Annotated in this window: 80 protein-coding genes and 3 pseudogenes; 33 read left to right on the forward strand and 50 right to left on the reverse strand. The window is 68.8% G+C overall.

The window, feature by feature from the left end:
* Nucleotides 1-540 precede the first annotated feature (540 nt).
* The 3 genes and pseudogenes from ASF25_RS23870 to ASF25_RS05775 form a co-directional block, all read left to right on the forward strand.
* Nucleotides 541-708: pseudogene (locus ASF25_RS23870) on the forward strand (alpha/beta fold hydrolase); the annotation flags it as partial.
* 17 nt (nucleotides 709-725) lie between these two features.
* On the forward strand, nucleotides 726-1,100 hold the full coding sequence (locus ASF25_RS23520) for an alpha/beta hydrolase (RefSeq protein ID WP_280137328.1): 375 nt from the start codon (nucleotides 726-728) through the stop codon (nucleotides 1,098-1,100).
* A 593-nt stretch (nucleotides 1,101-1,693) separates the two neighbouring features.
* Nucleotides 1,694-2,032, forward strand: a pseudogene (locus tag ASF25_RS05775) (transposase); the annotation flags it as partial.
* Between the two features lie 257 nt (nucleotides 2,033-2,289).
* Here ASF25_RS05775 and ASF25_RS05780 read toward each other — a convergent pair.
* Complete coding sequence (locus ASF25_RS05780) at nucleotides 2,290-3,201, reverse strand: IS110 family transposase (protein WP_056303845.1); 912 nt, start codon at nucleotides 3,199-3,201, stop codon at nucleotides 2,290-2,292.
* Nucleotides 3,202-3,270: 69 nt separating this feature from the next.
* Here ASF25_RS05780 and ASF25_RS05785 point away from each other — a divergent pair.
* A pseudogene (locus ASF25_RS05785) lies at nucleotides 3,271-3,894 on the forward strand (IS630 family transposase); the annotation flags it as partial.
* 295 nt (nucleotides 3,895-4,189) lie between these two features.
* Here the strand turns inward: ASF25_RS05785 and ASF25_RS05790 are convergent.
* Nucleotides 4,190-5,635, reverse strand: a complete 1,446-nt coding sequence (locus tag ASF25_RS05790; protein ID WP_056167382.1) for a saccharopine dehydrogenase NADP-binding domain-containing protein — start codon at nucleotides 5,633-5,635, stop codon at nucleotides 4,190-4,192.
* A gap of 282 nt (nucleotides 5,636-5,917) precedes the next feature.
* On the opposite strand from ASF25_RS05790, the gene ASF25_RS23190 reads away from it, so the two are divergent.
* Nucleotides 5,918-6,088, forward strand: coding sequence for a hypothetical protein (locus ASF25_RS23190; RefSeq protein ID WP_200918694.1), 171 nt, complete (start codon nucleotides 5,918-5,920; stop codon nucleotides 6,086-6,088).
* Nucleotides 6,089-6,105: 17 nt separating this feature from the next.
* On the opposite strand, the gene ASF25_RS05795 is transcribed toward ASF25_RS23190, so the two are convergent.
* Nucleotides 6,106-6,669: an N-acetyltransferase gene (locus ASF25_RS05795; protein ID WP_056303915.1), complete on the reverse strand. Its 564-nt coding sequence runs from the start codon at nucleotides 6,667-6,669 to the stop codon at nucleotides 6,106-6,108.
* Nucleotides 6,670-6,793: 124 nt separating this feature from the next.
* Nucleotides 6,794-7,960: a type III PLP-dependent enzyme gene (locus ASF25_RS05800; protein WP_056167385.1), complete on the reverse strand. Its 1,167-nt coding sequence runs from the start codon at nucleotides 7,958-7,960 to the stop codon at nucleotides 6,794-6,796.
* Between the two features lie 668 nt (nucleotides 7,961-8,628).
* On the opposite strand from ASF25_RS05800, the gene ASF25_RS05805 reads away from it, so the two are divergent.
* Nucleotides 8,629-10,206 carry a glucan biosynthesis protein G gene (locus ASF25_RS05805; RefSeq protein WP_056303847.1) on the forward strand — a complete coding sequence of 526 codons (1,578 nt, stop codon included), beginning with the start codon at nucleotides 8,629-8,631 and terminating at the stop codon, nucleotides 10,204-10,206.
* Nucleotides 10,203-10,697 (forward strand): N-acetyltransferase, encoded by a 495-nt coding sequence (locus ASF25_RS05810; RefSeq protein WP_200918695.1) that lies wholly within the window; start codon nucleotides 10,203-10,205, stop codon nucleotides 10,695-10,697. The genes ASF25_RS05805 and ASF25_RS05810 overlap by 4 nt, the downstream gene beginning before the upstream one ends.
* A 91-nt stretch (nucleotides 10,698-10,788) precedes the next feature.
* On the opposite strand, the gene ASF25_RS05815 is transcribed toward ASF25_RS05810, so the two are convergent.
* The 3 genes from ASF25_RS05815 to ASF25_RS05825 all read right to left on the reverse strand — a co-directional run bounded on the left by ASF25_RS05815 (nucleotide 10,789) and on the right by ASF25_RS05825 (nucleotide 14,323).
* Nucleotides 10,789-11,028, reverse strand: coding sequence for a hypothetical protein (locus ASF25_RS05815; protein WP_056167736.1), 240 nt, complete (start codon nucleotides 11,026-11,028; stop codon nucleotides 10,789-10,791).
* Between the two features lie 124 nt (nucleotides 11,029-11,152).
* Entirely contained in the window at nucleotides 11,153-13,276 is a 2,124-nt protein-coding gene (gene glyS, locus ASF25_RS05820; protein WP_056303848.1) for a glycine--tRNA ligase subunit beta, read from the reverse strand.
* A 99-nt stretch (nucleotides 13,277-13,375) separates the two neighbouring features.
* Nucleotides 13,376-14,323, reverse strand: a complete 948-nt coding sequence (locus ASF25_RS05825; protein ID WP_056167394.1) for a glycine--tRNA ligase subunit alpha — start codon at nucleotides 14,321-14,323, stop codon at nucleotides 13,376-13,378.
* Nucleotides 14,324-14,524: 201 nt separating this feature from the next.
* Between ASF25_RS05825 and ASF25_RS05830 the strand changes: the two genes are divergently transcribed.
* Nucleotides 14,525-14,764 (forward strand): hypothetical protein, encoded by a 240-nt coding sequence (locus ASF25_RS05830; protein ID WP_056167396.1) that lies wholly within the window; start codon nucleotides 14,525-14,527, stop codon nucleotides 14,762-14,764.
* 18 nt (nucleotides 14,765-14,782) lie between these two features.
* On the opposite strand, the gene ASF25_RS05835 is transcribed toward ASF25_RS05830, so the two are convergent.
* The 3 genes from ASF25_RS05835 to ASF25_RS05845 form a co-directional block, all read right to left on the reverse strand.
* Complete coding sequence (locus tag ASF25_RS05835) at nucleotides 14,783-15,658, reverse strand: S49 family peptidase (RefSeq protein WP_056303850.1); 876 nt, start codon at nucleotides 15,656-15,658, stop codon at nucleotides 14,783-14,785.
* A gap of 113 nt (nucleotides 15,659-15,771) precedes the next feature.
* Nucleotides 15,772-16,557 carry a methyltransferase gene (locus tag ASF25_RS05840; protein ID WP_056303852.1) on the reverse strand — a complete coding sequence of 262 codons (786 nt, stop codon included), beginning with the start codon at nucleotides 16,555-16,557 and terminating at the stop codon, nucleotides 15,772-15,774.
* Nucleotides 16,538-16,762: a DUF2007 domain-containing protein gene (locus tag ASF25_RS05845; RefSeq protein WP_056261169.1), complete on the reverse strand. Its 225-nt coding sequence runs from the start codon at nucleotides 16,760-16,762 to the stop codon at nucleotides 16,538-16,540. Before ASF25_RS05845 ends, ASF25_RS05840 begins: the two co-directional genes overlap by 20 nt.
* 195 nt (nucleotides 16,763-16,957) lie before the next feature.
* On the opposite strand from ASF25_RS05845, the gene ASF25_RS05850 reads away from it, so the two are divergent.
* Complete coding sequence (locus tag ASF25_RS05850) at nucleotides 16,958-17,977, forward strand: polyprenyl synthetase family protein (RefSeq protein ID WP_056167409.1); 1,020 nt, start codon at nucleotides 16,958-16,960, stop codon at nucleotides 17,975-17,977.
* 22 nt (nucleotides 17,978-17,999) lie between these two features.
* On the opposite strand, the gene ASF25_RS05855 is transcribed toward ASF25_RS05850, so the two are convergent.
* The 4 genes from ASF25_RS05855 to ASF25_RS05870 all read right to left on the reverse strand — a co-directional run bounded on the left by ASF25_RS05855 (nucleotide 18,000) and on the right by ASF25_RS05870 (nucleotide 24,349).
* Complete coding sequence (locus ASF25_RS05855) at nucleotides 18,000-19,601, reverse strand: EAL domain-containing protein (protein ID WP_056303854.1); 1,602 nt, start codon at nucleotides 19,599-19,601, stop codon at nucleotides 18,000-18,002.
* A 121-nt stretch (nucleotides 19,602-19,722) separates the two neighbouring features.
* Complete coding sequence (locus tag ASF25_RS05860; protein ID WP_056303855.1) at nucleotides 19,723-20,598, reverse strand: 4-(cytidine 5'-diphospho)-2-C-methyl-D-erythritol kinase; 876 nt, start codon at nucleotides 20,596-20,598, stop codon at nucleotides 19,723-19,725.
* An 88-nt stretch (nucleotides 20,599-20,686) separates the two neighbouring features.
* Nucleotides 20,687-22,528: a tetratricopeptide repeat protein gene (locus ASF25_RS05865; protein WP_056167419.1), complete on the reverse strand. Its 1,842-nt coding sequence runs from the start codon at nucleotides 22,526-22,528 to the stop codon at nucleotides 20,687-20,689.
* Between the two features lie 159 nt (nucleotides 22,529-22,687).
* Nucleotides 22,688-24,349, reverse strand: coding sequence for an electron transfer flavoprotein-ubiquinone oxidoreductase (locus ASF25_RS05870; protein WP_056303857.1), 1,662 nt, complete (start codon nucleotides 24,347-24,349; stop codon nucleotides 22,688-22,690).
* A gap of 211 nt (nucleotides 24,350-24,560) precedes the next feature.
* Between ASF25_RS05870 and ASF25_RS05875 the strand changes: the two genes are divergently transcribed.
* The 3 genes from ASF25_RS05875 (at nucleotide 24,561) to moaB (ending at nucleotide 27,038) form a co-directional block, all read left to right on the forward strand.
* Complete coding sequence (locus ASF25_RS05875) at nucleotides 24,561-25,451, forward strand: uracil-DNA glycosylase (RefSeq protein WP_056303860.1); 891 nt, start codon at nucleotides 24,561-24,563, stop codon at nucleotides 25,449-25,451.
* Between the two features lie 99 nt (nucleotides 25,452-25,550).
* Nucleotides 25,551-26,456, forward strand: coding sequence for a neutral zinc metallopeptidase (locus tag ASF25_RS05880; protein ID WP_056167429.1), 906 nt, complete (start codon nucleotides 25,551-25,553; stop codon nucleotides 26,454-26,456).
* Between the two features lie 24 nt (nucleotides 26,457-26,480).
* Nucleotides 26,481-27,038 (forward strand): molybdenum cofactor biosynthesis protein B, encoded by a 558-nt coding sequence (moaB, locus tag ASF25_RS05885; RefSeq protein WP_056167739.1) that lies wholly within the window; start codon nucleotides 26,481-26,483, stop codon nucleotides 27,036-27,038.
* Nucleotides 27,039-27,089: 51 nt separating this feature from the next.
* On the opposite strand, the gene ASF25_RS05890 is transcribed toward moaB, so the two are convergent.
* The gene (locus ASF25_RS05890; RefSeq protein ID WP_056303861.1) at nucleotides 27,090-29,294 is read right to left on the reverse strand and encodes a 3-hydroxyacyl-CoA dehydrogenase NAD-binding domain-containing protein; all 2,205 of its coding nucleotides are present in this window, start codon (nucleotides 29,292-29,294) and stop codon (nucleotides 27,090-27,092) included.
* A 112-nt stretch (nucleotides 29,295-29,406) separates the two neighbouring features.
* Between ASF25_RS05890 and ASF25_RS05895 the strand changes: the two genes are divergently transcribed.
* A complete protein-coding gene (locus tag ASF25_RS05895; protein WP_056303863.1) occupies nucleotides 29,407-30,231 on the forward strand; it encodes an EAL domain-containing protein in 825 nt (274 codons plus the stop codon).
* 93 nt (nucleotides 30,232-30,324) lie between these two features.
* Here ASF25_RS05895 and ASF25_RS05900 read toward each other — a convergent pair whose 3' ends face one another.
* The 3 genes from ASF25_RS05900 to ASF25_RS05910 all read right to left on the reverse strand — a co-directional run bounded on the left by ASF25_RS05900 (nucleotide 30,325) and on the right by ASF25_RS05910 (nucleotide 34,080).
* Nucleotides 30,325-30,807: a hypothetical protein gene (locus ASF25_RS05900; protein WP_056167438.1), complete on the reverse strand. Its 483-nt coding sequence runs from the start codon at nucleotides 30,805-30,807 to the stop codon at nucleotides 30,325-30,327.
* A 113-nt stretch (nucleotides 30,808-30,920) separates the two neighbouring features.
* Nucleotides 30,921-32,129 (reverse strand): acetyl-CoA C-acetyltransferase, encoded by a 1,209-nt coding sequence (locus ASF25_RS05905; protein ID WP_056261147.1) that lies wholly within the window; start codon nucleotides 32,127-32,129, stop codon nucleotides 30,921-30,923.
* 163 nt (nucleotides 32,130-32,292) lie between these two features.
* A complete protein-coding gene (locus tag ASF25_RS05910) occupies nucleotides 32,293-34,080 on the reverse strand; it encodes an acyl-CoA dehydrogenase C-terminal domain-containing protein (protein WP_056303865.1) in 1,788 nt (595 codons plus the stop codon).
* 291 nt (nucleotides 34,081-34,371) lie between these two features.
* On the opposite strand from ASF25_RS05910, the gene ASF25_RS05915 reads away from it, so the two are divergent.
* Both ASF25_RS05915 and ASF25_RS05920 read left to right on the forward strand, forming a co-directional pair.
* A complete protein-coding gene (locus ASF25_RS05915; protein WP_056303866.1) occupies nucleotides 34,372-37,647 on the forward strand; it encodes a tetratricopeptide repeat protein in 3,276 nt (1,091 codons plus the stop codon).
* A 129-nt stretch (nucleotides 37,648-37,776) separates the two neighbouring features.
* Nucleotides 37,777-38,229, forward strand: coding sequence for a DUF3429 domain-containing protein (locus ASF25_RS05920; protein WP_056167449.1), 453 nt, complete (start codon nucleotides 37,777-37,779; stop codon nucleotides 38,227-38,229).
* A gap of 76 nt (nucleotides 38,230-38,305) precedes the next feature.
* On the opposite strand, the gene pdeM is transcribed toward ASF25_RS05920, so the two are convergent.
* The 3 genes from pdeM to ASF25_RS05935 are packed head-to-tail and all read right to left on the reverse strand — an operon-like array spanning nucleotide 38,306 to nucleotide 42,613.
* Nucleotides 38,306-39,019 (reverse strand): ligase-associated DNA damage response endonuclease PdeM, encoded by a 714-nt coding sequence (gene pdeM, locus ASF25_RS05925; RefSeq protein ID WP_056167453.1) that lies wholly within the window; start codon nucleotides 39,017-39,019, stop codon nucleotides 38,306-38,308.
* 37 nt (nucleotides 39,020-39,056) lie between these two features.
* Nucleotides 39,057-41,627, reverse strand: a complete 2,571-nt coding sequence (locus tag ASF25_RS05930) for a ligase-associated DNA damage response DEXH box helicase (RefSeq protein ID WP_056303918.1) — start codon at nucleotides 41,625-41,627, stop codon at nucleotides 39,057-39,059.
* A gap of 23 nt (nucleotides 41,628-41,650) precedes the next feature.
* Nucleotides 41,651-42,613, reverse strand: coding sequence for an alpha/beta hydrolase (locus ASF25_RS05935; RefSeq protein ID WP_056167456.1), 963 nt, complete (start codon nucleotides 42,611-42,613; stop codon nucleotides 41,651-41,653).
* Nucleotides 42,614-42,818: 205 nt separating this feature from the next.
* Between ASF25_RS05935 and ASF25_RS05940 the strand changes: the two genes are divergently transcribed.
* On the forward strand, nucleotides 42,819-43,163 hold the full coding sequence (locus ASF25_RS05940; RefSeq protein WP_056303867.1) for a DUF6460 domain-containing protein: 345 nt from the start codon (nucleotides 42,819-42,821) through the stop codon (nucleotides 43,161-43,163).
* Between the two features lie 68 nt (nucleotides 43,164-43,231).
* On the opposite strand, the gene ASF25_RS05945 is transcribed toward ASF25_RS05940, so the two are convergent.
* The 6 genes from ASF25_RS05945 to ASF25_RS05970 form a co-directional block, all read right to left on the reverse strand.
* Nucleotides 43,232-43,900: a L,D-transpeptidase gene (locus tag ASF25_RS05945; RefSeq protein WP_056167464.1), complete on the reverse strand. Its 669-nt coding sequence runs from the start codon at nucleotides 43,898-43,900 to the stop codon at nucleotides 43,232-43,234.
* A 199-nt stretch (nucleotides 43,901-44,099) separates the two neighbouring features.
* On the reverse strand, nucleotides 44,100-44,963 hold the full coding sequence (gene nadC, locus ASF25_RS05950; RefSeq protein WP_056303868.1) for a carboxylating nicotinate-nucleotide diphosphorylase: 864 nt from the start codon (nucleotides 44,961-44,963) through the stop codon (nucleotides 44,100-44,102).
* Nucleotides 44,964-45,000: 37 nt separating this feature from the next.
* Nucleotides 45,001-46,527: an L-aspartate oxidase gene (locus ASF25_RS05955; RefSeq protein WP_056303870.1), complete on the reverse strand. Its 1,527-nt coding sequence runs from the start codon at nucleotides 46,525-46,527 to the stop codon at nucleotides 45,001-45,003.
* The gene (gene nadA, locus ASF25_RS05960) at nucleotides 46,524-47,546 is read right to left on the reverse strand and encodes a quinolinate synthase NadA (protein ID WP_056261131.1); all 1,023 of its coding nucleotides are present in this window, start codon (nucleotides 47,544-47,546) and stop codon (nucleotides 46,524-46,526) included. Before nadA ends, ASF25_RS05955 begins: the two co-directional genes overlap by 4 nt.
* A 132-nt stretch (nucleotides 47,547-47,678) precedes the next feature.
* Nucleotides 47,679-48,692, reverse strand: coding sequence for a hypothetical protein (locus tag ASF25_RS05965; protein ID WP_244472915.1), 1,014 nt, complete (start codon nucleotides 48,690-48,692; stop codon nucleotides 47,679-47,681).
* A gap of 89 nt (nucleotides 48,693-48,781) precedes the next feature.
* On the reverse strand, nucleotides 48,782-49,348 hold the full coding sequence (locus ASF25_RS05970; protein ID WP_056303872.1) for a sugar O-acetyltransferase: 567 nt from the start codon (nucleotides 49,346-49,348) through the stop codon (nucleotides 48,782-48,784).
* A 136-nt stretch (nucleotides 49,349-49,484) separates the two neighbouring features.
* On the opposite strand from ASF25_RS05970, the gene thiE reads away from it, so the two are divergent.
* The 3 genes from thiE (at nucleotide 49,485) to ASF25_RS05985 (ending at nucleotide 51,752) form a co-directional block, all read left to right on the forward strand.
* Nucleotides 49,485-50,195 (forward strand): thiamine phosphate synthase, encoded by a 711-nt coding sequence (thiE, locus tag ASF25_RS05975; protein ID WP_056303874.1) that lies wholly within the window; start codon nucleotides 49,485-49,487, stop codon nucleotides 50,193-50,195.
* A 27-nt stretch (nucleotides 50,196-50,222) separates the two neighbouring features.
* Nucleotides 50,223-51,029 (forward strand): bifunctional hydroxymethylpyrimidine kinase/phosphomethylpyrimidine kinase, encoded by an 807-nt coding sequence (gene thiD, locus ASF25_RS05980; protein WP_056303876.1) that lies wholly within the window; start codon nucleotides 50,223-50,225, stop codon nucleotides 51,027-51,029.
* A gap of 93 nt (nucleotides 51,030-51,122) precedes the next feature.
* Nucleotides 51,123-51,752 (forward strand): XRE family transcriptional regulator, encoded by a 630-nt coding sequence (locus tag ASF25_RS05985; RefSeq protein WP_056167485.1) that lies wholly within the window; start codon nucleotides 51,123-51,125, stop codon nucleotides 51,750-51,752.
* Nucleotides 51,753-51,820: 68 nt separating this feature from the next.
* Here ASF25_RS05985 and ASF25_RS05990 read toward each other — a convergent pair whose 3' ends face one another.
* The 5 genes from ASF25_RS05990 to ASF25_RS06010 form a co-directional block, all read right to left on the reverse strand.
* A complete protein-coding gene (locus ASF25_RS05990; RefSeq protein ID WP_056167489.1) occupies nucleotides 51,821-52,405 on the reverse strand; it encodes an ABC-type transport auxiliary lipoprotein family protein in 585 nt (194 codons plus the stop codon).
* A 103-nt stretch (nucleotides 52,406-52,508) separates the two neighbouring features.
* A complete protein-coding gene (locus ASF25_RS05995; RefSeq protein WP_056167491.1) occupies nucleotides 52,509-53,591 on the reverse strand; it encodes an MlaD family protein in 1,083 nt (360 codons plus the stop codon).
* A gap of 62 nt (nucleotides 53,592-53,653) precedes the next feature.
* Nucleotides 53,654-54,376 carry an ABC transporter ATP-binding protein gene (locus ASF25_RS06000; RefSeq protein WP_244474187.1) on the reverse strand — a complete coding sequence of 241 codons (723 nt, stop codon included), beginning with the start codon at nucleotides 54,374-54,376 and terminating at the stop codon, nucleotides 53,654-53,656.
* Between the two features lie 121 nt (nucleotides 54,377-54,497).
* Complete coding sequence (locus tag ASF25_RS06005) at nucleotides 54,498-55,622, reverse strand: MlaE family lipid ABC transporter permease subunit (RefSeq protein WP_244472916.1); 1,125 nt, start codon at nucleotides 55,620-55,622, stop codon at nucleotides 54,498-54,500.
* A gap of 65 nt (nucleotides 55,623-55,687) precedes the next feature.
* Nucleotides 55,688-56,914 (reverse strand): MFS transporter, encoded by a 1,227-nt coding sequence (locus ASF25_RS06010; protein ID WP_056303877.1) that lies wholly within the window; start codon nucleotides 56,912-56,914, stop codon nucleotides 55,688-55,690.
* 139 nt (nucleotides 56,915-57,053) lie between these two features.
* Between ASF25_RS06010 and ASF25_RS06015 the strand changes: the two genes are divergently transcribed.
* Nucleotides 57,054-58,040: a hypothetical protein gene (locus ASF25_RS06015; protein WP_056303880.1), complete on the forward strand. Its 987-nt coding sequence runs from the start codon at nucleotides 57,054-57,056 to the stop codon at nucleotides 58,038-58,040.
* Between the two features lie 78 nt (nucleotides 58,041-58,118).
* The gene (locus ASF25_RS06020) at nucleotides 58,119-58,559 is read left to right on the forward strand and encodes a DUF1489 domain-containing protein (protein ID WP_056303881.1); all 441 of its coding nucleotides are present in this window, start codon (nucleotides 58,119-58,121) and stop codon (nucleotides 58,557-58,559) included.
* A gap of 57 nt (nucleotides 58,560-58,616) precedes the next feature.
* On the opposite strand, the gene ASF25_RS06025 is transcribed toward ASF25_RS06020, so the two are convergent.
* A complete protein-coding gene (locus ASF25_RS06025; RefSeq protein WP_056303884.1) occupies nucleotides 58,617-66,605 on the reverse strand; it encodes a hypothetical protein in 7,989 nt (2,662 codons plus the stop codon).
* 286 nt (nucleotides 66,606-66,891) lie between these two features.
* On the opposite strand from ASF25_RS06025, the gene ASF25_RS06030 reads away from it, so the two are divergent.
* Both ASF25_RS06030 and ASF25_RS06035 read left to right on the forward strand, forming a co-directional pair.
* Nucleotides 66,892-67,203, forward strand: a complete 312-nt coding sequence (locus tag ASF25_RS06030; protein ID WP_056303886.1) for an Hpt domain-containing protein — start codon at nucleotides 66,892-66,894, stop codon at nucleotides 67,201-67,203.
* A 196-nt stretch (nucleotides 67,204-67,399) separates the two neighbouring features.
* Nucleotides 67,400-67,720 (forward strand): 2Fe-2S iron-sulfur cluster-binding protein, encoded by a 321-nt coding sequence (locus tag ASF25_RS06035; protein ID WP_056167511.1) that lies wholly within the window; start codon nucleotides 67,400-67,402, stop codon nucleotides 67,718-67,720.
* On the opposite strand, the gene ASF25_RS06040 is transcribed toward ASF25_RS06035, so the two are convergent.
* Both ASF25_RS06040 and ASF25_RS06045 read right to left on the reverse strand, forming a co-directional pair.
* Nucleotides 67,689-68,162 (reverse strand): VOC family protein, encoded by a 474-nt coding sequence (locus ASF25_RS06040; RefSeq protein WP_082502512.1) that lies wholly within the window; start codon nucleotides 68,160-68,162, stop codon nucleotides 67,689-67,691. The genes ASF25_RS06035 and ASF25_RS06040 overlap by 32 nt on opposite strands.
* A complete protein-coding gene (locus tag ASF25_RS06045; RefSeq protein ID WP_056303888.1) occupies nucleotides 68,159-69,334 on the reverse strand; it encodes a VWA domain-containing protein in 1,176 nt (391 codons plus the stop codon). The genes ASF25_RS06040 and ASF25_RS06045 overlap by 4 nt, the downstream gene beginning before the upstream one ends.
* Nucleotides 69,335-69,589: 255 nt before the next feature.
* Between ASF25_RS06045 and ASF25_RS06050 the strand changes: the two genes are divergently transcribed.
* Entirely contained in the window at nucleotides 69,590-70,024 is a 435-nt protein-coding gene (locus tag ASF25_RS06050; protein ID WP_056167519.1) for a hypothetical protein, read from the forward strand.
* A 4-nt stretch (nucleotides 70,025-70,028) separates the two neighbouring features.
* Here the strand turns inward: ASF25_RS06050 and ASF25_RS06055 are convergent, their stop codons facing one another.
* Complete coding sequence (locus ASF25_RS06055; protein ID WP_056303922.1) at nucleotides 70,029-72,143, reverse strand: TonB-dependent receptor; 2,115 nt, start codon at nucleotides 72,141-72,143, stop codon at nucleotides 70,029-70,031.
* Between the two features lie 363 nt (nucleotides 72,144-72,506).
* On the opposite strand from ASF25_RS06055, the gene ASF25_RS06060 reads away from it, so the two are divergent.
* The 4 genes from ASF25_RS06060 (at nucleotide 72,507) to ASF25_RS06075 (ending at nucleotide 76,005) form a co-directional block, all read left to right on the forward strand.
* Complete coding sequence (locus tag ASF25_RS06060; protein ID WP_244472917.1) at nucleotides 72,507-72,713, forward strand: ferredoxin; 207 nt, start codon at nucleotides 72,507-72,509, stop codon at nucleotides 72,711-72,713.
* Nucleotides 72,710-73,990: an FAD/NAD(P)-binding oxidoreductase gene (locus ASF25_RS06065; protein WP_056303890.1), complete on the forward strand. Its 1,281-nt coding sequence runs from the start codon at nucleotides 72,710-72,712 to the stop codon at nucleotides 73,988-73,990. Before ASF25_RS06060 ends, ASF25_RS06065 begins: the two co-directional genes overlap by 4 nt.
* Entirely contained in the window at nucleotides 73,987-75,234 is a 1,248-nt protein-coding gene (locus ASF25_RS06070; RefSeq protein ID WP_056303892.1) for a cytochrome P450, read from the forward strand. The genes ASF25_RS06065 and ASF25_RS06070 overlap by 4 nt, the downstream gene beginning before the upstream one ends.
* 168 nt (nucleotides 75,235-75,402) lie before the next feature.
* Nucleotides 75,403-76,005: an AprI/Inh family metalloprotease inhibitor gene (locus ASF25_RS06075; protein ID WP_056167758.1), complete on the forward strand. Its 603-nt coding sequence runs from the start codon at nucleotides 75,403-75,405 to the stop codon at nucleotides 76,003-76,005.
* A gap of 10 nt (nucleotides 76,006-76,015) precedes the next feature.
* Here the strand turns inward: ASF25_RS06075 and ASF25_RS06080 are convergent, their stop codons facing one another.
* Nucleotides 76,016-77,737 carry an outer membrane beta-barrel protein gene (locus ASF25_RS06080; protein ID WP_056303894.1) on the reverse strand — a complete coding sequence of 574 codons (1,722 nt, stop codon included), beginning with the start codon at nucleotides 77,735-77,737 and terminating at the stop codon, nucleotides 76,016-76,018.
* A gap of 329 nt (nucleotides 77,738-78,066) precedes the next feature.
* Between ASF25_RS06080 and ASF25_RS06085 the strand changes: the two genes are divergently transcribed.
* On the forward strand, nucleotides 78,067-79,023 hold the full coding sequence (locus ASF25_RS06085; RefSeq protein WP_244472918.1) for a KpsF/GutQ family sugar-phosphate isomerase: 957 nt from the start codon (nucleotides 78,067-78,069) through the stop codon (nucleotides 79,021-79,023).
* A gap of 101 nt (nucleotides 79,024-79,124) precedes the next feature.
* Here the strand turns inward: ASF25_RS06085 and ASF25_RS06090 are convergent, their stop codons facing one another.
* Nucleotides 79,125-80,186, reverse strand: coding sequence for a glycosyltransferase family 61 protein (locus tag ASF25_RS06090; RefSeq protein ID WP_210168822.1), 1,062 nt, complete (start codon nucleotides 80,184-80,186; stop codon nucleotides 79,125-79,127).
* Nucleotides 80,187-80,293: 107 nt separating this feature from the next.
* On the opposite strand from ASF25_RS06090, the gene mutL reads away from it, so the two are divergent.
* Nucleotides 80,294-82,273 carry a DNA mismatch repair endonuclease MutL gene (gene mutL / locus ASF25_RS06095; RefSeq protein WP_056303897.1) on the forward strand — a complete coding sequence of 660 codons (1,980 nt, stop codon included), beginning with the start codon at nucleotides 80,294-80,296 and terminating at the stop codon, nucleotides 82,271-82,273.
* A gap of 54 nt (nucleotides 82,274-82,327) precedes the next feature.
* Here mutL and rsmD read toward each other — a convergent pair whose 3' ends face one another.
* The 3 genes from rsmD to ASF25_RS06110 all read right to left on the reverse strand — a co-directional run bounded on the left by rsmD (nucleotide 82,328) and on the right by ASF25_RS06110 (nucleotide 85,493).
* Entirely contained in the window at nucleotides 82,328-82,885 is a 558-nt protein-coding gene (gene rsmD / locus ASF25_RS06100) for a 16S rRNA (guanine(966)-N(2))-methyltransferase RsmD (RefSeq protein WP_056261080.1), read from the reverse strand.
* Nucleotides 82,882-85,128, reverse strand: a complete 2,247-nt coding sequence (locus ASF25_RS06105) for a pseudouridine synthase (protein WP_056303899.1) — start codon at nucleotides 85,126-85,128, stop codon at nucleotides 82,882-82,884. The genes rsmD and ASF25_RS06105 overlap by 4 nt, the downstream gene beginning before the upstream one ends.
* Nucleotides 85,129-85,289: 161 nt before the next feature.
* Nucleotides 85,290-85,493: a CsbD family protein gene (locus ASF25_RS06110; RefSeq protein ID WP_056167761.1), complete on the reverse strand. Its 204-nt coding sequence runs from the start codon at nucleotides 85,491-85,493 to the stop codon at nucleotides 85,290-85,292.
* 156 nt (nucleotides 85,494-85,649) lie between these two features.
* Here ASF25_RS06110 and ASF25_RS06115 point away from each other — a divergent pair, with 156 nt between their 5' ends.
* Nucleotides 85,650-86,126 carry a nucleoside deaminase gene (locus ASF25_RS06115; RefSeq protein WP_056303901.1) on the forward strand — a complete coding sequence of 159 codons (477 nt, stop codon included), beginning with the start codon at nucleotides 85,650-85,652 and terminating at the stop codon, nucleotides 86,124-86,126.
* Between the two features lie 2 nt (nucleotides 86,127-86,128).
* Here ASF25_RS06115 and ASF25_RS06120 read toward each other — a convergent pair whose 3' ends face one another.
* Entirely contained in the window at nucleotides 86,129-86,431 is a 303-nt protein-coding gene (locus tag ASF25_RS06120) for a hypothetical protein (protein WP_056261073.1), read from the reverse strand.
* 90 nt (nucleotides 86,432-86,521) lie between these two features.
* A complete protein-coding gene (locus ASF25_RS06125; RefSeq protein ID WP_056167557.1) occupies nucleotides 86,522-87,997 on the reverse strand; it encodes an MFS transporter in 1,476 nt (491 codons plus the stop codon).
* Between the two features lie 123 nt (nucleotides 87,998-88,120).
* On the opposite strand from ASF25_RS06125, the gene ASF25_RS06130 reads away from it, so the two are divergent.
* Nucleotides 88,121-88,378: a hypothetical protein gene (locus tag ASF25_RS06130; protein WP_056303903.1), complete on the forward strand. Its 258-nt coding sequence runs from the start codon at nucleotides 88,121-88,123 to the stop codon at nucleotides 88,376-88,378.
* Here the strand turns inward: ASF25_RS06130 and ASF25_RS06135 are convergent.
* The 7 genes from ASF25_RS06135 to ASF25_RS06165 form a co-directional block, all read right to left on the reverse strand.
* Nucleotides 88,362-89,453, reverse strand: a complete 1,092-nt coding sequence (locus ASF25_RS06135; protein ID WP_056303904.1) for an ABC transporter permease — start codon at nucleotides 89,451-89,453, stop codon at nucleotides 88,362-88,364. The genes ASF25_RS06130 and ASF25_RS06135 overlap by 17 nt on opposite strands.
* On the reverse strand, nucleotides 89,450-90,373 hold the full coding sequence (locus ASF25_RS06140; protein WP_056303906.1) for an ABC transporter permease subunit: 924 nt from the start codon (nucleotides 90,371-90,373) through the stop codon (nucleotides 89,450-89,452). Before ASF25_RS06140 ends, ASF25_RS06135 begins: the two co-directional genes overlap by 4 nt.
* Nucleotides 90,370-91,965, reverse strand: coding sequence for a peptide ABC transporter substrate-binding protein (locus ASF25_RS06145; protein ID WP_056303908.1), 1,596 nt, complete (start codon nucleotides 91,963-91,965; stop codon nucleotides 90,370-90,372). Before ASF25_RS06145 ends, ASF25_RS06140 begins: the two co-directional genes overlap by 4 nt.
* A gap of 340 nt (nucleotides 91,966-92,305) precedes the next feature.
* Nucleotides 92,306-92,740 carry a heme-binding protein gene (locus ASF25_RS06150; RefSeq protein WP_056167568.1) on the reverse strand — a complete coding sequence of 145 codons (435 nt, stop codon included), beginning with the start codon at nucleotides 92,738-92,740 and terminating at the stop codon, nucleotides 92,306-92,308.
* A gap of 18 nt (nucleotides 92,741-92,758) precedes the next feature.
* Nucleotides 92,759-93,880, reverse strand: coding sequence for a 5-(carboxyamino)imidazole ribonucleotide synthase (locus ASF25_RS06155; RefSeq protein WP_056303925.1), 1,122 nt, complete (start codon nucleotides 93,878-93,880; stop codon nucleotides 92,759-92,761).
* 44 nt (nucleotides 93,881-93,924) lie between these two features.
* Nucleotides 93,925-94,422 carry a 5-(carboxyamino)imidazole ribonucleotide mutase gene (gene purE / locus ASF25_RS06160; RefSeq protein WP_056167572.1) on the reverse strand — a complete coding sequence of 166 codons (498 nt, stop codon included), beginning with the start codon at nucleotides 94,420-94,422 and terminating at the stop codon, nucleotides 93,925-93,927.
* 268 nt (nucleotides 94,423-94,690) lie between these two features.
* Complete coding sequence (locus tag ASF25_RS06165) at nucleotides 94,691-95,284, reverse strand: PAS domain-containing protein (protein WP_056261058.1); 594 nt, start codon at nucleotides 95,282-95,284, stop codon at nucleotides 94,691-94,693.
* A gap of 216 nt (nucleotides 95,285-95,500) precedes the next feature.
* On the opposite strand from ASF25_RS06165, the gene ASF25_RS06170 reads away from it, so the two are divergent.
* A complete protein-coding gene (locus ASF25_RS06170; RefSeq protein WP_056303913.1) occupies nucleotides 95,501-95,857 on the forward strand; it encodes a hypothetical protein in 357 nt (118 codons plus the stop codon).
* The last annotated feature ends 291 nt before the right edge of the window (nucleotides 95,858-96,148 follow it).

Raw genomic sequence — 96,148 nt, forward strand, 5'->3', positions numbered from 1 at the left:
CCGCCCAGGCCGGGCGACGCTCAATCAGCGCAGGGCGCTCGTCTCAATCCGAAACCCTCGAAGCTGCCACCCATCCCGCGCAAGCGGGTTCGTTCATCCACCCAAAGCAGCCTTCGCCCTATGCCTAAACTGCCTGGAAGCGGACCGTTCCAGGGCCAGCAATAGGTTGGTGGAGAAAAATTAAATGAGTATATATCCTCGTTGAAAACAACAAACAAAGCGCGTACTCAGGCAATTTACTACAACAATGTAGATTTATTATTGCGGCAGCGTCGATGTTATTTATGAATATCTTCCAATAATATCAATCGCCATGGCTTCATTGCTGGGCGAATAAAATATAAATTGGTTTTACGGACGATAAAAAATGGCTTAAACGAAGATATGTGTGTGCTTCTGAGGCTCGGATTTGTACGAGTTGGCAGGACCCTGGCCGGTCTTGCTGTGCTCAAATCTCTGGCTTGGCAGTGCACCGGCCGCCGGCCCAGAGCACGACTGGGCCTGCTCGCAGCGAGACATATCCGCGTCGACGGTAGAACGATGCACACCCGGATCTCGGTCGCCGCCGTACCGGATGACCGCCTGCCCGTGATCCTCGTCCACGGACTTGGGATGTCGAGCCGCTATATGGTCCCGCTCGCAAGGCATCTGGCCCCACACTTCCGGGTTTATGCACCCGATCTTCCCGGCTTCGGCTTAAGCGATAAGCCCGCCAGGCGCTCACGGTGCGCGAACTTGCCGATGCGCTGGCGGCCTGGACGAACGCAAACGGGGTGGGGCGAGCGGCCTTCGTCGCCAATTCGCTCGGCTGCGAGATCCTGGTCGAACTGGCTCTCCGACATCCGCAGCTCGTCGACCGGCTCGTTCTGCAGGGGCCCACGCCTGACCCGGAGGCACGCAACCTGATCCGGCAAGCTGTCGGGTTCTTCGCCATCGCGCCGTTTGAGCGCTGGTCGCTCGCCTGGGTGGCGCTCACCGACTATGCCCGTGGCGGGATCGGACGCTACGCGCTGACCTTGCGCAGCATGGTCGACAATCGGATCGGGGAGAAGGTGTTTTGGGTGACGCAGCCGACGCTCGTGGTTTGGGGGCACGCGTGACTACATCGTCCCCCATGCATTCGTCGTGAGCCTCGCCGACTCCCTGCCTGATGGCTGTCTTGCCGTCATCGAGGGAGCAGCCCACGGGATCAACTACTCGCATCCAGAGGCGTTCACCGCCATCCTTCTTCCGTTCCTCCTCGCCGCGGGCTGCCCGGCGGTGACGCGCATCGTAGCGCATCAGTGATGGGGCCCTGCTCGATAGGCCCGCTTTCATGCACCCTGCCTGAAAACGGGCCGGCATAAATCTCCCCTTCTCGTTCAGGATAGCTGCAGTCCGCCAGCCAGCCGGAGGGGGGCCCAAACACGAGCAGGTCATCGTCCTGATGCAGGGAAGGCAAGAAGGGTGGTATTGCTTAGCTCAAGGGACGCCGCCTGCGGCGAGGCTTCAAACGAGAGGATGAAGCTGCCGATGCCCAGGCAGCCCGCAGCCGAGGATCAGGCCAGCGCAGCGCGCATCGTCGCGCTGCGGAAATCCCGAGGCTTGAGCCAATCCACCCTAGAGCGTTTTCGGGCTGCGCTGAATCGGGCGGGTGGGGTTCACGCGAAGCTGTTGGGCTGATTCACTGATCGCTCTGGAGGAGGAGCGACAGATGGGACGAGCCTACAGCCAGGATCTGCGCGAGCGGGTGGTGGCAGCCGCGGCAACGACCTCGCGCCGGCAGGCGGCGGCGCGGTTTGGAGTCGGCATCGCGACCTCGATCCGCTGGATGGCCGCGCTCACGACGACCGGGACGGTGGCCGCTCGTCCGCAAGGGCGGGCGCGCCGCTCGAAGCTCGATCCGCACGAGGCATTCCTGCGCAACCTGATCGATACGAAGGTCGACATCACTCTGGAGGAGATGCGTGCCCGCTTGAAGGCAGAGCGCGGCCTGACGGTGGGGCTGGGCACGCTGTGGCGCTTCCTCGACGCACGCGATCTCACCTACAAAAACGTATGGCCCGCCCCATCTGCAAGCGGCATGTGCGAGGTGATCTGACCTGTCTGCGCCAACGTATCCGGTCTCGGGGGCGTGCCCCGGCCAAGATGGAGTTCCGTACACCCTGGTCCTCATAAAAGACACGGCGTCGAGCGCCATATTTTGTGTCAGGATCACAGGGTGCCGGTTCAACCGTCAGGCCATCTCGCTTCCACCGCCCGCAGACATCGTCGATCGCCGGGCCGGGCCGCCCTGGCGATCGATCTCGTTTAGGCCGCCACAGGCTGGCTGACCCTGGCCGCGTAGCCCTCGCCGGAGCGGAGTACCGCCCATGCGATCCTGGCCAACTTGCCGGCGAGCGCCACGACGACCTTGTTCTTGTGAGCACGGCCGACGAGGCCACGCAGCCAATCGCCGATCAGGGTCTGGCCTGCCGAGAGCGACGGCAGAGCCGCCCGCGCCCCGTGGATCAGGAGCGTGCGCAGGTAAGTGTTGCCCCGCTTCGTGATGCCGAGGAGCCTTGGTTTGCCGCCAGTCGTCGCTTGCCGCGGTACCAAGCCCAGCCAAGCCGCGAGATCACGACCGGATCGGAATGTCTCGCCCGTGCCGATTGCGGCAACCAATGCGGTCGCGTTCAGCGCCCCGAACCCTGGAATGCTGACGAGGCGCCGTGCAGCCTGGTCCTCGCGGGCCCTGGCTACGAACTCGGTCGTCAGCGCAGCAACACGGCGATCCAGCTCGCCCCGTTCCAGGAGCACGGCGCGCAGCTGGTTGATCAATGCCGTCCGCTGTCCAACGAGGCGCGTCCGGGCACGATGAAGGATCTGCGCGTCCAGCTGCGCCTCGCTCTTCAACTCGACGAAGCGCATTGTCGGCCGGGTCGCGGCCTCTGCGATCGCTTCCGCATCCCGCTCGTCGTTCTTCTGCGCTTTGACGTAGGGCTGGACGTACTCCGGCGACATGAGTCGGACCTCGTGGCCCTGCTCCCGCAGGACGTGGCCAAGGTGGTGAGCGCCGCAGCACGCCTCCATCGCCATCGTGCAAGCCGGCAGTTTGGCGCCCAGCCGGACAACGCCGTCTCGCGTGAGTCTCCGCCGAAGGACGACACGGCCCGTCTCGTCGAAACCCGCGACGCTGCAGCTATTCTTACCGAGATCGATACCCAACACGGTGATCGCCATCGCTCTCTCCTCTCCCCAGACCACGCCAGCTTAGCGCCGACGCCGAAGGAGGGGCGGGCCATCCCATAAAAGACAGCTCACGCCGCCGAGCAGGATCGCCCGGACGTGAAGGCCGCGCGTGAGGCGTGGTTCGAGGGCCAACTCGATCTCGACCCTGCGCGCCTCGTGTTCCTCGACGAGACCTGGACGGCTACCAACATGGCTCGCACCCGCGGACGGTCGCCCCGTGGCGAACGGCTGCGCTCACCCGTGCCGCACGGCCATTGGAAGACCACGACCCTGGTGGCGGGCCTGCGCCTGTCCGGGATCGCTGCACCGTTCGTGCTCGACGGGCCGATCAACCGCGACACCTTCCAGGCTTACGTCGATCAGGTCTTGGTGCCTGAGCTTACCCCCGGCGACATCGTCGTCATGGACAACCTCGGCAGCCACAAGGGCCCGGAAGTGCGGGCGGCGATCGAGGCGGCAGGCGCGCGGCTGTTGTTCCTGCCGCCCTACTCGCCCCACTTCAACCCGATCGGGGGCTACCCCGACCGACGAGTCGGTTGGGGACCCCTCAGATGGCGTTCTCGAAGCTCAAAGCACTGCTCCGCAAGGCGGCCGAACGGGTCCGCCATCGGGCGATTGATCGACGCCGTCAGACCCGACGAGTGCATCAACTTCTTCGCCGCAGCAGGATACGAACCAGATTAAACCGAAAACGCTCAAGAGCGCTACGCAATCTTCAGTGGGAAAGGGAACGCTCCCCGTCGCGCATCGTGACGCTCGTCGCCTCAACCGCGCGCCCGGCCGAAGTCGGAAGACCACGCGGTCATCGACATCTCCGACTGCCGGGGATCCGTCGCGTTCGGACAAAGCGACGACTTCGTCGGATCGAAACGTTGCGAGGTCGATCGGTCGCCCTCACGGCTCCGGACCTCGATCCCGGACAGACCGTGAAGCACTGCGAACGCCGCCCGCAATCACGGGCGGCGTCGATCAGCGTTCGTCAGCCCTGGACCAGCACGTTCCGGAACTGCCACGGGTCGGTCTCGTCGATGTTCTCCGGGAACAGGCCCGGGCGGCCGGTCAGCGGGGTCCAGTCCGTGTAGACGCCGACCACTGGGCCGAGATACGGCATCTGCACTTCGAGGCAGCGGCGGAAGTCCATCTCGTCGGCCTCGACGATGCCGGACTCAGGGTTCTCGAGGGCCCAGACCATGCCGGCGAGGACGGCCGAGGTCACCTGAAGGCCCGTGGCGTTCTGGTAGGGGGCGATGCGGCGGGTCTCCTCGATGGAGAGCTGCGAGCCGAACCAGTAGGCGTTCTTCTCGTGACCGTAGAGCAGCACGCCGAGTTCATCGATGCCGTCGACGATCTCGGTCTCGTCGAGGATGTGGTGCTTCTCCTGGACGACGGCGGCCTTGCCGAACATCTCGTGCAGGGACAGCACGGCGTCGTCGGCCGGATGGTAGGCGTAGTGGCAGGTCGGCCGATAGGCGGCGCGCTCACCCTCCAGCACCGTATAGTAATCCGAGATCGACACCGCCTCGTTGTGGGTCACGAGGAAGCCGAACTGCGCCTGGGCCGTCGGCGTCCACGAGCGCACGCGGGTGTCGGCGCCGGGCTGGAGCAGGTAGATGGCGCAGCGCGACCCCTTCTCCTGATCGCGAGCGTTGTCCGGACGCCACGTCTCGTGGGTGCCCCAGCCGAGTTCGGCCGGCTGGTTGCCCTCGGAGACGAAGCCTTCGACCGACCAGGTGTTGACGAAGACACCCCGGGGCTTCGGGTTCTTGGCGCGCTGGGTATCCCGCTCGGCGATGTGGATTCCCTTGACGCCGACTTCCTGCATGAGCTTCGCCCAGCCGGTCCGATCCGTCGGCTCCGCGGTCTTGAGGCCGATGTCGTTGGCGATGTTCAGAAGCGCCTGCTTGACGAACCACGACACCATGCCGGGATTGGCGCCGCAGCACGACACGGCGGTGGTGCCGCCGGGGCTGGCGGTGCGGGCATCGAGGATGTCCTGGCGCAGGGCGTAATTTGTGCGGTCACCCTGACTCTTCGACTTGTCGAAGTAGAATCCGGGCCAGGGCTCGGCGACGGTGTCGATATAGAAGGCGCCGAGCTCGCGGCACAGTTCCATGATGGCGCGGGACGAGGTGTCCACCGAGACGTTCACGCAGAAGCCCTGTCCTTCGCCCTCCGTGAGGAGCGGCGTCAGGATCGCGCGATAATTCTCCTTGGTCAGCGCCACCTGCTCGAAGCGCAGGCCATGCTGGTCGGCGAGCGCCTTGTGGGCATCGGACGGCTCGACGACGGTGAATCGGCTCTTGTCGTACGCGAAGTGGCGCTCGATCAGCGGCAGGGTGCCGCGTCCGATGGAGCCGAAGCCGATCATCACGATGGGTCCGGTGATGCGGCCGTGGACGGGCCAGGCGGTGGCGGCTTCGGTCATGGGCAGGCACTCCTAACAACTTGCTCGGGCGTCGCGATGCGCGCGGGTGGCCGACGCACCTAGCCGGCACAGATGACGCGCACGCGACGGGCTCAGTGGCGGCTGGCGTCCGGCGGGTCAACCACGTCCAGCTCGGTTCCTAAGAGAGCGTGAACCCGTCCATGCTCTCACCGCAGCCTTGCATCCCACTCGGCGGGATTGCGAGCCTCGGGACGTGAGCCGATATTGCACTGCAACAAAGCCGGAGGACGCGCCGCCCCATCGAACCCAAGGACCCCAGCCATGCTCGCAATCCTCACCGCAAACCTGCCCGCCCAGGCGGAAGAGCCCATCGACCGCGATCCCGGCATCATCACCCTGACCGCCGCTCTCCTGCGCGCCCTCAGCCGCCAGCGGGATGCCGCCTTCCGCCGCCGCTGCGATCTCGCCGGACAGACCAATCCCAATCGTTAGGACGAACCACCCCGACGTCAGGCTACCCGTCGTCGCGACGCCGCACCGGCGTCGCCGAAGGCCGGGGGCGGAGCGTCCGCATCGCCCCATGCGCCGGTCGCGCGCACGATGCCCTGGGCACCATCGAGGCCGCCCTGGCGGAGATTGAGCCCGAGGAAGCGCTCGCGCTCGAACGGACCCGGCATCGATAAGCCCGCCACGAGTTCCGGCGTGAAGCCGAAGCGCGCGTAGTACGGCGCGTCGCCGACCAGCAGCACGGCGCCGTGGCCGAGAATCGTCGCCCGTGTGAGCGCATGGCTCATCAACGTCGCACCGAGGCCATGGCCCTGAATTTCGGGATCGACCGCGAGGGGCCCGAGCAGGAGGGCCGGCCGGCGAAATCCGGCCTCGACGTGCCAGAGACGGACGGTGCCGCAGACATGACCGTTATACTCGGCCGTGAACGCGAGTCCCTCGGCCGGAAGCCGGCCTTCGCGCAACCGCTCGGAGGTCTTCAGGCGTCGGGCAGCGCCGAAGCACAGGTCGAGGAGATGCTCACGGGCGAGAACATCGCCCGAACGTTCATGGCGGATCTGAAACAAGGCCACACCCTTTCCCGAAATCTGGGCGGGGGACGAACGATCCTCGCGTCGGGCACGGGCCCTCGGTTCGGGATGAGAACGCGGACGATCGAAGGTCGACCGTCCGCGATGCTGGTAGTCCGAATCAGATGACGAATTGCTGAAGGGGCGGGAAGCCGTTGAACGCCACAGCCGCGTACGTGGTCGTGTAGGCGCCAGCGCCCTCGATCAGCACCTTGTCGCCGATGGAAAGCGAGACGGGCAGGGGATACGGCACCTTCTCGTAGAGCACGTCGGCCGAATCGCAGGTCGGTCCGGCCAGCACGCATGGGCTCGTGCGATCCCCATCGTGATCCGTGCGGATCGCGTAGCGGATCGACTCGTCCATGGTCTCGGCCAACCCACCGAACTTGCCGATGTCGAGGTAGACCCAGCGAATCTCGTCCTCGGCTTGCGACTTCTTCGAGACCAGCACGACTTCGGCCTCGATCATCCCGGCATTGCCGACCATGCCGCGGCCCGGCTCGATGATGGTTTCGGGCAGGTGGTTGCCGAAGTGCTTGGTGAGCGCGCGGAAGATCGCGTCGCCGTAGGATTCCACGCCCGGCACCGCCTTGAGGTACTTGGTGGGGAAGCCGCCGCCGAGGTTGACCATCGACAGGGTGATGCCCCGGTCGGCGCACTCGCGGAAGATCGTGGAAGCGGAGGCCAGCGCTCCGTCCCAGGCTTCGGTGTTGCCCTGCTGCGAGCCGACGTGGAACGACACACCGTAGGCGTGCAGGCCCTGGCGGCAGGCATGCTCCAGCACGTCCACGGCCATCTCGGGCACGCATCCGAACTTTCGCGATAAGGGCCATTCCGCGCCTGCACCGTCGCAGAGGATCCGGCAGAACACCTGCACGTCCGCGGCCTCGACACCGGCGGCCTCGGCGGCCCGGGCGATCTTCTCGACCTCGACTTGGCAATCGACGGCGAACAGGCGCACGCCGAGCTTGAGGGCGCGGCCGATGCAGCGTTCCTTCTTGATGGTGTTGCCGAAGGAAATCCGGTCGGCGGTCGCGCCTGCGGCGAGCGCCATCTCCACTTCGACCACCGAAGCCGTATCGAAGCACGAGCCCATCTCGGCGAGCAGCCGCAGCACTTCCGGCGCCGGATTCGCCTTCACGGCGTAGAACACCCGGGTGTCGGGAAGCGCGCGGGCGAAAGCGGTGTAGTTGTCGCGCACGACATCGAGGTCGAGAACCATCACGGGACCTTCGTCCTGGCCCATGTCACGGCGCGCGCGAAGGAAGTCGCGGATGCGATCGGTCATGCTGTTTCCAACCCACAGGTTCGCAAGCGCCCTCGCGTGGGGCGCGCTGTCGAATGTCAGGACGACGTGAGTCGTCCGGCGTCTGGGATCGATGCGACGCGGCGCGCGGCGTGCTTTGGAGACACGCTGTCGAGCGCGGGCGCAAACGCTCCCGGAAGCTGCCTTGGATTGGAAGGGAGATCCCCACCGCACGCCGGGCAAAGAGAAACAAGCCTCTTCGGTGCCGGCCTTTGGAGGGCCGACGAGACCAAAAAAGCCCGTTCGTCGTTGCTTTAAGCTGCGTCCCCCGTGGAGAGCGGGGTTCGCCGGTTTCGCCTCCGGCTGCCGGTTGTTGTCGGGGTCCGGTGTCGCCACCTGGATGCCGGCCGTAGGGAATCCACCCTATCGACCATCGATCCTTTAAGACCCCTGGCGGCTGTCCGGCAGTTGGCCGGATGCCCACCAACCGACACGCGGCCACAGGCACGTGCGAAATTGGGCAAGGGCGATATACGAGCATCGCGTTCCGGCGACAAGAAAAAACGCGGATCTTTTCGACGCGACAGGGTCGCGGACCGCGAATGTTGCACAAACGCCGCGTCGGCCTCCACGGCCTCTTTCCAAGCCCGGGCTGACGCGCCATCAAGCGGTCCATTCACCCTTCGACGGCCGTATCAGGGCGCAGGATCATGACAGAACCGAACCGCCGCGCCGTCATCACCGGTTTGAGCGTCACGAGTCTGGCCGCCACCGGGCTGCTCTCCGGTGCCGCGTCGGCGCAACCGGGCGTGCCGCAGCCCTTTGGTTTTGCCGACGTGGAGCGGCGGGCCCGCGACTTGTCGAAAGTACCCCACGCCGCGAAAGCGCCGAACCTGCCACCTGCCATCGCCAGGCTCGACTACGATGCCTGGCGCGATATCCGCTTCAAACCCGACAAGGCGTTCCTGGGCGCCGAGGGCAGCCCGTTCCGGCTGCAATTGTTCCACCTCGGCTTCCTGTACGATCGGCCCGTCACGGTGAACCTCGTGCGGGGCGGCGTCGCCACTCCCATCGCCTATCAGGCGAGCCTGTTCGACATGGGCCGGACCAAGGTCGACAAGCCCTTGCCGGTGGATCTTGGATTCGCCGGCCTACGCATCCACTCCTTCCTCAACAGCCCGAGCCTCCTCGATGAGCTCATCGTCTTCCTCGGCGCCAGCTACTATCGCTTCCTCGGCCGCGATGAACGCTACGGCCTGTCGGCGCGCGGGCTCGCGGTGAACGTCGAAGGCGAGGGCGGACCGGAGGAGTTTCCGGTGTTTCGGGAGTTCTGGGTAAGCATGCCGGAAGCGAACGCCGATGCCCTCGTCGTCGATGCGCTCCTCGACGGCCCCGGCCTTACCGGTGCGTTCCGGTTCACTGTGCATCCGGGGGACGAAACCACGGTGGCGGTGCAGACTACGCTCTATCCCCGCACGGACCTCACCACCCTCGGGCTGGCGCCGCTGACCTCGATGTTCTTCATCGGCGAGAACGACCGGCGCCATTCCGACGATTATCGGCCCGAACTCCACGATTCCGACGGTCTTCAGATCGCAGCCGGCAGCGGCGAGTGGCTGTGGCGCCCCCTCGACAACCCGAAGGAGCGGCGCATTTCGAGCTTCTTCGACACAGACCCGAAGGGTTTCGGCCTGCTCCAGCGCGACCGGCGCTTCGAGAGCTATCAGGATCTGGAAGCGGCCTACCATCGCCGGCCCGGTTACTTCGTCGAGCCCGACGGGGCCTGGGGGGAGGGGGCGGTGATGCTCATGGAACTGCCCACAGATACGGAGACCAACGACAACATCGTCGCCTGCTGGCGCCCACGCCAGCCCTACGCGGCCGGCGAGGCGGTGCGCTTGTCGTACCGCGTGCGCAGCGTCGGCGGCGACCCCCTCCATCCCGGGGCCTGCGTGGTCAACACCTTCGGGGCGGCGGCGATTGCCAGCGGCACCGCCAAGGCGGACGAGGTCAAGGGTGCGCTGAGCCGCCGCTTTCTCGTCGATTTCGCCGGCGGCGATCTCGCCTACTACGGCGCCGATCCGAGCCGGGTCGAGGTGATCGCCAGCGCATCGAACGCCAAGGTGACGGCGACCTCCCTCGTCGCCAATCCGCATACGGGTGGCCTGCGCGCGGCCATCGACGTCACGGTTTCCACCCCGGGTCAGGAAACGGATCTGCGGGCCTTTCTGCGGGCGGGGGGACGGACGCTCTCGGAAACCTGGGTCTATCCCTGGATCGCCGCGTGAGCGCGGCCTTGCCGTTGCTCGATACCACGCCCGCCATCGCGATCCGCCCGGCGCGGATCGAGGATCTCGATGCGCTCGTCGCCCTCGAACATGCCGCTTTCTCCAGCGACCGCGCGGAGCGTCGGGCGATCCGTCACGCCATCCGCTCGCCCAGCATGACGGTTCTCGTGGCCTTGGCCGATGACGGGGAGGGGCCCGCGATGCTGGTGGGCGCCGCGACCCTGGAGCGCCGACGGGGCAGCCGCAACGCGCGGCTCTCCTCCATCGCCGTCTCGCCCGCGCGCGCCGGACTCGGGCTCGGCGGTCTCGTCCTCGATGCGGCGGAGGCGGACGCACGCGCCCATGGCTGCACGCACCTGCGCCTTGAAGTCCGCGCAGACAACGGCGCCGGCATCCGGCTTTACGAGCGCAGGGGCTACACGCGCTTTGCCGTGATCGAAGACTATTACGAGGACGGCATGGAGGCCTGGCGCTACGTCAAGGCGCTGTAGGCCGACGCGAAACGTAAAAACCCGCCCTGACGAAAGCCAGGACGGGTGTTGTGGACTTGTCATGCCCCGGCATCGCGCCGGAGCGGACGGATCAATCGCAGACTTCCTTCGTGACCGTCTTGCGGTCGCCGACGTCGTTTTCCTTCGTCACGGTCTTGGTGGCGCAGCCGTCGGCGCTCTCGCGGGTCTCGACGGTCTTGCGCTCGCTCGCGGGCCGCTCGACGACCACGTCCGGCGCATCGCGGCGGATGATTGTGGTCTCGGCCTGGGCCAGGGCCGGAGCACCGACGAGGAGCGCTAGGGTGGTGGCGGCGAAGAGGGTGTTGCGCATGGGGACCTCCGTGTCGAAAACGTCGGCATCCAACGACGAACCAAGCGGGACCGTTCCCCGATCCGCGCCTGTTCTTGCGCAATTCTCCCGTTCTGACGCAGGTCTCCCGAATTTTTGGCGCGCTTCAACCTTCGATGCGCGAGAAATCCGCGACTTCTCGCGTCGCCGCCCGCAAGGCGTTGAGAAGGGCGAGGCGGTTTTCGCGCAAGGCCGGATCGTCCGAATTCACCGTCACCTTCTCGAAGAACGCGTCCACGGGGGCGCGGAGCGTCGACAATGCCTGCATGGCGCCGGCGAAATCTTCCTGCTCGACCGCCGCCGAGGCGGCTGACCGCGCCGCCACGAGGGCTTCGGACAGGGCGCGCTCCTCGAGCTCGCCCCGTGCGGCGAGCGCCGCATCGGGCACGGCCTCGTAGGGCCGCCCGTCCTTCTTCTCCTCGATCCGCAGGATGTTGGCCGCGCGCTTGTAGCCGGCGAGCAGGTTTTTTCCGTCGTCGGTCTCCAGGAACTTGCCGAGGGCCTCGACGCGGCGAACCACCATCAGGAGGTTGTCTTGTCCCGGCAGGGCGAAGACGGCGTCGATGAGATCGTGGCGGGCGCCCTGGTCACGGAGGTAGACTTTCAGGCGGTCGGCGAAGAAGGCGAGGAGATCAGGAAGATACTGATCTTCCAGCTTCTCAGGAGCAGAAACACTCTTCTGGGAAAATCCGAAATCGGCGGTGTCGAAGTATTTCCGCAGCGGCAGTTTGACCTGGCGTTCATTGATAAGCCGAATGACACCCAGCGCGGCACGACGCAAAGCATAAGGGTCTTTGCTGCCGGTCGGCTTTTCGTCGATGGCCCAAAAGCCGACGAGCGTATCGAGCTTATCGGCGAGAGCCACTGCGACGGCGACCGGATCGGTCGGCACGCGATCGGACGGGCCGACCGGCTTGTAATGGTCCTCGACCGCCGCCGCGACGCTCGGGTTCTCGCCCTGCAAAGCCGCGTATTTCCGGCCCATGAGGCCTTGAAGCTCAGGAAACTCACCGACCATCTCGGTGACGAGGTCGGCCTTGGCGAGGCGGGCGGCGCGCTCGGCGAGGTCGGGATCGGCGCCGACCAGGGGTGCCAGTTCGCGCGCGAGCGCCGCGATCCGCTTGACCCGCTCGCCCTGCGTGCCGAGCTTTTCATGAAACACGATCGAATCGAGCTTCGGCAGCCGATCCTCCAGCTTGATCGCCTTGTCGGTCTCCCAGAAAAACTTGGCATCCGACAGCCGCGCCCGCACTACCCGCTCGTTGCCGGCCGTGATGGCGAGCCCCCCGTCGCTGGCGACTAGGTTCGAGGTCAGGATGAAGGCCGGGGCCAGGCGTTCGGCGCCGGGCTCGCGCAAGACGAAACACTTCTGGTTGGCCTTGATGGTGGCGCGAATGGCCTCGGCCGGAATGTCGAGGAAGGCGGGGTCGAAGGTGCCGAGCAGCACCACGGGCCATTCCACGAGGCCCGCGACCTCTTCGAGCAGGCCCTCGTCCTCCACGAGTTCGAGGCCGCGCGCGAAGGCGAGATCGCGGGCGTCGTGCAGGATGATGTCTTTGCGCCGATCGGCGTCGAGCACGACCTTGGCGCGCTCCAGGGCGGCGACGTAATCGTCGAAGCGGCGCACCTCGATGGCGTCCGGTGCGAGGAAGCGATGACCGTAGGTGGTCGTCCCGGCCACGATCCCGTCGACGTCGAACGGCACCACGTCGGGCGTCTCGGTCTCCGGCCCGAAGGTGGCGACGATGGACTGCAGCGGGCGCACCCAGCGTAAACTGCCGGGCTGAGCCGAAGCCTTGCCCCAGCGCATGGATTTCGGCCACGGAAAGCTGCGGACGATCTGGGGCAGGATCTCGGCCAGCACGTCGAGGGTTTCGCGGCCGGGCTTCTCGATGATGGCGACGTAGAATTCGCCCTTCTTCGGGTCGGAGACGATGATCGCCTGGTCGAGGCTGGCGAGGCCCGCACTCTTGAGGAAGCCCTGGACCGCTCCGTCCGGCGCGCCGACGCGGGGGCCCTTGCGCTCCTCGCGCACGTCTTTGCCGCGGGGCGGCAGGCCGGCGACGTGAAGGGCGAGGCGGCGCGGCGTCGCGAAAGCCTTGGCGCCATCGTAGAGAAAGCCGCGCTCGACGAGGGCATCGGTGACGAGCTTGCGCAAGTCGTCGGCCGCGCGCCGCTGCATGCGGGCGGGGATCTCTTCGGAGCGCAGTTCGAGGAGGAGGTCGGGCATGGGATCAGGCGGCGTCCGAGATGATTTTTCGAGGGTGTCGCTGGCGCGGCGGGAGCCGCCATCGACGTCGAGAGGCCAAGTCGCGGTGCGGCCCTCGGATCAGGCCGCGCCACCCCCGGCCGTCTTCAGATACGCGGCCCCGCAGGCCTTGGCGAGTTCGCGCACCCGCAGGATGTAGCTCTGCCGCTCGGTCACCGAAATCACGCCGCGGGCGTCGAGGAGGTTGAAGACGTGGCTCGCCTTGATGCACTGGTCGTAGGCCGGCTGCGCCATCCGGTGCAGCCCGGCCTCGCCCTCGGGGGCCCCGGCGTCGAGGTAGGTCCGGCAGGCCTTCTCCGCATCGGTGAACTGCCGGAACAGCATGGCGGTGTCGGCGGCCTGGAAATTGTGGCGCGAATATTCCTGCTCCGATTGCAGGAAGACGTCGCCGTAGGTGACCTTGTCGTCGCCGATGCCGCCGTTGAAATTGAGGTCGTAGACGTTCTCGACACCCTGGACGTACATGGCCAGGCGTTCGAGCCCATAGGTGAGCTCTCCCGCGACCGGAGAGCATTCGACGCCGGCCACCTGCTGGAAGTAGGTGAACTGGCTCACCTCCATGCCGTCGCACCAACATTCCCAGCCCAGCCCCCAGGCACCGAGCGTCGGACTTTCCCAATCGTCCTCGACGAAGCGGATGTCATGGAGCTTGAGATCGACGCCGATGGCGTCGAGGGAGGCGAGATAGAGCTCCTGCAGGTTCGGGGGATTCGGCTTCAGGATCACCTGGAACTGGTAATAGTGCTGGAGCCGGTTCGGGTTCTCGCCATAGCGCCCGTCCTTCGGCCGGCGCGACGGCTGGACGTAGGCCGCCTTCCAGGGCTTCGGCCCCAGCGCCCGCAATGTCGTGGCCGGATGGAAGGTGCCCGCGCCCACCTCCATGTCGTAGGGCTGCAGGATCACGCAGCCCTGAGCGGCCCAGAACCGCTGCAGCGTCAGGATCAAGCCCTGGAACGAGGTCTGGGGCGCGAGATCGACGGCGCTCGACAGGTGGCTGGCGCTCGACATGGGCAATCCGGTCCGTGAAGGGGCGGCCAGCGTTTAAGAGGCGGGTCGGGGGTGTCAAGCGATGCCGGTGCGCGGGCGCACGCAATTTCGCCCCAATTCCGTCGGGTAGCCGGAACTGTCACGCTCACTGCCAAGTTGAGGCAACAATCAGGCAGTCTTCGCCGTCGCAGACCGACGGGCGACCATTTGGATCAACGCGCCATGCGCTCGTCTTTCGCAGTCTTCGCCGCCATCGCCGCCGCTTCGCTGGCTGCCACGCCCCTCGTGATGGGTGCCTCGAACGCCTTCGCGACGCAGGACTCCACCAACGTCGTCGCGATGCCGGCCCTCGTCACGCCCATCGACGTCGTCACCGTGCCGGCGCCGGTCCAGGCCGAGACCTGCACCCGCAAGGTTCGGGTGGTCTATGCGGGTTACGGTTCCGAGGGCTGCGCCCGCTAAAACCGCTGCAACGGCCGATCAGAGACCGTAGCGCGCCCATGCGGCGCGCTCCTCGATGACCGCCAGAGCCTCGGCGGCAAGACCGTCTGCCGCCAGACCGGCGGTGCTTCCGGGGTTCGCGCGCCGCAGCAGGCGGGCGATGAGTGAGCCGCGCTTCTCGGCCACCATGACGAGTTGGACATCCTCGCCGAAGCGCGCCCGAAGGGTCGAACGCGCATCCCCCAACCCGTCGACGAGGCCGAGGCGCAGGGCCTGACGTCCGGTCCAGACGGCGCCGGTGAACAGGTTCTCGCCATTGAAATCGAGGCTCGGGCGCCGGCCCCGCACCAGGGTGGTGAACAGGTCCTGCACATCGGCCTGGATCTGCTTCAGTCTGACGATATCGTCGGGATTTTCCGGCCGGAACGGATCCAGCATCGCCTTGGCCTCGCCCTGGGTGTGGACGCGGCGCTCGACCCCGAGGCGTTCGATGAGGCGATCGAAGCCGAACCCCGCCGAGACAACCCCGATTGATCCAATGAGGGACGTCGGATCGGCGACGATCTCGTCGGCTGCGCAAGCGATCATGTAGCCGCCGGACGCGGCGATGTCCTCGACGAAGGCGTAGACCGGCAAGCCCTTCTCCGCCGCGAGCGCCCGGATGCGCTGGTGGATGAGGTGTGACTGCGCCGGCGACCCGCCTGGCGAATTGATGACCAGCGCCACCGCCGCGACGTGCGGCATGGAAAAGGCCTGTTCCAGGGGACCGGCGAGCCCGGCAATGGAGAGCCCCGCCCGGAACGGCGAGGCGGCCCCGATGGCGCCGTTGAGGCGGACCACCGCCACCCGTGGCTTGCGCTTGCGCCAGCGCGCCGGAAGGAAGGCCCGCAGACCGGTCGGAATCGTGAGCGCCATCGTGTCTCGCTGGGATTTCGGGGAACCGGGCGCCGGATAGTCCCGTGCCGTTCCCGCAGAGATGGTGCGCCGATCGGGCTTCGCCAACGCGGCTTAGCAACGGCGACCCGTCGTCAATCCTGGCTCGGCCGCGTGCCGATCCAGGCCTTACCGGCGTTGAGTGCGGCCAGGATCGGCGTGAACGCGCCGTCGGCATCGTGCAGCACGAGGGGCGTCAGCAGGCTGAACGGCGCGCGGCTTCCCTTCACGGCGGTGATCAGGACCCGGATCGCCGGCTCCCCGGCCCGCGCCTGGACCGGCCGGACGCCGATGCCGCCGAAGCGTCCCCGCAGGGCGTCGAGGCAGTCCGGCAGAGCATCGGCCCGGTGGATCAGACCGAGATGCCCCCGGGGACGAAGGATCTCGACGCAGGTTCGCAGCCATCCGTCGAGTGAGCCCATCGGGAAAGTATGGGCGGCGGCCTTGTCGGCGATGGGAGAGATGCGGTGTCGGCCAGCCTCGAAATAGGGGGGGTTGGTGAGAACGAGATCGCAGCATTCCGGGACGAGGCCGGCGGCGCGGCGCGCACCACCTTTGGCCAGGACGTCCGCCGCGACCACATCGACCCGACCGTCGAGACCGTTGAGCGTCGCGTTGAGGCGAGCGAGGTCCGCGAGGGCAGGATCACGCTCGACGAGGAGCATGCGGCAGGTCGGAGCACGCAACGCGACGGCGAGCCCCACCGCCCCCGTCGCCGCGCCGACATCGCAACACGTGGCACCCGGTGCGGGTCTGAGGAGCGCTGCCAGCAGCACCGCATCCGTGCCGGCCCGATGAGCGCCGCGGTCGGGCTGATACAACTGGAGGCGGCCGCCGAGCCACGCATCGGGGGAGCGCGGCTCAGGCGTCGCGCAGTTCATGGGCAAGACCCGCCTCCGTCAGCAGGCGGCGAGCCTGGGCAGCGTGATCCGCCGGCACGAGGAGCCGGCGTGCGAAGGCCCCGATGGAGCCTTCCAGACCGCTCATGTGACCGTCGGCGACGAAGGCCGGAATCTCGGCGCTCGCGAGAAGGGATTCGGCGAAACCGATCAGGACGATGTCGTTGCTGCGGATGAGTTCGGTCATCGCGGTTCCTGGAGAGGGAGAACGGTTCGTCCCCGTTCCTTCCGGCCCTTGCGGCATGGTGCATGTTGCAGCGCCTCCGAGCCCATGCGATGGGGTGCCGCACGGAAGTCGGTCGCGCAAGACGGGGTTTGGTGTTCGGGTCGGCCGGTTGCGGCGCGCCCGCATCGAGCCTGTCGGGTTGGGAGGCAGCGGGGATTGGGCGTCGTAATACCCTTAGAGGACACTCGTCCCGATCCGGAGGCGAGCCTGACGGACCTCGTGGCCCTCGTCGCCGCGGGGATGGAGCGCGTCAACGCGACCATCCTGTCGCGCACCGGATCGTCCGTGCAGATGATCCCGGAAGTCGCCAATCACCTGATCGCGTCCGGCGGCAAACGCCTGCGTCCGATTCTGACCCTCGCGACGGCGGACCTGTGCGCCTACGCGGGCGACGGGGCGGTCAAGCTCGCGGCCAGCGTCGAGTTCATGCACACGGCGACCCTGCTGCACGACGATGTGGTGGACGAAAGCGACATGCGTCGCGGCACCGTCGCGGCCCGGATCAAGTGGGGCAACGAGGCCAGCGTGCTGGTCGGTGACTTCCTCCTCGGCCAGGCGTTCCGGATGATGGTCGAGGTCGGCTCGCTGAAAGCCCTCGACATTCTGTCGGCCGCCGCCACGGTGATCGCCGAGGGCGAGGTGATGCAGCTCGCCGCCGCCAAGAATACCGAGACGACGGAGGACGAGTACCTCGCCGTCATCCGCGCCAAGACCGCCGAACTGTTCGCCGCCGCCTGCGAGGTCGGGCCAGTCATCGCCGAACGTCCCCGGGCCGAGCAGGCTGCGTGCCGCGCCTACGGCATGAACCTCGGCATCGCCTTCCAGCTCGTGGACGACGTGCTGGATTACGGCGGCACCAGCGCCAGCCTCGGCAAGAATGTCGGCGACGACTTTCGCGAGGGCAAGATCACCCTGCCGATCGTGCTGGCCTTCCGCCGCGGTACGGACGCGGAGCGGGTGTTCTGGAAGCGTGCGCTGGAAGACGGCGACGTCTCGGACGACGATCTCGCCACCGCGCTCGCGATCCTGCGCCGGCACCGCGCCCTCGAGGACACCATCGAGCGAGCCCGGCATTACGGCGCCATGGCCCGCGACGCTCTCGGGCTTTTCCCGAAAAGCCCGATGAAGCAGGCTTTGCTGCAGGTCGTGGATTTCTGCATCGCCCGCGCGCACTGAGCGCGGAGGCGGTGCGGAGCTTTCAGGCGGCGACCGCTTTCGGCAGCGTGAGTTGGTCCTTGCCGGTCTCCGCGATGACGATGTTGCCGGCAGCGTCAGACCATTGGGTCAGCAGGCCGTCCGTCGTCGCCTTGTTCATCGGTTTGCCGAACAGGTAGCCCTGCCCGTAGGTGCAGCCCTGATCCGCGAGCCAGCCGACGCTCGACGCGGTCTCGATGCCCTCGGCCGTGGTCGAGAGGCCGAGGCTCGATCCGAGGGCGATGATGGCATCCACGAGCTTGGCCCGATCCTCGCCGAGGGGAATCGAGGCCACGTAGCTGCGGTCGATCTTCAGCTTGTCGAACTGCAACTCGCGCAGGTGGTAGAGGCTCGAATAACCCGTGCCGAAATCGTCGAGGGCGATACGCACGCCGAAGTTCTGGAGGGATTTCAGGGCCACCCGCGCGGATTCCAGATCGTTGACCAGGGCGGTCTCCGTGATCTCGATCTCGAGACGGCCCGGGGCGAAGCCGGTCTCCGTCAGGATCGCGAGGATACGCTCCGGCAGCTGCTTGTCCTGAAGTTGCAGCGGCGAGATGTTGACGGCGAGTTGCAGGTGGCCGGGCCACGACCGGGCGTCGGTGCAGGCCTTGCGCATGAGTGCCCAGCTCAGGTCGGCGATCATGCCGGTCTCTTCGGCCAGCGAGATGAACTCCGCCGGTCCCAGAAGGCCCTGCTCGGGATGGCGCCATCGCGCAAGCACCTCGAATCCAATCAGCTCGCGGCCGGGGAGTTGCACCACGGGCTGGTAGAACGGCTCGATCTCGCCGCGCTCGATGCCGAGGCGCAGATCTGCCTCCATGCGGGCCCGAACCTTCAGGGCGTGGCCCATGTCGAGATGGAAGAACCGGAAGTTGCCGCGGCCTTCGCGCTTGCCCTGATACATGGCGACATCGGCGGCATGCAGGAGCGAGACGGCATCGGAGCCGCTCTCCGAGGCGAGGGCGATGCCGATGGTGGCACCGACCTCGACCCGGCTCTGCTCCCAGACGACCGGCTTCGACAGGGCGGAGATGATCTGCTGGGCGAACCGGGGAACGGCTTCGCTGTCCTCACCGTAGTCGATCATGACGACGAATTCGTCGCCGCCGAGACGCGCGATCAATCCGCCTTGCGGAACCAGGGCGCGCATCCGATCGGCGACGGCGCAGAGAACGGCATCACCCGCAGCATGGCCATGGACGTCGTTCACGGGTTTGAAGCGGTCGAGATCGATCAAGAGAACGGCGATGGCAGCCGGGCCGGGCCTCGACAGCCGAACGTCCAGGGTCTCCTTGAAGAACCGCCGGTTGGCGAGGCCTGTCAGCGCATCGTGCCGAGCCGCGGATTCCGCGCGATCGCGGGCGAAATCCCTGGCCATCATGGCCTGACGAAGCTTGAACGACTTGCGGATCGAGGCGACCACCAGGCCGAAACACATGCAGATCGCGAGCATGAGAAGGTCGTGGAGGTGATGAAAGGTCGTGAAATGCAGGAGGTAGTCGAACATCCCGAGCTGGGTGCCGGCAATCCAGATGCAGACGCCGATCATCATGAGGCACAGGGCCTCACGCAATTCCCCTTCGCCCCATGAGGCTTGCTTCATCTGACCCTCTGCCAATTCCTCAGAGTGACAGTGCCGACAAGACCCTTTCGTCTCGGTAAAAGACCGACTGTTCTGCGGACTTTGACCAATATTTCGTGGGCGATGGAACCGCTCTGCTAGCCTACCGTAGCAAGGACGGCTTCACCCACCATTGCGGATGACGGTCACGGATACGGCGCGCGGCCCGTACCGCGGCGGAGCGATCGACAAAGAGGCCGAACACCGTCGCACCCGACCCGGACATCCGCGCCAGTCGGCAACCGGCCTCGACCGACAGGGCCTGGAGCGCCTCACCGATCACCGGGGCGAGACCGAGGGCCGGCGCCTCGAGATCGTTGCGGGCCGGGCCGATCGACGCCACCACCGCCTCGGCATCCACGCCCTCGGCGATCTCCGGATGCGTCCCCGGTCGATACCGCTCACCCACCATCAACCCCAAGGCGCGGAAAACCGGTGCCGTCTCGACGGGGATGCCGGGGTTGATGAGGATCGCCGGGAGGGGAGCGATCCCAAGGGCGGCCCCAATGGTCTCGCCAGCCCCTCGCATCATCCGGGCCCGGGGATCGAGACAGACGGGAACGTCGGCGCCCGTTGCGCGCGCTGCGTCCAGAAGATCGGGATCCGTGGGGTCGAGGCCGTTGCTGCGGCCGAGCAGCCGCAGGGCAGCGGCCGCATCCGACGAGCCGCCGCCGATGCCCGCCGCCACGGGGAGGCGCTTGACGAGATGGAACGTCCCGAGTCGAAGACCGGGCCGGCGCCTAGAGAGATGACGGGCGGCCCGGATCACCAGGTTGTCGTCGAGGGGGCCGGCCGGACCCGCCGTCGGCCCCGACACTTCGAGGGCGAGCGCTTCGCCCGGATGAAGCGACAGAGTATCGCCGGCGCCGGTGAACGCAACGAGGCTTTCGAGCTCGTGGTAACCGTCCCCGGCGCGGCGCCCGAGAACGTGCAGGGTGAGATTGATCTTCGCCGGAGCGCGGGTGACGAGGATTGGCACGGGCTCTCGACGGCTGTTCAGGGGATCGGGGCGCCGGTCTGGCCCTGCGCCCCTGCCCACGTCAAGTCCGATGCCGTGACGGACTCGATCAGCCGCCGCTCTTCTTGTCAGCCGCGCCCGGAGGCTCGCTCGGAGCCGGAGCGCCTTTAGGCAGTTCGGGATTGGCTTTCCCCTCGGGCGGATTCTCGGCCGTGGCGGCCGGCTTGTCGAGTTCCGGGAGGCCGTCCTTGAGCTTGGCGTTGATCTTCTCGAGTTCCTCCGGTTCGGGGTTCAGGTCCTTGGCGTGCTGCCACTGGAACTTGCCCTCCAGACGGCGGCCGGCGCGCCAATAGGCATCGCCGAGGTGGTCGTTGATCGTCGGGTCGCCGGGCTTGAGCTCGATGGCCTTCTCCAACTCGCGCATGGCTTCATCCCAACGCCCGAGGCGGAAATAGGCCCAACCGAGACTGTCGATGATCATCCCATCGCGCGGGCTGGCGTCCACGGCCTGCTTCAGCATGGTGAAGGCTTCGTCGATGTTGATGTTCTGGTCGACCCACGAATAGGCGAGGTAGTTCAGGACCTGGGCGCGGGCACCCGGCTGCGAGGCCGGCACGAGTTCCAGAGCCTTCTTCAGGTCGGCCTCGGCCTTGCTCCACTGCTTGGCCCGCTCGTAGGCGGTGCCGCGGAAGTAGAACGTCGTCCAGTAGTTCGCCGCCGGCTGGTCGCCGATGAGAGCGATGGCGCGGCTGTAGGTCTCGGCCGCCTCCTCGTACTTCTTGCGCGAGCGCTGAACGTTGCCGAGCGCCGTGATGACGTCGATGTCGTTGGGATGAGCCTTCATGGCCGCATCGAGGTGCTGGATCGCCTCGTCGCCCTTGCCCATCTGCTCGAGGTTGAGCCCGATCTGCACGTCGGCATTGAGGCGCAGCGGCGAGTTCGCCGGGATCTGGGCATAGGCCTCGTTGGCGCGCTCCGGCTGCTTCATCCGGTCGAGGATGTCGGCCAGGGTCAGGCGAGCCAGGGCGTGCTCGGGTGCGAGATAGAGGGCGAGGCGCAGATAGACCACCGCCGGCAGTTCGTCGCCCTGCGTCGAGCCCGCCGAACCGAGCCCATAGAGCACCTCGCCGGCTCCCTCCTGCGCCGTATTGACGAGGCGGGTGAGGGGCTTGCCCTCCTTCAGCTTGGTAAGCGCATCGCGAACGACGGGATGGCGTGGCAACAGCTTGTCGAACTCGGTGTAGGCCTGGATCGCCAGATCCGTGCGCCCCGCCTGCGCCTCGAACCGCGCATAGGCGTCGACCACCCGGAGGGTGTTGCGGTCGCCGTCGTAGGCCGCCTTAAGACGGCGCTCCGCCTCGGCCTGGTCACCGGTCAGCGCCGCGATCAGGCCAGCGTGGTAATCCCGGAACGTGTTGTAGGTTCGCTCGCCCTTGAGCTTGTTGATGGTCTCCTGGGCGCGCTTGCCGTCACCGGCCCCGGCGAAGGCCCAGGCCGTGAGGAGGGTGCCGGTGAGATCGGCGGCGGCACCCCGGCCGCTGCGGGCGAAGTTCTGACGGGCCTGGGCGAACTGACCGGCCTTGATCTGCCGGACGCCGAGCGCGAGCTGAGCGAGACCGTTGGCACCGTCGCGGGTCGTCAGGCGCTCTGCGGCGCGGAACGCGTCCGGTAGGGACCCGTCGGCCAGGAGCGACACGAAGGCGCGCTCCAGCAGCTCGGCGTTGCGCGGGTCGGCCTTCACGGCCTCGCGGTAGAAGCTCGCCGCCGCCGCCGTGTCCTTCGAGGCACCGGCGATGTAGGCCGCGAGGAAGTTGCCTTCCAGGGATTCCGCGGGCTCGAACTCCGGCAGCGGCGTCGATTCACGGGGTTGCGCCGCGTGCGTCGGCACAGTCGCCGCGAGGCAGAAAGCGAGGGCCGACAGGGCTCGGCGAGTCGCGGCGTTTCCGTTCATGGGCACCGTTCAGGGCTTCTGCGCACCGGCTCGATCGGGGCCGGCGCTCGATCGGGCGGGACACTGAACTCTTCCCATCATCCCTGCAAGGCATAAGGATGCCGCCCCGAGCGCGGGGAGGGCGACCCCAAGGCCTCACCCATCCCTCCCGCGCGGCGATCACATATTCGGGTAGTTCGGACCGCCCGGGCCCTCCGGCGTCACCCAGTTGATGTTCTGGTTCGGGTCCTTGATATCGCAGGTCTTGCAGTGGACGCAGTTCTGCGCGTTGATCTGGTAGCGCACGCCGTCGCTCTGGGCCGCATCCGCCACCCACTCGTAGACGCCGGCCGGGCAATAGCGCGCCGACGGTCCGCCGTAGACATCGTGCTCGGATGCCTTCTGCAGGTCGAGGTTCTTCACGTTGAGGTGGGGCGGCTGATCCTCCTCGTGGTTGGTGTTGGACAGGTACACCGACGAGAGGCGGTCGAAAGTCAGCTTGCCGTCCGGCTTCGGGTAGACGATGGGCGTCACCTCGGCGAGCGGCTTGGTACAGGCGTGATCCGGCTTGCCGTGCTTGAGCGTGCCGAACAGGGACGTCCCGAGCAGGGTGTTGGCCCACATGTCGGCGCCGCCGAGGCCGACACCCACCAGGGTGCCGTACTTCGACCAGAGCGGCTTGACGTTGCGCACGCGCTTGAGGTCCTGGCCGATGGCGCTGTCGCGCCAGCCGTTCTCGTAGGCGGTGAGTTCGTCCCCCTGGCGGCCGGATTCGAGGGCCTGCGCGATGGCCTGCGCCGCCTGCATGCCCGAGAGCACGGCGTTGTGCGATCCCTTGATGCGCGGCACGTTCACGAAGCCGGCGGAATCGCCGACGAGGCAGCCGCCGGGGAACACGAGCTTCGGCACCGACTGCCAACCACCCTCCATGATGGCCCGCGCGCCGTAGCCGATGCGCTTGGCCCCCTCGAAGTTCTCGGCGATCATCGGGTGCGTCTTGAAGCGCTGGAACTCGTCGAACGGCGATAGGGTCGGGTTCTCGTAGTTCAGGTGCGTGACGAACCCCACCGAAAGCAGGTGGTCGTCGAAATGGTAGAGCCACGAGCCGCCGCCGGCCTTGTTCGGCAGGGGCCATCCCATGGTGTGCTGGACGAGGCCGGCCTGGAACTTGTCTGGGCTCAGCTGCCACAACTCCTTGACGCCGAGACCGTACTTCTGGTGGTCGCTGTCGGCGTTGAGCTTGAATCGGTCGATGAGCGTCTTCGTCAGGGAGCCGCGGGCGCCCTCTCCGAAGATCGTGTACTTGCCGCGCAGCTCCATGCCGCGGGTGTAGTCGTCCCGTGGCTCGCCCGAGCGGCCGATGCCGAGATCGCCCGTGGCGATGCCGACCACCACGCCCCGGTCGTCGTAGAGCACCTCGGAGGCCGGAAAGCCCGGGTAGATCTCGACGCCGAGCGCCTCGGCCTGGGCGCCGAGATACTTCGTCACGTTCGACAGCGAGCCGACGAAGTTGCCATGGTTGGACATGAATTTCGGGAAGAACAGGTTCGGCATGGTCACGCCGCTGTTCTTCGTCAGGAACATGAACTCGTCGCGCTCGACCGCGGTCTTCAAAGGCCGGTCTGGATCGGTGCGCCACGCGGGCAGGAGGTCGTCGAGGCCCGCCGGATCGACGACGGCGCCCGACAGGATGTGTGCGCCGACCTCGGACCCCTTCTCGACCACCACGATGCTGACGTCGGCGGACAACTGCTTGAGGCGGATGGCGGCGGCGAGGCCCGCCGGCCCGGCGCCGACGATCACCACGTCGAAATCCATCCCCTCGCGTTCGGGCAGCGCCATTCCGTCATCCTCCTGTCACGCCCGCCGTCCGGCGGGTCCCGTGAATTGGTTCAGATCACTCTCAACCGATTCCAAGATGGGAACGCAAGCGGCCTGCGCTCCCTGCGCGGTGTCGTGATGAAGAGTCGCGCCGTGCGAAAGCGGAGGATCGGGTCGCCGGGACGCCGCGCCCCCGTTGTCCACAGGCGACGAACACGCCACATCTCACCTCATGACTGCGAGCGACGAACGCCAGCGTGATCTCATCGCCGCCCTCGACTTCCATGTCGCGGCGGGGGTCGATCTCATGCTCGACGAGCACCCCCACGACCGCTTCTCGGAAGCGGATGCCCCGGCACGTCCCATGGTGTCGACGCCGGAGCCGGAACACGGGGCGCTCCCGGAGCATCCTGCGCGGCGGGAGCCCGCCACGACGGCGCTCCGTCGCGAATCGCCGCCACGCGGCGAGGCGCCTCCCCAAGCCGGGACCTACGGCCAATCCGCCGCCGCCCGTCCTGGCGAAGCGGCCGGCGATGCGCGGGCGCGGGCAAAGGACGTCACGTCCCTCGAGGAACTGGAAGCGCTTCTCGGCGGCTTCGACGGCTGTCCGCTCAAGTTCACGGCAAAGAACCTCGTCTTCGCCGACGGCAATCCGGCAGCGAAGCTCATGTTCATCGGCGAAGCGCCGGGCGCCGACGAGGACCGGGTCGGTAAGCCGTTCATGGGCCGCTCGGGCAAGCTGTTGGATCGGATGATGGCGGCGATCGGCCTCGACCGGACGAGCGCCTACGTGACCAACATCGTGCCGTGGCGCCCGCCCGGCAACCGCAACCCGACGCCCCAGGAGGTTGCAATCTGCAGGCCGTTCATCGAGCGGCAGATCGAACTCGCGGCGCCCGACCTCATCGTCTGCCTCGGCAGTCCCTCCACCCAGGCGATCACCGGCACCAAGGACGGGATCCTCAAGGCGCGGGGCCGGTTCTTCCCCTACCGGGTCGGGGATCGCGAGATCCGCGTTCTGGCGACCCTCCATCCGGCTTACCTGCTGCGCCAGCCGCTGCAGAAGCGACTGGCCTGGCGAGATTTTCGCACCCTTCGTGCCGCCCTCGACGGCAAGGCCTAACCTCGGTACGGAGACCCCAAGCGGAACTGTATGTGACAGGCGGAGATTACTTCGCAGGGGTGGCGTCCGTCCGCGGTCCGGAACGAGTGGTGAGAGCACATGCGCTGGGAAGATTTCCGTAGTTCGGACAACGTCGAGGACCGTCGCGGCGAAGGTGGCGGCGGGGGCGGCTTCCCGGGCGGCGGCGCCGGCGGACTCGGCATCGGAACCATCGTCATCCTGTGCATCATCGGCTGGGTCACGGGCATCAATCCGGCGGTCCTCATCGGCGGGGCCGAGCAGATGACCGGGGGCGGGCGGCCGCGGCAGGAGCAGGTCGACCCTCAGACGCAGGCGCAGCGCAAGACCAAGCCAACGGACGAGAGCGGGCGCTTCGCCGCCGCGATCCTCGGCAACACCGAGGATGTCTGGCGTGAGATCCTTCCCAATCAGACCGGCAAGCAGTACCGGCCGACCGGCATGGTGCTGTACACCGGTGGCACCCGCAGCGGCTGCGGCTCGGCCCAGGCCGCCATGGGGCCGTTCTACTGCCCGCTCGACAAGAAGGTTTATCTCGACACGTCCTTCTTCAAGGAAATGGAGCAGAAGTTCGGCGTGAAGGGCGACTTCGCCTACGCCTACGTCATCGCTCACGAGGTCGGGCACCACGTCCAGGACGAGCTCGGCATCCTCGGCAAGGTCCAGGGCCGCCAGCAGGCCGCATCGAGCAAGGTCGAGTCGAACCAACTCTCCGTGCGTGTCGAGCTCATGGCCGATTGTCTCGCCGGCGTATGGGCCAAGAATTCCAACGACAAGTACAATTCCCTGGAGCCGGGCGACATCGAGGAGGCGATGAACGCCGCCAGCGCCATCGGCGACGACAGGCTGCAGAAGCAGTCGCAGGGCTACGCCGTGCCGGACTCGTTCACACACGGGTCGTCGGCGCAGCGCCAGCGCTGGTTCATGACCGGCTACAAGAGCGGCCAGACAAAATCCTGCGATACGTTCCGGGCCGCCCGGAACTGAATGCCCTCGGAGGTCACGAACGCCATGGTCGCATCCGACAAGACCCGCAGCTTCGTTCCCCTCGCCATCGCGGTGCTCACCGTATCGGACACGCGTTCCCTGGACGAGGATCGCTCCGGCGACACCCTGCGCGACCGCCTCACCGCGGCCGGTCACACCCTCGCGGCCCGTGCCGTGGTACCGGATGAGGTCGAACGGATCCGCGGGCAGGTCGATGCCTGGTCACGGGATCCGGCGGTGGACGTGATCCTCACCACGGGCGGGACGGGCTTCACCGGGCGCGACGTGACGCCGGAGGCCATCGAGCCGCTGTTCGAGAAACGGATGGACGGATTCTCGGCGGTGTTCCATCGGATCTCGTATGACAAGATCGGCACCTCGACCCTCCAGTCGCGGGCGACGGCGGGCGTCGTGAACGCCACTTACGTGTTCGTGCTGCCGGGCTCGCCCGGCGCATGCCGGGATGCCTGGGACGGCATCCTGGCCGCCCAACTCGATTACCGGCACCGGCCCTGCAACTTCGTCGAGATCATGCCGAGGCTGGACGAACATCTCCGGCGCGGAGCATCCATCACGGTCTGAGACGGGGCCTTAAGGAAGGGCGTGCATGGAGATGCACGCCCTTCCGCGTTTTCAGGCTGCTTTGCGGGCGGCCGCGTCGCCGTAGAACGTCCCGCCCCGCTCGGCCATGGCGAGGAGATTGTGCGGCACGGCGAAGCGTGGTCCGTGCTTGGCCTCCAGCCCCTGCGCCAGGGCCACGAAGGCCTTGGCGCCCATGAAATCGATGTACGACAGGGCGCCGCCGGTGAACGGGGCGAAACCGAAGCCGAGGATCGAGCCGACATCGGCCTCGCGCGGATCGGTGACGACGCCTTCGCCGACGGTGCGGGCCGCCTCCAACGCCTGGACCACGAGGAGGCGCTGCTTCAGTTCCGTGAAGTCGACGGCCTCCGCATCGACATGGGTCGCCTGTAGATCCTTGAGGCCGGGCCACAGGCGCTTCGGTGCCCCGTCCGGATAATCGTAGAAGCCACGCTTGTTCTTGCGCCCGAGGCGGCCCTCGCCCTCGACCAAGGTGGTGAGGAGCGCCTTCTGCGCCGGATCGATGGACCCGGCGCCGAGTTGCGCCTCCGTCGCCTTGACGATCTTCAAGGCCAGATCGACCGCCACCTCGTCCGTGAGCGACAGCGGTCCGACCGGCATCCCGGCCTGCCGTCCGGCATTCTCGATCATCGCCGCCGGGATACCCTCGTTGAGCATGGTGTGGCCTTCGAGAAGGTAGGCCCCGACGCAGCGGTTGGCGAAGAACCCGCGCGCATCGTTGACGACGATGGGGGTCTTCTTGATGGCGCGGACGAAGTCGATGGCCGTGGCGAGGGCCGTGTCGCCGGTCTGGTCGCCCTTGATGATCTCGACGAGCATCATCTTTTCCACCGGCGAGAAGAAGTGGATGCCGACGAAGTTCTCCGGCCGCGCGGACGTCTTCGCGAGGCCGGTGATCGGCAACGTCGAGGTGTTGGAGGCGAAGATGGCGTCGGGACGGATCGCAGCTTCGACCCTGCCGATGACCTCCGCCTTCACCGCCGGATCCTCGAAGACCGCTTCGATGACGAGGTCGCACTCGGACAGGGCAGCGTAGTCCGCACTCGTCGTGATGCGCGCGAGGAGCGCATCGCGGTCTGCCGTCTTGGCCCGGCCCTTGTTGATCTGGTCGGTGACGAGCTTATGGGCGTAGGCCTTGCCCTTCTCGGCCGCCTCCGTGGACTGATCGACCAGCACCACGTCGAGGCCGGCATTGGCCGAGACGTAGGCGACGCCCGCCCCCATGAAGCCGGCGCCGACGACGCCGATCCGCTTCACCGCGGTGGGGGCGACATCCTTCGGCCGACGAGCCCCCTTGTTCAACTCGCCCATGGACAGGAACAGGGTGCGGATCATCGCCGCCGCTTCCGTGGACCGCAGGATCTTGGCGAAGTATCGGCTCTCGACCCGCAGGGCCAAGTCCATGGGCAGTTGCAGTCCCTCGTAGACAGCGCCCAGGATCGCCTTGGCCGCGGGATAATTGTCGTGGGTCTCGCGACGGTAGATGGCATTGGCGGGCGGCCAGGTCATCATTCCGGCGGGCGAGTACACCTTGCCGGACGGCGCCTTGAACTTCGGCACGTCCCACGGAGCCACCGCCGAGCCGCCGCCGAGGATCCAGGCCTTGGCCTTCGCCACGATCTCGTCCTTGCCCGCGACCTCGTGGACGAGGCCCATGTTCCGAGCCATGAGCGGCCGGATCTGCTCGCCCTTGAACAGCATCTGCAGGGCATCGCCCGTCTGCATCAGGCGGGGCACGCGCTGGGTGCCGCCGGCGCCCGGGAACAGGCCGACCTTGATTTCCGGCAAGCCGACGCGGGTCTTCGGATCATCCGACAGGACGCGGTGATGGCAGGACAGCGCGAGTTCGAAGGCACCACCGAGGCAGATGCCGCTGACCGCCGCCGCGAAGGGCTTGCCGCAGGTCTCCAATTTGCGAAACAGCAGGGTGAGCTTTCGCGACTCCTCGAAGAAGTGCCGCATGGCTTCTTCCTCGCCGCGCTCGACCTTGAGCGCCTCGAAGGCGCGGCCGAGCCCCTGAAGCATGGTGAGATCGGCGCCACCGGAGAAGTTGTCCTTCCCCGAAGTCATGACGCAGCCCTTGATGGCGGGATCCGCCACCACCGCGTCGATGACAGCGTGCAGGTCGTCCATCACCGCATTCGTAAAGACGTTCATCGAGCGGCCAGGCATGTCCCACGTCGCCAGCGCAACACCGTCGGCATCGGTCTCGAAACGGAAATTGGTGAGATCCATGGCTGATCCTCGGGTTTGGGGTGGCCTCGGGCTGGCTGCCTTAAGCCAAAATCAAAACTTAGGGGTGCAGTCGGGTGGAGTAGGGGCCCATGCGAACCTTCAAGGGATCACGATGACAGGACGGATCGGCTGCCAGGGTTGCCGCGAGGGCGCCGAGCTCGATTTCACCTTCACCATGGCGTTCCAGCCGATTCTCGACATCGAGACGGAGCGCGTCTGGGGCTACGAGGCGCTCGTTCGCGGCACCGGCGGTGAATCCGCCGGTTCCATTCTGGCCCGCGTGACCCCGGAGACGGTCTACCGCTTCGACCAGGCGGCACGGGTCAAGGCGATCGAGTTGGCGGGGCGCCTGTTCCCCGCAGACGACCGGACCAAGCTGTCCATCAACTTCATGCCGAACGCGGTCTATGAACCGGCAGCCTGCATCCGCTCGTCCCTGGAGGCCGCACGCCGGGCCGGGTTCGCCCATGATCGGATCATGTTCGAGTTCACGGAGAACGAGAAGTTCCGCGATACGGCCCATGTCACCCGCATCGTCGCCGAGTACCGCAAGCAGGGCTTCCTCACGGCGCTCGACGATTTCGGCGCGGGCTTCGCCGGCCTGAGCCTGCTGGCCAACTTCCAGCCTGACCTCATCAAGATCGACATGGATCTGTTGCGCGGCATCGATACCGATCACCGTCGACAGATCATCGTCGGCGGCCTCATCGGGATCGCCCGGGGCCTCGGCTTGGCCGTGATCGCCGAGGGTATCGAGACGGAAGCCGAGTTCGCGACCCTCCGGGGCCTCGGAGCGACGCTGTTCCAGGGCTACCACTTCGCGCGGCCGCATCTCGAACACCTCCCGGCCGTGGCCGGTTTCCCGACTCACGTTGCGTTCGCCCAAGAAATTGCGTTCGCCCAAGACGTTGCGTTCGCCCGAGACATGGTCGCCTGAGCCGCCCGACCGGATTGGGCGAACCCGATCCGGTCCGCCCGGGTGGCGTGGGGTCTCGGTCATGGGCGAGGCCGACACGGGTGCCGGCGTGTCCTAGCGTGCCGGCATCGGCAGGGGCGGCGCGCCGGCCTTGCTGTCCCCCGCCTGCGCGATGGCGAGCATGTTGAGGAGCTTCGTCACCGAGGCCTGCGAAATCGCCGTGACGCTCGACGCCGGGTCGGCGTTGACCGCCTGGAACTTCTGGTAGGTCTTGTCGTCGTAGATGCCGCTGAGGTGCTTGAGTTCATCCAGGGTGAACTTCTCGGCGTAGGCCTTCGACAAACCCTCGATCATCACCTCGCGCTGCTTGTCGAACTCGGCGCGCACTTCCTTGCGCACGGCCTCGGCCTTGTCCTCGGGCATCGACGCGACGGTCTTCTCGAGGGCGCCGGTGAACCCGGTCTCGAGGTTCTTGATCAGGGTCTTCTGGACCAGATCCTTGGCCACCCCGACGCGGTCGGAGGCATCGTCCGCGCGGGCACTGAGCGGCAGGCACAGGGCGGTGGTCAGGCACAGGGTGGCGAGCAGGCGCGTCATCGTGGCGTTTCTCCCGATTGTTCTAGGCTTGCGCGCCATCGCGAAGAACGCGACGGGCGCCGCCGTCTACCAGTGTTTCGAAGGGTTTGTCGCCCCGTGGCCGGGACCCGGCATCACACCCGTTCGATGATGGTCGCCGTGCCCATGCCCGCGCCGATGCAGAGCGTGACGAGGGCGCGCTCCTTCCCGGTGCGCTCCAGCTCGTCGAGGACGGTCCCGAGGATCATCGCTCCGGTGGCACCGAGCGGATGCCCCATGGCGATGGCGCCTCCGCAGACGTTGACCCGCGCCGGATCGAGGTCGAACGCCTGCTGAAAGCGGAGCACGACGGCGGCGAAGGCCTCGTTGACCTCGAACAGGTCGATGTCCGACAGGCTCAGGCCCGACCGCGCCAGCACCTTGCGGGTGACGTCGACGGGGCCGGTGAGCATCAGGGCCGGGTCGGAGCCGATATTGGCGAAGGCACGGATCCGCGCCCGCGGCCTCAGGCCCGCAGCGTCGCCGGCCTCGCGCGAACCGATGAGCACGGCGGCCGCTCCGTCGACGATGCCCGACGAGTTGCCGGCATGGTGGACGTGATCCACGGCCTCGACATCCGGGTGGGCATCGATGGCGACCGCGTCGAAGCCGCCCATCTGCCCCATCTGGACGAAGGACGCCTTGAGCTGTCCGAGCGACTGCATGTCGGTCGCGGGCCGCATGTGCTCGTCATGGCTGAGCAGGGTGATCCCGTTGATGTCGCGCACCGGCACGACGGCATCGCCGAACCGACCCTCGGCCCACGATGCGGCCGAGCGCTTCTGCGACTCGACGGCGTAGGCATCGCATTCGGCGCGGGAGAACCCGTACTTCGTCGCGATGAGGTCGGCCGACACGCCCTGGGGCATGAACCAGGACTTGATGGCGATGGCGGGGTCCACGGGCCAGGCGCCGCCCGAGGCGCCGAGGCCGACGCGGCTCATGGATTCGACGCCGCCGCCGATGGTCATGTCGTGCTGGCCGGCCATCACCTGGGCCGCGGCGAAGTTCACAGCATCGAGGCCCGAGGCGCAGAAGCGATTGATCTGCACACCGGGAACGTGGGTGCCGTAATCGGCCACGAGGGCTGCGGCACGGGCGATGTCGCCGCCGGCCTCGCCGACGGGATCGACGCAGCCGAGGATCACGTCGTCGACGCGCCTGGTGTCGAGGCCGTTGCGATCCTTGAGGGCACGCAGCGTGATCTCGGCGAGGCGCAGGGCCGTCACTTCGTGCAGCGCGCCATCGGGCTTGCCGCGACCGCGCGGGGTGCGGACGTGATCGTAGATATAGGCCTCGGGCATGCGCGCTTCCTTGTTTCCATCCTCCCTCCGCGGGGAGGGCGGCGAACGTCAGTGAGCCGGGCGAGGGGAGCGCGACATCTCCAGGGACGGCGCTCCCCCCAGCGACCCGGCCTTTCCGGCCGGGCCACCCTCTCCCGCAGAGAGGAGAGGCAACGGCGCCTTCTTAGAAAGCCTCGGCGCTCAGCGCCATGGTGGTTTCGGCACCGGCCTTGATTCGAACGAGCCGCATGGCCGTCTCGGGCAGCATCCGCTCCATGTAGAACCGCCCGACGACGAGCTTGTCGGCCATGCGGCTGCTCGCCGCCTCGGCCTGCTTGGCCAGCGCCGCTTTGGCGATGCGCGCCCACATGTAGCCCATGGCGACGAGGCCGAGGAGGTGCATGTAGTCGGTGGCACCCGCTCCCGCATTGTCGGGCTTCGAGAACGCGTTCTGCATGAACCACATCGTTGCGCCCTGCAGGTCGTCGAGCCCGGCCTGGAGCGGCGCCGCGAAGGGTTTCATGCCCTCGTCCTCGCCGTGATCCTTGAGGAAGGTCTGGACCTCGGACAGGAAGCCCATCATGGCGCGGCCGCCATCCTTGGGAAGCTTGCGCCCGATGAGGTCCATGGCCTGGATGCCGTTGGCGCCCTCGTAGATCATGGCGATGCGGGCATCGCGCACGAATTGCGACATGCCCCATTCCTCGATGTAGCCGTGGCCGCCGAAGAGCTGCTGGGCCTCCACGGCATTGGCGAAGCCCCGATCGGTGAGCACGCCCTTCACCACCGGAGTCATCAGGCCCATGTGGTCCTCTGCGCGCTGCCGCTCGGCCGCGTCCTCGGAGCGGTGGCCGATATCGGCCTGGAGCGCGGTCCACAGCACGAGGGCGCGACCGGCCTCGTTGAAGGCCCGGATCCCCATGAGGGTGCGGCGGACGTCGGGGTGGACGATGATCGGATCGGCCACCTTGTCGGGGGCCTTGGCACCGGTGAGGGACCGGCCCTGCAGGCGGTCCTTCGCGTAGGCCACGGCGTTCTGGTAGGCGACCTCGGACTGGCCGAGGCCTTGGACGCCGACGGCGAGGCGGGCCTCGTTCATCATCACGAACATGGCGTTGAGGCCGCGGTTCTCCTGGCCGACGAGCCAGCCCTTGGCGCCGTCGTAGTTCATCACGCAGGTCGAGTTGCCGTGGATGCCCATCTTGTGCTCGAGGGAGCCGCACGAGACCGGGTTGCGCTCACCCACCGAGCCGTCGGCGTTCACGAGGAATTTCGGCACCACGAAGAGCGAGATGCCCTTGGTGCCCGCCGGTGCGCCCTCGATGCGGGCAATGACGAGGTGCACGATATTCTCGGACAGGTCGTGCTCGCCGGCCGAAATGAAGATCTTGGTGCCGGTGAGATTGAAGGAGCCGTCGCCGTTCGGCACCGCCTTGGTCTTGAGGAGGCCCAGATCCGTGCCGCAATGGGGCTCGGTGAGGTTCATGGTACCGGTCCAGGCGCCCTCGACCATCTTGGGCAGGTACATCGCCTTCTGCGCGTCCGAACCGTGGACGAGCAGCGCCGCCATGGCACCCTGGGTCAGGCCCGGATACATGCCGAGCGCCAGGTTCGCGCCGGACACGAACTCAGAGATCGCCGTGTTGAGGGTATGGGGCAGGCCCTGTCCGCCGAACTCCTCCGGTACGGACAATCCCATCCAGCCGCCGGCCGCGTAGGTGTCGTAGCCGGCCTTGAACCCCTTCGGCGTGGTGACACCGGAATCGGCCTGGCGGGTACAGCCCTCGCGGTCGCCGACGGCGTTCAAGGGGGCGAACACCTCCTCGGCGAGCTTCGCCCCTTCGCCGAGGACGGCCTCGACCACGTCGGGCGAAGCATCGGAGAAGCCCCGGAGATTGCTGTAGCGTTGGAACCCGAGAACGTCGTTCAGAAGAAACAGAACGTCCTCGACCGGCGCCTTGTAGCTCGGCATCGCACAGCGTCCTTCCCTGGTCACGGCGACACGCGCATCCGACCGGATCGCGGTACCGCTCGATGGATGGTTCATATCTAAACCATCCTGAGGCGAGCGGAAAGAGGAAACGGTTGGGAAACCGAATGTCGAAGTCGGCCGCGGCGCGGCTTCGGAAGCGGCTTCGGTTAACCCGCTATTTACCAAGAAAGTTAAAGGTCGGGTCAGACGATCCGACGTGGACCCGCGCCATCATCCGCCGGGGGCCGGCGCCGCGCATCGAGACCGGACCTCGCCGCATCAGGTTAGACGATGACACGCTCCGCCCCCATCGATCTCGACGGCTTCGACCCGGACATCCTCGACGCCGCGCGCGATGTGGCCCGGCGGGCCGGCATCCCCGTCGAGACCTGGATCGCCTCCATCGTCACCCCGGATGACGTGGCCGCGCCGCAACGCGACGCTTCTTCCGGAACGACCCGGGAAGCCCCCGCCACACCGCCCGGCGCGGCCCCCGCCAAAGCACCCCGACAGGGGACTGCGAAGGCGAGTCGCGAGAACCCGTCGAAGCCGGCACCGAAGACCGCGCCGCCGGCGCCACTCCCCGACGCAAAGCCGGCGCCCGGCGCCGAGGCCGCCGAAGCGGGCTCCGAGGCGCCCGCGACCGCAACGCCGACGCCCGACGCGACGGCGCAGGCGCTTGCGGAGATGATGCAGCGCCTCGATGCCATCGATCGACGGATCGCTCAGGAGCAGACGGCCACACAGGCGGCGGCCAGCCGCACCATCGCTGACCTCCAACGACGCGTGGCGGAACTCGGCGAGCAGGTCGTCGCGCCCCGTCCCATCGGTCGGCGCGGCCGTTCGGCCGCCCTCGAAGTTCGGGATGCGGTGAGCGAGATCCGCCAGCGCCAGCGCGAACTCGATACCGGCCCTGCCCCCATCGCCACGGTCATCGGTGAACTGCGCAGCGAGACCAGCCGCCTGCGCGCCTCCCTCGACGGCGTGGCGACGGGCCGTGAGGTCGGCGTCCTCGAGGAGGCGATGCACGCCCTCGCCACGGGCGTCGACGGCGCCCCGGCACAGGCCGACCTCTCCGCCGTGACGGCACCTCTCGATCGCATCCGTGCCGAGGTCGGCCGCTTGTGCGGCGACACGGCCCGTGAGGTGCAGACCCGCCTCGCCGCCGACCTCGAGACCCTCGGAGCGCGGGTCGATGCCGTCCTGAGCAACGGCCCGGACGCCTTTGCCGATCGCGAGGCCCTCGACGAACTCTTTCGTGAACTCCACGACATCCGCACCGCAATCGCGGGGCTCGCCGCGCCCGAGCGCATCGAGACCTTGGCCTCCGGCGTCGCTGCGATCAGCGCCGAGATCGCCCGCCTCCAGACCGGCGTCGGGGCCGATTCGGGCGTGGCCTCACTGCGTCCTCTGCTTGAGGAGATCCGGTCGGGGTTGAACCGCCCCGCACCGGGCGGCCTCGAAGACCGGATCGACGCCATGGCGGCGAAGCTCGACGCCCTGCGCGACGGCTCCGCCCTGAATGGCGGCCCGAACTCGGACGCGATCATCCATCGGATCGATGCGTTGTCGGCGAAGGTCGATGCCGTCCACGTCAACCCCGTCGGCGACCTCATCGAGCGTCTCGAAGGCCTCGGCGCGACCCTGCGCCGGCCCGTGTTGCCGGACGGCGACCTGGCGGCCATCCACGGTATGCTGCACGACCTGTCCGTGAAGGTCGACCGCATGGGGACGTCGGACACCGTCTCGGCGGAGGGGCTCGATTCCCTCGAGCATCAGGTTCTGGCGCTCGCCGCCCGTATCGACACCCGCGACAGCGACCCGGCCCTCGCCGGTTTGGAACGCACCATGGGTGACCTGCTGGCTCAAGTCTCCGCCCTGCGTGAGGAAGCGCCGCTGATCGAGCGGACCGGCCGCCACGGATCCGTCGAGACCCAGACGGATGGGAACGACCTCGTTCGCCTCCAGGCCGGCCTCGCCGACCTGCGCGACCAGCAATTCGCGTCCGAGCAGCGCCTGCAATCGACCCTGGTCGGAGTCCACTCGATCCTCGAACGCCTTGCCGGACGGGTCGGATCGACCGAATCCGGACCGATGTCGTCCGAGACGCAAACACCGGCCGAGCGTCTCCTCGGCACCGGTGGCATGCCCCCGACCAAGTCTGCGGCCAGATTCGCCGGCAAGCCGATCGCGCGAGCGAGCGTCCGCCCGACGGAACGTCCCATCGCCGACGCCGTTCTGGGCGACCTTCCCCTGGAGCCCGGGGCCCGGCGGCCCGGACGCGACCCGATCACCGAGGACGCGGAGCCCAACGCGTCCGCCGCCCTCGACGGCGACATCAAGTCCAGCTTCATCGCCGCCGCTCGTCGCGCCGCTCAGGTGGCGCAGGCGGAGGCATCCGGTACCGTGCAGGCGCCCCGTGCCCGGCACGGCTCCGATGCGTCCTCCTCGAGCGAGGCGGTCGCGTCGGCTCCGCTGAACGCCCGGTTCGCCCGCCTGCGCGCTGAACTCGATCGCCGCCGCAAGCCCCTGCTTCTCGGGCTCGCCGCCATCATCCTCGCCCTCGGTGCGCTTCAGGCCATCGGAACCCGAGGCCCGGCCCGCGAGACCGTCGCCGCATCGGCGGAGGCCCCGAGGACCGAAACACCCGCGGGCGCAGCCTCCGGCCTCCCGGACCCGGTCACCACCCAGTCACTCGCCGATCCGGCCTCGCTCAAGGAAGAGGTGGCCAAAGCCGACGCCACGAAGACGGATTCGGCGAAGACCGACCCCGCCCGGGTCGATGGTGCCAAGGCCGAAACCGTCCGATCGGGCACGAACCGGATCGTCCCGCAGGTGACTGCGATGGCGGCCCTGTCGCCCGATCTCACCGCCGTTCCGGCAAACTTGGCCTCCCTGCGTCAGGCCGCCATCGAGGGTGATGGCACGGCCGTCTACGACCTCGCCGCGCGCTTTGCCGACGGGCGCGGCGTGACGCGCGACCTCGCCCTGTCGCACAAGCTCTACGACAAGCTCGCGCAGGCCGGCTACGCGCCGGCCCAGTACAAGCTCGGCGGGCTCCATGAGAAGGGACTCGGCGTGCCCCGCGACCTCGCCCAGGCCAAACTCTGGTACGGACGCGCGGCGGAGCAGGGCAATGCAAGGGCGATGCACAACCTCGCGGTGATCCATGCGGAGACACCCACGGCCTCGGGCAAGCCGGACTACACCACGGCGGGGCAATGGTTCCGGCGCGCGGCCGAGTACGGCCTGCGCGACAGCCAGTACAACCTCGCGGTGCTCTACGCCCGCGGCCTCGGCGTGCAACAGGACCTCCAGCAATCCTTCCTGTGGTTCTCCGCTGCCGGTGCGCAGGGTGATGCCGACGCGGCCAAGAAGCGTGACGACGTGGCGGCCAAACTCGAACCGAAGGACCTCGCCACGGCGCGGGCCCTCGTCGCCGCGTTCAAGGCCAAGGTGCCCGATCCGGCCACCAACGAGGCCCCCACGGCTTTAACTGCGCCTCGGACGATGACCCTGCTCGGGGCGACGCCCCCGGCTCCGGTCACCCCGCCGCGACGCAGCTGAGAATTGTCACAACGCGTCCATCCTGTCGCGCGTGCGGGTATCTGCCGCCTTTCCTCGGGCGCCCCGAGGCGTTTGGATGGCGGACGCTTTCTCGCGGACGGCGGGGGCCGGCCCGAATGGGATTCACGGATGACGGGAGGGCCGAGGGTGCGGGTGACGACGGTGCCACCGGCGGCGGTGATCCTCGGGATCGCCGGCCTGATCCCGTTCCTCGGCTTCGCGTTTCTCTCCGTCAGCGGTGGCAATGCGGGCCTGAGCACCATCGGCCTCGATCCGCGCATGGTGTTGTCCACCTACGGGGCGGTGATCGCTTCGTTCCTCGGCGGAATCCGCTGGGGCGCCGCTGCGGCACGCGGCGGTGGCGGGGCCGATTACGCCATCGCCATCGTGCCGTCCCTCCTGGCCTGGGCGGCCCTGGCCATGCCGGCCCCATGGGACTTGCGGACGCTCGGCTGCCTCGTCCTGGCCTGGGGCTTCATCGATCAGGATCTTCCACGCCGCGGCCTCGTGCCCGTGTGGCTGGGCCGTCTCCGGCTCGTCCTATCGGTCGTGGCCGGGGCGTCCCTCCTCGTCGCGGCGTAGAACTCCCGGTGTGGGAGCTTGTCGTCGGCTTCCGTGAGAGCCGATGCGAGAAACGGTGCCTCGCGTACCCTGACGATCAGTCCTTCGCCAGCATGGACTTCCCGATGGCGAAGACCCGCCCATCCCCCAGGAGATGCGCGGTGAAGCCCGCCGGAAACAGCGGCTCGAACACCGGATTGCGCACGTTGAGACCCCCCGCATAGGCGCCGAAGGCCGGCATGATGAGGCGGCGACCGTCGGTGACGAAGCAGCGGCGACGCACGGCCCGACCCCGCATGGCGACCTTGCCGCACGGATGCAGGTGACCGGACACCTCGCCGTCCACCGCGTCGGGGGTCGGCTCGTGGCGGAGCGTGAGGCCGCCGAGCGTCAGGATCTCGGCGTAGCGCCCGCCCACCCCCTCGGTCACGGCGTGATCGTGGTTGCCGGCGATCCAGACCCAGTCGCGCCCCTCCTGCAGGGCCGCCACCATGGCGCGGTCGCCCGGCTCCATGCGATCCGGCCCGCGCGCATCGTGAAACGAATCGCCCAGAGCCACGACGCGGGCCGGGTCGAGGCGGGCCACCACCTCGTGTAGACAGGCCAGGGTCTCGCGGGTGTCGTAGGGCGGCAGGAACTGGCCCGAGCGCGCCGCGAACGCCGAGCCCTTCTCCAAGTGGAGATCGGAGACGATGAGGGTGCCGTGGGCGGCCAGCCACAGGCCGCCGCACAGGTCGAGGGTGAGGTGTTCGCCGGCAAGCGTCAGGCCGGGGGCCTTCGTGGTCTTCTCGAGTCGTGCGCCGAGCGCCAAAACCGCATCCTCGTCATCGGGTGAGCAGGACAATACGTCAGCCGAGCGCCTCTTCGAGAAGCTGCGCCTCGGCCTCGGCCAGGATCTCGTCCGCGCCCTCGCCGTAGACCTTCTCCCGCCCGATTTCGAGCATGACGGAGACGGACAGGGGCGAGACGCGGTCCAAGGCCTTATGGACGATTCGCCCCTGGATGCGCCTCAACATCACACCGAGGCGCTTCACGTCGAGGAGTCCGGTTGCCGCATCCTGCCGCGCCGCGCGCAGGAGCAGGTGGTCGGGCTGGTGCTTGCGCAGGACGTCGTAGACTAGATCCGTGGACATGGTGACCTGGCGCCCGGTCTTGGCCTGCCCCGGATAACGGCGCTCGATGAGCCCCGCGATGACGGCGCATTGCCGGAATGTGCGCTTCATCATCGCCGATTCGTCGAGCCATGCCTCGAGATCGTCGCCGAGCATGTCCTCGGCGAACAAGGCTTCGAGGAAGTCCGACTCGGTGGCGATGCGCGCGCTGAGATCGCGGGTCATCCAGATGGCGATGCCGTAATCGTTGGCGGCGAAGCCCAGAGGCCGCATCCGTGCGCGCTCCAGGCGGCGGGTGAGGAGCATGCCGAGGGTCTGGTGCGCGAGCCGCCCCTCGAACGGAAACGCCGTGAGGTAGTAGCGCCCCGAGCGCGGAAACGTCTCGACCAGCAGGCCCGTCGGGCCGGGCAGCACCGAGCGGGTGCGCTGCTGGACGAGGTAGTCCGAGACTTGTTTCGGCAGGCGGTCCCACTCGAACGGATCGGCGATCATCGCCCGCACCCGCGCGGCGAGGAAGGTCGAGATCGGGAACTTGGCCCCGGCATAGGACGGGATCGCCGGGTCGGTGCCGGGTCCGGCACGGGTGGCGAGCGCCTCGTCCTCCGTGAGGCCTTCGAAGCGCAGGACCTCGCCGGCGAACAGGAAAGTGTCGCCGGGGGTCAGCGTATCGGCGAAATCCTCTTCGATCTCGCCGAGGACCCGCCCGCCGCGCGGCAGCACGGCGCCGGGGCGTGCCCGGTTCGCCCGGGCGAGGCGGACCTTCACCTTGGCCGACTCGACGATGGTGCCGACGTTCATCCGGTATTGCTGCGCCGTGCGGGCGTCCCGCACCCGCCACAACCCGTCGGGACCGCGCAGGATCTTGGCGAAGCGTTCGTAGGCCCGCAGAGCGTAGCCACCGGTGGCGACGTAATCGACCACCGCCTCGAAATCCTCCCAACTCAGGGTAGCGTAGGGGGCGGCCGAGACGATCTCGTCGTAGAGCCGGAGCGGGTCGAACGCGTCGGCACAGGCCATGCCGAGGATGTGCTGGGCGAGCACGTCCGGGGCGCCGAGGCGCGCATCCGGCGTGTCCTGCGCGGCGGCCTCGACGGCGTCGAGGGCCGCCTGGCATTCGAGGATCTCGAAGCGGTTGGCCGGCACGAGATAGGCCTTCGAGGGCTCGTCCATGCGGTGGTTGGCACGGCCGATGCGCTGCATGATCCGGCTCGCCCCCTTCGGCGCGCCGATGTTGACCACGAGATCGACGTCGCCCCAATCGATGCCGAGGTCGAGGGTCGCGGTACAGACGATGGCGCGCAACTGGCCCGCCGCCATGGCGGCTTCGACCCGGCGGCGCTGGGTGGCGTCGAGGGAGCCGTGATGCAGCGCGATCGGATACGACTCCTCGTTGATCCGCCAGAGTTCCTGGAAGGTGTACTCGGCCTGGAGCCGGGTGTTGACGAAGACCAGCACCGTGCGGTGACGACCGATGAGATCGTAGATCGCCGGCATCGCCTGCCAGGCGGTGTGACCGGCGAGCGGGAGCGTGAGCCCGGTGTCGAGCATGTGAAGGTCGGGCGCCGCGCCGCCCCGTACGACGACGAGGTCGGCCATGGGAGGCTCGGGCACGCCGGCTTCGTCAGCACCACCGTGCTCCCGCTCCTGGAGGGAGAGGGTTGGGGACCCGCGCTCGTCCGCCGAGGCGTGGCGCTGCGGCACGAGATACCGCCGCAGATCGTCCGGCTCCCGTACGGTGGCGGAGAGGCCTATCGCCGTCAGGCCCGGGCTGAGCCGGTGCAGCCGCGCCAAGGCCAGGGACAGGAGGTCGCCGCGCTTCGACGTCACCAGGGCGTGCAACTCGTCGAGCACGACGCAGGACAGATTGGAGAAGAGTTCGGACGCCTCGCGGTGGGCGATGAGGAGCGCAAGCTGTTCGGGCGTGGTCAGCAGGATGTCGGGCGGTCGCTCGACCTGCCGGGTGCGCTTATGGGACGGCGTGTCGCCCGTGCGGGTCTCGACACTGATCGACAGGCCCATTTCGGCAATCGGTGCTTCGAGGTTGCGGGCGATGTCGACGGCGAGCGCCTTCAGGGGCGAGATGTAGAGGGTGTGCAGGCCTCGTGATTTCTTTGCCGGCGGACGTTCCGCCAGGGCCGTGAGGCTCGGCAGGAAGCCCGCAAGGGTCTTGCCGGCGCCCGTGGGGGCGACCAGCAAGGCGGAGCGACCCGCGCGCACGATGGCGAGAAGGTCGAGCTGGTGCGGGCGGGGTGTCCAGCCGCGCGCGGTGAACCAATCCGCGAACCGGTCGGGCAGGACCTCGGGCAGCGCATGGTGCGGGGGGGTGGCGCTCAGGCGAGGGCCATGAGGAAACGATCGATGAGCTCCAGGGCCCGCTCCGTCAGGGCACCGGGATAGCGCACGAAGACGTGGCATCCACCGGGATAGATCGCCGTATGGCCGCCATTTCCGGCAGCGGCCCAGCGCGACGACATGTAGAGGGTGTCGTCGAGGAGGGGGTCGTGGGTGCCGACGGTGAACAGGGCCGGGGGCAGTCCGGCGAGGTCGGCGTAGAGCGGCGACACGTCGGGGCGACGGCGATCGATGCCATCCCGAACGTAGTCGTTGGCGAAAGTGGTCAGATCCTTGGTGTTCACCACGAGGCGCTCGTCGCCCCAATTGCGCACGCTCGGGGTCAGGCCGAGGTCGAAGAACCCGGCATTGAGGTTGGCACCCCGGAAAGCGCGCGGCAGACCGTGCCGGTCACGCAGGCGGAGGAGGGTCATCACGGCGAGATGGGCGCCGGCCGATTCGCCACCGATGGTGAGGGCCGTGATGCCGAGTTCCGCCCGACCCGGACCGGCGAGCCACAGGGCGGCGGCCTCGCAATCCTCCAGGGCCGCCGGATAGGGGTGCTCGGGCGCGAGCCGATACTCGACGGACAGACAGACGAAGCCGCAGGTGTCGGCAATCCGCTCAAGCCACGGGTCCTGCTCGTCGGCAGCGCCCCAGACCCAGCCGCCGCGATGGATGTGCAGATAGGCGCCGCGCGCCTTCGGCCACTTTCTGGCATCGGGGCGGATCATGCGAAGCGCGAGCGGACCGCCCGGCCCGTCGATGGTCACCGTTTCGGCTCGTACGCTGCGGGGCATGGCCGGCGAGGCCTTGGTGCCCTGGCGGCGGCGTTCGCGGACCGCCGCGATGGGGATCGACCACGGGTCGGCCTGGGCCGCATGTGCCGCGATGATCTCGGCGTTGAGCCGTTTGGTGTCCGGATCGATCGTCGCCGGGTCGAACAGGGCGTGGTCGATCATGAATCGCTTCGTTTCATCGTAAAAAGAGGTCGTTCCAACTTGGACCGCGCAGCCGGCATTGCCACCTGGGCTATCGACAGCAACCCGCCTAACGCCCGAGCGTCCGTCCGGTTTCGCCAAAGTGTGTCGATTCGGTCACGCTTCCGCCGGCTTCGGGGGGTTGAGAGACCGCATTCGCCGCGCGCCGCAAGGAAACCCTCGCCCGATGAGCCTCGATCACGATCCGCGCCGCCCGCCGCCGTTTCCCGGCCAGCCCTATGCCGGCGCCTATCCCGAACCGGGTCGTCGCTCGGCCCTTCGCCGTTTCCTCGGCGGTTCGCCGGCGGCGGTGTTCGCCAAACTGCTGTTCCTGTCGATCCTGGTCGGCGCCGTCATGGCCATGCTCGGGGTGACGCCGGGCCTTCTGTTCTGGCACGCTTACGATGCCGTTCGAGCCCTCGTCGATCTCGGCCTCGACACCTTCCACGATTTCGGACGCTGGATCCTGGCTGGCGCCGTGGTTGTGGTGCCCCTCTGGCTGCTGTCGCGATTCTTCGCCGTTTCGAAGTGAGGTCAAGAACGAAGAAAGGCCGGCGTTTCCACCGGCCTTTCTCGAATGCCCGCTCGTGAGCGAACCGTTCAGCGAACCACGATGACCTTCGCGCCGACCTTGGCGCGGGTGTAGAGGTCGGCCACGTCGTCGTTGGTCATGCGGATGCAGCCCGACGAGACGGCGGTGCCGATGGTTTCCGGCTCGTTGGAGCCGTGGATGCGGTAGATCGAATTGCCGAGATACATGGCGCGGGCGCCGAGGGGGTTCTCAAGGCCGCCCTTCATGAAGCGCGGCAGATCGGGACGGCGACGCAGCATCTCGGCCGGGGGACGCCAATCGGGCCATTCGCGCTTCATCGTGATGGTCTGAACGCCGCCCCAGGTGAAGCCGGGCCGGCCGACGCCGACGCCGTAGCGCAGGGCTTGGCCGTCACCGAGCACGTAGTACAGGCGACGCTCGGCCGTGGAGACCACGATGGTGCCGGGGGCGTAATTGCCGGAATAAGCCACCTGCTCGCGCTGGATCGCCGACATCTGCGGCACGGCCGAGGCCATGGGGTCGGCCGGCGACAGCGATGCGTTGGAGGTCGGCACGGCGACGACGGCCACCGGCTCGGCCTGCGGGCGCACCCGCAGGACCAGGGCGTTGTCCAGGGGCTGGCGGGTTAGAGGGTCGATCTCGTAGGCGGCAGCGGGCGATGCCCACGCGCCAAGCGCACAGGCGAGCCCGGTGAGGGCGGGGGCGAAACGGCGCATCGGGGCCTCTCGAGGGCAGTCGGAAATCACGGCGATCAGCTCGACGCACGGTACCGCGCGAAGAATGCCCAAGACGTAAACGCTGGGGTTTCAAAGCCAAGCTCTATCCGCGGTGCAGCATCGCTTGCCGCGACGTCGTGACTCCATGGCCACAGTGTGGCGCCTTGGCCGTAAGGTCCTTCGGTTTCAGGCCAAACCTTCAAGCATCGTCGAGACCGAGATCGATGATCGGCGCGCTGTGGGTGATCCAGCCGCAGGAGATCAGATCGACGCCAGACGCAGCCACCGCCCCGACGGTCTCGCGGGTGATCCGGCCCGAGGCCTCCGAAATGGCGCGCCCGTCGATCATCCGCACGGCCTCGCGCAGTTGATCCGGGTTCATGTTGTCGAGGAGCACGGCGTCGGCGCCGACGGAGAGGGCCTCTTCGAGTTGGGCCAGGGTGTCGACCTCGCACTCGATCTTGACGAGGTGGCCCACATGGGCCCGCGCCCGGGTGATGGCCGGGACGATGCCGCCGGCCACCGCCACGTGGTTGTCCTTGATGAGCACGGCGTCGTCGAGGCCGAAGCGGTGGTTCGAGCCGCCGCCGGCCCGGACCGCATGCTTCTCGAGGGCACGCAGGCCCGGCGTGGTCTTGCGGGTGCAGACGATGCTGGCCCTGCCGTGCGGCCGCGCCGCCGTGACGAGGCCCGCCGTGGCCGTGGCGACACCCGAAAGACGGCACAGGAGATTGAGGGCCACCCGCTCGGCGGTGATGATCGCCCGCGCCGGGCCGGACAGGCGGATCACCACGTCGCCCGGCGCCACGGTGGCGCCGTCGCCGCGCACCACCGTCACCACCACGGCCGGATCGATGAGGCCGAAGGCGAGGACGGCGGCGTCGATGCCGGAGATCACGCCGTCCTGGCGGGCGGCGATGACGGCGTTCATCGTTAAGCATGCCGGCACGATGGCGTCGGTGGTGATGTCGCCGGCCCGGCCGAGATCCTCCAGCAGGGCTGCCCGCACGATGGGCTCGACCATGAGGCGGGGCAGCGGGACGAGGTGCAGATCGTCGGTCATGGAATCCCTCCCGGGCGTTTCGGGCAGTGGGCCGGAATCAGGCGAAGGCGGGTGCGTCGACTGCCGAAGAGCTCAGGACTTCGGCCAAGGTCGTTTCGGTGTGCCGGACCGGAGCTTGATCGGGACAGTCGCTGCGCCAGTGCGCCCCCCGGCTCTCCCGACGCGACAGGGCCGATGTGGCGACCACGAGCCCGACGAGGGCGGCGTCGCAGCCGGCCTCGGCTGCTGGCATTAGCCGACGGACCGCCTCCGCGAGGCCGTCCGCATCGCGCACGACGCCGACGCGTTGCTCCATGATGGCGCGGATCGTCGGCAGATCCGACGCCGGACGGGGCTGCTCCGGCACCGCCTGCGCGGCCCCCGGGACCGGAACGGCCTCAATGGCCTCGGCGATCCAGGGCGCGAACGCCATGGCTTCGAGAAGCGAATTGCTGGCGAGGCGGTTGGCGCCGTGCAGGCCCGTGGACGCGACCTCGCCGCAGGCGAACAACCCCGGTACGGTGCTGGCGCCGCTGCCATCCACCCTCACGCCGCCCATGTGGTAGTGCGCCGCCGGCCGCACGGGGATCGCCTCGTGCTGCGGATCGATGCCGGCCGTCGCGCACAAACCGGCGACCGTGGGAAACCGCGTGGCCATGCGAGCGCCCAAGGCGCCGCGGCAGTCGAGGAACACCTGCGTGCCCCGTGCTTGCGCCTGAAAGATCGCCCGGGCGACGACGTCCCGGGGCGCCAGATCCCCACCCGTGATGCCGGCCATGATCGGGGCACCCAGTCCGTCGACGAGCCGCGAGCCCTCGCCGCGCAGGGCTTCGGTGGCAAGCGGCATCGGATCGGCGCCGACCGCGATGGCGGTGGGGTGGAACTGAACGAACTCCATGTCGCGCAGGCTGGCACCGGCCCGGGCCGCCAGGGCAAGGCCGGCCCCGGTGGCGCCGCGCGGATTGGTCGTCGATGCGTAGAGTGCACCGATCCCGCCGGTGGCGAGCACCACGGCGCGGGCCGCCAGACGCAGCCGCGTACCGCCGCGCTCGCACACAACGCCCGCGATCGCACCCTGACGGTCGTGCATCAGATGACGCGCTTGCGCCACGACCACGTCGATGGACGGCGTGGCGGACACGGCCCGTACCAGGGTCTCGAGGACGAGACGACCGGTCGAATCGCCGCCGGCTCGTACGATGCGACGGCGGGAATGGGCAGCCTCGAGCCCGAGCGCGAGGGCCCCGACGGTATCCCGGTCGAACGGGGCATTCAGGCCGACGAGCCATTCGATGAGGCCAGGGCCGGCCGCCGCGACGCGTTCGGCGACCTCCGGCTCGCTCAGGCCCGCGCCCGCCGCCAGGGTGTCGGCGGCGTGAAGGGCCGGTGCGTCGTCCTCACCCATGGCGGCGGCGATGCCGCCCTGCGCCCAGCCCGTGGCGGTGCCGAGCCCGAGGGGACTCGCCGTGACCAGTGTGACGGGACGCGGTGCGAGGCGAAGCGCCGTCGCGAGACCGGCGACGCCGGCTCCGATGACGATGACGCGGTCCGGCGTCGCGAAGGAGAAGGGTGCGTGCGCGTTCATCGCGGCCGCACCGCGAGCATGCGCTCCACCGCCAAGCGCGCCCGGTCGGCGAGTTCGGGTTCGACCGTGACCTCGTGAGTCAGGGTCTCGAGGGCGCGGCGGATGTTCTTCAGGCTCATGCGCTTCATGTGCGGGCACAGGTTGCACGGCTTGATGAACTCGATGTCCGGGTTGGCCGCCGCGATGTTGTCGCCCATCGAGCACTCGGTCACGAGCACCACCTGCCGGGGGCGCTTCTCGGTCACGAAGTTCATCATCATCGCCGTCGAGCCGGAGAAATCGGCTTCGGCCACCACGTCGGGCGGGCATTCGGGATGAGCGATGACCGTGACGCCCGGATAGCTCTCGCGCACGGCGTGGATATCCGCCGGGGTGAAGAGTTCATGGACTTCGCAATGACCGGCCCAGGTGAGGATCTCCACCTCGGGCACCAGGGCCTGCACGTTCTGGGCGAGGAACTCGTCGGGAATCATAAGAACGCGGGGCGCGTTGAGGGACCGAACCACGTCGACGGCATTGCCGGATGTGCAGCAGAGGTCGGATTCGGCCTTAACGGCCGCCGACGTGTTGACGTAGGTGACGATGGGAACGCCGGGATACTTTTCGCGCAGCCCCCGCACGTCGGCGGCGGTGATCGAATCGGCGAGCGAGCAGCCGGCGGCCATGTCCGGAATGAGGACGGTCTTGCCCGGGTTGAGGAGCTTGGCGGTCTCGGCCATGAAATGCACGCCGGCCAGCACGATCACGTCGGCATCCACCGTCACGGCCTCGCGAGCCAGCGCCAAACTGTCGCCGACGATGTCCGCCACCGTATGGAAGATTTCCGGCGCCTGATAGTTGTGGGCGAGGATGACCGCGTTGCGCGTCTTCTTCAGTTCCAGGATCGCCGCAACGTCATCGGCGAGCGCCGGCCATTCGATGGCGGGCACGTGCCGGGCGACCCGCGCGTAGATATCGGGCAGGGGCAGGCCGGCATAAACCGCGGGCGCCGGAGCGATCGGAAGACTGGTGGCCGCCATGGATGCGTCCTCACTTATGCTCAAAATGAGCATTGTGCCGACTAACGTAGGGGCCCAATCCGCACTTGTCTAGATATGCTGGACTTGAGCATAACGTTTTTGCGGCGCACCCTCGATGGTGCGCCGCGGCTGTCAGGTGGGGCGTTTCGCCGGCCTGAGGCGGAAGCCCGGGGCAGGGCGTTCGAGGAGGACTTCGCGCCGGAACCGAACGAGGCGGGCCGGCCTGCCGGTGGCACCGCTGGTGACCCCATCGGTCTCTTCGACCAGACCCTGCTGAGCGACGAGCCGGCGGAAGTTCTGCTTGTGCAGATTGGTCCCCGACAGAGCCTCCACCGTGCGCTGAAGCTGGAACAGCGTGAAGGTCGGCGGCATCAGCTCGAAGACAACGGGCCGATACTTGATCTTGCCACGCAGGCGCCCGATGGCGGTGGCAAGCACCCGGCGATGGTCGAACGCCATGGGTTGTCCGGTCACCGGGAGGTCGGCGGGGCTCGCGGCACCCGACTGGCCTTGCGCCTCGGGAATCAGGCCTGCCTCGAACAGCAGTTCGTAGCGCTCCAGCACGCGCTCCTCGTTCCAGGTGCCGTCGCACAGGCCGAAGGTGAGGCTGAGGCGATCCTCGCGCCGGCGCTTCAGCTTCGGGTCGCCGGTCCCGCCGGCCCAGGCGAGGAGTTTCGGCTCGATCTCGGCCAGGGCCGCCGGCCGGCCCTCGCGAAAATCCTCCCAGGGCAGGTAGCGGTACCAGTTGCGCCACGAAGCCTCGGCGAGACCGCCGGGTCGAACCTCGCGAACCAGCGCGAGATAGGCCACCGACAGGGAATGCAGGCCCTGACTCTCGTCGCCCTGACGGTCGCGATCGCCGAAGGTGTAGAGCTGTTCGACGTAACCGAGGCGCTGATGGGTCTGGCGCTCGACCCACGCTCGCAGCCCACGTTCCAGGGTCGGGTGCTCGGGCACGAGGGGCCCGGCGGGCAGTCCGTCCGAACGGCCCGGCGCCTGCCCCTCGACCTGCACCGTCAGGGCCCGCGGCTCGCCGTCCGTCGCGGCGATGATGACGGCGACGAGCCCCACGGCGGACGGGTTGACGAGCGAGGCGTTGTCGCGCCCCTGCGAGTCCTTCACCGTCGTCACCTGGTCAGCCTCCATCTCGCACCGCGTGCATTTTGCACATCGTGCCGCGTGCTCATGGCACATCGCGCCGCCGTGATGAACGGCCAAACGGCATGGCCTATGGGTCAGGCTTCCTCCCGCCGAGGCAAGGGCCGGGCCGGGTTTCCCACCACCGTATCCCCCTCGGCCACGTCCCGGGTCACCACGCTGCCGGCGCCGACGATCGCGTGATCGCCGACGGTCACCCCCGGCAGGATGAGAGCGCCGCCGCCGATCCAGACGTTGCGGCCGATCCGGATCGACCGCGCGAACTCCAAACCGGCCTCGCGGGAAGCGGCATCGCGGGGATGATCCGCCGTGAGGATCTGGACCCCGGGTCCGATCTGCGTGCGCGCGCCGATATGGACCGGGGCACAATCGAGGATCACACAGCCGAAGTTGAGAAAGACATGGTCCTCCAGAGTGATGTGAAGGCCGTAATCGCAGTGGAAGGGCGGCCGGATGACGGACTCGTCGCCGACGGCTGCGAAGCGCTCGCGCAGGAGCGCGCGCCGGTCGCCGGGCGACAGACCGAGGGCCGCGTTGTAGCGCACCATCCAGGTCTTGCAGGCGCCGGCATCGGCCTGAATCTCGGGGTCGTCGGGATGATAGAGCTCGCCCGCGAGCATCTTCTGTTTCGGCGTACGGTCCATGCGGATCCCCCAATTGTGTTCGCCCCACCAACGCCGCCCCACCGGTCAAGCTCCCGAGCTTCCACCTTCGCGGGCCCTTGCGGCATGGGAACCAGCCCGTAAGACGAATGGGACGGGGCTGACCGGGGAGAACGCTGTGATCGGACGGGACGACGCGCCGGGGCGCACGGTGCCGGTGGATCTGCGCCTCTACGGAATCCTCGACACGGGATTCTGCGGCACCGATGTCGGGCGGCTCGCGGCACTGGCGAGCGCGGCGGCGCGCGGCGGCTGCACCCTCCTCCAGTATCGCGAAAAAAACATCGACGATGCCCGTGCCGCCCTGGCGCGCATCCGGGCGATCCACGAAGCCCTCGCGGGGAGCCATGTCCCGCTTCTCGTGAACGATCGCGTCGACCTCGCCCTCGCCGCGGGCGTCGAGGGCGTGCATCTCGGCCAGTCCGATCTCCATCCGGCCGATGCGCGCCGCCTCCTCGGGCGCTCGGCCATCGTCGGCCTGACCCTGAAGACCGGAGCGCAGGCCGACGAGCTCTACCGGCTGCCGGTGGATTACGCCTGCATCGGCGGTGTGTTCTCCACCGCGAGCAAGGACAACCCCGACCCGCCCGTCGGCCTCGATGGCCTCGGCCGCATCCTGTTCCGGGGCCGCCTCGCGCGGGGGCAGAACTTCCCCCTCGGGGCCATCGCGGGCATCGATTCGAGCAACGCGGCGGCCGTGATCGCGGCCGGAGCGGACGGAGTTGCGATCATCTCCGCCCTGTTCGCCGGGGATGATGTCGAGGCGCGGGCGCGCGACCTGCGCCACCGGGTCGATTCGGCCCTCGCCGCCCGCGCCGCGGTTCCGTAAGGTCGTCGCAGGACGCAAAGGCACGCCATGACCCCCATCGCCGTCACCATAGCGGGCTCGGATTCGGGCGGGGGCGCCGGCATCCAGGCGGACCTGAAGACCTTCGCGGCCCTGCGCGTCTACGGCGCCAGCGTCGTCACCGCGCTGACAGCCCAGAACACAGAGGGAGTCCAGGGCATCCACGACGTACCGGCGGCCTTCGTCGCGGCGCAGATGGACAGCGTCTTCGGCGACCTCGCGGTGACGGGGGTGAAGATCGGAATGCTGTCGCAGGTCGCGACCATCGAGGCCGTGGCGGCGGGTTTGCGCCGGCATGCCCGGAATATTCCCATCGTGCTGGATCCCGTGATGGTGGCGACGAGCGGCGACCGGCTCATCTCGGAGGACGCGGTGGAGGCCCTGCGCCACCTGCTCCTTCCGCTCGCCGATCTCGTCACCCCCAACCTGCCGGAAACCGGAACGCTGATCGGCGCCGCAGCGCCGAGGAGCGAGAACGAAGCCGTGGCGCAAGCACGGCAACTCCTGGCGCTCGGAGCCCGGGCGGTTCTGGTGAAGGGCGGCCATGGGGAGGGCGACGAGAGCGTGGATCATCTGCTGTGCGCCGATGGAACGTTGCGCCGGTTCGCCGCTCCCCGGGTCGCCACCCGCAACACTCACGGCACCGGCTGCACCCTGTCGGCGGCGGTGGCGGCAGGGCTTGCGCACAAGCGCCCCCTCGTCGAAGCGGTCAGGGACGCCAAATGCTACCTGACCGCCGCCCTCCAGGCGGCCGATACGATGCAGGTCGGGCGAGGACACGGACCGGTTCATCACTTCCACGCCCTGTGGACCTGAGACCACTGCCCGCCTTGCGCGTGTTCGAATTTTGCGTTTGAAGTACCGCACGTTCGTTCGATGTACGGAACGATCCGGCGGGTTACAGGGACAATGGACGATCAGGTGACGACCCCCGAGCGCGGGCGGCAGCGGGATATCCTGACGGGCGCCCAACTGCTTTCGGGTCAGCTCGGCAAGACGATCCAGCGCTTGCGCAAGGCCTACAACCTCTCGCTGTCCGAACTCGCGGAGCAATCGGGGGTCGCGAAGTCGATCATCTCCCAGATCGAGCGCAACGAGACCAACCCGACCCTGGCCACCATCTGGCGCTTGAGCCAGGCACTGGACGTGTCCATCGAGCGCGTGTTGGCGACCAGCGACGAAGAGCCGTTCATCGAGAAGACCTCGCGCGCCGACACGCCGATCCTCGTCTCGGACGACGGCAAGGTGCGGCTCGCCATCGTCGGGTGGATCAAGACCGTCGAGTGGCTGCAATGGTACGAGGTGTCGGCCGATCCCGGCGGTATCCTCGATTCCGATCCGCACCAGCGCGGCTCGGTCGAATCCCTCACGGTCACCACGGGGCAGCTCGAAGTCGAAGTCGCCGGCACGGTCCAGCGCGCCCGCGCGGGCGAGACCCTGCGCTATCGCTGCGACCGTCCGCACACGGTGCGCTGCATCGGTCCGGAGCCGGCCCGCGCCATCATGGTGGTGATCATGAAGGCGGCCGTGATGGAATGATCGTTTGGTGGACACACCGCTCTCGGGAATGAGCGCTACGTCCGCGAACGATCATCCGTCCGAAGGCCTCAACGGCCGGAATTCACCCACACGACCATTTCGCCGAGCACCCGCGCGAGCGCCGCGTCGAGCCCCACGGCGGCCGAGGCGACATCGACCTTCGCCACCGGGATGCGGGCCGTGAACACCCGAGCGGCAACGACCTTTCCGGTGCCCTCGGCGATGATCTTGGCGGAGAGGTCCACCACTGCCTCGCCCGAGCCCGCAGCGATGTCGAAGGCGCGGATCTCGGAGATGAGCTGGAAATCCGAGACGATCTTGTCGCCCGGCCGGCTCACGGACTTCAAGCGACCGGAATTTTCGAGGCTCTGGATCAGGCGCGTCTGGATCAGCCGCGGCAGCCGGTCGGCCCATTGGGCGCCGCCGAGGAAGGACAGGGCTCCGCCGGGCTCGCGCACGATGATGCGGTCGGCCTCGAACGGCTGGATACCGACGGGCTCGGCCACGGTGACGGAGCGCGCGGACGCGCTGACCCGACCCGAGGGCGGGAGCGCGGCGAGGTCGAAGGTGAGCGGCACGGCGCCGCCGCAGCCACCGAGGGCCACGGCGAGCAGGCTCACGCCGAGGGCGAGGGCCGGTGAAAAGTGGGTCATACGCGATCCGGACTTCGCAGCGCGACAGGCTGCGAGGGACAAACTACGGCAAAGCTCGTTTCGTGCCGTGCGCCGGGACACCCTCATCCCGGCAAAACAGCATTCAACGACCACCGTTGTATTCCGGCAACGACGGCTTGCCGCCGAAGATCACCTGGCTCGGGTCGCGCTCGAGGTTCTTCACCGTGCGGTTGAGGGTGTTGAGGGTGCGCTGCCCGTCCGTGGACAGGGCTTCGACCTCGCGCCGACCCGTGCCGCTGAGGCGGTTGAAGCTGGTTGCGATGTTCGACGTCCGTTTGTCGAGGTTCTCCGACAGGGTGCGGAACGCCTTGCCCGCGTCGCGAACGGAGATAGCGGCCTCACGCACCTCCGTGAACGTGCTGGTCCCGGCGGAACCCGAGGCCGAACCGAGGAAGCCCTCGGCCCCCTTCAGTACGGCGTCGACGCGGTCGGCCGAGGTATTGAGCTTGGCCATCATCCCGCGCGCGTCCCTGAGGGCGCCTTCGATGTCGGGACTGCCGGCCGCCAGCGCCGCCGAGAAGCGATCCGCATTGTCGATGACGCGGTTGAGCTTCTGTCCATCGATGGCCTTCACCAAGCCGCTCACGGCCGGTCCGGCATCCGCCAGGGTCTTCGAGAACGCCTCGACGTTGGCCAGCGTCCGGTTGATGGCGCCCTCGTTGCCGGCCACCACCTTGTCGAGGCGCTGGAGTACGTCGTCGGCCCGTTGGGCAATCTGCTTGGCCGCCGCCATCATGTCTTGGATGTCGGACGAATCGGCGAAGATCGTCGGCATCTGGTCGCCCGTACCGGTGCCCAGGGCCGGTGCATCGGCGTTGCCGCCGGACAACGAGATGGTGGAGACGCCGGTCAGCATCGCCGAATCGAGGCGCGCGCGGGTGTCGGCGCGGAGCGGCGTGGTCCGCTCGACCTCGACCACGGCGACGACGCGGCGCGGGTCCTGCGGCAGCAGGCGCACGTCCGTGACCTCGCCGACCTTGATGCCGTTGAACGCCACCGTCGAGCCCTTGGCCAAGCCCCCGACGCTGCCGGAGAAGACGATCCGCACGGCCTGACGAGCCTGGCTGCGCGAGCCGCCCTGCAGCCAGAACACGAAGCCGAAGGCCGCGACGAGCACGGCGAGGGTGAAGGCGCCGATCAGGGCGTAGTTCGCGCGAGTCTCCATCGGATCAGCGATTGCCCGGGTTCGGGGTGGACGCGCGGTGCGTCACCACACGGTGAAGGGGATCAGGCCGCCGCATGGCGCGTGCCGTTGGGGATGACCGCGCGGCCGCGCTTGCCGTGGAAGTAGGAGCGCAACCACGGATGGTCGCTCTCCAGCATCTCGGAAATGGTGCCCTGCGCGATGATCTGGCCGTCGCCGAGCGCCGCGATGCGATCGCAGGCGGTGTAGAGGCTATCGAGGTCGTGGGTGACCATGAACACGGTCAGGCCCAGGGTCTGCTTCAGGGTGGCGACGAGTTCGTCGAACTCGCCGGCGCCGATGGGATCGAGGCCCGAGGTCGGTTCGTCGAGGAACAGGATCTCCGGGTCGAGGGCCAGGGAGCGGGCCAAGGCCGCGCGCTTGATCATGCCGCCGGAGAGTTCCGACGGCAGCTTGTCGGCGGCATCGGGCTTGAGACCAACCATCTCGATCTTGAGACGCGCGAACTCGTCGAGCAGGCGCTCGGACAGGTTCAGGTGCTCGCGCATGGGCATCTGGATGTTCTGCTTGACGGTCAGCGCCGAGAACAGGGCGCCCTGCTGGAACAGTACGCCCCAGCGCTGCTCGATCTGCCGGCGCCGGGTGACGGTGAGGCCGTCCACGTCCTCGCCGAACACGGTGATCCGGCCCGACCGCTTGGGTACGAGACCGAGGATGGTCCGGGTCAGCACCGACTTGCCCTGGCCCGAGGGTCCGACGAAGCCCAGGATCTCGCCCCGGCGAATGTCGAGGTCGAGGCCCTTCATGACGATCTTCGAGCCGAACCCAACGACGAGGTCGCGGACGCGGATGATCGCGTCCGGCTCTGTGCCGGCTACGTGTTCACGGGTCGGCCGCTCGGCCTGGGCGCGTTCGGTCTGCACAGGGTCAGAAATCGATTGCCGCGAAGAAAACAGCGAAGAGCCCATCGAGGACGATGACCATGAAGATTGACTTCACGACTGAGGCCGTGACGTGGCGCCCGAGGGATTCGGCCGAGCCTTCCACGGCAAAGCCCTCGATGGTCGCGATGATTCCGATGATCAATGCCATGAACGGCGCCTTGATCAGCCCCACGGCGACGTGGTGGAACGACACCGCCACCTGCAGCCGGGCGAGGAAAGCTTCCGTGGTCATGCCACCGTAGAGCGCCGCCGTCAGGCCGCCGCCGGCGAGCGCTGCGAGGGATGCGAGAAAGGCGAGGATCGGCAGCCCGACCACGAGGGCGAGGATACGCGGGACGATGAGGATCTCGATGGGATCGAGGCCCATGACCCGGAGGGCGTCGACCTCCTCGCGCATCCGCATCGAGCCGATCTCGGCGGTGAAGGCCGAGCCGGAGCGGCCCGCCACCATGATCGAGGTGAGAAGCACGCCGAGCTCGCGCAGGATGAGGAGCCCGATGAGGTTGACGACGAAGCTCTGCGCCCCGAAGCGCTGGAGCTGGAAGATGCCCTGCTGGGCGACGATGCCGCCGACGAGGAACGAGATGAGGACGATGATCGGCACGCCCCGGAAGGCGACCTGATCGAGCTGGTTGACGAAGGCGGTTCCGCGGAACGTCCCGGGCCGGGCCGCGACCCGGATGCAGGCGGTGACGACTTCCCCGAAGAAGGCGAGACCGGCGACGAGGTCGGAGCGGGCGCCGACCACGCGCTTGCCGAGGTCGTGCAGGAAGCCGAACATCCGGCCGCGCCGTGCCAACACGGGCTCGGCCGCGGGCAGCTTGACCTCGCCCAGGAGAATTCGGTGTTCGGGGCTGGCACCCGCGTAGGCGAGGCGCCCGCCCGCGGCCTCGATCTCCGACCGGGTCCGCTCCAGGACCCAGGCCCCGAGGGTATCGAGGCGGGTCACCCCCGTCAGGTCGACGACGACGGAGCCCCTCTCGGCATCGCGAAAAATTCCCGCGGCGGCGGCCTCCACGGCGTTGCCCTGGTCGACGGTCCAGCGCCCGCGCAGGGCGATGCGTCCACCCGTGAGGGCGGAGGCGTCGGCGACGTCCGGGTTCGGCAGGGTCTCAGCGGTCGGCACGACACGCCACTCCGTTACTCGCGTTCCCCGTTCCTCACAGGTTAGGGTTACGCAATCGTATCCGGGTGCTGGCCCACAAAGGCGGCGCTGTGAAGACGCTGCCGCTGCGCGAGGCGCGCGGCGCGTGCCGTCAGGCACAGGCCGATCACTGCCAGCGGCGCCATGAGGCCGAAGGCGAGGGGTCCACCGCCATGCCCGTAGGCGAGCCCGCTTGCGAGGGTGGCGCAGGCCGACGCCAGGGCGTTGGTGGCGCTGAGCGTCCCCTGCGCCCGTCCGCGCGCGCCCTCTGGGGCGAAGCGCGACACCGCCGCCATGGCGCCGAGCTGGGTCGCACCGAAGCTGAAGCCGTGCAGGGTCTGCAGGACGACGACCGCCCCGAGGGTATCGCCATAGAACGCCATGCCGATCGCGCGCACGGCACCCGCGGCGGCCCCGAGGCCGAGCAGGCGGAACGGCGTTCGCCACCCCGCCGGACACAAACCGATGCCGGCGAACAGAACGATCTCGGCCAGCACGCCGATGGCCCACAGGGCTCCGATCCAGGCCACGGGAAACCCACTGAGACTCCAGTGGATGCTGGCAAAAGCGTAGAGCGCGGCATGGCTCGCCTGGATCGCCGCTCCGGCCGCGATGGTGAGCCAGAGAAGGCGGGGCAGGGGAACACGCGTCGCCTTCGTACGCGGGACGGCCGCCGTGGGAAGTTCGAGGCGGACACCCGCGCACACCGCCGCCGCCAGCAGGGCGAGGGCGGTGGTGAGGAGCGGCACGGCGAGCCGCTCGCCGAGAAACCCCAAGGCCGCGCCACCGGCGAGGTTGGCGGCGAGAAAGGCGATGGAACCGGCCATGCGGATCCGGGCGTAGTCGAGGCGGGCGCTGCGGCGAACGGCGGCGAGCGTCAGGTAGTCGATGCTCGGCACCAGGGGGGCGCCGGCCGCCGCGTTCAGCGCGATGAGGAGCGCCAGCACCGGCCAGCCGAGCGCCGCGCCGGCCGGCATCAGGGCGTAGGTGGCCGCCAAGGCGAGACTTCCCGCCACCAGGAGGGCGCGCGCACCGACGCCCCGGTCGATGAGTCCGACGAGGGGGGCGGTGGCGACGATCTTGACCGCGATGGGCAGGGCGAGGAGCACGCCGATGATCCCGGCCTCGAGGCCGAGGGCGTTGAGCCAGACGGGCATGAACGGCATGGCGATGCCGATCTCGACGAAGACCACGGCGTAGAGGCTCGCGAGCCGGAACGGGTTCGGCTCCGGTGGCGTGGCGGTGGCGTGGGGCACGTTGGCTCGGGGCCGCGAGAAGATTTGGGGACAGATCGGACCCGTAAAGCCCGCGTTAAAACCATCGTGTCAATCGTTCGGAATGTCTGTGGCCCCGATCGAACACCGGGGGCACAGCAACCCGAGGACCCGGATCTACATGTCGCGTTCCCGCTCGCTGACGTCCATCGACGTTTCGGAATACGATCGCATCGAGACGGCGATGTCCGAGAGCGCACGGGGGCGCTGGTTCCTCGACGAATACGCCCGGCGCACGCGGGGCGAAGACACTCAGTCCGTCCTGGGCGCCATCGCACGCCTCGAAGCCGTCGTCACCCAGGAGCGCGACGGGTCCCAGGTCGGGCGCATGCGCGGCGACCTCCTCGACATGGCCAATGCCATCGCCCGCACCAAGGCGGAGATCGTCGCCCTCGGCACGCCGGACCACGAGAACAGCCGCCTCGGCATCGCCTCCGTGGCCCTCGACGCCATCGTGCGCTCCACGGAGCGGGCGACCTCCGACATCCTGAGCGCCGCCGAGGACGTTCAGGAGGCCGCCTGGACATTGCGGGAATCGGGCTCCGACGCGGCGCTCTGCGATGCGCTGGACCAGCGCGCCACCGAGATCTACACGGCCTGCTCGTTCCAGGATCTCACGGCGCAGCGCACGGCACGCATCATCCATACCCTGCGCTACCTCGAAGAGCGGGTCGCCGCGATGATGGCGATCTGGGGCGATAGTCTCGAGGCGGTGCCGCCCGCCCCCGGTGAGTCCAATCCTGCCGAGCCCCTCGATCTGTCGCAGAGCGACGTCGACCGTTTCATCGATGAGCCGGTCGCCGCGCAGCCTGCCCCCGCAGCGGTCGCGGAATCCGTTTCCGAGGTCCCCGCTGAACCGACGGCAATGGCCGAAAGCGCTGCCGCCACGCCCTCTTCGGAGACGGCCGCCGACGCGACGCAAGGCGACGCAATGGCTGATCCGTCGGACGAAATCCTCGTGGAGGAGACCGCCGAAGACGAGATCCCCGAAGACGAGATCCCCGAGGAGGAGCGCGTCGTAGACGGGGTCCCGAAGAAGGACATCGCCGCCGCGTTCGCCGATATCGACAGCCTTTCGGACGAGGAGAAGCGCGCACTGTTTTCGTGAGGGTGCGGCGTCGCGACCACGGCTTTTCTCGTCCCAACCAGGGTTCACGAACCGTCGGATCCGATTAGGAGAGCGGGCATGGCTCTCCACCTCCTGAAGCTGTGCGTCGGTCCCGCCTCCATCGCGGAGCTCGTAGCCCGGATCGCCCAGACCCGCGCCGACGCCCTGGCACAGGCGCGCGACCCGGCACCCGCCCACGTCACCCGCATGGTTCCGACCCGCATGTCCGAGATCCTCGGCGGCGGTTCGATCTATTGGGTGATCAAGGGCACACTCGCTTGCCGGCAGACCATCGCGGCGATCGCACCGTTCACCGGTGCCGACGGTATCGGCCGCTGCCGCCTCGTCCTCGATCCCGTGGTTGTTCCGGTCTCGCCGCGCCCGTGCCGCCCATTCCAGGGCTGGCGCTATCTCAAGGCCGACGACGCTCCGGCCGATCTCGACGCAGCGACGGCCGACGGTCTGGCGGAAATGCCGGATGCACTACGCCGCGAACTGGCCAGCCTCGGTCTCATCTGACGCCATCGGGATACCGAGCCCCCTCCGCCCCAGAATGGGGGAAGGGGGTCCGGTGCCCTACGCTCCGTCGAAGCGTCCGCTGGCATGGGCCAGCATCGTGTAGACCTTGCCGGTCTCCGAGGTGAGGTAGGCGTCGGCGCGCTTCGAATCGCGGTCGTTCTTGGAAACGTCCGCCATCAGGCGTTCGAACTCGGCGACGTAGCGGTCCACGGTGCGTCGGAAATCGGCATCCCCGGCGTAGCGGCGGCGGACCTCCTCGAAGGTCTGGCGCCCCTGCGCGGTGTAGATGCGGCGGTCGAACAGGTTCGCCTCACCCCGGCGATAGCGCTCCCACAGATCCACGGCCGTGCGGTGGTCGATCATCTTGGCGATGTCGGCCGAGATGGTCTCCAGAGCCGTGCGCCCACGCTCGGCCGCCGCCTTGGCCTCGGGGGACCCCTTCTCCGGTGAAGGTTTGGTTCCGGCGGTGGCCTGAGATTCGGATTCGGACTCGTCGCCATCATCATCGAGGGATGCTCGGGTCAGGAGGTCCGAGAGCCAACCACGGTCTCCCGCCTTGGCACCGTTGGCCTGCGCACGCTGTGCCTCGCCCGTGCGGGCGACAACGTTGGCGGGCCGACCGGCGGGTGCCGGCACGATGGTCATGGTCTGCCCCGGCTTCGGCGCGGCCGCAGCGGGTGTCCGAGCGGGGGCGACCGGTGCCTTGGATGGGGCAACCGGCGCCGGAGCGGGCGGAGCCGCGGACGGCCGGGCGACATCGACACCGCGATCGGTGCGGGCGACGAGGGTGGTCAGCTCGCCCAGGGCCTTGATCTGATCCGAGACGACCCGGCGCATCTCGCCGGTGGCGTCCTGCGTCTCGCGCGGCAGGTCGAGGACACCGCGCTGGATCTCGGCGCGGGTGGCGTCGAGCTCGCGGCGGATCTCGCTCGCCATCTCGCGCAGGCCGGCCACGGAATCACCGAAGCGCCCCGAGGCCGTCTCGAACACCGCCGTCATCTCGCGGGACGCCGCGTCGATGGCGGCACGCACGCCCTGCGCCGTCCGCTCGCCCTCGCTGTCGGCGCCAGACCGCAGGCCCTCGAACGCCTCGACGACACGGGCGCCGGCGCCCTTCGCAGTCTCGGCCAGACCGGTGCCGATGGCGCGGGCTCGCTCCTCCGCGGTCCGCAGGGTCTGCTCGATCAGTGCATCGAAACGGGCGGTCTCGGCTTCCAGGGAACCCGAGCGTTCGTCGATCCGGGCGAGCACGCCCTCGATGGCGCCCCCGCGCGCCGCCAGAACCTCGGAGAGGCGACCTTCGGCCGTCTCAAGGGATCCGGCCGCGCCCGTGAGTGCCGCCGCATGGGTCCGTCCGAGATCTCCCAGGGACCGGCCGCTGGCGTCGAGCGACGCGGCGAGTTCGGCCGCATCACGCAGGGCACCCTGCGCGACGGACTTGAGCTCGTCGACCTGCTCGGCGACGCCGCGGCTCGCCCGTTCGGTCTCGCTGGCGATGGCGCCCAGGGCTTCCTGGACCTGCTCGATGCGAGCCGCGAGACCCGTCTCGATGGCGCCGAGGTTTTCGCCCGCCCCCGCCAGGAGTTCGGCCAGGGCCGCATTGGCGCCCTCGACACGCTGGAGGACGCTGCCGACGTCGTGACGCAGGGCGTCGTTGGCCTGCGTGAGGGTGGCGATGGCGCGCGAGGCGCCCCCGTCGATGGTCGCCAGCAGAGCTTCGGCCGAGGCCTGCGAACGGGCTTCGAGTTCGTCCGTACGCTGGCGGATCGCCTCCACGAGGGGTGCGCCGGTCTCGGCGAGGGCCCGCTCGAGGGCTTGGCCTCGCTCGGACAGGGCTTCGACCAACGACGCGGCCGGGCCATCGACGACGGCGCGGAGGCGATCGGACTGTGCCGCGAGAGCCTCGATCACGTGCGAGCCGCGCCCGTCGAGGGTCTCGACGAGGCTGCCGCCGCGCTCCTCGATGGCGCGGGTGATGGTCTCGGCGCTCGCAGCGAGGCGCTGGGCCAGGGACTGGCCCCGTGCCTCGACGAGGGCGGCGAGCGCCGTGGAACGGCGGTCGAACGCTTCCGTCATCGTCGCATTGCGACCGTCGATGAGGGCCGCGACGGCCTCGTTGCGTTGATCCAGTGCTGAGGCAAGGGCGGCGGCATGGGCTTCGGCGGCGGCGGCATGACGACCGACCCGCTCGTCGAAGGCGGACAGCATGGCGGCGCTTCGCTCGTCGACCAGGGTCGCATAGGCGTCCTGACGATCGTCGAAGGCAGCGGCCAGGGCGTCGCCACGCGACGCGACCAGGGAGGCGAACACCTTCATGCGGCTGTCGATACGGCTGGTGAAGGCTTCGCTGCGGGCATCGACGGCCTGGGTGAGGGCCGCACCCTGCGTCTCGATGGTCCGGGCCAGGCCGGCGGCACGACCGGAAATCAGCGAATCCAGGGCGCCGAGGCGCTCGTCGAACACCGTCGCGAGGGCCTGGGTCCGGGTATCCACCTGGAGGGTGAGGGCGCCGGAACGGCTCTCCACAACTCCATCGAGGCGGGCGAGGCCCTCGTCGAACAGGGCCGCGAGGGTGCGGGTGCGCTCCTCGACCCGATCGGTGAGCGAACCGGCACTCTCACCGACCAGCCCGTCGAGGGCCTTCATGCGCTCGTCGAACAGTCCGACGAGAGCCTGGGTGCGGGCATCGATCCGATCGGTCAGCGTCTCGGCGCGGCTGTCGACGAGACCGTCGAGGGCCGTGAGCATCTCGTCGAACAGGGCGCGCAGGCCCTGGGTCCGGCTGTCGACGGCCTCGGCCAAGCGCGTGCCGCGTCCCTCGACCAAGTCGTCGAGATGTTCGAGGCGGGTGTCGAACAGCGTCGTCAGCGTCTGGGTGCGCGCGTCGATCGCGTCGGTGACCTGTGCGCCGCGCCCGTCCACGATCTGGGCGAGGAGGTCGATTCGGTGATCGAACATGGCTGCCAAGCTGCGGGTCCGGCCGTCCACGCTCTCCGCGAGGCCGCCGCTGCGGCGCTCCACGAGGGTGTCGAGCTCGCCGATCCGGGCGTCGAACAAGGCGGAGATGGACTGAACACGCCCATCAAGTGCCGTGGCGAAGCCGCCGGCATCCTGTGCGACCAGGGCGTTGATCTGCTCGATCCGGCCGTCGAACAGAGCAGCGAGCGCCTCCGTGCGGGTATCGAGGGCCTGACCGATCTGGCGGCCGCGACCGTCCACGAGATCCGAGAGACCGCCGAGGTGCTCGTCGAACAGGCTCGCAAGGGCGCGGGTGCGCTCGTCGAGAGCCTGGGACACCTGCGCGCCGCGTCCGTCCACCAGGGCATCGAGGCCGCTGAGACGCTCGTCCAGGAGCGTGGCCATGGTCTTCGTACGGGCGTCGATGGCGTCGGCGACCTGGGCGCCACGTCCTTCGACGATCTGTCCGAGGAGACCGATGCGGTGATCGAACAGCGCGGCGAGATCGCGGGCACGGCCGTCCACCGACTCGGCAAAGCCGCCGGTGCGGCGCTCGACCAAGCTGTCGAGCTCACCGATGCGGCTGTCGAACAGGCTGCCGAGGGCGGCGATGCGCTGCTCGACGGCCGCGATCAGGCTCGAGTCGTCCTGGTTCGCGATGGCGTTGAGCTGGCCGAGACGGGCGTCGAACGTCGTCGCGAGGGCCTGGGTGCGGGCCTCGACGGCATCGGCGAGGCCTGCGCCGCGCTGCTCCACGACCTCGTCCAGATGACCGATGCGCTCGTCGAAAAGGGCCGCGATGGCCTGGGTCCGGGCATCCACGGCGCCCGCGGCGCTGCCGAGGCTCGCCTCGATGGTCTCGACGAGGCGGCGGCCGCGCTGGTCGAGGTTGTCCTGCAAGGGCGCCAGGCGATCCTCGAAGCTCGTGCCGAGGACCTGAGCATGGCTGTCGAGAAGCGCACGGATCTCGCCCGTGCGATCGTCGAGGAGCTGGTGGACCGTACGCACGCCCTCGTCGAGGAGCGAGCTGATGTCGAGGGTGCGCCCGTCGAGGGTGCGCCCGAGACGGTTTTCGCCTTCGCCGAGAAGCCGGTCCGCTTCCGCCACGACTTCGCGCAGGCGAGCGAGGATGGTCTCGCCGCGGGTCTCCAGGAGGGTGCCGAGGGCGTTGGTGCCGGAATCGAGCAGGCGGGCGAGCTCGGTGATGCGACCCCCGAGGGCTCCGAACACGGCACGGCCCTTCTCGTCGAGCTCGCTGCCCATGGCGGCGGTGCGCTCGTCGATAAGGCTGACGAGGTGATCGGTCCGCTCGGAGAAGGCGTCGCGGAGGCTCTGGGCCTGCTGGGACAGGGCCGCATTGGCTCCACCCGTGCGCTCGACGATCATGTCGACGAGTTCGCGGGTGCGGGCGGCGAGGTCTTCGTCCACGGCGCGGGTGCGGCTCTCGATGAGGCGGATCGCCTCCAGGGCCTGGGTGCCGAAGGCTTCGTCGATGAGGCGGCCGCGCTCTTCCAGGGTGGCGCTGATCACTTCGAGGCGGGTCAGAATGCCCGAATCGAAGCGCGTCGCGCCGTCATCGAGGCGCTGGACCAGTTCCCGGGTCTGGACGTCGAGGTGGCTGGTGATCTCGGTCGCGCGCGCGCCGAGGGTATCACCGAGGCTGAGGCTGCGGGCGGCGATGTCCTGCGCCATGGTATCGGCGCGGGCGTCGAGGGTCTCGACGAGGTCGCGTCCACCCTCGGTCATGATCCGCGCCATCTCGGCCGTGCGCAGGATCAAGGCTTCGTTGAGGGCGGTGGCACGCGACCCGAGCTGGCCGTCGATATGGGTGATGAGGTGCGAGAAGGTCTCGCCGATCTCGGCGGTGCGCTTGATGCCGCGCTCCTCGAGGGCACCGAGCTGGGTCTCCACTGCCTCGCGGGCCTCCCGGGTGCGCTCGGCGATGGTCTCGGCCACGGCTTGGCCGCGCACGGAGATGATCCGGTCCATCTCCTCGAGCTGGCCGCCGACGCTCTGCGACAGGGACGTCGTATCGCGGGCGATGCGCTCCGCAATGATGTCACCCCGCGCGATGGTGTCCTGAAGCGCGGCGAGGCGATCGGTGAAGACCGTTTCGATGGCGTCGGCCCGAGCCTTCGTGGTCTCGTCGAAGCGCTCGCCCGATGCGCCGAGGGCCTCGCTGACCCGTGCGCTCTGGGCGGTGATGGCGAGGGTGATGTCGCGGCCGGCCAGGGTGAGTTGCGAATGGGCGTCGTGCGTGTGGGCGGCGATGAGCTCGCCGAGGGTTCGGCCGTGGTTGCCGAAGGCGACTTCGACGTCGCGAACGCGGGCTTCCAGGCTGCCACCGATTCCCTGAGCGGCGCGATCGATGACGCCGGCAGCCTCGTCGGCGCGCGCGGCCAACTCGGCGTTGATTTCCTCGAGGGTCCGGCGCAGGGCCGCCACGGAGGCTTCGGTGCGGCCGGCGACGGTGTCACCGGTGCCCTCGGCGAGCTGGCCGAGCAGCGCGGCGGCCTGTTCGGTCCGGCTCGACAGCGCATTGGCATTGGCGGCGAGGCGGCGCTCGAAGATCTCGACGGCCTCCACGGTGCGGGCTTCGAGTTCGCCCGTGGCGCCGGCAGCGGAGCGGCGCAGGGATCGTGCGGCCTCGGCCGCGCAGGCGCCGAGCGCGACGGTGATCTCTTCGGCGCTGCGGCGCAGGGTCTCCGTCGCCTCCAGGGTCTGGGCCCCGAACTGACCATCGAGTGTCGCGGCGGTGGCTTGGAGTGCCGAAACCGTCTGACCGGTGCGGGCCTCCAGGGCGTGCCCGAGGTCGGCCAAGAGGCGCTCGACTTCGGCCGTCGCCGCGTAAGTCCGCTCGGTGATGAGACCGCCGGCCCGATCGCCGGCGAGGGCAAGGGCGCTCTCGAGGCTGCCACCCTGAACGGTGACGGTCTCGTGCAGGCGGCCAGCCACGGCCTCGATCCGGGAGGCCAGGGCGCCGCCGCTCGCGTCGATGCCGGCCGCGAGGCCGTCGACGGAACTGACGAAACGCTGGCGCAGGGTCTCGCTGCGGGCATCGAAGACCTCGATCAGGCCATCGGTGCTCCGGTTGAGGCTCGCTTCGGCCTCACGACCACGCGTCTCGATGAGTTCGGCGACGCCGACGCCCTGGACCGCCAGGGTTTCGTGCAGGCGTCCCGTCACCGTCTCGATGCGCTCGGCGAGGGCGCCGCCGCGCGCGTCGATGTCGCCGGTGATCCCTTCGACCGCGCGGGCCAGGCTGTCGCGCACGGATCCGGCGCGGGAATCGAGGGTTTCGATGAGGCCGCTGGCCGTCAGGGCGAACCCGGCCTGGGCATCGCGGCCGCGGGCCTCGATGAGGTCCGCGATGCCGGTGCCCTGGACCGCCAGGGTCTCTCGCAGCCGACCCGTGACCGTATCGATGCGCTCCGCCAGAGCGCCGCCGTTGCGGTCGACGAGGGCGGTCGCCTCCTCGATGGAACGAACCAGGCCGTCGCGCAGGGCGTCGGCCCGCGCTCCGAACGTCTCGATGACGCCGCCGGTCGCCTGGGCCAGACGCTCCTCGGCCTCACGGCCGCGCGCCAGGATGGCATCGGACACGCCATCGCCGATGGTCGCGATGTCCCGGGTCAGGGTCGAGCCCGTGGCGGCGAAGTGTGCGCGCAAGGCGTCGCCGGTCTCGGCGAAGCGGGCGGTGATCTCACCGCCGGTGGTGGAGAACTGAGCGGTCAGCTCACCGCCGCGCGCCAGGAAGGCGCTCTCGAGCCCGCGGGCGGATTCCTCGAAGGTCCTGCGGACCTCGCTGCCCTCGCGGTTCAGGGTTTCGATTACCTCGGCACCGGTCTGGGCGAGGGTGCGTGCGACGTCGCCGGCGTTGGTGGCCAGCGTCGTGGTGAGGAGCCCGCCGGTGCGCTCGAAGGCGCGGGTCACTTCCTCGGCTCGGCTCTCCAGGGATTGGGTCAGCGTGTTGCCGACATCCGTCAGGCTGCCGCGCACGCCTTCGCTGGTGGCGGCGAGGCGTTGGACGAGGTCGTCGCCCCGATCGGTCACGAGACCGACGACGCGGTCTCCGGCCAGGGCGAGCGCCGACGTGATGGCGTCGCCGCGGTCGCCGAGTGCCGTGGTGATGGCGTGCCCGCGCGCATCGAGGGCGCCGGTGACGCGCTCGCCGGCGCCGGTGACGGCGGCGACGATGCGCTCTGCGGCCCCGTCGAGTTCCTGCGTCAGGTTCTGGTGCGAGCCCGTGATGGCTCCGCGGACGCGCTCTGCGTTGGCGACGATGGATTCGCGCTGGGCGACAAGCTCGTCGACCAGGGACCGGATCCGGATCTCGTTCTCCGAGTACGCACGCTCCAGGGTGGCGATCTCGCCACGCACCAGGGTCTCGAGTTCGCCGGCGCGGGCAAGCGCCCGCTCGACACCGTCGCCCACGGCCGCCACTTCGCGGCGAACGGTCTGCGACATGGTCAGCACGGCGTCGGTCGAGAAGTTCTCCGGCTCGGCCAGGCGAATGGCGACTTCACCCACGGCGCGAGCGACGAGACGCATTTCCTGCGCCCGCACGGCCAGCATCGCCATGATCGAGAACAGGACCACGGGTCCGACGAGGGCGGTGGCCGCCACCGCCGACTGGAGCGCCGTGAGGCCCTGCGCGTAGGTCCTCAGATCACCGCCGGACTGGATCCAGGCCAGGGCGAGAAGGCTCGCGAACCACACGGCCGATGCGACGGCCGCGACGACGTAGGGCATCGGAGAAGGCCGCACCCGCAGGGTCTGCTGCAAAATTCCGATGTTCTGGCGATCGTCGTTGGCGACCAGCGAGCGGTCCGGGGGCAGCAGTCCGCCTTCGCGGCGCGGGCGGGCGCGGTCCGGCGGCGGGAGGTCGGACGCCAGGGGCTCGTCGAGGCGGGGCGGGCGGTTACGACCACTCGGATCGAGAAGCGGATCGCCGTCACCGACGTCGGGCAGGCGCGGTTCGACGCGGTTCTCGGACGCGTCGGGCGTGAGCATGTCCAGGTTGAGGGCCTGCTCGATCGCGGACAGGGCTGCCTCCGCCGGATCCTTGAGCTTCTTTTCCGTGGCCATGCAACGCCTCGTTACCCGTATTCTCCCGCGTCGGCCGCACCCGGCGAAGGAGACACTTTTACCAATTTATCAAACGAACTTTAGACACCGGCGCCGGGGGCCGATACCCGACCGCCTGCGTCCGCGGCAAAAACCTTAACGGAATGGTTACCAAGCCCGGGGGCCGGCTTCCCGCCGTCGGCTTTATCCATGGGCCCGCAATGCTTAAACGCAAACCAAACCCACTTCCGCGCCTGTGGATAGGGAAGCCCGGCCAGCGCCGCCGCAGACGAATCGAAAGGTGCCCGTGCCGCCCATCGATCACGATCACCTCACCCGGCAGACGTTCGGCGACGCGGAACTCGCCCGTGAACTCCTGACGCTGTTCGCCGGTCAGTGTCACCGCCTCCTGCCGGAGATTGGCGATCCGGCCCGCACACGGGCCGAGCGCGCGGACCTCGCTCACACCCTGAAGGGTTCGGCCCTCGGCATCGGCGCCGTGTCCGTGGCGGCGGCGAGCGCGATGGTCGAGGATGCGTTGCGGAGCGACGGCGATCCGGCACTGGCGCCCCTGGCCGGAGCCGTCGCCGCGGCCCTGCGGGCGATCGCCGAGGTGTGAGCCGAGCGAACCCGCCGCAGTGTCCGGCATGGAACGGCGCGGCGTGTCCCGCGTAAGCGAAAGGTCGCCGGTGCCAGCGAAGGAATGATCGCCGGGCGTCGGCGAACGCTTGCATTCCGAGGCCTGCCCCTTCAAGGCAGACCTCGCGCCGCACAACCGACCACACACGCGTTGTACGAGCCCGGAGCCCCAATCGATGCCCAAGATCACCTACGTCGACCATGCCGGCACGGCCCGGACCGTGGAAGCCGACGTGGGATCGACCGTGATGGAAGCGGCGATCCGAAACAACGTGCCGGGGATCGACGCGGAATGCGGCGGCGCCTGCGCGTGCGCCACCTGCCACGTCTACGTCGACGGCGAATGGGCCGCCATCGTCGGGCCGGCAGAGGACATGGAGCAGGACATGCTCGATTTCGCCTCGGACGTGCGTGCGACCTCGCGCCTGTGCTGCCAGATCCGGATCAAGCCGGAACTCGACGGCCTCACGGTGACGACGCCGGCGCGTCAGGGCTGAACGAGGGGCCGATCGGCCGGACCCCGAGGGTTTCGCACAGACGCACGAGATAACCGTCGGGGTCCTGAACCAAGACCTGGCGGAGGCCCGCCTCGACGTCGCCGACCCGGTACCAGGCGTCATGGACGTCCCGGAACAGCGGCCAGTCCTGAGCCGCCAGCCGTTCGAGCACGGGGACGAGGGCCGCGACGGTGATCTGTAGGTTGAGGCCTCGGCCGAGCGGTCGCTTCAGGTCGCCGACCGACCAGTTGCCGTTGACCCGGTTGAGCATGACCTGGGCACCCTCCCGTTCCAGGTAGGCGAACCCATCCTCCGGCCTCGCATAGACAACGGAAAAGTCGAGGGCATCGCACCAGAATGCGAGGCTCCGCCCGAGGTCGAAAACGTCGAGTTCCGGGACCAGTGCGGCGAACCCGCCGTGGGGAAGGCGATCGCGGGTCAACGCACCAGTTCGCGCATGGCGGCGTCGATCCCCTCAAGGTTCAGCGGGTACATGCGCCCGCCGAGGATCCGGCGGATCATGGTGATGGACTGAGTGTGGCCCCAATGTTCCGCGGGCACCGGATTCAGCCACACCGCCTTCGGAAACCGGTCCAGCAGTCGCCCGAGCCAGACCTCTCCGGATTCGTCGTTCCAGTGCTCCACGGAGCCACCCGGCGTCGCGATCTCATAAGGGCTCATGGAAGCGTCGCCGACGATCACAACACGGTAATCCGCCGGATAGGTCCGCAGCACTTCGAGCAGCGGCAGGGTCTCGTCGTGGCGGCGGCGGTTGTCCTTCCACACCCGCTCGTAGGGACAATTGTGGAAGTAGTAGTGCTCCACGTGCTTGAACTCGGACCGGGCCGCCGAGAACAATTCTTCGGCCAGACCGATATGCCAATCCATCGACCCACCGACGTCGAGGAAGAGCAGCACCTTCACGGCGTTGCGCCGCTCGGGCCGCAACTTCACATCGAGATAGCCCTTGGCGGCCGTCTCCCGGATCGTGCCGTCGAGATCGAGTTCCTCCGCCGCCCCGGTGCGGGCGAAGCGCCGGAGACGCCGTAGGGCCACCCGCATGTTGCGGGTGCCGAGTTCGACGCCGTCGTCGAGGTCGCGGAATTCGCGCTTGTCCCAGACCTTGACCGCGCGAAAGTTGCGGTTGCCGTCCTGGCCTATGCGGATGCCTTCCGGATTGTAGCCATAGGCGCCGAACGGCGAGGTCCCGCCGGTGCCGATCCATTTCGAGCCGCCCTGGTGACGCTCCTTCTGCTCGGCGAGGCGCTGCTTCAGGGTTTCGAGCAGCTTATCCCAGCCGAGTGCCTTCAACTCGGCTTTCTCGTCGTCGGTGAGGTATTTCTCCGCGAGCTTGCGCAGCCATTCCTCCGGAATCATGGAGGGCTCCGTCGCGGCGCCTACGGTCTCCAGCCCCTGGAAGACCGTGCCGAACACCCGGTCGAACCGATCGAGATGGCGTTCGTCTTTCACAAGGGCCGTCCGGGCCAGCAGGTAGAACGCGTTCATCCGCTTCTCCGCGAGATCGCGGTCGAGGGCCTCCAGGAGGGTGAGGAATTCCCGTAAGGTGACAGGAACCTTGGCCTCGCGCAGGGCGGTGAAGAACTGGAGCAACATGCCGCGACAACGCGGCAAGGCCTGGTTCGGGTCAAGGCTCGGTTCCGGTCGAACGAATTGTCGGCGGCGCGCGGCATCCACAGCCGGCCGAGAAGTATGGGTAGAACCAGCGATTTCTGTGGGTAACCCGGACCTGGCCCCATGCAGTGGGGCATGTCGCGTCACAGGAACGGAACACTTGCCCTGCAGCATCGCGGATGAGTTCGGACACGGTGTCGGAGCGAAACTTCCACGGCTCCATCGAGGGTGACCGCCATGGCACTCGTCCTGCACTCCCTCGGCGATTTCAAGCGCTTCCTCGCCGAGCCCGGCGCGACCATTCAGGTCGTGCGCAACACCTTCATGGACCGTCAGGGCCCCGCCCTGCGGGAGGCCTATCGTCAGAAGGGGATGTACGCGCCGCGCACGGTCCAGGCCCTGTCGAAGAAGGCGGCGGTGTTCGGGGTACAAGGGCACCCGACGACGATCTGGCTCTATTGGGATCGCGGCACCCGCCACTGGCGCTTCTCCGACGACACGGTGGCGATCCCCCTCCACACCGGCCTCGGTCCGCCCGACGAGATCGTCTATCGCTGCGGATACACCTCGGACGACGATGCGTCCGACCCGCCGGCCGAACACGATCCGGCGCATCAAGCCCCGACGCCGGTGCCGACGATGCCCGACCAGGGTCAGGGACAACTCCTCTGATCGATTAGAAGCGCGCCGTCAGGAAGATCCGCAGGTTGCGGCCCGGCAACAGGATCTCGTCTTTCTTGAACGAGGCCGAGTTGCGAATCCGATCGTCGAGGAGGTTGCGCCCCTGGAGGCCGAGGGTCACCTCGGTGGCACCGTAGAGGACGGGATCGAGGGGCTTGGTGTAGCTCACCTCGGCGCGCAGGTCGTCGAAGCCCGGCGTCATCGTCTCGATGGGGGCGACCTCCGTGTGAGCGAAGGCGTGGAGCAGGTTCACCCGGGCGAACCAACCGTCGGCGCGCACGAACAGGCCGCCGCCGACACGGTGGGGCGGGATGCGCGGCACGAAGGTGCCGTCGTCGAACCGGGCGCGGACGAAATCGTAATGGGCGTCGAGGCCGGCCCAGCCGTTGCCCACGGGCAGGAGGTCGAGCTGCGCGCCGATCTCGGCGCCGTAGAAGGTCGCGTTGCGCTGGGAATAGACGATCTGTTGCAACTCGTCGTCGCTGCCGCATGAGGCGAAATCGTCGCCGCAGCGGCGTCCCGTGTCGCGCTTGTAGATGAAGCCGGTGTAGCGGGTGTAGTAGCCGGTGGCGTCGAGACGCAGCGGCCCCTCGGCGCGGCGAAGGCTGGCTTCCACGGTTCGGGCACGTTCCTTCTTCAGGGCGGCGTTGCCGATCTCGAAGGTCTCCGTCGCATCGTGGGCCCCGCGGGAATAGAGCTCGAAGGCCGTCGGCGCACGCTCGACGAAGCTCCCATTCAGGCTGGCGACGAACCCGTACGGCAGATCCTGCAGCGCACCGAAGCTGATGCTTTTCGGTGCGAATCGGCGGCGTCGACCGTAGGACAGCGGGTCCTCGCCCTCGATCGGTCGATAGTCGCCGGGAAACTGGGTGGCGGTGCCCGCGGAGCGATCTCCCTCGATTCGGCCGGCGGCCTGGAAGCGCAGGCCGTTGCCCACGGCCAATTCCTCGAAGAGGTACACGGCGTTGCTGCGTGAATCCGTCGGCGCCAGCAGGCCACCCGCCTCGCCGGCGGTGCCGAGGGTGCGGCGTCCGGCTTGCAGACCGAGCGCCCCCGTCAGGGTCCCGAGGGCGGTGAAGACCGGCACGTGCTGGAACTCGACCCGGGCCTCCGCTTCCCGGTTCTTGAAGGTGGCCTGGATGCCGTCGCGGCCGTCCTCGCCGATCCCGGTTTCGTCGTGGCGATAGACGGACCCGCCGACCCAGAAGCGGATCGCCGCGATGGGACCGTCGAGGGGGCGGAACTCGCCGCGGGCCAGCAGGCGGTCCTGCCGCGGATCGAGGCGCGTGCGGCTCTCCGCCGCCGAACCGCCGGGGATCTGATAGATCGCATCGTAATGACTGTAGGACAGGCCGACGAAGCCACGGTCGCCGATGAACGACATTCCGACGGAGCCGCCCTGGGACTCGTTGGCGGAGTTGCGCTGGATGCCGAGCGGCGTGGCGTAGCTGTCCGCCGCCGTTCTGAACCCGTCGGCGTGAACCGCGACGTTGCCCGCTCCGGCATCCACCGTAACGGCGCCGAGACGACCGTTGTCGACGGTGGAATACCCCGTGGTTGCCGACCCGGAGATGCCGCGCTCGGGGATGAAGGTCGGGACGCGGTTGTTCTCGACGCTGACCACCCCGCCGATGGCCTGGGAGCCGAACCGGAGGGACGCCGGCCCCCGGATCACCTCGATCCGATTGGCCACCAGCGGATTGATGGGGACGCCGTGATCCTCGCCGAGTTCCGAGACGTCCTGGATGCCGACGCCGTTTTCCTGAATCCGGACCCGGTTGTTGTCGAGGCCGCGGATGATCGGACGGCTCGCGGCGCCGGGCGCGTAGGTCGAGGCCGAGATCCCGGGCCGGTCGGCGAGGGCGTCGCCTAGGGTCCGAGGCTGATCGCGGGCGATCTGGTCGGCGGTCACCACGGTGACGGGCGAGAAGGTGTTGGTCGCCACCGGCAGGATCCCGACCGGCGGCGCGGTAGCCAAGCCGTTGCCGCGAAGGGGGACGATGGGGCTTGGGGATGTGACGCTGAGTTCGGACAGCGTCGTCTCGGCCTGCTGGGCCATGGCACCGGAGGACGCGAGGCCAGCACCGGCGATGACCGTTCCTGCGAGCATGCTCTTCGAGAAACCGGACCGCATCACGCCTCGCACGACAAATGTTATGTTGTTTCATTGCGCGAACGGAATAACGTTACAAGAGAAACGTGGTCACCCTTGGCGAGCATCGCCCATCTGTTGCACCGATGCATCAGCTGCCGACGCGGCAGGGTCCTTTTCGACACTGCATGCCGGCTCGAGATCGTAGATTCGGCCCTTTCCGCACAAGCGCCGGTAGCCGGAATCATGCGTCGGACGCTGTGACGCGCGTGCAGTGCGGAACCGGTGAACCACCGTGGGCATTGCGCCTGCATGCCCGACTCGAACCACGACCGCATCGGCACCTCGCCGAGCCCCGATCCCTCGCGCGCAGCCGGCGGGCTGCGGGTCAGCGTCGATCTGAATCTGTGCCAAGCCTACGCTCAGTGCTGCTACGCGGCGCCTGAGCATTTCGTGCTGCACGGGGCCGAGGCGCTTCACTACGATCCGGCGCCGTCGGCGGCGGCGCGCCAATCCATCGAGCGCGCCCGCGTCGCGTGCCCGGTCCAGGCGATCCTCGTCGAGGATGCCGGAAGCGGCCGCTCGTGAGCCAGGATCACCTCGTCGTCGTGGGTGCGTCGCTGGCCGGATTGCGCGGGGCGGAAGCCGCCCGCAAGGCAGGCTTTGCCGGCCGCCTCACCATCGTCGGCGCGGAGCCCCACCGGCCGTACGACCGTCCACCCCTGTCGAAACAGGTCCTCGGCGGTTCGGTGGCGCCCGGTGCCACGACCCTTCCGATCCTCGAACCGCTCGATGCCGAGTGGCGTCTGGGATCGGCCGTCACCAACCTCGACAGGATTGTGCGGACCATCGATCTCGAAGGCGGTGAGCGCATCGCCTACGATCGCCTCCTCATCGCCACGGGCGCCCGGCCACGACCCTGGCCGGACGCGGCGCAAAACGATCTCGCAGGGATTCATACCCTGCGTGGGCGGGACGACGCGGCGGCCCTGCGTTCCGCGCTCGCGGCACGGCCCGAGCGTGTCCTGGTCGTCGGCGGCGGATTCATCGGCTGTGAGGTCGCCGCCGCCTGCCGTGACCTCGATCTGCCGGTCACCCTGGTGGAGACCGGCCCGACGGTCCTGGCGGCAATCCTCGGCGTCCACCTCGGCTCCGTCGTCGCGGCCCTGCACGAGGCGCGCGGTGTCGATCTGCGCTTCGGCAGCGAGGTCGAGGCGTTCGAGGACGACGGCACCGGCCATGTGGTGCGTGCGCGCTTCGCGGACGGACGGACGCTGGAGACAGGGTGCGTGGTGGTGGCCTTGGGGGCCATCCGCAACACCGAATGGCTCGCCGGCTCGGGCCTCGCCTTCGACGAGGGGGGAGTCGATTGCGACGCGGACGGATACGTCCTCGACGCGGAAGGTCGCCCCGACCGGGCGATCGCGGCCGCTGGCGACGTGGCGCGCTTTCCCCACCCCCTCTACGACGGGCGCTTTGTCGCCCTTGAGCATTGGGGGCATGCCGCGGCGCAAGGCGCCCACGCCGCACGTCTGCTCGTGGGACGCGGGACCGGCGAAGCCTACGCCGAGGTACCGGCCTTCTGGTCCTCTCAGGGCGGACTGACGATCAAGTCCGTCGGACTGACGGAGGGGGCGGACGGCCTCGTCATCGCCCAGGGCGACCCGAAGACCGGCCGGTTTCTCGCCCTATACGGCCGCGCAGGTCGCTGCATCGCGGCCGTCTCCTTCGATTCCGTACGCTGGCTTCCGGCCTATGCCGAGATGGTGGCGTCCCGGGCGCCGTTTCCGCCCCCTGGGGGCGCGGTGGACCAGGGTGGCCTGACCATGCTGACGCCGGGGTTTCCCGGAGAGGACGATCGATGAGCGACGCGACCCTGTTCGAACAGGTCAAGGACGAGGCCAACCGCGTCGATCCCTATCCGCTGTTCGCCCGCCTGCGCGAGACCCCCGTATCGCGTCAATCCGACGGCACCTACGTCGCCGCGACGCACGCGGCGATCACCCGGTTGCTGCACGATCCGCGCGTCAGCTCCGAGACCCTGCCGCCGGCCGACCGGCCGAAGACCGGCAATCCGATCTCCGACTGGATCGTCAAGCCGATCCGCGATCGGATCACCGATACGCACCGGCCGTTCATCTTCCGCGATCCGCCCGACCACGACACCCTGCGCCGGGCGGTGATGCACGAGTTCACGCAGGCGCGCGTCCAGGCGCTGCGCGACCGTTCGCACGGTCTCGTCGATGAGATCCTGGACAAGCATGCCGGGTCGCGGAGCTTCGATATCGTCGACGATCTCGCCTATCCGCTGCCGGTGACCATCATCTGCGAATTGCTCGGGATCCCGACGGAGGACGAACCGCAGTTTCACGGCTGGGCGACGCAACTCGCCACGGCGCTCGAACCCGACACCATGGCGGACAAGGAGGCCCGCTCTGAGAACAGCCGGACCTTCGAGACCATCTCCGACTACATGACGGGCCTGATCAAGGAGAAGCGCCGGCATCCCAAGGACGACATGCTGTCGGGGCTTGCCGTCGCGGGCGTTCCGGGCGTGCCTCAGATGGGGGATTACGATCTCATCGCGACGTCGATCTTGATGCTCGTGGCGGGTCACGAGACCACCGTGAACCTGATCACCAACGCCATGCTGGCGCTCCTGCGGAATCCCGATGAGCTGGTGCGCCTGCGCGACGACCCCGCCCGTGCGCCGCGCCTCATCGAGGAAGTCCAGCGCTACGATCCGCCCGTGCAATTCCGAACCCGACGGGCCCTGACGGATATCGCCATCGGCGGCGTGACGATCCCGGAGGGCGCTGACATCGTTCTTCTCCTCGCATCGGGCAACCGCGATCCGGCGGTGTTCACGGAGCCCGATCGCTTCGATCCCGATCGGAGCGGAGTCCGTCATCTCGGCTTCGGCGGGGGACTGCACTATTGCGTCGGGGCACCGCTCGCCCGCTTCGAGGCGGAGGCCGCTCTGACAGCCCTGGCTCGCCGCCTCCGCAACCCACGCCTCCCGGCCGATCCGCCTCCATACCGGCCCGGCTCGGCCTTGCGCGGGCCGAAACACCTCAGGCTCGCCATCGATGGCATCGCCCCGTCCTGAGGCGACAGTCTTGAGGCGTCCCGGCCACACCGGGGCGCAAACTCGCCGCCCCGCACGGGAATCCCCACGACCGAGATAGGCGTGCCTTGCGGCCATCGCATTTGACGGTGAGGCACCCAGCACAGGGGCCGTGTCCACGACCCCGAGATGTTCGGGATTTGCCACAAGATGCCGCGTCCGCTCCTGTCGACCGTCGCCGTCCTGGCGCTCACTGCCGGCCTCGGCGCCTGCGCTTCGTCGCGCCTGGAAGGTCAGCCCCGCAACCGTGGGCTCGGGCCTCAGGCCGCCCTGGATATGTCGGTGCCGGCCATGCCCTCCGCCCCCATCACGTCCGCGCCTCTGGCACCTCCGCCGGGGGCAGCCGCCGCCGTGGACGCCCCTCCGCCCGTCGGTGCGGACGTCGCCGTGGTACCCGCGACCCCCGTCATCGCGCCCGAGCCGAGCGTGGCGTCCGTCGCCCCGCCGGCTCCGCCGCCCGTGGTGGTGGCTTCGGGGCGATCCTCCGTGGTTGGCAACTGGACCGCCAAGGACGCGACGGGCGCGAGCTGCAGGGTGTCCCTGTCGAGCGCCCCGGCCCTCGATCTCTACAAGGCCAGCGCCGCCGCCTGTCCGAACAAGGATCTGTCCAAGGTGACCGCCTGGGATTACCGCGACGGTGAGGTCTACCTCTATCAGCCGGGCGGCACCGTGACGGCCCGCCTGCGTCAGGGCGGCGGCGCCCTCGATGGGGCGCTTTCGAAGTCCGGCGCGTCCCTGGCGATGGTGCGCTGAAGCCGGCGCGTCAGGGGTTCACCCGCAGACCAAGCAGCCACGTGTTGGAGTGGAAGCTCGACGTGGCGATCGAACTGTCGACCTGCTGGTAGACGTAGGTGCCGCGCATGGTCAGCCACCGGTTGAAGCGGTAGTCGATCCGCGCCGTACCGGAGAATCCACGGTCGGAGATGTTCACCCGGTCGTAGTCGCTGGCCACGAAGGTGAGCCCGCCGATGAGCGAGAGGTTGCGCAGGAGATCGTGCTGGACTTCCAGTGTGACGGCCTGGGTACGCACGCCGCTGGAGCCCGCGACGGACGTCTCGACGATCCCCGCCGTCGCGTTGAGTCGAACCGCCGTGAGGGGACTGACCGTCCACAGCAGGGATGCGTTGAGGACCGGAGCGGTGAGGTCGCGCAGGTTCGGGTCGTTGTAGGTGCGGTGCTGCAACCCGGCCGAGACCTCGCCCGCGAGGAAGCGCGTCAGTGCGATGCTGCTGCCCGCCGAGAGGGTCAGCCCATCGGAATCGCGCCGCGTGCCGGTGGAATCGACCCGCAGGTCGTAGACGCGGGTGTCGGCGAGAACGTCGACGAACGGCGTGAGACTGGGCGAGATCTCGTAGCCGGCCCGGAGCTGCACGCCGTACTGGTTCAGGTTGCGGTCGCTCTGGGTGATGATCGTGCCATCGGTCAGTCGGGCATCCTCGAACTGCGAACGATCGAGGAGGCCGCGCAGCGAGACCTGGACGCGATTGAACACCTCCGTCACGCCGACCGTGGTTCCGTAGCTCATCACGAGGGGGCGCGTCGCCGCGCCGATGTTGAGGTCGGGCGTGCCGGTGCGTTGCGTCTCGATGAGAAAGCGGCCTTCGACGTCGATGCGGGTGTCGCGGTTGGCGTCGATCCGCAATCGGGTCACGCCGAGGCCGTTGGGCCGGCTCGCCGCGTCGTTGTCCGGAAACTCGAGGTACGAGCCGCGCAACTCGCCGGTCAACTGGCTCGACGACCAGTCGCTGCGGAAAGCGAGGTCCGCTTCCGTTCGCAGCGCCACCGACGGCCTGACGGCCTGACGCGTGGTTTGATCGGGGTTGGTGTCGTAGCCGAAGCTCTGCTCGAAGCCCGGCAGGAACGTGAAGGTGCCGAGCTTGATCCCGAGTGGGGCATAGGCCGGGTCGACGGCCAACGGCTGGCGCAGGCTGCCGCCGAAAAGGAAGCCCGGGGTCTGGATTCCGGCGAGCGGCAGAAGCGTGGGAAGGGAGGTCGGCAGGGGGACGCCGACCACGGGCGTCCGGATGACCGGGGTGAGCCGGAGATCGGTGGGCGATGTCTGAGTGATCTGGCGCGTGATCCGGGTCGTGGCCGATCCAAAACGGCGGGCCGGCGCCGCTCGACGACGGAGCACGGCGCCGAGGTCACGGTTGTTCGGTCCGCTCGACGCACCGGACACCCGCGTACCGCCGGCCGCGCGGTTCGGGATCCGCAGTCCGGCTCCGGACTCTCCCCCCGCTGCATCGCCGCTTCCCGCTACACCCGCACCGCTATCGGAAGCCGGCGGGATGCGTGGCGAGGCAGCGTCGGTTGCCGTTGCGTCGGCGAGGGGGTCGGTCTGGGCCGTGGTGCCGAAGCTCGGAGCCGTGTTGCCGCGCGAGACCTGCGCCGCGACGGTGCCGGTGCCGGCGAGGACGGCCACCGCCGTCAGGGCGAGGCCGGGCAGGCTCCGCTTTCGCCACTCACCCGTCGGCCGCACACGCATCACGGACCATCGTCCTTCGAGGCGAAGCCGGACGTCCCCACATCCGGGAGCGCCCCGGCCTCGGGGGGATCGTCCCGTTGGAAACGGGTGGATCATGGTTAAAACTGCTACAACCGACAGGGTTAATGCGGCGTCAACGGCGTTTCCCGACGGGGCGCCGTCCTCGGCGCCCGGGCCGCCGTGCGACCACATTCGCGCGCCATAGGCGCGGCATGGAGGACCGCCGGACGGCCTCGGGTTCAAGGAGACGGGGTGGAATGCCGCCAGCGAACACGGCCCTGGACGGGGCGTCGGCGATTGATGGTGCGATCGACGGTGTGACGCCGGCCATGGCTTCCGCCCTGCGCACCATCGGAACCGAGCGCGATGGGCTCGCGTGCCTGATGGAGGCCATCGGCAACGGTCTCGGCGATCCGTTCACGGCGGCAGTGGCTCGCCTCAGCCGTGCCAAGGGCCGGGCGATCCTTACGGGAATGGGCAAGTCCGGTCATATCGGACGCAAGATCGCCGCGACCTTCGCATCCACCGGAACGCCGGCCCTCTACGTTCATCCGGCGGAGGCGAGCCATGGGGACCTCGGGATGATCCAGCCCGAGGACGTCGTGGTGGCGCTGTCGTGGTCGGGCGAGACCACGGAACTCGCCGACATCATCGGCTACGCCCGTCGCTACCGTGTCGGCCTCATCGCCATCACGGCCAATCCGGGCTCAACCCTCGGACGGGAGGCCGATGTCTGCCTGACCCTGCCGAAAGCCCGCGAGGCCTGCCCCAATGGGCTCGCCCCCACCACGTCGACGGCCATGCAGTTGGCACTGGGCGACGCGCTGGCCGTCGCGTTGCTCGAAGCCCGCGGCTTCTCGGCCCGTGAATTCGGCATCTACCATCCGGGCGGCCGCCTTGGCGCATCCCTGCGTCAGGTCCGGGAGGTGATGCACACGGGAGAGCGCCTGCCCGTGGTTCCGCGCGGCACGCCCATGCGCGCGGCCATCCGCGAAATCGACGCCAAGGGCTTCGGCTCGGTCCTCGTGGTCGATCACGAAGGGCGACTCGCCGGCATCGTCACCGACGGCGACCTGCGCCGCAATGTCTTCCGCAGCGACCTCGACAGCCTCGCCGTCGAAGCCCTGATGAGCGGGACGCCGCGCACGGTGGTGCCGGAAACCCTTCTGGCGAAGGCCCTCGAGATCCAGGAATCGATGAAGATCACCACCCTGGTGGTGATCGAGGACGGTCGCCCCGTGGGCCTCGTCCACTACCACGACCTTCTGCGCGCCGGCGTCGCCTGACGGCGAGAGCATCGGCCCGCAGGGTGGAAACGGGCTATGCGGGGAACCGGTACAACGACGGGTTCGGGCGTCGTCGCGGAGACGGTAAGCAGGACGATGCCCTAGCGGCGTCTGAGCCAGCGCGCGACCCGTTCGGCGAGCGGGCCCTGTGCGATCCGGCGGCGGGCGGCGTCCTGGTCCGCATCGATGGCGTCGAGATCGTCGAAATGGGCGGCACGGTGCACGAGATCCTCGGCGACCGCGTCTGGGTCAGGCACCCACCATCCGAAATGGAACCCCTCGTCCGGACCGGATTCGGTGCCGACGGGATGGTAATACCGCCCCCGCGTGTGGTTCAGGGCGTCGAGCAGGGGAAAGTTCGCATTGAGGTGCGGGGCCCAGTTGAGGCCGAGGATGCGCCGGCCTGGCGCGGCGAAGGCCGCCGTATGGAAGGCCGAGCCCGTCGTGCCCATCACCACCCGACGCTCCGAGAACAGCCGCACGAGGTCGGGCAGTTCGAGCTTCTCCGGATAGACGATATCGACACCGCGCCGGGCGAGCGCCGCTTCCAGAGCCGCCTCGTTGCGCAGGCGCGAGATACCGGCGACCAACCTGGCCTTCGACAGGTAGGCGGGACGCGCCGTACCATCCACCACGGCATTTTGCCAGAACGGGCGGCCGATGGCCTGGACGAGGCCGGCATGGACCGCGTGTGCGAAGGCCTGTTCCTTCAGGCTCGGTGCCGGCAGGACGAGGTGCGGGATGCGGGTCGGCCGATCGAAACGGATCAAAGCGTCCGGGGTCAGGCCGAAGGCTGCCAGGATCGGGGCCAGGAAGGGCAGGGCGGCCGGATCGCCGGTGGCGTGGCAGAGCAAGCGGGGCGGCGGGCCGCGCCAGTCGAGGAGAGGCCAGAGCCGGCCGAGCGTGCCGACGAGGAAGTGCCCGTAATGCGCGGCGAGGGCGCCGAGATAGAGGTGCGGAACCGCGTCGGCGCAAGCCTCAGCCTTCGCTTGCGAACCGCCGGCGCCCTCGAGGAGGGCGCCATCCGGACCGGTCAGGTTCCAGGGCGCTGTCCCGATGTCCGGACGGTAGATCGCATCGGTCACGACGCGTAGGGCCGGCGGGGCGGCGATGCGGTCGGTCCGCCCCCAAACCACACGGCAGCGCTCCAGCGTATCCGTCACCCCATGCCTCGTCGCCGTCAGGACATTCTCTCGGTCCATGCGGGAGAGCGCGCCGGGAGTCGGCCGTTCACCTTCCGGCTGCCGGCAGGCGGTCGTATAGTCCCGCCATGCCCCTCGCGCCATCCCGCCCCCTCGCACCGGTCCGCCGCCTCGACCCGATCCTCGTTGATCGCATCGCGGCGGGCGAGGTGGTGGAGCGTCCGGCCTCCGCCGTGAAGGAACTCGTGGAGAACGCCATCGATGCGGGCGCCAGGAGCATCGAAGTCACCATCGAGGGCGGGGGTCGGCGCCTTATCCGGGTGGTCGACGACGGCGCCGGCATGGATGCCCAGGATCTCGCCCTGGCGGTGGAGCGCCACGCCACCTCGAAGCTGCCCGACGGCGACCTCACCCGGATCGACACCCTCGGCTTTCGCGGCGAAGCGCTGCCCTCCATCGGCGCGGTGGCGCGGCTGACCCTCACGAGCCGCACGGCGGAGGGCGAGACTGGGCACAGCCTGACGGTGGATGCGGGCGTGCGCGGTGAGGTGCGACCGGCGCCGAGTCCGCGCGGGACCCGTATCGAAGTCGCGGACCTCTTCTCGGCGACGCCGGCCCGCCTCAAGTTTCTCAAATCCGACCGGGCCGAGACGGCGGCCATCAGCGAAGGCCTGCGGCGCCTCGCCGTGGCCGAGCCCGGCATTCGCCTTGTTCTCCGCGCGGAGGGTGGCAGCCCCATCGTCTTCCCAGCCGAGAGCGAAGGCGGGCAGGCCGCCGTGCTGCGACGCCTGACGGCGGTGCTCGGTCCGGAGTTCGGCGCTAACGCGATCCCCCTCGACATGGCGCGGGAGGGTTTCGCGCTCTCCGGCCATGTCGGTCTGCCGGGCTTCCACCGGGGCAACGCGAACCAGATCCATTTCACCGTGAACGGCCGGCCCGTGCGCGACCGCCTGCTGCTCGGTGCCGTGCGGGGCGCCTACGCCGACACCATGAGTTCCGATCGCCATCCCGTGCTCGCCCTGTCGATCACGTGCGACCCGGCCTTCGTCGATGTGAACGTCCATCCGGCCAAGACCGAGGTGCGGTTTCGCGATGCGGCCCTCGTGCGCGGTCTCATCGTCAGCGCGATCCACGAGGCGCTGCGCCGTGCCGGCGCCCGTACGGCGACGACGACGGCGGCGCGCACCCTCGACGCCCTCCGATCGGAGCCACTGCCGACGGGTTCCGAGGCAGCCCACGGCGAGCCGAACGAAGGGCGCTCGCTGCAGGCGCATACGGGGTGGGGTGCGCGGCCGTCCGCATCGCCGCCCCTGCCGCGTGGCCTGCCGTCGTTCGGTGCCCCGGGGCGCTTCCCGGCGGCACGGGACGGGACGCCGTTCCGGGCCGGTTTCGACGAGACGCCGCAGGCTGCGTTCACCCACGATTTCGCCCCGCCGAGCGCCGATCTGCGCGGCGAGGGCGCGGCACATCTCGAAGAGGCGGAGGCCGCCGCCGACCATCCGCTCGGCGCAGCGCGGGCTCAGCTTCACGAAACCTACATCGTCGCCCAAACCCGCGACGGCCTCGTGCTGGTCGATCAGCACGCCGCGCATGAGCGCCTCGTCTACGAGCGGCTGAAGCGCGAGCGCGCGGGTGGCGGTATCGCCCGCCAAGGCCTGCTGATTCCCGATGTGGTCGAGATGGCGCCCGACGATGCCGCCCGCCTCCTCGACGCCGCGCCGGACCTCGAGCGCCTCGGGCTCACCCTCGAAGCCTTCGGCACCGGAGCCGTGCTCGTCCGCGAAGTGCCGGCGGCCCTCGCCGGCGCTTCGACCCGAACCCTCGTCATCGATATCCTCGACGCCCTGGCGGGCAGCGGACTGGAGGACGGCGGCCTCGACGGACGCCACGAGGGCGGTGGTCCCCTCAGCCGACGCCTCGATGCCATCCTGTCCCGAATGAGTTGCCACGGCTCGATCCGCGCGGGCCGGCGCCTGCGTCCGGAGGAGATGAACGCGCTCCTGCGGGAGATGGAGGCGACGCCCCTGTCGGGCACGTGCAACCACGGTCGCCCGACTTACGTTGCTCTGAAGCTCGCCGACATAGAGCGGTTGTTCGGCCGGCGTTGAGCTTACCGCTTGGGGATGCCGACCCTCGAACAAGCCGAGGCCCGCGAAAAAGCGTCAGCCGGTGAAGCGGACGAAAGCCACGGCGGTGTCGCCGTAGACCCGGCGTTCCAGCTCGCGAAAATCCGGCGGCAGCGTGATGGTGACGCTCGCGGTCTCCTCGACCACCACCAGGGCGTTGGGGACGAGCCACCCCCCGGAGGCCGCCGAGGCCAAGGCCGCGGGAGCGAGATCACGCCCGTACGGCGGATCGCAGAAGACGAGCCCGAAAGTGCCGCTGGTGCCGACGGGCCCGAGGCGGGTCGCGTCCCGGCGAAACAGCCGGGTCCGCCCCTCAGCGCCGAACGCTTCGATATTCTCTCGGATCAAGCCGCGTGCCTCCGCCCCCTCGTCGACGAGGAGCGCATAGGCGGCCCCCCGTGACAGGGCTTCGAAACTGAGCGCCCCCGTCCCGGCGAAGAGATCGAGAACTCGCGCGCCCACGACCGCGTCGTCGTAGGCGTGCGTCAGCACGTTGAAGACCGCTTCCCGTAGGCGGTCCGATGTCGGACGGATGGCCTCGGTTTTCGGGGTGGCGAGGCGGCGACCGCGCTGGTCACCGCCGACGATCCTCACCGGCTACCGCCGCGCGGCGGGCGACCCGCGCCGCCGCCGGGCTTGCCGGCCGAGCCACCGCGACCGCCAAAGCCACCAGGTTTGGCTCCGCCGACGCGACCCGCGCCGCCGGCCTTGAACCCACCCGGCTTACCACCGCTGCCGCCGGGCTTGCCACCACCGGGCTTGCCGAAACCGCCAGGCTTGCCGAAACCGCCGGGTTTTCCACCGGCCTTGAATCCACCCGGCTTGTCCCCGGGACGGAAGCCGCCGCGATCGGCCCCGGAGCGCTCAGCACCGATGTCGCGATCCCCGCCGCCGGAGCGTTCGCCGCCCTTGAAGCCACCCGCCTTGAAGCCACCCGCCTTGAAGCCGTCAGGCTTGCCCCCACCCGCGCGGAACCCGCCGGGACGGTCGTCGCCACCCCGGAATCCGCTGGGCTTGTCGCCTTGGAAGCCGGATGGCTTGTCGCCCCGCGGCGCGCCTCGGTTGAACGCCGGGCGCTCGCCTCTCTCGGCGAATCCTCCGCCATCGCGTGGCTTGAAGGTGCGCGGACGCTCGTCGCTACCCCGGGGAGGACCACGCCGCTCGGCATTGTCCGGTCGGGCGAAGGGACGGGGCGCACCCTGGCCGCGGGGAGCGTCGTCCCGGCGCTGGGGCCGGGCATCGGCGTCGAAGCGGCGCTGTGGGCGCTCGGCGGCTTCGTTCTGGCGCGCGGCACGGGCATCGGCCTGACGAACCGTACGCACCGGACGTTCACCGGCCGCAGCATCGTCGCGACGGGCACCGCGATCGCGGCGATGCGGCTCGGGCGCCGGCTCCTGCGGACTGGCCTTCAGGCGTTCGACCAGCACGCGGCGATCACCCGTGCCGATGGAGCCGACCCGCTCGCGGCCCCGCGCGGCAGCAACCTCCCGCTCGGCCTTCGGATCGGCGCCCCGGCGGGGAATCTTCACCCGGCGCGGGCCATCGTCCTGCGGAGCCTCCTCCTCGGCGCGCCAGACGGAGCGGCGCGGGCCTGCGCTGTTGCCGCCGGTGGGCACACGCGCGGGTGCGGTCGGCTTGTACATGGGGCGGTCGCCCCCCCGCGATGCGCCACGATCGGCGCCGCGCTGAGGCCGAGCCTCGCCGTCGTCGAAGTCGCGGCGTTCACGCTGCTGGGCGGCCGAAGCGCTACGCGCGGGCTGCTTCGCTTGCTGTTTTGGCGACCCGAACGGCGCGATGGGCTCGCGAACCGGGCTTTCGAAATCGACACCCGCCTGCTCGGACAGGCCGGGGCCAAGCTGTTCCTTGAGGACCTTGGTGCGAATTTCCTCCGTCAAGCCGGCTTCGAGGTCACCGAGCTGAAACGGCCCGAAGGAGAGGCGAATCAGCCGGTTCACGGCGAGCCCGAGGTGCTCGAGGATCCGTTTGACTTCGCGATTCTTGCCCTCGCGAAGGCCCAGCGTCAGCCACAAATTGTCCCCGGATGCCCGGTCGAGCACCGCGTCGATGGGGCCGTAATCCATCCCGTCGATGGTCACCCCCTTCCGCAGCTTGTCGAGTTCGGCCTGGGTCGTGTCGCCGTGGGCCCGGACGCGGTAGCGGCGCAGCCAACCCGTATCAGGGTGAGCGATGACCTTCGCGAGACCACCGTCGTTGGTGAGGAGCAGCAGGCCCTCGGTGTTGATGTCGAGACGGCCGATGGCCACGACCCGAGGCAGATCCTCCGGCAGCGCCTCGAACACCGTCTGGCGCCCCTCCGGATCGCGTGCCGTCGTCACCAGACCGCGCGGCTTATGGTAGATCCACAGGCGGGTGCGTTCGCGCTCGGGCAGCGGATCGCCGTCAACGGTGATCTCGTCGGCGGCGGTCACGTTGATGGCCGGCGAGGTCAGGATCTTGCCGTTCAGAGTCACCCGGCCCTGCTCGATCATCAACTCGACGTCCCGGCGCGACGCGATGCCGGCCCTGGCGATGGCCTTGGCGATGCGCTCACCCTCATGGGTCGATGCCGTACCTTCCGGCTCGTCGGCTTCTCCCGCAGCCGGCTTACCGGCGGGCTTTGCCGCGGCAGGCGCCGTGGGCTTGCGCCGGAGGGGCGCGTCGCCGCCGCGCGAAGGCATCGCGGCCTTGCGCACCTTCGGCTGTTCCTCGGCCGAGGGGCCCGGTACGCCGGCATCGGTTGCGGGTGACCAGGGGGCTGCTTCGGCCTGCGTCGATACGGAAGGTGTGGCGGGCGTGTCGTCGGACCCGCCCGTCTTGTCGTCGATGTTGTCGCTCATCGTGCCCCCATAACAGAGCAGGGGCGCCGTTGCGAGATATCCCGATCGACAGCCGCTTCCCGACCGTGCAGGCGCACGAACGCGAAAAGGCGGCCCAAAGGCCGCCCTTCCGGATTTCTGCGTCACCAATCTCTGCTGGGACGCTCACGCCAAAACAAGGTTCAGATCTTGCTCTTCACCGTGTCGGCGGCATTCTTGATGCCGTCCTTGGCATCGCCCACAGTCTTCTGGGTCTCACCCTTCAGTTCCTGGGCTTTTCCCTCGGCCTTGAGCTTGTCATTATCGGTCGCGTTGCCGATACCTTGCTTGATATTGCCGATGGCCTCGTTGGCGACGCCCTTGATCTTGTCGGTGGTGCTGCTCATCGTGAGACCCTCTTTCGAAACGGGCGGCTCGGCCGCGTTGCACATCAAACGGTACCAGCTCGACTGTTGTTCCCATCTCTCGCTCGGCAGAACCACACCGGGCGCGATAAAAGCCAACATTTGTTCGGGTCGCGGCGACCCGACTGTAAGGGATGGATGTCCGTGCGCTTTCCTTTCGACACCGATGATCCTTTGGGACACGCCTTCGACGCTGCCCGTCATGCGGCGCTGGAAGGGGAGGTGCCAGTGGGCGCGGTGGTGGTCCTGGACGGTCGGGTGGTCGCCAAGGCGCACAATCGTCCTCGTACCCTCAAGGACCCGACGGCACATGCGGAGATTCTTGCGATCCGCGCCGCCTGCACGGCGCTCGGCACGGAACGTCTGACGGATTGCGATCTCTACGTGACCCTCGAGCCCTGCCCGATGTGTGCGGGCGCGATATCGTTCGCCCGGATTCGCCGCCTGTACTTTGGGGCTTACGACCCGAAAGGCGGCGGTGTCGAGCATGGCCCGAGGGTCTTCAACCAGCCGACCTGCCACCACGCACCGGAGGTGTACGGCGGGTTTCGCGAGGCCGAAGCCGCCGCACTCCTGCGGGGGTTCTTCCAGGCGCGCCGCGACGGAGAAGGGTAGCCTCAGCTTCCGCCGCCGCCACCGCCGCCGGTGTTGCCGATCGGCTTCGTGTTCTGCTCGGCGTTGCCGCTGGCGCCGGAATTGTTCGAGCGGGTCTCCGCGCCGGTGGCACCCGGGGCCACCGAGCCGATCGAGCCCGGGCCGCCATTGTCGATTCCACCCGGTTTCACCACCGGCGTATCGGATGTCCCGGGCGTCGTGATCCGGGGCGGTCCCGGCTGACGGATCTCGGCGGGGCCGGTGCCCTGTGCGAGAGCCGAAGTTGCGAAGACGAGGGCGGTGGACGTCAGGAGAAAGCTGCGCATCGATGTGGTCCCGCTCAGAGTTCCGAAGATCCGTACTCCACCAACACCGTGTGAGAGCTCCGGTTGCAGCTCCCCCGGCATCACGAAACCTCACGCCGCGGCAAGCGGCTTCGACACGTCTTCCAGCGACTTGCCTTCGGCGGCCGTGCCCCAGATGCCCCCGACGATGGCTGCGATCGCCATGAGCGTTGCACCGATGGCGTAGCCGATGAGGACGTTGTCCCGCGACCCCGTCTCGACGAGGGCGCCGAACAGGAGCGGCCCCGAAACGCCACCGATCCCGGTGCCGAGCGCGTAGAACACCGCGATCGCCAGCGCCCGGATCTCCAGGGGGAAGGTCTCCGCCACGGTGAGATAGGCCGCGCTTGCGGCGGCGGAGGCGAAGAAGAACACCACCATCCAGGCCGCCGTCTGGCCGACGGGGCCGAACACCTCGATCTTGAACAGGTAGCCGGTGATGGTCAGCAGCACCGCCGAGATGCCGTAGGTGAAGGCGATCATCTGGCGACGCCCCCAGGTGTCGAACAGGCGTCCCAGCAGCAGCGGACCGAGGAAGGAGCCCAGCGCGAAGGGGAGCAGGTACCAACCGACATGATCGCCCGGAACGCCGTAAAAGCGCTGGAGCACGAGGGCGTAGGTGAAGAACAGAGCGTTGTAGAAGAACGCCTGCGCCACCATCAGGGCGAGGCCGACGAGGGTCTGCTTGCGGTGGCCGCCCAGCATGGTGCCGAACACTTCACCCAAGGGGGTGTGGCTGCGGGTCCTCAACTTCATGCGCTTGGCCGGATCGACGGGCGGCAGGGTCAGACCCTCGTCGATGAAGCGCTTCTCGATACCGGTGACGACCCGGTCGGCCTCGGCCACGTAGCCGTGGGTGGCGAGCCAGCGCGGGCTTTCGGGAATCCAGGTCCGCAGGAGCAGGATCACGAGGCCGATGCCGCCGCCGACGAAGAAGGCGATGCGCCAGCCCCAGGCCGGGTCGATCATGCCCGGGCGCAGGACGGCGATGGACAGGAAGGAGCCGAGAGCGGCGCCGATCCAGAACGACCCATTGATGACGAGGTCGGTCCAGCCGCGCACGCGGGCCGGGACGAGTTCCTGGATCGTCGAGTTGATGGCCGTGTACTCGCCACCGATGCCCGCCCCGGTGAGGAAGCGGAAGATGCAGAAACTCCAGATGTTCCAGGAGAGGCCCGTGGCGGCGGTGGCCGCGAGGTAGAGGGCCAGGGTGATGAAGAAGAGTTTCTTGCGCCCGATGCGGTCCGTGAGCCAGCCGAACCCGAGGGCGCCGACGACGGCACCCACGAGGTAGGAACTCGCCGCCAAGCCGATGTCGAACTCCGTAAAACTCATGGGCGCGGCGCGGAGTGCGCCGACGAGGGAGCCGGCCAGGGTCACTTCGAGCCCGTCCAGAACCCACGTGATCCCCAGCGCCACGATGACGAGGACGTGGAATCGTCCCCAGGGCAGGCGGTCGAGGCGGGCGGCGATGTCGGTGTCGATGACGGTGCCCATGGGCACCCGCTCCGGCGTAGGGCCGGACGCGGTCTCTGCCTTGGTCGCCATCGATACCTCGTTAAGCGTATTGGGACTGAAGTGTGGGCAATCCGCCGGACTCGGCAACGGTTCCGCCAAGCTTTCATCGTTCGTCGGGTGGAATAGCATCCTCGTTCCGGATGTACCCTTCCCATGCTGTCCCGCGCCGGCTTCGCGGCCCTCCTGATCATCGTATGTTCTCGATCCGTCGCTGCGGAGGATCCTGCACGATCCGGCTTCGCGTGGTGGCACATGCGGCCGACCGATGTGATCACGACCGGGTCGACGGGCGCGGCGAGGCCCGAGCGGCGCAACGCCAAGCCTGCCATCGCCAAGCCTGGCGTCGCCGAACCGTCGGGGGAGCGACGCTCCGTCCGGGTGGTCTATCCGGGGCTCACCGCGGGGCGGTGAGGGCGTCGCGGCGCGGGTCGAGGGCTTCGCCTAGGGCATCCCCCAGCACGTTCAGGGCCAGCAGCGTCGTCACAAGGAAGGCGGCGGGGGCGGCGAGCATCCACGGGGCGGATTCGATGGCCCGCGCGCCCTCCGCGATGAGGGCGCCCCAGCTCGTCTGCGGTTCCTGCACCCCGAGGCCGAGGAACGACAGGAAGCTCTCCAAGAGAATGACCTTTGGAACCAACACCGTAGCGGCGACGGTGACGGGCCCGAGGGTGTTCGGCACGATGTGACGGACGAGGATCCGCGCCGAGGACAGGCCCAGGGCCTCGGCGGCGCGGACGAAGTCTCGTTGGCGGAGCGACAGGGTCTGGGCCCGGACCATCCGGGCCATGTCGAGCCATTCGACGGCGCCGATGGCGACCAGGATGAGCCCGAGACCGGCGCGGAAGAACACCAGCAGCATGATCACGAAGAACACGAACGGCAGGGCGTAGAGCACGTCGACGAGGCGCATCATCACGGCATCAACGCGCCCGCCGGCGTAGCCCGCCACCGCCCCGTAGGTGAGCCCGATGAGGAGGGCGACGCCGGTGGCGACGAGGCCGATGACGAGGGAGACGCGGCCGGCGACGAGGGTGCGGGTGAGGAGATCGCGCCCCAGGACGTCGGTGCCGAGGAGAAAGCGCTGTTCCAGCACCGGGACGGAGACCACGAGGCGGCGCCCGTCCTCCGCCCGATCGAGGATCGTCGCAGGCCCGAACAGGTCGGAGCGGGGCAGGTAGGTCAGCACGCGCGGGTCGATCGAGCGCGGCGCATCCACGGTCACGTGCGCCGTTCCATCCCGGATTGTAACGGCGCGCACCGTCACGCGCATGCGGAACGCGAGCCGTTCCAGGGCCGGGCGCACCGTTCCGGGCCGGGGATGCGCCGCGAGGCCCGGCGGCGTCCCGACGAGGTCGGGATAGATTCGCCCCGGGTCGTGGCCCGTGAGTTCGGGACCCACGAGACAGGCCAGCGCCACGGCCGCGAGGAACCCGAGCGCGACGGTGGCCGAGCGGTGGCGGAACAGGCGCCGGACGAAGCCCCTCATCGAGCGATCCGCAGGCGCGGGTCGAGGAGGGCGCAGAGGATATCGGCGACGAGGTTGAGGCCGATGACGAACACGCCGACCAGCACCACGGTGCCCATCACCAACGTATAGTCGCGGTTGAGCGCGCCATCCACGAAGGTGCGGCCGAGGCCGGGCAGGCCGAACAGGGTCTCGACCACCACGGACCCGGTGAGGAGCGCGGCGGCGGTGGAGCCGAGGATCGCCACGATGGGCAGGAGGGCGCCCCGCAGGGCATGACGGGCGATGCGCCGGCGCGGCAGGCCCATGGCGCGCTGGGTGCGGATGTGCGGCAGGGCGAGGGTCTCGCGCAGCGACGCCCGGGTGAGGCGGGCCAGGAGGCCGGCCTGGGGCAGGGCCAGGGTCAGCACCGGCAGGACGAGGTGGGCGGGGGCACCGCCCTCCCAGCTTCCGACGGGGAGCCAGCCGAGGCCGAGGCCGAACACGATCTGCAGGAGGGGGGCGACGACGAAGGTCGGCACCGCGACCCCGAGGCCGGCGCCGAGGCCGACGACGCGATCGAGGAGGCGGCCCGGACGGAAGGCCGCCCCGGCGCCGAGGCCGATGCCGAGCGCGAGGGCCAGCCCCAGGGCGAGGCCGCCGACGGTCATGGAGACGGGCAGGCCGTGGCCTAAGAGTTCGGCGACACCGCGGTCGCGAAACGAGAAGGACGGCCCGAGATCGCCGCGCGCCAGGGCGCCGAGGTAGCGCAGGTACTGCACGGCGAGGGGCTGATCGAGACCGTAGGTCTCCTGTAGCGCCGCCATGGCGGCCGGCGCCAGGGGGCGTTCGAGGTCGAACGGCCCGCCGGGGGCGAGGCGGATGAGGAAGAAGCTCACGGTCACCACGGCGAGCAGGGTCGGCACCGCCTGGAGCAGGCGGCGCAGGACGAAGCCGATCACGCCTCGAGCCTCAGGAAGCGGGTCGGCGCGGCGTTGCGGAGGTTCGGATGGTAGCCCGAGAGGCGCGGGCTGATCAGGGCCTTCGAACGGGTGTGCATCACGGGGATCCAGGGCAGATCCGTCACCACGATGGTCTCGGCCCGGAACAGCAGGTCGGCCCGGCGGGCGAGGTCGGTCTCCCCGGCGGCGTCCCGCATCAGGCCGTCGTAGGCGGCGTCGGTGTAATGGCCGGGGTTGAGGGTATCGTTGCCGCTCTGCAGCAGGAAGAGGAAGTTCTGCGGGTCAGAATAATCCGCGATCCACGAGACCCGCGCCACGTCGAAGGGCCGGCCCTCGCGCAGATAGGCGAAGTGGGTCTTGGCGTCCGTGTAGGTGAAGCGCGTGGCGACGCCGATGCCGCGCCACATCTCCGCCAGGGCCACCGCGGTGTTGCGGTTGTTGTCGCTCGCGTTGAAGCGATACTCGAGGGCGAGGGGGCGGCCCGGTCCGAAGCCGGCGGCCGCGAGGAGGGCCCGGGCCTCGTCCTCGCGGTCGATGGGCAGGGCGTCGCGGCCGGCGAGTTCCGGCGGCGCCCGGTAATGGTCGAGGCCGGGCGGACACAGGGAATAGGCCGGGTCCATGGTCTCGCCCCACAGGCGCTGGGCCAGGAACTCGCGGTCGATGACGAGGGACAGGGCGCGGCGCACCCGGACGTCGTCGAAGGGCGCCCGGCGGGTGTCGAGGGCGAGGGCGTAGAGCCCGAGCGACGGTCCGAGCACCACCTGCCCGCCGAACCGCGCCCGGAGGGAGGCCATCTGATCGGCGGGGAGGTCGGCCAGGGAATCGATCTCGCCGCCGGCGTAGCGCCGCACGGCGCTGGCGAGGTCCGGCGTCGGCAGGAACGCCACGCTGGGGATCGCGACATCGGCCGCCGCGTGGAAATGCGGGTTGCGGACGAGGATGACCCGGTCGTTCGGTGCCGCCTCGCGCAACGCGTAGGCCCCGTTGGAGACGAGGTTCGCCGGCCGGGTGAACGCCGCGCCGAAGCGCGTCACCGTGGCCGGATGGACCGGCAGGGCGGTGGAATGAGTGAGGAGTTCGAGGACGTACGGCGTCGGCCGCTCGAGGGTAAGGACGAGGGTCCGGGCCGACGGCGCATCGACCCCGATCGACTCGGGCGCTGCCGCACCGCGATTGACGGCCGCCGCGCCCCGGATCGGAAACAGCACCTCGGCGTATTTCGCCGCAAGGGCCGGATCGAGGATGCGGCGCAGGCTGAACACGAAATCGTTCGCCACCACCGGATCGCCGTTCGACCAGCGCGCGCGCTCCCGCAGGGTGAAGGTGTAGGTGAGGCCATCGCCCGACACGGTCCAGGCCTCGGCGCATCCGGGGACGATGCGGCCGTGGTTGTCGTAGGTGAGCAGGCCCTCGTAGAGGTCGCGCAGGATGTGTGCCTCGGCCACCGTCGAGGATTTGTGCGGATCAAGGGTGCCGGGATCGGCGTCGTTCCCGCGCCGGTAGAGACCGGCCGGCGCGGCCTCGGCCGGGCGCACGAGGGCGGCGGCGGCGAGGCCCGCGAGGCACTGGCGGCGGTGCGGGGCGGGTCTCATGCCGCCTTCGCCGAACCGATGGCGTGGAGCGGGCCAGGCCTCCAATCCTTCCAGGCAATGCCGGTACAGACGGAGGATCGCGCCTGCATCAGCCCTCGGCCCGTCGCGCGGAGCGCTTGGGCGCATCCCCCTCTCCCCGCAGGCGGGGCGGGGATGCGCAACGGGCGCTTCGCGTCTTCGACACTGCACCTCTGACGAAGATAGACCGCCACCCGCATCGACGATCGCCCTCCCTGACAGGAAAGAAGCCCGGCGCTCGCCGCGACAGGTTAGGAATGCGAATTCCAGGCCGCTCGATGAGGATCGTACGGCGAGGCACAGGGCGTATCGTCGTACGATCTCAAGCGCCGGTCTGCGCCGAAAACCCCGCCGCCTCGATGCCGGCGACGGCGCAGAGTTCGTCGTTGTCCGAGGTGTCGCCCGAGATGCCGACGGCGCCCAGCAGCGTGTCGCCGTGGCGGATGAGGACGCCGCCCGGCACCGGCACCAAGGCAGCGGGGCCGACGAGGTGGCTCATTGCGGCGATGAAGGTCGGGTCGGCCTCGGCCCGCTTGGCGATGGCGCGGGACCCCAGCCCGAGCGCGAGGGCGCCGTTGGCCTTGCCCATGGCGATCTCGGCCCGGCGCAGGGACGTGCCGTCTTCGGCGGCCAGGGCCTTCAGGGCGCCGCGGGCGTCGAACACCGCCACCACGAGGGGCTTCAGCCCATGGGCGCGGCCGGCCTCGAGGGCCTTGGCGACGAGGGTCTGGGCGGCGGCAAGACTGAGTTCGGACATGGGGCGCTCGCGGGACGATCAGGGTTTGGGGAGGAGCCGGGTGACGTGGCCCATCTTGCGGCCGGGCCGGGCCTCGCCCTTGCCGTAGAGGTGCAGGTGCGCGCTCGACTGGGCCAGGAGCGCGGTCCAGTCCGAGACCTCGTCGCCGATGAGGTTGTGCATCTCGACGGCCATGCCGCCGACGCGGGCGGGGTCTCCGAGAGGCCAGCCGCAGACGGCCCGGACATGCTGGGCGAATTGCGAGGTGGTCGCGCCCTCGATGGTCCAGTGGCCGGAATTGTGGACCCGCGGGGCGATCTCGTTGACCACCACCCGGGCGGGGCCGTCGGCCTGGGGCACCAGGAACATCTCGACGGCGAGGATGCCGACATAGTCCAGCGCCTCGGCGATGCGGCGGGCCATGGCGATGGCGGCGGCCTCGGTCTGGGGCGCGATGCCGGGGGCTGGCACGCGGGTGACCGCGAGGATGTGGTCGCGGTGCTCGTTGGCGCAGGGCTCGTAGGCGGCGAACGCCCCGTCGGGGCCGCGTGCGGCCACCACGGACACCTCGGTCTCGAAGGGCACGAAGCCTTCGAGGATGCAGGGCGCGCCGTCGAATTCGCCCAGGATCGCGGCGGCGTCGATCGCGCCCTCGGCGCGGATCATGCGCTGCCCCTTGCCGTCGTAGCCGAAGCGCCGGGTCTTCAGGATCGCCGGGCGGCCGATCTCTTCGAGCGCCCGCACGAGGTCCTCGGCGGTGTCGACGGCCCGATACGGGGCGGTCTCGATGCCGAGGCCGTTGATGAAGCTCTTTTCCGTCAGCCGGTCCTGCGTCGTGGCGAGGGCGCCGGCATTGGGGTGCAGGGGGGCCTTGGCGGCCAGCGCCTCGGCGGCGGCGGCCGGGATGTTCTCGAACTCGTAGGTCACGACGTCGACGCTGGCGGCGAACCGCGCGAGGGCTTCCACGTCGTCGTAGGCCGCCACGGTCTGGTGCGCGCAGACGTCGAAGGCCGGGCTGTCGGCATCGGGGGCGAAAACGTGGACCTTGAGGCCGTAATTCGCGGCGGCGAGCGCGATCATGCGGCCGAGCTGGCCGCCCCCGACGATGCCGAGGGTGGAGCCGGGCTGGACTTCGGGCGAGCCGGGCTGGACTTCGGGCAAGCCGGGCTGGACTTCGGGCAAGGTGTTCACGACAAACGGCACGCTCAAGGGAGATCGCTTTGCGGATGGTCGGCGACGCTCGCGGTCTGCGCGGCGCGCCAGGCTTCGAGGCGTGCGGCGAGGTCCGGGTCGGTCAGGGCCAGGATGGCGGCGGCGAGGAGCGCCGCGTTGACGGCGCCGGCACGGCCGATGGCGAGGGTGCCCACGGGGATGCCGGCGGGCATCTGGACGATGGACAGCAGGCTGTCCTGGCCCGACAGGGCCTTCGATTCCACCGGAACGCCGAGCACGGGGAGGGGGGTCATGGCGGCGGTCATGCCGGGGAGGTGGGCGGCGCCGCCGGCCCCGGCGATCACCACCTGGAAGCCTTCGGCCTTGGCGCCCTTGGCGAAGGCGACGAGGCGGTCCGGGGTGCGGTGGGCCGAGACGATGCGATCGCTGTGGGCGACCCCGAGGGCATCGAGGGTTTCGGCTGCATGCCGCATGGTCGCCCAGTCGGACTGGCTGCCCATAATGATCGCGACCGGAGCGGCTCCCGCCATCGTCGTCCCATCCCTATTGATTCAAGGGGGCGGGGGCCTGCGGCACCCCAATCCAGCCGCATACGCGGGCGGTGGCCGGGCCGCAAGGCGGGGCCCGGGACGAGGCGGGTGGCGGCGGGGGGCCGTCCCCTGCGGATTGCGGGTCGGCCCGACGGTGGGAGGCCGGATGATCGATTCGGTTCACGGTTGGTTACGAGCCTATCGGCGGGCGGGCTGTCCTCGAACCGAATTTGCCGTTCGGAACGGGAATGCCGCGTCCAGGGTCAGATCATCCGCCCTGATGCCGGACGTCCGTAATCTGCGCCAGCCGCCGTCCGATCTCCAGCAGGAGCATGTCGCTCATCTGGTGCAGCACGGAGGGCGGAAGTTCATGGATCGCCGCGCGAACGACGAGGCCATGCTCGGCCGCGCGTTCCAGGGATCCTCTGAGATTGGAGGGTCTCAGATCGGAGGTTCTCAGATCGGATGCGGAGAGGCCCGAGACCGTATCCGGCTTCGTCTGGGTGATGTCGACGAGGATACCGCTGCCCCGGGTCGGGCGTCCTGCACGATCATGGGCGAAGCGGCCGCGATCGAGGACCCGGCGTGTCACCCCATCGGCGGAGCGAACGCGATACTCCAAGGTACATACGAGGCCGTCCTCGGCGCTGCGAGCGATGGTCTGGGCCGCGCGTTCGCGATCATGGGGATGAATGCCGGCCAGGAAGGCCTTCAGGGGAGCACCGCTCTTGGCCGCGATGGGGTCGAGGTTGAACACCCGGGCCACGAGCGCGTCCGCGTACGCCCGGTCGTTCGGAACGTCGTACTCCCAACGGCCGATCACATCGGAGGCATCGAGGGCATCCTGCAATAAAATCTGCATCGCTGCGTCTTCGTATGATGTGCGTTGTTCCACTGCGCCCCGCAGCTCTCTCAGATAGTTGTCGTTAAGCAACATGGCCGATGCTAGAGATACCAAACAGAGTTCCGAATAACAAATGTAAATTTTCGCACATTAATCCATGATAAGATATCGCAATAAAATCATATGCGCCGCTGCACATCCAGGATGGATGCTCGTTCAACCGGGAGACCTACGATGGGCCGTAGATTGAATGCCCTCGAAGAACTCCAGGCCAATCTCGCGGATCCCGACGCCGAGCGACGACAGGGCCCTCTCCAGATCCGGCAGCACTACCTCGCGCGGATCGCGGACACGCTCGGGATCACCACGGCGCAGCTGGGTGAGACCCCCGCCCTCCCAGGGGCAGGCCAACCCGCGATGGACGGCGCGCGGCCAAACGCGGCCGTGAGGACCGAACAGGCCGTCCTGATCGAGCAATGCGCGGCCTTGGTCGACGCCTTTCGCCGGATCCAGGACCCGCAGGACCGCTCGCGCTGCCTCCAGATCGTCTGCGAGGCCGCCGGGGTGGAGTCGTCTCGATCGACCTCATAGAAGGATCGAGCGGTCGGAGGGACGTGGCCGTCACCGCCGTTCGGCTCCGTTGGCTCGCGGCCCGATGACGGCCTAACAGGGTGTTGAAGAAGTCAGCCAACGGCGGGCAATGAAGGAGATTTCGTCGCCGCGGTGGACGCGGATTTCGCCGCGAAGCGAGCCGTCGGCCTGGACCTCGGCCGATCCCGAGCCGCAGCCTGGCCTGCCCCCTGAAAAGTGGTCCTCCCTGATGTATGGCCTTGGGTCATTTGGAGGATGTTTTTATGGGACGGAAGAATCATACGGCTGGAG

The organism is Methylobacterium sp. Leaf100, assembly GCF_001422845.1.
GTDB lineage: Bacteria > Pseudomonadota > Alphaproteobacteria > Rhizobiales > Beijerinckiaceae > Methylobacterium.

Bases quoted from the DNA above. Each gene is read 5' to 3' on its own strand.
- ASF25_RS05780 (WP_056303845.1), bottom strand. From the start codon at position 3,201: ATGGCGATCACCGTGTTGGGTATCGATCTCGGTAAGAATAGCTGCAGC.
- ASF25_RS05790 (WP_056167382.1), bottom strand. From the start codon at position 5,635: ATGACCGAAGCCGCCACCGCCTGGCCCGTCCACGGCCGCATCACCGGA.
- ASF25_RS23190 (WP_200918694.1), top strand. From the start codon at position 5,918: ATGCTCGCAATCCTCACCGCAAACCTGCCCGCCCAGGCGGAAGAGCCC.
- ASF25_RS05800 (WP_056167385.1), bottom strand. From the start codon at position 7,960: ATGACCGATCGCATCCGCGACTTCCTTCGCGCGCGCCGTGACATGGGC.
- ASF25_RS05805 (WP_056303847.1), top strand. From the start codon at position 8,629: ATGACAGAACCGAACCGCCGCGCCGTCATCACCGGTTTGAGCGTCACG.
- ASF25_RS05815 (WP_056167736.1), bottom strand. From the start codon at position 11,028: ATGCGCAACACCCTCTTCGCCGCCACCACCCTAGCGCTCCTCGTCGGT.
- glyS (WP_056303848.1), bottom strand. From the start codon at position 13,276: ATGCCCGACCTCCTCCTCGAACTGCGCTCCGAAGAGATCCCCGCCCGC.
- ASF25_RS05825 (WP_056167394.1), bottom strand. From the start codon at position 14,323: ATGTCGAGCGCCAGCCACCTGTCGAGCGCCGTCGATCTCGCGCCCCAG.
- ASF25_RS05830 (WP_056167396.1), top strand. From the start codon at position 14,525: ATGCGCTCGTCTTTCGCAGTCTTCGCCGCCATCGCCGCCGCTTCGCTG.
- ASF25_RS05835 (WP_056303850.1), bottom strand. From the start codon at position 15,658: ATGGCGCTCACGATTCCGACCGGTCTGCGGGCCTTCCTTCCGGCGCGC.
- ASF25_RS05840 (WP_056303852.1), bottom strand. From the start codon at position 16,557: ATGAACTGCGCGACGCCTGAGCCGCGCTCCCCCGATGCGTGGCTCGGC.
- ASF25_RS05845 (WP_056261169.1), bottom strand. From the start codon at position 16,762: ATGACCGAACTCATCCGCAGCAACGACATCGTCCTGATCGGTTTCGCC.
- ASF25_RS05855 (WP_056303854.1), bottom strand. From the start codon at position 19,601: ATGAAGCAAGCCTCATGGGGCGAAGGGGAATTGCGTGAGGCCCTGTGC.
- ASF25_RS05865 (WP_056167419.1), bottom strand. From the start codon at position 22,528: ATGAACGGAAACGCCGCGACTCGCCGAGCCCTGTCGGCCCTCGCTTTC.
- ASF25_RS05870 (WP_056303857.1), bottom strand. From the start codon at position 24,349: ATGGCGCTGCCCGAACGCGAGGGGATGGATTTCGACGTGGTGATCGTC.
- ASF25_RS05875 (WP_056303860.1), top strand. From the start codon at position 24,561: ATGACTGCGAGCGACGAACGCCAGCGTGATCTCATCGCCGCCCTCGAC.
- ASF25_RS05880 (WP_056167429.1), top strand. From the start codon at position 25,551: ATGCGCTGGGAAGATTTCCGTAGTTCGGACAACGTCGAGGACCGTCGC.
- moaB (WP_056167739.1), top strand. From the start codon at position 26,481: ATGGTCGCATCCGACAAGACCCGCAGCTTCGTTCCCCTCGCCATCGCG.
- ASF25_RS05890 (WP_056303861.1), bottom strand. From the start codon at position 29,294: ATGGATCTCACCAATTTCCGTTTCGAGACCGATGCCGACGGTGTTGCG.
- ASF25_RS05895 (WP_056303863.1), top strand. From the start codon at position 29,407: ATGACAGGACGGATCGGCTGCCAGGGTTGCCGCGAGGGCGCCGAGCTC.
- ASF25_RS05900 (WP_056167438.1), bottom strand. From the start codon at position 30,807: ATGACGCGCCTGCTCGCCACCCTGTGCCTGACCACCGCCCTGTGCCTG.
- ASF25_RS05905 (WP_056261147.1), bottom strand. From the start codon at position 32,129: ATGCCCGAGGCCTATATCTACGATCACGTCCGCACCCCGCGCGGTCGC.
- ASF25_RS05910 (WP_056303865.1), bottom strand. From the start codon at position 34,080: ATGCCGAGCTACAAGGCGCCGGTCGAGGACGTTCTGTTTCTTCTGAAC.
- ASF25_RS05915 (WP_056303866.1), top strand. From the start codon at position 34,372: ATGACACGCTCCGCCCCCATCGATCTCGACGGCTTCGACCCGGACATC.
- ASF25_RS05920 (WP_056167449.1), top strand. From the start codon at position 37,777: ATGACGGGAGGGCCGAGGGTGCGGGTGACGACGGTGCCACCGGCGGCG.
- ASF25_RS05935 (WP_056167456.1), bottom strand. From the start codon at position 42,613: ATGATCGACCACGCCCTGTTCGACCCGGCGACGATCGATCCGGACACC.
- ASF25_RS05940 (WP_056303867.1), top strand. From the start codon at position 42,819: ATGAGCCTCGATCACGATCCGCGCCGCCCGCCGCCGTTTCCCGGCCAG.
- ASF25_RS05945 (WP_056167464.1), bottom strand. From the start codon at position 43,900: ATGCGCCGTTTCGCCCCCGCCCTCACCGGGCTCGCCTGTGCGCTTGGC.
- nadC (WP_056303868.1), bottom strand. From the start codon at position 44,963: ATGACCGACGATCTGCACCTCGTCCCGCTGCCCCGCCTCATGGTCGAG.
- ASF25_RS05955 (WP_056303870.1), bottom strand. From the start codon at position 46,527: ATGAACGCGCACGCACCCTTCTCCTTCGCGACGCCGGACCGCGTCATC.
- nadA (WP_056261131.1), bottom strand. From the start codon at position 47,546: ATGGCGGCCACCAGTCTTCCGATCGCTCCGGCGCCCGCGGTTTATGCC.
- ASF25_RS05965 (WP_244472915.1), bottom strand. From the start codon at position 48,692: ATGGAGGCTGACCAGGTGACGACGGTGAAGGACTCGCAGGGGCGCGAC.
- ASF25_RS05970 (WP_056303872.1), bottom strand. From the start codon at position 49,348: ATGGACCGTACGCCGAAACAGAAGATGCTCGCGGGCGAGCTCTATCAT.
- thiD (WP_056303876.1), top strand. From the start codon at position 50,223: ATGACCCCCATCGCCGTCACCATAGCGGGCTCGGATTCGGGCGGGGGC.
- ASF25_RS05985 (WP_056167485.1), top strand. From the start codon at position 51,123: ATGGACGATCAGGTGACGACCCCCGAGCGCGGGCGGCAGCGGGATATC.
- ASF25_RS05990 (WP_056167489.1), bottom strand. From the start codon at position 52,405: ATGACCCACTTTTCACCGGCCCTCGCCCTCGGCGTGAGCCTGCTCGCC.
- ASF25_RS05995 (WP_056167491.1), bottom strand. From the start codon at position 53,591: ATGGAGACTCGCGCGAACTACGCCCTGATCGGCGCCTTCACCCTCGCC.
- ASF25_RS06000 (WP_244474187.1), bottom strand. From the start codon at position 54,376: ATGAAGGGCCTCGACCTCGACATTCGCCGGGGCGAGATCCTGGGCTTC.
- ASF25_RS06015 (WP_056303880.1), top strand. From the start codon at position 57,054: ATGTCGCGTTCCCGCTCGCTGACGTCCATCGACGTTTCGGAATACGAT.
- ASF25_RS06020 (WP_056303881.1), top strand. From the start codon at position 58,119: ATGGCTCTCCACCTCCTGAAGCTGTGCGTCGGTCCCGCCTCCATCGCG.
- ASF25_RS06025 (WP_056303884.1), bottom strand. From the start codon at position 66,605: ATGGCCACGGAAAAGAAGCTCAAGGATCCGGCGGAGGCAGCCCTGTCC.
- ASF25_RS06035 (WP_056167511.1), top strand. From the start codon at position 67,400: ATGCCCAAGATCACCTACGTCGACCATGCCGGCACGGCCCGGACCGTG.
- ASF25_RS06045 (WP_056303888.1), bottom strand. From the start codon at position 69,334: ATGTTGCTCCAGTTCTTCACCGCCCTGCGCGAGGCCAAGGTTCCTGTC.
- ASF25_RS06050 (WP_056167519.1), top strand. From the start codon at position 69,590: ATGGCACTCGTCCTGCACTCCCTCGGCGATTTCAAGCGCTTCCTCGCC.
- ASF25_RS06055 (WP_056303922.1), bottom strand. From the start codon at position 72,143: ATGCTCGCAGGAACGGTCATCGCCGGTGCTGGCCTCGCGTCCTCCGGT.
- ASF25_RS06070 (WP_056303892.1), top strand. From the start codon at position 73,987: ATGAGCGACGCGACCCTGTTCGAACAGGTCAAGGACGAGGCCAACCGC.
- ASF25_RS06075 (WP_056167758.1), top strand. From the start codon at position 75,403: ATGCCGCGTCCGCTCCTGTCGACCGTCGCCGTCCTGGCGCTCACTGCC.
- ASF25_RS06080 (WP_056303894.1), bottom strand. From the start codon at position 77,737: ATGCGTGTGCGGCCGACGGGTGAGTGGCGAAAGCGGAGCCTGCCCGGC.
- ASF25_RS06085 (WP_244472918.1), top strand. From the start codon at position 78,067: ATGGCTTCCGCCCTGCGCACCATCGGAACCGAGCGCGATGGGCTCGCG.
- mutL (WP_056303897.1), top strand. From the start codon at position 80,294: ATGCCCCTCGCGCCATCCCGCCCCCTCGCACCGGTCCGCCGCCTCGAC.
- ASF25_RS06105 (WP_056303899.1), bottom strand. From the start codon at position 85,128: ATGAGCGACAACATCGACGACAAGACGGGCGGGTCCGACGACACGCCC.
- ASF25_RS06110 (WP_056167761.1), bottom strand. From the start codon at position 85,493: ATGAGCAGCACCACCGACAAGATCAAGGGCGTCGCCAACGAGGCCATC.
- ASF25_RS06115 (WP_056303901.1), top strand. From the start codon at position 85,650: ATGTCCGTGCGCTTTCCTTTCGACACCGATGATCCTTTGGGACACGCC.
- ASF25_RS06120 (WP_056261073.1), bottom strand. From the start codon at position 86,431: ATGCGCAGCTTTCTCCTGACGTCCACCGCCCTCGTCTTCGCAACTTCG.
- ASF25_RS06125 (WP_056167557.1), bottom strand. From the start codon at position 87,997: ATGGCGACCAAGGCAGAGACCGCGTCCGGCCCTACGCCGGAGCGGGTG.
- ASF25_RS06130 (WP_056303903.1), top strand. From the start codon at position 88,121: ATGCTGTCCCGCGCCGGCTTCGCGGCCCTCCTGATCATCGTATGTTCT.
- ASF25_RS06135 (WP_056303904.1), bottom strand. From the start codon at position 89,453: ATGAGGGGCTTCGTCCGGCGCCTGTTCCGCCACCGCTCGGCCACCGTC.
- ASF25_RS06145 (WP_056303908.1), bottom strand. From the start codon at position 91,965: ATGAGACCCGCCCCGCACCGCCGCCAGTGCCTCGCGGGCCTCGCCGCC.
- ASF25_RS06150 (WP_056167568.1), bottom strand. From the start codon at position 92,740: ATGTCCGAACTCAGTCTTGCCGCCGCCCAGACCCTCGTCGCCAAGGCC.
- purE (WP_056167572.1), bottom strand. From the start codon at position 94,422: ATGGCGGGAGCCGCTCCGGTCGCGATCATTATGGGCAGCCAGTCCGAC.
- ASF25_RS06165 (WP_056261058.1), bottom strand. From the start codon at position 95,284: ATGCAGATTTTATTGCAGGATGCCCTCGATGCCTCCGATGTGATCGGC.
- ASF25_RS06170 (WP_056303913.1), top strand. From the start codon at position 95,501: ATGGGCCGTAGATTGAATGCCCTCGAAGAACTCCAGGCCAATCTCGCG.